119 protein-coding genes, 3 pseudogenes and 2 riboswitches (2 of these 124 running past the window's edge) are annotated in these 115,343 nt (G+C 32.1%); of the genes and pseudogenes, 87 read left to right on the top strand and 35 right to left on the bottom strand.

The annotated features are described in order from the left end of the window. The 6 genes from hisF to ACSBO6_RS07810 form a co-directional block, all read left to right on the top strand. Positions 1–22 carry the 3' end of an imidazole glycerol phosphate synthase subunit HisF gene (gene hisF, locus ACSBO6_RS07785; protein WP_098848272.1) on the top strand. Its footprint begins 737 nt before the window's first position, so the window shows 22 of its 759 coding nt (coding positions 738–759); its start codon lies off the left edge, out of view; the stop codon is at positions 20–22. An 11-nt stretch (positions 23–33) separates the two neighbouring features. Continuing rightward, entirely contained in the window at positions 34–681 is a 648-nt protein-coding gene (hisIE, locus tag ACSBO6_RS07790) for a bifunctional phosphoribosyl-AMP cyclohydrolase/phosphoribosyl-ATP diphosphatase HisIE (protein WP_098848271.1), read from the top strand. Next, positions 678–1,502 carry a histidinol-phosphatase HisJ gene (hisJ, locus tag ACSBO6_RS07795; protein ID WP_498844444.1) on the top strand — a complete coding sequence of 275 codons (825 nt, stop codon included), beginning with the start codon at positions 678–680 and terminating at the stop codon, positions 1,500–1,502. The genes hisIE and hisJ overlap by 4 nt, the downstream gene beginning before the upstream one ends. Positions 1,503–1,792: 290 nt before the next feature. Next, positions 1,793–2,251, top strand: a complete 459-nt coding sequence (locus tag ACSBO6_RS07800) for a DinB family protein (protein WP_098848391.1) — start codon at positions 1,793–1,795, stop codon at positions 2,249–2,251. Between the two features lie 151 nt (positions 2,252–2,402). Then, entirely contained in the window at positions 2,403–2,954 is a 552-nt protein-coding gene (locus ACSBO6_RS07805) for a GNAT family N-acetyltransferase (RefSeq protein ID WP_098848269.1), read from the top strand. A gap of 172 nt (positions 2,955–3,126) precedes the next feature. Then, positions 3,127–3,702, top strand: coding sequence for a GNAT family N-acetyltransferase (locus ACSBO6_RS07810; RefSeq protein WP_098848268.1), 576 nt, complete (start codon positions 3,127–3,129; stop codon positions 3,700–3,702). Positions 3,703–3,748: 46 nt separating this feature from the next. Here ACSBO6_RS07810 and ACSBO6_RS07815 read toward each other — a convergent pair whose 3' ends face one another. Together ACSBO6_RS07815 and ACSBO6_RS07820 are read right to left on the bottom strand one after the other, a co-directional pair. Next, positions 3,749–3,931 (bottom strand): hypothetical protein, encoded by a 183-nt coding sequence (locus ACSBO6_RS07815; RefSeq protein ID WP_098848267.1) that lies wholly within the window; start codon positions 3,929–3,931, stop codon positions 3,749–3,751. A gap of 89 nt (positions 3,932–4,020) precedes the next feature. Further along, positions 4,021–4,155 (bottom strand): hypothetical protein, encoded by a 135-nt coding sequence (locus ACSBO6_RS07820; RefSeq protein ID WP_498844445.1) that lies wholly within the window; start codon positions 4,153–4,155, stop codon positions 4,021–4,023. Positions 4,156–4,257: 102 nt separating this feature from the next. Between ACSBO6_RS07820 and ACSBO6_RS07825 the strand changes: the two genes are divergently transcribed. Continuing rightward, positions 4,258–4,401, top strand: coding sequence for an imidazoleglycerol-phosphate dehydratase (locus ACSBO6_RS07825; protein WP_098848266.1), 144 nt, complete (start codon positions 4,258–4,260; stop codon positions 4,399–4,401). A 142-nt stretch (positions 4,402–4,543) separates the two neighbouring features. Here the strand turns inward: ACSBO6_RS07825 and ACSBO6_RS07830 are convergent, their stop codons facing one another. Continuing rightward, the gene (locus ACSBO6_RS07830) at positions 4,544–5,008 is read right to left on the bottom strand and encodes a hypothetical protein (protein ID WP_098848265.1); all 465 of its coding nucleotides are present in this window, start codon (positions 5,006–5,008) and stop codon (positions 4,544–4,546) included. A gap of 208 nt (positions 5,009–5,216) precedes the next feature. On the opposite strand from ACSBO6_RS07830, the gene ACSBO6_RS07835 reads away from it, so the two are divergent. Together ACSBO6_RS07835 and ACSBO6_RS07840 are read left to right on the top strand one after the other, a co-directional pair. Continuing rightward, positions 5,217–7,970 (top strand): dynamin family protein, encoded by a 2,754-nt coding sequence (locus ACSBO6_RS07835; protein WP_180233015.1) that lies wholly within the window; start codon positions 5,217–5,219, stop codon positions 7,968–7,970. A gap of 62 nt (positions 7,971–8,032) precedes the next feature. Continuing rightward, positions 8,033–8,361, top strand: a pseudogene (locus tag ACSBO6_RS07840) (IS1595 family transposase); the annotation flags it as partial. A 46-nt stretch (positions 8,362–8,407) separates the two neighbouring features. On the opposite strand, the gene ACSBO6_RS07845 reads toward ACSBO6_RS07840, so the two are convergent. Both ACSBO6_RS07845 and ACSBO6_RS07850 read right to left on the bottom strand, forming a co-directional pair. Further along, entirely contained in the window at positions 8,408–8,974 is a 567-nt protein-coding gene (locus ACSBO6_RS07845; RefSeq protein WP_098848263.1) for a nucleotidyltransferase family protein, read from the bottom strand. A 189-nt stretch (positions 8,975–9,163) separates the two neighbouring features. Beyond that, positions 9,164–9,418, bottom strand: a complete 255-nt coding sequence (locus ACSBO6_RS07850) for a hypothetical protein (RefSeq protein WP_098848262.1) — start codon at positions 9,416–9,418, stop codon at positions 9,164–9,166. A gap of 629 nt (positions 9,419–10,047) precedes the next feature. Here ACSBO6_RS07850 and ACSBO6_RS07855 point away from each other — a divergent pair. The 8 genes and pseudogenes from ACSBO6_RS07855 to abc-f all read left to right on the top strand — a co-directional run bounded on the left by ACSBO6_RS07855 (position 10,048) and on the right by abc-f (position 22,963). Next, on the top strand, positions 10,048–10,776 hold the full coding sequence (locus ACSBO6_RS07855; RefSeq protein ID WP_098848261.1) for a GntR family transcriptional regulator: 729 nt from the start codon (positions 10,048–10,050) through the stop codon (positions 10,774–10,776). After that, positions 10,773–12,317: a gluconokinase gene (gene gntK, locus ACSBO6_RS07860; RefSeq protein WP_098848260.1), complete on the top strand. Its 1,545-nt coding sequence runs from the start codon at positions 10,773–10,775 to the stop codon at positions 12,315–12,317. Before ACSBO6_RS07855 ends, gntK begins: the two co-directional genes overlap by 4 nt. Before the next feature lie 18 nt (positions 12,318–12,335). Then, the gene (locus ACSBO6_RS07865) at positions 12,336–13,682 is read left to right on the top strand and encodes a GntP family permease (protein WP_098848259.1); all 1,347 of its coding nucleotides are present in this window, start codon (positions 12,336–12,338) and stop codon (positions 13,680–13,682) included. 733 nt (positions 13,683–14,415) lie between these two features. Then, positions 14,416–15,771, top strand: a complete 1,356-nt coding sequence (brnQ, locus tag ACSBO6_RS07870) for a branched-chain amino acid transport system II carrier protein (protein WP_098848258.1) — start codon at positions 14,416–14,418, stop codon at positions 15,769–15,771. A 182-nt stretch (positions 15,772–15,953) separates the two neighbouring features. After that, positions 15,954–17,342 (top strand): amino acid permease, encoded by a 1,389-nt coding sequence (locus tag ACSBO6_RS07875; protein WP_098848257.1) that lies wholly within the window; start codon positions 15,954–15,956, stop codon positions 17,340–17,342. Positions 17,343–17,565: 223 nt separating this feature from the next. Then, a riboswitch (cobalamin riboswitch) is annotated at positions 17,566–17,765 on the top strand. A gap of 146 nt (positions 17,766–17,911) precedes the next feature. Beyond that, positions 17,912–20,203 (top strand): annotated as a pseudogene (gene metE, locus ACSBO6_RS07880) (5-methyltetrahydropteroyltriglutamate--homocysteine S-methyltransferase). A gap of 13 nt (positions 20,204–20,216) precedes the next feature. Next, positions 20,217–20,711: an acyl-CoA thioesterase gene (locus ACSBO6_RS07885; RefSeq protein ID WP_098848255.1), complete on the top strand. Its 495-nt coding sequence runs from the start codon at positions 20,217–20,219 to the stop codon at positions 20,709–20,711. A gap of 419 nt (positions 20,712–21,130) precedes the next feature. Continuing rightward, a complete protein-coding gene (gene abc-f / locus ACSBO6_RS07890) occupies positions 21,131–22,963 on the top strand; it encodes a ribosomal protection-like ABC-F family protein (RefSeq protein WP_098848254.1) in 1,833 nt (610 codons plus the stop codon). Positions 22,964–23,049: 86 nt separating this feature from the next. Here the strand turns inward: abc-f and ACSBO6_RS07895 are convergent, their stop codons facing one another. From ACSBO6_RS07895 to ACSBO6_RS07905, 3 genes are all read right to left on the bottom strand, one after another. Beyond that, the gene (locus ACSBO6_RS07895; RefSeq protein WP_498844446.1) at positions 23,050–23,568 is read right to left on the bottom strand and encodes a VanZ family protein; all 519 of its coding nucleotides are present in this window, start codon (positions 23,566–23,568) and stop codon (positions 23,050–23,052) included. Positions 23,569–23,713: 145 nt separating this feature from the next. Next, the gene (locus ACSBO6_RS07900; RefSeq protein WP_498844447.1) at positions 23,714–24,088 is read right to left on the bottom strand and encodes a hypothetical protein; all 375 of its coding nucleotides are present in this window, start codon (positions 24,086–24,088) and stop codon (positions 23,714–23,716) included. Positions 24,089–24,719: 631 nt separating this feature from the next. Beyond that, entirely contained in the window at positions 24,720–25,538 is an 819-nt protein-coding gene (locus tag ACSBO6_RS07905) for a YitT family protein (protein ID WP_098848251.1), read from the bottom strand. Positions 25,539–25,703: 165 nt separating this feature from the next. Here ACSBO6_RS07905 and exaC point away from each other — a divergent pair, with 165 nt between their 5' ends. Together exaC and ACSBO6_RS07915 are read left to right on the top strand one after the other, a co-directional pair. Continuing rightward, positions 25,704–27,221 carry an acetaldehyde dehydrogenase ExaC gene (exaC, locus tag ACSBO6_RS07910; RefSeq protein WP_098848250.1) on the top strand — a complete coding sequence of 506 codons (1,518 nt, stop codon included), beginning with the start codon at positions 25,704–25,706 and terminating at the stop codon, positions 27,219–27,221. A gap of 1,055 nt (positions 27,222–28,276) precedes the next feature. Next, positions 28,277–28,549, top strand: coding sequence for a hypothetical protein (locus ACSBO6_RS07915; protein ID WP_098848249.1), 273 nt, complete (start codon positions 28,277–28,279; stop codon positions 28,547–28,549). A gap of 138 nt (positions 28,550–28,687) precedes the next feature. On the opposite strand, the pseudogene ACSBO6_RS07920 reads toward ACSBO6_RS07915, so the two are convergent. Both ACSBO6_RS07920 and ACSBO6_RS07925 read right to left on the bottom strand, forming a co-directional pair. Beyond that, positions 28,688–29,063 (bottom strand): annotated as a pseudogene (locus ACSBO6_RS07920) (hotdog domain-containing protein). A 126-nt stretch (positions 29,064–29,189) separates the two neighbouring features. After that, on the bottom strand, positions 29,190–29,516 hold the full coding sequence (locus tag ACSBO6_RS07925; RefSeq protein WP_098848248.1) for a YnfA family protein: 327 nt from the start codon (positions 29,514–29,516) through the stop codon (positions 29,190–29,192). 270 nt (positions 29,517–29,786) lie between these two features. Between ACSBO6_RS07925 and ACSBO6_RS07930 the strand changes: the two genes are divergently transcribed. Together ACSBO6_RS07930 and ACSBO6_RS07935 are read left to right on the top strand one after the other, a co-directional pair. Next, positions 29,787–31,127: a PQQ-dependent sugar dehydrogenase gene (locus tag ACSBO6_RS07930; protein ID WP_498844662.1), complete on the top strand. Its 1,341-nt coding sequence runs from the start codon at positions 29,787–29,789 to the stop codon at positions 31,125–31,127. 160 nt (positions 31,128–31,287) lie between these two features. After that, positions 31,288–31,761, top strand: coding sequence for an NUDIX hydrolase (locus tag ACSBO6_RS07935; protein WP_098848246.1), 474 nt, complete (start codon positions 31,288–31,290; stop codon positions 31,759–31,761). Between the two features lie 242 nt (positions 31,762–32,003). On the opposite strand, the gene ACSBO6_RS07940 is transcribed toward ACSBO6_RS07935, so the two are convergent. Further along, positions 32,004–32,129: a GapA-binding peptide SR1P gene (locus ACSBO6_RS07940; protein WP_098848245.1), complete on the bottom strand. Its 126-nt coding sequence runs from the start codon at positions 32,127–32,129 to the stop codon at positions 32,004–32,006. 352 nt (positions 32,130–32,481) lie between these two features. Next, positions 32,482–33,678, bottom strand: coding sequence for an FAD-dependent monooxygenase (locus ACSBO6_RS07945; protein WP_098848244.1), 1,197 nt, complete (start codon positions 33,676–33,678; stop codon positions 32,482–32,484). Positions 33,679–33,964: 286 nt separating this feature from the next. On the opposite strand from ACSBO6_RS07945, the gene ACSBO6_RS07950 reads away from it, so the two are divergent. After that, a complete protein-coding gene (locus tag ACSBO6_RS07950) occupies positions 33,965–34,435 on the top strand; it encodes a UPF0158 family protein (protein ID WP_098848243.1) in 471 nt (156 codons plus the stop codon). 139 nt (positions 34,436–34,574) lie between these two features. Here ACSBO6_RS07950 and ACSBO6_RS07955 read toward each other — a convergent pair whose 3' ends face one another. Continuing rightward, complete coding sequence (locus ACSBO6_RS07955) at positions 34,575–35,132, bottom strand: hypothetical protein (protein ID WP_098848242.1); 558 nt, start codon at positions 35,130–35,132, stop codon at positions 34,575–34,577. A 171-nt stretch (positions 35,133–35,303) separates the two neighbouring features. Here ACSBO6_RS07955 and ACSBO6_RS07960 point away from each other — a divergent pair, with 171 nt between their 5' ends. Then, positions 35,304–36,341, top strand: coding sequence for a M42 family metallopeptidase (locus ACSBO6_RS07960; RefSeq protein WP_069034425.1), 1,038 nt, complete (start codon positions 35,304–35,306; stop codon positions 36,339–36,341). A 38-nt stretch (positions 36,342–36,379) separates the two neighbouring features. Here the strand turns inward: ACSBO6_RS07960 and ACSBO6_RS07965 are convergent, their stop codons facing one another. Then, positions 36,380–37,276, bottom strand: coding sequence for a L,D-transpeptidase family protein (locus ACSBO6_RS07965; protein ID WP_286138488.1), 897 nt, complete (start codon positions 37,274–37,276; stop codon positions 36,380–36,382). Positions 37,277–37,750: 474 nt separating this feature from the next. Here ACSBO6_RS07965 and ACSBO6_RS07970 point away from each other — a divergent pair, with 474 nt between their 5' ends. From ACSBO6_RS07970 to ACSBO6_RS08000, 7 genes are all read left to right on the top strand, one after another. Next, entirely contained in the window at positions 37,751–39,379 is a 1,629-nt protein-coding gene (locus tag ACSBO6_RS07970; RefSeq protein ID WP_498844448.1) for a glycoside hydrolase family 13 protein, read from the top strand. Positions 39,380–39,760: 381 nt separating this feature from the next. After that, on the top strand, positions 39,761–41,497 hold the full coding sequence (locus ACSBO6_RS07975) for an ABC transporter ATP-binding protein (protein WP_098848239.1): 1,737 nt from the start codon (positions 39,761–39,763) through the stop codon (positions 41,495–41,497). Beyond that, positions 41,497–43,284: an ABC transporter ATP-binding protein gene (locus ACSBO6_RS07980; protein ID WP_498844449.1), complete on the top strand. Its 1,788-nt coding sequence runs from the start codon at positions 41,497–41,499 to the stop codon at positions 43,282–43,284. Before ACSBO6_RS07975 ends, ACSBO6_RS07980 begins: the two co-directional genes overlap by 1 nt. Before the next feature lie 278 nt (positions 43,285–43,562). Further along, positions 43,563–44,090 carry a YcxB family protein gene (locus ACSBO6_RS07985; RefSeq protein ID WP_098848237.1) on the top strand — a complete coding sequence of 176 codons (528 nt, stop codon included), beginning with the start codon at positions 43,563–43,565 and terminating at the stop codon, positions 44,088–44,090. A gap of 202 nt (positions 44,091–44,292) precedes the next feature. Beyond that, complete coding sequence (locus tag ACSBO6_RS07990) at positions 44,293–46,566, top strand: ATP-dependent DNA helicase (protein WP_498844450.1); 2,274 nt, start codon at positions 44,293–44,295, stop codon at positions 46,564–46,566. A 79-nt stretch (positions 46,567–46,645) separates the two neighbouring features. Then, positions 46,646–46,749, top strand: a riboswitch (SAM riboswitch). Between the two features lie 82 nt (positions 46,750–46,831). Further along, complete coding sequence (locus ACSBO6_RS07995) at positions 46,832–48,001, top strand: trans-sulfuration enzyme family protein (RefSeq protein ID WP_098848235.1); 1,170 nt, start codon at positions 46,832–46,834, stop codon at positions 47,999–48,001. Positions 48,002–48,006: 5 nt separating this feature from the next. Then, a complete protein-coding gene (locus ACSBO6_RS08000) occupies positions 48,007–49,173 on the top strand; it encodes a trans-sulfuration enzyme family protein (RefSeq protein WP_098848234.1) in 1,167 nt (388 codons plus the stop codon). 110 nt (positions 49,174–49,283) lie between these two features. Here the strand turns inward: ACSBO6_RS08000 and ACSBO6_RS08005 are convergent, their stop codons facing one another. Further along, positions 49,284–49,706: a hypothetical protein gene (locus ACSBO6_RS08005; RefSeq protein WP_098848233.1), complete on the bottom strand. Its 423-nt coding sequence runs from the start codon at positions 49,704–49,706 to the stop codon at positions 49,284–49,286. A gap of 379 nt (positions 49,707–50,085) precedes the next feature. Here ACSBO6_RS08005 and ACSBO6_RS08010 point away from each other — a divergent pair, with 379 nt between their 5' ends. From ACSBO6_RS08010 to ACSBO6_RS08020, 3 genes are all read left to right on the top strand, one after another. Next, complete coding sequence (locus tag ACSBO6_RS08010) at positions 50,086–51,540, top strand: NAD(P)/FAD-dependent oxidoreductase (protein WP_098848232.1); 1,455 nt, start codon at positions 50,086–50,088, stop codon at positions 51,538–51,540. A 148-nt stretch (positions 51,541–51,688) separates the two neighbouring features. Then, entirely contained in the window at positions 51,689–52,483 is a 795-nt protein-coding gene (locus ACSBO6_RS08015) for a class I SAM-dependent methyltransferase (protein WP_498844451.1), read from the top strand. Positions 52,484–52,583: 100 nt separating this feature from the next. Continuing rightward, positions 52,584–53,054 (top strand): hypothetical protein, encoded by a 471-nt coding sequence (locus ACSBO6_RS08020; protein WP_498844452.1) that lies wholly within the window; start codon positions 52,584–52,586, stop codon positions 53,052–53,054. Between the two features lie 228 nt (positions 53,055–53,282). Here ACSBO6_RS08020 and ACSBO6_RS08025 read toward each other — a convergent pair whose 3' ends face one another. Both ACSBO6_RS08025 and ACSBO6_RS08030 read right to left on the bottom strand, forming a co-directional pair. Continuing rightward, the gene (locus tag ACSBO6_RS08025; protein WP_498844453.1) at positions 53,283–53,966 is read right to left on the bottom strand and encodes a DUF554 domain-containing protein; all 684 of its coding nucleotides are present in this window, start codon (positions 53,964–53,966) and stop codon (positions 53,283–53,285) included. 87 nt (positions 53,967–54,053) lie between these two features. Continuing rightward, positions 54,054–54,866, bottom strand: a complete 813-nt coding sequence (locus tag ACSBO6_RS08030; RefSeq protein ID WP_098848228.1) for a MerR family transcriptional regulator — start codon at positions 54,864–54,866, stop codon at positions 54,054–54,056. A gap of 235 nt (positions 54,867–55,101) precedes the next feature. On the opposite strand from ACSBO6_RS08030, the gene ACSBO6_RS08035 reads away from it, so the two are divergent. The 9 genes from ACSBO6_RS08035 (at position 55,102) to arsC (ending at position 63,056) form a co-directional block, all read left to right on the top strand. Beyond that, complete coding sequence (locus tag ACSBO6_RS08035) at positions 55,102–55,650, top strand: histidine phosphatase family protein (protein ID WP_498844454.1); 549 nt, start codon at positions 55,102–55,104, stop codon at positions 55,648–55,650. A 57-nt stretch (positions 55,651–55,707) separates the two neighbouring features. Then, positions 55,708–56,157 (top strand): hypothetical protein, encoded by a 450-nt coding sequence (locus tag ACSBO6_RS08040; RefSeq protein WP_498844455.1) that lies wholly within the window; start codon positions 55,708–55,710, stop codon positions 56,155–56,157. Between the two features lie 64 nt (positions 56,158–56,221). Beyond that, positions 56,222–56,545: a hypothetical protein gene (locus ACSBO6_RS08045; RefSeq protein WP_498844456.1), complete on the top strand. Its 324-nt coding sequence runs from the start codon at positions 56,222–56,224 to the stop codon at positions 56,543–56,545. 446 nt (positions 56,546–56,991) lie between these two features. After that, complete coding sequence (locus tag ACSBO6_RS08050) at positions 56,992–58,989, top strand: penicillin-binding transpeptidase domain-containing protein (protein ID WP_498844457.1); 1,998 nt, start codon at positions 56,992–56,994, stop codon at positions 58,987–58,989. Positions 58,990–59,376: 387 nt separating this feature from the next. After that, positions 59,377–59,565 (top strand): DUF2187 family protein, encoded by a 189-nt coding sequence (locus ACSBO6_RS08055; protein ID WP_098848225.1) that lies wholly within the window; start codon positions 59,377–59,379, stop codon positions 59,563–59,565. A gap of 1,182 nt (positions 59,566–60,747) precedes the next feature. Further along, a complete protein-coding gene (locus ACSBO6_RS08060; protein WP_098848389.1) occupies positions 60,748–61,065 on the top strand; it encodes an ArsR/SmtB family transcription factor in 318 nt (105 codons plus the stop codon). Between the two features lie 59 nt (positions 61,066–61,124). After that, positions 61,125–61,562: an ArsI/CadI family heavy metal resistance metalloenzyme gene (locus ACSBO6_RS08065; protein ID WP_098848224.1), complete on the top strand. Its 438-nt coding sequence runs from the start codon at positions 61,125–61,127 to the stop codon at positions 61,560–61,562. A gap of 19 nt (positions 61,563–61,581) precedes the next feature. Beyond that, complete coding sequence (gene arsB, locus ACSBO6_RS08070) at positions 61,582–62,625, top strand: ACR3 family arsenite efflux transporter (RefSeq protein WP_498844458.1); 1,044 nt, start codon at positions 61,582–61,584, stop codon at positions 62,623–62,625. A gap of 23 nt (positions 62,626–62,648) precedes the next feature. Beyond that, positions 62,649–63,056 (top strand): arsenate reductase (thioredoxin), encoded by a 408-nt coding sequence (arsC, locus tag ACSBO6_RS08075; protein WP_098848222.1) that lies wholly within the window; start codon positions 62,649–62,651, stop codon positions 63,054–63,056. 206 nt (positions 63,057–63,262) lie between these two features. Here arsC and htpX read toward each other — a convergent pair whose 3' ends face one another. Continuing rightward, the gene (gene htpX, locus ACSBO6_RS08080) at positions 63,263–64,135 is read right to left on the bottom strand and encodes a protease HtpX (protein ID WP_098848221.1); all 873 of its coding nucleotides are present in this window, start codon (positions 64,133–64,135) and stop codon (positions 63,263–63,265) included. An 89-nt stretch (positions 64,136–64,224) separates the two neighbouring features. Beyond that, positions 64,225–64,359, bottom strand: a complete 135-nt coding sequence (locus ACSBO6_RS08085) for an FbpB family small basic protein (RefSeq protein ID WP_098848220.1) — start codon at positions 64,357–64,359, stop codon at positions 64,225–64,227. Positions 64,360–65,180: 821 nt separating this feature from the next. On the opposite strand from ACSBO6_RS08085, the gene ACSBO6_RS08090 reads away from it, so the two are divergent. Next, positions 65,181–65,363 (top strand): hypothetical protein, encoded by a 183-nt coding sequence (locus tag ACSBO6_RS08090; RefSeq protein WP_098848219.1) that lies wholly within the window; start codon positions 65,181–65,183, stop codon positions 65,361–65,363. A gap of 596 nt (positions 65,364–65,959) precedes the next feature. Next, on the top strand, positions 65,960–66,334 hold the full coding sequence (locus ACSBO6_RS08095; protein ID WP_498844459.1) for a hypothetical protein: 375 nt from the start codon (positions 65,960–65,962) through the stop codon (positions 66,332–66,334). Between the two features lie 41 nt (positions 66,335–66,375). Here ACSBO6_RS08095 and ACSBO6_RS08100 read toward each other — a convergent pair whose 3' ends face one another. After that, positions 66,376–66,459 (bottom strand): hypothetical protein, encoded by an 84-nt coding sequence (locus ACSBO6_RS08100; RefSeq protein WP_498844663.1) that lies wholly within the window; start codon positions 66,457–66,459, stop codon positions 66,376–66,378. A gap of 386 nt (positions 66,460–66,845) precedes the next feature. On the opposite strand from ACSBO6_RS08100, the gene ACSBO6_RS08105 reads away from it, so the two are divergent. Beyond that, positions 66,846–67,490, top strand: coding sequence for a formylglycine-generating enzyme family protein (locus ACSBO6_RS08105; protein ID WP_498844664.1), 645 nt, complete (start codon positions 66,846–66,848; stop codon positions 67,488–67,490). 251 nt (positions 67,491–67,741) lie between these two features. Here ACSBO6_RS08105 and ACSBO6_RS08110 read toward each other — a convergent pair whose 3' ends face one another. Beyond that, positions 67,742–68,026, bottom strand: coding sequence for a hypothetical protein (locus ACSBO6_RS08110; protein WP_098848215.1), 285 nt, complete (start codon positions 68,024–68,026; stop codon positions 67,742–67,744). A 97-nt stretch (positions 68,027–68,123) separates the two neighbouring features. Here ACSBO6_RS08110 and ACSBO6_RS08115 point away from each other — a divergent pair, with 97 nt between their 5' ends. From ACSBO6_RS08115 to ACSBO6_RS08145, 7 genes are all read left to right on the top strand, one after another. Continuing rightward, positions 68,124–68,366, top strand: a complete 243-nt coding sequence (locus tag ACSBO6_RS08115) for a hypothetical protein (RefSeq protein ID WP_098848214.1) — start codon at positions 68,124–68,126, stop codon at positions 68,364–68,366. A gap of 110 nt (positions 68,367–68,476) precedes the next feature. After that, positions 68,477–68,779 (top strand): tetratricopeptide repeat protein, encoded by a 303-nt coding sequence (locus ACSBO6_RS08120; RefSeq protein WP_098848213.1) that lies wholly within the window; start codon positions 68,477–68,479, stop codon positions 68,777–68,779. 151 nt (positions 68,780–68,930) lie between these two features. After that, entirely contained in the window at positions 68,931–69,452 is a 522-nt protein-coding gene (locus ACSBO6_RS08125; RefSeq protein WP_098848212.1) for a GNAT family N-acetyltransferase, read from the top strand. A 185-nt stretch (positions 69,453–69,637) separates the two neighbouring features. Continuing rightward, positions 69,638–69,889, top strand: a complete 252-nt coding sequence (locus ACSBO6_RS08130; protein ID WP_286138484.1) for a hypothetical protein — start codon at positions 69,638–69,640, stop codon at positions 69,887–69,889. A gap of 39 nt (positions 69,890–69,928) precedes the next feature. Beyond that, positions 69,929–70,264, top strand: a complete 336-nt coding sequence (locus ACSBO6_RS08135) for a hypothetical protein (protein WP_498844460.1) — start codon at positions 69,929–69,931, stop codon at positions 70,262–70,264. Positions 70,265–70,413: 149 nt separating this feature from the next. Continuing rightward, positions 70,414–70,647, top strand: coding sequence for a hypothetical protein (locus ACSBO6_RS08140; protein WP_498844461.1), 234 nt, complete (start codon positions 70,414–70,416; stop codon positions 70,645–70,647). Between the two features lie 242 nt (positions 70,648–70,889). Continuing rightward, on the top strand, positions 70,890–71,099 hold the full coding sequence (locus ACSBO6_RS08145) for a hypothetical protein (RefSeq protein WP_098848210.1): 210 nt from the start codon (positions 70,890–70,892) through the stop codon (positions 71,097–71,099). Between the two features lie 96 nt (positions 71,100–71,195). Here the strand turns inward: ACSBO6_RS08145 and ACSBO6_RS08150 are convergent, their stop codons facing one another. Beyond that, entirely contained in the window at positions 71,196–71,414 is a 219-nt protein-coding gene (locus ACSBO6_RS08150) for a hypothetical protein (RefSeq protein ID WP_498844462.1), read from the bottom strand. Between the two features lie 515 nt (positions 71,415–71,929). On the opposite strand from ACSBO6_RS08150, the gene ACSBO6_RS08155 reads away from it, so the two are divergent. The 7 genes from ACSBO6_RS08155 (at position 71,930) to ACSBO6_RS08185 (ending at position 76,121) form a co-directional block, all read left to right on the top strand. Next, the gene (locus ACSBO6_RS08155) at positions 71,930–72,133 is read left to right on the top strand and encodes a hypothetical protein (protein ID WP_098848208.1); all 204 of its coding nucleotides are present in this window, start codon (positions 71,930–71,932) and stop codon (positions 72,131–72,133) included. Positions 72,134–72,290: 157 nt separating this feature from the next. After that, on the top strand, positions 72,291–72,467 hold the full coding sequence (locus ACSBO6_RS08160; protein ID WP_180233014.1) for a hypothetical protein: 177 nt from the start codon (positions 72,291–72,293) through the stop codon (positions 72,465–72,467). Positions 72,468–72,549: 82 nt separating this feature from the next. After that, the gene (locus ACSBO6_RS08165) at positions 72,550–73,305 is read left to right on the top strand and encodes an AAA family ATPase (RefSeq protein ID WP_498844463.1); all 756 of its coding nucleotides are present in this window, start codon (positions 72,550–72,552) and stop codon (positions 73,303–73,305) included. Positions 73,306–73,868: 563 nt separating this feature from the next. Further along, on the top strand, positions 73,869–74,570 hold the full coding sequence (locus ACSBO6_RS08170) for an NAD(P)-binding domain-containing protein (protein WP_498844464.1): 702 nt from the start codon (positions 73,869–73,871) through the stop codon (positions 74,568–74,570). 67 nt (positions 74,571–74,637) lie between these two features. After that, positions 74,638–75,144 carry a cysteine hydrolase family protein gene (locus tag ACSBO6_RS08175; RefSeq protein ID WP_498844465.1) on the top strand — a complete coding sequence of 169 codons (507 nt, stop codon included), beginning with the start codon at positions 74,638–74,640 and terminating at the stop codon, positions 75,142–75,144. A gap of 316 nt (positions 75,145–75,460) precedes the next feature. After that, the gene (locus ACSBO6_RS08180; RefSeq protein WP_098848205.1) at positions 75,461–75,706 is read left to right on the top strand and encodes a hypothetical protein; all 246 of its coding nucleotides are present in this window, start codon (positions 75,461–75,463) and stop codon (positions 75,704–75,706) included. Between the two features lie 208 nt (positions 75,707–75,914). Then, positions 75,915–76,121, top strand: coding sequence for a hypothetical protein (locus ACSBO6_RS08185; RefSeq protein WP_498844466.1), 207 nt, complete (start codon positions 75,915–75,917; stop codon positions 76,119–76,121). Between the two features lie 111 nt (positions 76,122–76,232). Here the strand turns inward: ACSBO6_RS08185 and ACSBO6_RS08190 are convergent, their stop codons facing one another. Both ACSBO6_RS08190 and ACSBO6_RS08195 read right to left on the bottom strand, forming a co-directional pair. Continuing rightward, on the bottom strand, positions 76,233–76,742 hold the full coding sequence (locus ACSBO6_RS08190) for a DinB family protein (RefSeq protein WP_098848203.1): 510 nt from the start codon (positions 76,740–76,742) through the stop codon (positions 76,233–76,235). A 566-nt stretch (positions 76,743–77,308) separates the two neighbouring features. Beyond that, on the bottom strand, positions 77,309–78,544 hold the full coding sequence (locus ACSBO6_RS08195; RefSeq protein ID WP_498843339.1) for an IS110 family RNA-guided transposase: 1,236 nt from the start codon (positions 78,542–78,544) through the stop codon (positions 77,309–77,311). A 387-nt stretch (positions 78,545–78,931) separates the two neighbouring features. Between ACSBO6_RS08195 and ACSBO6_RS08200 the strand changes: the two genes are divergently transcribed. Both ACSBO6_RS08200 and ACSBO6_RS08205 read left to right on the top strand, forming a co-directional pair. Next, positions 78,932–79,231, top strand: a complete 300-nt coding sequence (locus tag ACSBO6_RS08200) for a DUF1259 domain-containing protein (protein WP_098847236.1) — start codon at positions 78,932–78,934, stop codon at positions 79,229–79,231. Next, positions 79,212–79,328: a DUF1259 domain-containing protein gene (locus ACSBO6_RS08205; protein WP_098847234.1), complete on the top strand. Its 117-nt coding sequence runs from the start codon at positions 79,212–79,214 to the stop codon at positions 79,326–79,328. Before ACSBO6_RS08200 ends, ACSBO6_RS08205 begins: the two co-directional genes overlap by 20 nt. Positions 79,329–79,734: 406 nt before the next feature. Here ACSBO6_RS08205 and ACSBO6_RS08210 read toward each other — a convergent pair whose 3' ends face one another. Continuing rightward, complete coding sequence (locus ACSBO6_RS08210; protein ID WP_498844467.1) at positions 79,735–80,052, bottom strand: DUF3221 domain-containing protein; 318 nt, start codon at positions 80,050–80,052, stop codon at positions 79,735–79,737. Positions 80,053–80,300: 248 nt separating this feature from the next. On the opposite strand from ACSBO6_RS08210, the gene ACSBO6_RS08215 reads away from it, so the two are divergent. Next, the gene (locus ACSBO6_RS08215; RefSeq protein WP_098847225.1) at positions 80,301–80,768 is read left to right on the top strand and encodes a CarD family transcriptional regulator; all 468 of its coding nucleotides are present in this window, start codon (positions 80,301–80,303) and stop codon (positions 80,766–80,768) included. A 339-nt stretch (positions 80,769–81,107) separates the two neighbouring features. On the opposite strand, the gene ACSBO6_RS08220 is transcribed toward ACSBO6_RS08215, so the two are convergent. After that, positions 81,108–81,320 (bottom strand): hypothetical protein, encoded by a 213-nt coding sequence (locus tag ACSBO6_RS08220; protein ID WP_098847223.1) that lies wholly within the window; start codon positions 81,318–81,320, stop codon positions 81,108–81,110. 439 nt (positions 81,321–81,759) lie between these two features. Between ACSBO6_RS08220 and ACSBO6_RS08225 the strand changes: the two genes are divergently transcribed. The 3 genes from ACSBO6_RS08225 to ACSBO6_RS08235 all read left to right on the top strand — a co-directional run bounded on the left by ACSBO6_RS08225 (position 81,760) and on the right by ACSBO6_RS08235 (position 84,116). Beyond that, positions 81,760–82,545, top strand: coding sequence for an extracellular solute-binding protein (locus tag ACSBO6_RS08225; RefSeq protein WP_098847221.1), 786 nt, complete (start codon positions 81,760–81,762; stop codon positions 82,543–82,545). A gap of 25 nt (positions 82,546–82,570) precedes the next feature. Then, positions 82,571–83,047: a COG4315 family predicted lipoprotein gene (locus ACSBO6_RS08230; protein WP_098847218.1), complete on the top strand. Its 477-nt coding sequence runs from the start codon at positions 82,571–82,573 to the stop codon at positions 83,045–83,047. 622 nt (positions 83,048–83,669) lie between these two features. After that, positions 83,670–84,116 (top strand): hypothetical protein, encoded by a 447-nt coding sequence (locus ACSBO6_RS08235; protein WP_098847215.1) that lies wholly within the window; start codon positions 83,670–83,672, stop codon positions 84,114–84,116. A gap of 144 nt (positions 84,117–84,260) precedes the next feature. Here the strand turns inward: ACSBO6_RS08235 and ACSBO6_RS08240 are convergent, their stop codons facing one another. Next, a complete protein-coding gene (locus ACSBO6_RS08240) occupies positions 84,261–85,142 on the bottom strand; it encodes a 5'-3' exonuclease (protein ID WP_098847213.1) in 882 nt (293 codons plus the stop codon). A gap of 240 nt (positions 85,143–85,382) precedes the next feature. On the opposite strand from ACSBO6_RS08240, the gene ilvA reads away from it, so the two are divergent. From ilvA to ACSBO6_RS08280, 8 genes are all read left to right on the top strand, one after another. After that, a complete protein-coding gene (gene ilvA, locus ACSBO6_RS08245) occupies positions 85,383–86,642 on the top strand; it encodes a threonine ammonia-lyase IlvA (RefSeq protein WP_098847245.1) in 1,260 nt (419 codons plus the stop codon). A 246-nt stretch (positions 86,643–86,888) separates the two neighbouring features. After that, positions 86,889–87,152, top strand: a complete 264-nt coding sequence (locus ACSBO6_RS08250; protein ID WP_098847211.1) for an ArsR/SmtB family transcription factor — start codon at positions 86,889–86,891, stop codon at positions 87,150–87,152. A gap of 73 nt (positions 87,153–87,225) precedes the next feature. Then, positions 87,226–88,326, top strand: coding sequence for an alkene reductase (locus ACSBO6_RS08255; RefSeq protein ID WP_098847208.1), 1,101 nt, complete (start codon positions 87,226–87,228; stop codon positions 88,324–88,326). A gap of 112 nt (positions 88,327–88,438) precedes the next feature. After that, positions 88,439–89,629 carry an MFS transporter gene (locus tag ACSBO6_RS08260; protein WP_098847205.1) on the top strand — a complete coding sequence of 397 codons (1,191 nt, stop codon included), beginning with the start codon at positions 88,439–88,441 and terminating at the stop codon, positions 89,627–89,629. A 583-nt stretch (positions 89,630–90,212) separates the two neighbouring features. Further along, the gene (locus ACSBO6_RS08265; RefSeq protein ID WP_098847202.1) at positions 90,213–91,406 is read left to right on the top strand and encodes a glycine C-acetyltransferase; all 1,194 of its coding nucleotides are present in this window, start codon (positions 90,213–90,215) and stop codon (positions 91,404–91,406) included. A gap of 46 nt (positions 91,407–91,452) precedes the next feature. Then, positions 91,453–92,415 carry an L-threonine 3-dehydrogenase gene (locus ACSBO6_RS08270; protein ID WP_098847199.1) on the top strand — a complete coding sequence of 321 codons (963 nt, stop codon included), beginning with the start codon at positions 91,453–91,455 and terminating at the stop codon, positions 92,413–92,415. Positions 92,416–92,561: 146 nt separating this feature from the next. Next, complete coding sequence (tdcB, locus tag ACSBO6_RS08275; protein WP_098847196.1) at positions 92,562–93,569, top strand: bifunctional threonine ammonia-lyase/L-serine ammonia-lyase TdcB; 1,008 nt, start codon at positions 92,562–92,564, stop codon at positions 93,567–93,569. Between the two features lie 54 nt (positions 93,570–93,623). After that, positions 93,624–94,937 (top strand): APC family permease, encoded by a 1,314-nt coding sequence (locus ACSBO6_RS08280; RefSeq protein WP_483295208.1) that lies wholly within the window; start codon positions 93,624–93,626, stop codon positions 94,935–94,937. 43 nt (positions 94,938–94,980) lie between these two features. Here ACSBO6_RS08280 and ACSBO6_RS08285 read toward each other — a convergent pair whose 3' ends face one another. Beyond that, positions 94,981–96,828 carry a dihydroorotate dehydrogenase gene (locus ACSBO6_RS08285; protein ID WP_098847190.1) on the bottom strand — a complete coding sequence of 616 codons (1,848 nt, stop codon included), beginning with the start codon at positions 96,826–96,828 and terminating at the stop codon, positions 94,981–94,983. Positions 96,829–97,027: 199 nt separating this feature from the next. On the opposite strand from ACSBO6_RS08285, the gene miaA reads away from it, so the two are divergent. The 3 genes from miaA (at position 97,028) to ACSBO6_RS08300 (ending at position 98,971) form a co-directional block, all read left to right on the top strand. After that, on the top strand, positions 97,028–97,990 hold the full coding sequence (miaA, locus tag ACSBO6_RS08290) for a tRNA (adenosine(37)-N6)-dimethylallyltransferase MiaA (protein ID WP_483295207.1): 963 nt from the start codon (positions 97,028–97,030) through the stop codon (positions 97,988–97,990). Positions 97,991–98,013: 23 nt separating this feature from the next. Further along, positions 98,014–98,235, top strand: a complete 222-nt coding sequence (hfq, locus tag ACSBO6_RS08295) for an RNA chaperone Hfq (protein WP_056470298.1) — start codon at positions 98,014–98,016, stop codon at positions 98,233–98,235. A gap of 109 nt (positions 98,236–98,344) precedes the next feature. Then, on the top strand, positions 98,345–98,971 hold the full coding sequence (locus tag ACSBO6_RS08300) for an FMN-binding negative transcriptional regulator (protein WP_498844468.1): 627 nt from the start codon (positions 98,345–98,347) through the stop codon (positions 98,969–98,971). Between the two features lie 37 nt (positions 98,972–99,008). Here ACSBO6_RS08300 and ACSBO6_RS08305 read toward each other — a convergent pair whose 3' ends face one another. Beyond that, positions 99,009–99,998, bottom strand: coding sequence for a tyrosine-type recombinase/integrase (locus tag ACSBO6_RS08305; RefSeq protein WP_286138407.1), 990 nt, complete (start codon positions 99,996–99,998; stop codon positions 99,009–99,011). Positions 99,999–100,255: 257 nt separating this feature from the next. On the opposite strand from ACSBO6_RS08305, the gene spoVK reads away from it, so the two are divergent. Continuing rightward, on the top strand, positions 100,256–101,203 hold the full coding sequence (spoVK, locus tag ACSBO6_RS08310) for a stage V sporulation protein K (protein ID WP_098847187.1): 948 nt from the start codon (positions 100,256–100,258) through the stop codon (positions 101,201–101,203). 1,253 nt (positions 101,204–102,456) lie between these two features. Here spoVK and ACSBO6_RS08315 read toward each other — a convergent pair. Next, positions 102,457–103,104 carry a trimeric intracellular cation channel family protein gene (locus ACSBO6_RS08315; RefSeq protein WP_286138406.1) on the bottom strand — a complete coding sequence of 216 codons (648 nt, stop codon included), beginning with the start codon at positions 103,102–103,104 and terminating at the stop codon, positions 102,457–102,459. Positions 103,105–103,241: 137 nt separating this feature from the next. Between ACSBO6_RS08315 and hflX the strand changes: the two genes are divergently transcribed. From hflX to ACSBO6_RS08330, 3 genes are all read left to right on the top strand, one after another. Further along, a complete protein-coding gene (gene hflX, locus ACSBO6_RS08320; protein ID WP_098847185.1) occupies positions 103,242–104,498 on the top strand; it encodes a GTPase HflX in 1,257 nt (418 codons plus the stop codon). Positions 104,499–104,501: 3 nt separating this feature from the next. Then, positions 104,502–105,773 (top strand): methionine gamma-lyase family protein, encoded by a 1,272-nt coding sequence (locus tag ACSBO6_RS08325; RefSeq protein ID WP_098847173.1) that lies wholly within the window; start codon positions 104,502–104,504, stop codon positions 105,771–105,773. Positions 105,774–106,133: 360 nt separating this feature from the next. After that, positions 106,134–107,429, top strand: a complete 1,296-nt coding sequence (locus ACSBO6_RS08330; RefSeq protein ID WP_098847171.1) for an MFS transporter — start codon at positions 106,134–106,136, stop codon at positions 107,427–107,429. Positions 107,430–107,560: 131 nt separating this feature from the next. On the opposite strand, the gene ACSBO6_RS08335 is transcribed toward ACSBO6_RS08330, so the two are convergent. After that, positions 107,561–108,145, bottom strand: a complete 585-nt coding sequence (locus ACSBO6_RS08335; RefSeq protein ID WP_498844469.1) for a VanZ family protein — start codon at positions 108,143–108,145, stop codon at positions 107,561–107,563. Between the two features lie 383 nt (positions 108,146–108,528). Here ACSBO6_RS08335 and ACSBO6_RS08340 point away from each other — a divergent pair, with 383 nt between their 5' ends. Then, the gene (locus tag ACSBO6_RS08340; protein WP_483295206.1) at positions 108,529–109,236 is read left to right on the top strand and encodes a serine/threonine-protein kinase; all 708 of its coding nucleotides are present in this window, start codon (positions 108,529–108,531) and stop codon (positions 109,234–109,236) included. 130 nt (positions 109,237–109,366) lie between these two features. Here the strand turns inward: ACSBO6_RS08340 and ACSBO6_RS08345 are convergent, their stop codons facing one another. The 3 genes from ACSBO6_RS08345 to ACSBO6_RS08355 are packed head-to-tail and all read right to left on the bottom strand — an operon-like array spanning position 109,367 to position 110,713. Next, positions 109,367–109,900 carry a permease gene (locus tag ACSBO6_RS08345; RefSeq protein WP_098847165.1) on the bottom strand — a complete coding sequence of 178 codons (534 nt, stop codon included), beginning with the start codon at positions 109,898–109,900 and terminating at the stop codon, positions 109,367–109,369. Beyond that, positions 109,897–110,379 carry a hypothetical protein gene (locus tag ACSBO6_RS08350; protein ID WP_098847162.1) on the bottom strand — a complete coding sequence of 161 codons (483 nt, stop codon included), beginning with the start codon at positions 110,377–110,379 and terminating at the stop codon, positions 109,897–109,899. The genes ACSBO6_RS08345 and ACSBO6_RS08350 overlap by 4 nt, the downstream gene beginning before the upstream one ends. Beyond that, entirely contained in the window at positions 110,372–110,713 is a 342-nt protein-coding gene (locus ACSBO6_RS08355; protein WP_098847159.1) for a PadR family transcriptional regulator, read from the bottom strand. The genes ACSBO6_RS08350 and ACSBO6_RS08355 overlap by 8 nt, the downstream gene beginning before the upstream one ends. A 310-nt stretch (positions 110,714–111,023) precedes the next feature. Here ACSBO6_RS08355 and ACSBO6_RS08360 point away from each other — a divergent pair, with 310 nt between their 5' ends. The 3 genes from ACSBO6_RS08360 (at position 111,024) to ACSBO6_RS08370 (ending at position 112,591) form a co-directional block, all read left to right on the top strand. Beyond that, positions 111,024–111,506 carry a DUF2975 domain-containing protein gene (locus ACSBO6_RS08360; protein WP_098847156.1) on the top strand — a complete coding sequence of 161 codons (483 nt, stop codon included), beginning with the start codon at positions 111,024–111,026 and terminating at the stop codon, positions 111,504–111,506. Positions 111,507–111,516: 10 nt separating this feature from the next. Continuing rightward, entirely contained in the window at positions 111,517–111,735 is a 219-nt protein-coding gene (locus ACSBO6_RS08365; protein WP_098847154.1) for a helix-turn-helix domain-containing protein, read from the top strand. 76 nt (positions 111,736–111,811) lie between these two features. Continuing rightward, positions 111,812–112,591 (top strand): DUF817 domain-containing protein, encoded by a 780-nt coding sequence (locus tag ACSBO6_RS08370; RefSeq protein ID WP_098847180.1) that lies wholly within the window; start codon positions 111,812–111,814, stop codon positions 112,589–112,591. A 126-nt stretch (positions 112,592–112,717) separates the two neighbouring features. Here the strand turns inward: ACSBO6_RS08370 and ACSBO6_RS08375 are convergent, their stop codons facing one another. Next, positions 112,718–112,900, bottom strand: coding sequence for a hypothetical protein (locus tag ACSBO6_RS08375; protein ID WP_069034392.1), 183 nt, complete (start codon positions 112,898–112,900; stop codon positions 112,718–112,720). 256 nt (positions 112,901–113,156) lie between these two features. Between ACSBO6_RS08375 and ACSBO6_RS08380 the strand changes: the two genes are divergently transcribed. The 3 genes from ACSBO6_RS08380 to ACSBO6_RS08390 form a co-directional block, all read left to right on the top strand. Continuing rightward, the gene (locus ACSBO6_RS08380; RefSeq protein WP_098847151.1) at positions 113,157–113,855 is read left to right on the top strand and encodes a hypothetical protein; all 699 of its coding nucleotides are present in this window, start codon (positions 113,157–113,159) and stop codon (positions 113,853–113,855) included. Between the two features lie 215 nt (positions 113,856–114,070). Continuing rightward, the gene (locus ACSBO6_RS08385) at positions 114,071–114,499 is read left to right on the top strand and encodes a hypothetical protein (protein ID WP_098847148.1); all 429 of its coding nucleotides are present in this window, start codon (positions 114,071–114,073) and stop codon (positions 114,497–114,499) included. A 203-nt stretch (positions 114,500–114,702) separates the two neighbouring features. Next, positions 114,703–115,343 carry the 5' portion of a DNA alkylation repair protein gene (locus tag ACSBO6_RS08390; RefSeq protein ID WP_098847145.1) on the top strand. 67 nt of this gene lie beyond the right edge of the window, so the window shows 641 of its 708 coding nt (coding positions 1–641); it begins with the start codon at positions 114,703–114,705; the stop codon falls past the right edge of the window.

The following is a 115,343-nucleotide window of genomic DNA, read 5'->3' on the forward strand; positions in this document are numbered from 1 at the left end:
AAATATTCCAGTTCGACTATAGGAGGAGAAAACATGTTTTTTGATATCGAAAAAATTCGCTTTAATGAACAAGGTTTAGTACCAGCAATTGTGCAAGATATTGATACGAAAGAAGTATTAATGTTAGCCTATATGAATAATGAGTCCATTAAACTCACACTCGAAACTGGATTTGCAACATTTTTTAGTAGAAGTCGTAAGTCAATTTGGAAAAAAGGGGAAACGTCGGGGAATCTGCAATATGTTAAATCAATTTCCTATGATTGTGACCAAGATTCAATTTTACTACAGGTTGAACAAGTCGGTGTAGCTTGCCACACAGGAAGCTATAGTTGTTTTTCAGAAAAATTGACTTTAAAACAAGAAAAAAATATTGTTCAAAATAAATCATTAAGTCATCTGCCAAATCTTTATGAAACGATACGAGATCGAAAAGAGAATCCAATTGAAGGGTCTTATACAACCTATTTATTTAATCAAGGTATTGATAAAATCTTGAAAAAAGTAGGGGAAGAGACAAGTGAAGTAATTATTGGTGCTAAAAATGAAGGAACTGAAGAATTAATTTATGAAATTAGTGATTTAGTCTATCACACTTTGGTTTTAATGGTTGAAAAAGGAATAAAACTTGAAGAGGTAAACAATTGCTTAATTAATAGGAAGGAGAAAGTAAAATCTTGAAAATTGATGGTCACACGCATACACAATATTGTCCGCATGGAAGTGGTGATGACGTACAATTAATGATCGAAAAAGCGATTGAACTTGGGTTTGAGGAATATCATATCACCGAGCATTCACCAGTACCATCATCTTTTCAAAACAGCTTAAAGCCAGATGAGGCAGTAGCTACTCTAGCAATGTCTGAAAAAGAAGTAGACGAATATATTAACGAAATGTATAAAGTAAGAGATCAGTATAAGGATCGAATTCGAATAAAAATTGGTTTTGAATACGATTATTTACCGAGTGAATCAGTCTGGTTTAAAGATTTTTTAAAAGAATACGGCAAATATTGCGACACGGGACTTTTGTCAGTCCACTATCTAGAAGGAAAAAATGGCTGGCATTGTTTAGATTATAAAGCTGAAGATACGCTATCTGGTTTAGTAAATTACTATGGCAGTGCAGAAGCGTTCCAACTTGCTTATTACGATTTAGTAAAACAGTCAATCATTGATGATTTAGGTCCGTTTAAACCAAAACGAATCGGACATATGACCTTATGCAATAAATTTAAACAGTTTTTGAAATGTGATGATACACAAACGATCCTAAATAAACAAGTTGAATTATTAAAGCTAGTAAAAGAAAAAAATTATATGTTAGATTATAATACTGCAGGATTATTTAAAGAGTATTGTGGTGAATCATATCCACCAGTCCATGTCGTTGAAATTGCGAATTCATTAAATATAGAGTTTATGTATGGTTCTGATTCCCATAGTGTAAAGGATATTGGAAGAGGATATGATGTTTATTTTTCAAATAGTAAAAAATAAATTTTACTAACGATTGCTATTCACTTTGTAACTTCATAATTAATGCTACTAAAGGAGTCCTATTTGTGACTCCTTTTTGGTTTATAAGAAAGTTAAAAAATAAAAGGAAAAAATAGCCATTTGTTGAATAAATAATCAGTGGTGACCTCAAAATGGATCAATTGATATGATTTAGTTCAATTTTCATCCTCCTTTAATGACAATTTAATCGTTATGAGGAGGCTTTTCAGAAGTAATTTCTAACATTGTTAGGGTTTAAAGAAGGAGGAGATTTTTTGAATAGAAAAGAAATGTTATTAAACGTATTAGACAAAACATATGATAAGGAAAGTTGGTTTGCGCCACTAAAAGATTCAATTGAAGGTATTACAGCTGGACAAGCTAGTTGGAAACCATCAGGGGATGCAACTAAATCAATTTGGGAAAACGTTAACCATCTTCTATATTATAAAGAACGAATTGTAGCAAATTTAGAAGGTAGAGAATGGACACAAAATCTAGATGGTGACCAAACCTTTTCTTTTACTGAACAATCGAATGAAGAAAACGAATGGAAGAAAGTAGTAGAACGTTTGGATAATAGTAGTTGTAGATTAAGACAACTATTGAGTAATATGACTGATGAGGATCTAAAAAGAGATTCTTTTTTTGAATTAAAACTAATGGATCTATTACTACATGATGCTTACCATACCGGACAAATTATTCAAATTAGAAAAATGCAAGGATCGTGGCCATCACATCGTTGATATAACCGATAAAGGCAGCTTAAAGCTGTCTTTTTGTATAAAAACACTCGGATGTTGAAATTAATATTCAACAAATAGAATTAGAATTTGGATATTTCGGTAAAGAAATCGTCAAATCAGTTTAATAAAACTAAATTTTAAAGGAGAAATCATGTTTAGTTATAAAATTGAAGAAAACTTGCATTTAAAGTTATTAACTCTACAGGATGCAGAAGAATTATATAAATTAACAATTAATTCAATGGAACATTTGAAAGAATGGTTACCATTAATTGTACATAATAAAAAAATTGAGGATACAGAGAAGTTTATTAAATCTACTATGAAACAATTTGCTGAAAATAATGGATTTCAAGTTGGTATATGGTCAAATGCAAAACTTGTTGGCGTAATTGGATTCCATAAAATCGATTGGTCAAATAGGTCGACAAGTATCGGTTATTGGTTAGGAAAGGGGTTTGAAGGATCGGGCATAATGTCAAAAGCTTGTCATGCATTTGTTCATTATGCATTAACAGAATTATCGCTAAATCGGGTTGAGATTCGTGCAGCTGTTGAAAATTCAAAAAGCCGTGCTATACCTGAGAGATTAGGATTCGTTCAAGAAGGTTGTATCAGGAAAGCTGAATGGTTGTATGATCATTATGTAGACCATATTGTTTATGGTATGTTAGCGGAAGATTGGGTTTCTATAAACAAATAATGTGCAATTCATATTAAGGAACTTTTTTTCTTGCATGAAAAGTATTAATACTTCAAATACTTCATTTGAAAGGACTTTAATATGAAAAAGTAGGGCAGCTAGTGAATAGTCATAAACATAATGACTTGACTATTGAATGCTATAAACTGCATGTAAGAAAAGGAGAATATCTATGCATTGGTATGAAAAACTGAATCAGTATTTTCCAGTTGAAGAAATGAAATCAAGGGAACATATGGAGACTTTATTGAAAGAGCGGTCAGATATTTATCATAAAGATGAAGGTCCGCATCATGTGTTAATGTATGCCGAACTGGACGATTTTGTCTTTATCGATTACTTGTTCGTTTCAAAAGATGCCCGTGGTCAAGGTCTTGGGAATAAATTGCTTGATAAGCTAAAGAAGAAGGGCAAGCCAATTATATTAGAGGTTGAACCAGTTAATTATGAAGATACAGATACAGAAAAAAGACTTCGATTTTATAAAAGAGAAGGTTTTGAGCATGCTCAGTCGATTGGATATAATAGACGCTCTCTAGCTACTCAAGAAATTAACCCTATGGAGATTTTGTACTGGTCTCCAAATAATGAGAGTGAAGAAATGATTTTTAAAGCGATGAAAAAAACATATAATATGATTCATACATATAAAGATACACATTTTTACGGTGAATCCTATCAGCCTGTAGAGGAAGTTTTAACGTTTGGTGAAAATAATACCAATCAAAATCTTTTAGAAGATATATAAAAATGCAAAATCAAAAACGACTGATTACCTCAGTCGTTTTCTCTAATTACACACCCATACGTTTGCGCTGATTGTTTGGCTTTTTAGAAATTTGATTCTTTTTCGTCATATCTTTAACAGCATTTACACCAGTATTATGATTAGCGTTTTGCTGTTTTTTGCTAGCCAACTTTTGTTTCATTAATTCCTGAAGACTAACTTTTTTTGGTTCATTGTTTTTTTCACTCATAAATTTAGTTTCCTCCAATGTAATCATACTTTTATAATGACTTGTTGAAGGAAAATTAGCAAGTACATTTAAAAGAATTAAAACTTCTATTAATTTTCTTTTTCTACATTTTTCTTATGAAACTCTTCCATTTTTTTACTCTTCGAATAAGCAGATTCCTCTGAATGTCCAAATTGATCGACAGAACTTTTCTGTGGACCTTTGTTTGTATGTCCTTTTGCCATGTTTATCCCTCCTTTTTTATTATTATGTGCTTAAATTCCTTGAATAATCTTTAATTTAAAATGGGAATCTATTTATGATAAATGGAATTAGGAGGATGGAAAATGACAAGTAGAAATGGCAGTAAAGGAAGTAAAAATCAAAACGCACCGGAACTTCATGGACAAACACCTATTAGTGGTGACAATACAAAAGGAAATGTTTATCGTTCAAAAAAAGGCAGTAAATCAAAAACTGAATTGCATTAAATTAAAAGAGACTGTCCGGTAGATTTCAGCCCTGAGCTTTAAAAAACAAAAAGCAAGAATGTTGATTTAACATTATTCTTGCTTTTTTAATTTGACGTTTTTTTATCAAACAGGGCTTTTTAGTCAGCCTCTATATCTTTATTTAATCTCGAACAGTAAATCCTTCTTCATCTAAATATTCACAAGCTTCTCCATAGCTATTGAATGTCCCATCAAGATTTTCTCCTGCATAAACATTCCACATATCCATTTCTGAAACAAGCTTAAGAGTTTGTCCGTTCGCATTAACCCAGATTTCTTCTACTTCTTCATCTTCTTCATAAATTGGTTCAGTTGATAAACTTTCAATTGATTTAGTAAGTACTGTACGAAGTTCGTCTTCAGTAAATTCTCTTATATTTACCATACCTTTTTCGTTTGTTTTGTACCCCTTAATCCCTTCAGCATATACAAAGCCATTCCCATTAGGATGTAGGTGATAAACAACATTCTTTTTCTCTTTTAAACTTTCTTCATATTGAAAATTAGTACGCCCAAGTGAGACTGGCTTTTTTGTTAATTCTGGAAATGATTCAATGATTGCAAGTTTCTCTTCGTAAGTTAGCATAATGCCTCCAAATAATTATTCTTTTACCTATGTTTTGTGTGTATCGTAACAAATATAACAAAAATCTTATGAAAATGACATAGAATTGTCATAATTTCGGTTGCTCTTATTTGGTAGAATAATAATGCTGCATAAATTTAACATATTCTTTTTGGTATATTTTTTGAACTTGATTAGATTGATTTTATTATACATAGTGGGTGATAACATGACAGTGGAAGTTAAAGTAAAAGTGAAAGAACAATTTATTAAAAAACAATTTTATAAATCGTATTTAAATGAAAATGAAAACAATAGCCATCCTATTGCAGTTTTAGCTGATCTTTACAATGAACAAAATGAAGATATGGATCTTTCATCTATCCGATTTGCACAAGGTGAAGTTTATTTTGAAAATAAAGATTATGAATCTGCAGTTTTTAAATGGGAAAAAGTCGCAAACCAATTAAGCGATTGGGCAAAGAAAAATATTGCTGATTCTTATTATGAAATTGGTGCATTTGAAACGGCAGAAAAGCTATATAAAGAAGTGAAAACAGATAGTAGTACGTTAACATCTGAAATATTCTTAAAGTTATTCTCTCTTTATATCGATGTTTCGAAATACGAGGAAGCAGATCGTATTATTAAAGAAGCAGTAAAATATAATCCTGATTATCCAAACGTAACAAGAATTGCACGTAATTTTTATGAAAAACACCATGATTGGACTAGCGCTGTAGCTCTTGCTTCAGAAGAATCAATTCGAACAGAAGATTTAAAATGGTTTATTGTATTAAGAGAATACATTATAAATGGTGTAACAAAAGAGATGGCACCGAGCTATTTTGTGCAACCGTTACTATCATTAGCTAGAGTCGATCTTGAGCACTTTGAATTAATGGTAGAAGCACTTTGGAATAGTTACAGAGACCAATCAGTTTATATAAGTTGGTTACAAACATTCAATGATATGTTATTCCAAATCAATGTTGAGACAGGTGTAAAGTGGAATCGATTGCCATCAATCTATTCAATGACTTATGAGGAATTAGTTGAAGGGCAATATTTTGTTGCTCAGCTTGAGGAAATGATGCCAAGCTTCTTAACAAACTGGTTACGTATTACTGATATTAAAGGTGCGATTTTAGCAACGACTGCGACACTTGCATGGGATCGTTTATTCCCAGGTAGTATCGACTATCAAATTATTGCTGACGCAGAAAAGGCATTTGAACAATTAGTAAAAACGCCTGATTGCTTTGAAATCGGCAAAGAATTATTTGAAAACATTCTACAATGGTCTGCTTTAAATGAAATTGAAGTTGGTGATCGTTTTGAGTGGTGGACAAACAAATTAACTCAATTTGAAAATACAACAATGCTTGTTGCTGGTACAACTGGTAACGGTAAATCTTCATTTGTTAACTCGCTTTTAGGTGAGAAAATGATGGGTTCTTCTACGACAATTCCAGTATTATTTGAACAAGATAATGATTCAAATATTATCGTATTTTCGAAGGAAGGAAATACACAACTTGCTGAATTTGCTGATTTTTACGATTTAACAACAGTTGAAAATAATCTGTTAAAAGGTGATGAATTAGTATACTATAAATTACCAAATTCATTTTTAGAAAAGCATCGCCTATCAATCATAGACACACCTGGAATTGATGGGAACCAGGTTAATACTAAAGCATTATTCCAATCTGTAAAACTTGCAGATCGTCTTGTTTTTGTTTTAAATGCTACTGCACCTTATACAGCAAACGAAAGATCTTTACTAGTGAAAATTCATAAAGAATTACCAACTCTACCAATTCACTTTATTTTAAATAAGATGGATTCTATTTATAGTAAAGAAGAAATTGATCGAGTTCGTGCTGAAATCCAAGCGAAAATTAATCTAGATTTCCCAAGTGCTAAAGTATTACCTTATTCTTCAATTTATAGTAATCAGGATCAATTTAAAGATTTAGAATTATTTATTGAAAATAATGTACTATCTACTGAAGCAAATTCTAAACGAACTGAGAAATTATTATTAGCGATTCGCAAATTAATTAATTTCCTATTAGAAAAACGAGTTGAGAAGGAAGAAGAACTACTTGCTAATGTAAAATGGAATGAAGTTCTGGATGATAAATTAAATGGTCTATTACATTCATTAAAAGATAAAGAAATGGATCATTTAAATACAATTAAAAACTCTTATCGTGAATTAAAAGACGAATTAAAATATGACTTAAAGCTGAGTATTCCTGGTCTACTTAAAGAATGTAAAGAGTTAATCAAAGAAGATAGTGATTTCGGTACAATTCTTGAAACGCTTAACGAAGAGATGAATCTTCGAATTGGTGAATATGTTCGAGAGAATACTTTACCAAAACTGAATGAAGCTCTTCAAAACTGGATTAAAGAATCAGGTGTATTATTAGAAGGTACTCAAAGCTACTTAACTGAAATGAGTGATTCATTAAATGAGTACATTGGAAATGAATATTTAAAATTTGAGTGTGATTTTAAAGTATTAGATGACTGGCGCCGTGATGCTGATCGAATGACTAGTATGACTCAGTTAGATGATATGAATATTTTATTACATTCATCTCCATCTCAATTTATCTTAAAAAGCTCTGGAATCTTATTAGGCTTACTGCCACAAAATAAAGCAAAGCTTGTTGCTCAATATCAAAAGTATGTTGATAATGTCGACTATGATGGTGTAACATCAGAATTATCAACGAAGTTTTTCCTACAATTTGAAATGTTTGAAAAAACTTTACCAAGAGATCTATCAATGTTCTTACATGCTCCATTTGAGCAAATTCACGAACTAGTTGATGAAACAAGATTAGCAATTTCTAACTATATCCAAACTTTAGAAGATATGAAATCAAATCCAAGTATTTACTTCGATCCGATTACATTCTTCAAAGTAAGATTAAGACAATTAGAATTTTTAACACTGCGTAAATAATAAAAAAGAGCGTGCTAGATTACACGCTCTTTTTTCATTTGGCTTTTTTCGCGAAGATTGTTGCTATTTTGACCATAGATACGGCTACAAACTATAAGAAATTCCTCTGATAAAGGCATTGAAACACGAGCCTATTAATCTTAGTAAAGAAGGATATGTAAAAAAAGGCATCTACTACCTGAATAACGTAAACAACTATCACAAACGGTTAAAGGATTGGATGGATAGGTTTCAAGGGGTGGCGACTAAATATCTGGACAATTACCTTTATTGGTTTAGCTATCTTCAACAAAACAAGAAAATTGAAGAGAAAGAACGGATAAATCAAATGTTGCTCAGTGCTTGTCGGAACTCAAACACCATCAGAGTAAATTTTCTGCGTGAGGTATAAAAAGCCATTTCATAAAATGAAACGACTTATTTCTTAATCAGTTTTTTTATATGTGCTGGATTTTAATTTTATGCCAAATAGCCTTCCAATTCTTTTTTATAATTCGCTCCTCGTAAATTGCAGCAAGTTCTTCTGTTTCGATAAAATGGGGAGTCGGTTTCAGTTCTAAATTAATGACATCATCTATTCCACAAGGAGAAGTAAGAATCAGTTTATTAACCTTGTCTAGCTTTACTCCGAGAGCAGTTGCAGTTTCTGGAAACTTTGAAATAGCATCCTCCGATGATGTATAAGGAGGAAGATTATTAATGACGTGCATCCTTGCTTCATTTTTAACAGACCAAGGTATATTAGGCATTATGCTTTTCAACTTATTCTCTAATTCCTTTTCAAAATTCTCATCAATGTTTTCGTTATCAAAATAAATAACATCTACATCTGGGGTGTCAGTTCTTTCATTAAACCCGTGCAATGTGTCCCAGATTTTTGAACGTACAAATCCTGCACATATCCACCAATCAGGCAAATTTAATGTACTCGCAACCTTTATAATCTTCATCATTTTTTCATCGCTTTGGATTAGCTTTATTACATCTTCTTTATTCTTTAACATCTTAAAGTTATCCCACATTTAATAACAGAACATATATTCCTATTTTAACACAACAAAGCGTAAAGGTAGAATATTCCAATAAGATTTTAAAACACAGTTAATCCTTAATATCTAAAAGCAACAAAGTTTACGAAAAGAGCCTTTAATTTTAATATATGCGATTATTTATAAAGCCAATAATACATTCAACTATTCCTCTATATCTTCTTCATACGGAATATGTACAACGATTGTTTGGTAACCCTCCTTAATTTTTACATAACCACCCCAAGGGATTTGAAGTATTAAAAAGGCTCCTTTAGAATCAATTGAAAAATGTGCAATTTTTTCATGTTCTTCATCTAGCAATAGTACTTCTCGATCATTTCCAACAGTCCTAATTCCAGCGTGGCAGTGAATTTGAATTTTCCAGTTGCCTAGTCTACTTAATAAGAAATGACTCATAGTTCATATCTCCTTCTATCAGTTAGTTTCTTTAAAAAGAAAAATAGTAAGCTCATCTTTAAATTCATTCTATTCTGAAGAACGATTACTTAAAACTATTTAAGTAAGTTTGGAACTTGAGCTTTTTTTAATACTTTATGCGCTAGTAAATAACTCCCTGCACTAATCACTAACAAACAAGCCGAATTTAGATAAGGAGTTGATGTGTATTGTTTTAGATTAAAAAGAGGCATTCTACTAGTGAGTGTTATTTTATATGAAGAAAGTGACCAATTACTTAATCTAAGATAAGTGGTAATTTTTGGTATTAATTATGTAAGAATATGATGTAATTTAGGTAACAAAGTCTGTTTACTAAAAAGAACATGAAGATTTTAATTTCGTTTTTTTTTTTCTAACTAAAATATTGAAATTATAGGAATCCTATAATGTATTTAGCCCCAATTAATGACTAGGAATACTTAATTGGTTCGTCGACGTTTTATACAAAATTCCTAGTAAGCATTTTTAATGATATTAAAACGTCGATTTCAGAGTAGCGTAAATTGAAGTAAAAGCGCTTGCATTTTTTTTATTATGTTCTATAATACTTGTATACAAGTATACTCGTATGAAACGAAGGTGAACCTATGTCAGAATTAAAGCAAAATCTTTATCCAGAAAAATGGTTATCAAAAGCTTCAGCTGGTGATCGTGTAACATATGAATTAAGGATGAAAATAATTTCTGGTTTAATTGAAAGCGGTACCAAGTTATCAGAAAATAAATTGGCTGCCGATTTTAATGTAAGTCGTTCTCCTATTAGAGAAGCATTAAAAACGCTTGCATCTGAAAATCTGATTTGTTTAGAAAGAATGGGTGCAGTTGTTATTGGATTAACTGATAAAGAAATAGAAGAAATATATGATGTGCGATTACTAATCGAAACATTTGTATTTGAACGATTAGTTAAATTAAACACGAAAGATTTGGTGATGGAACTTAGTAAAATTCTTGAAATGATGAAAGTTGCTATTAAATATCAAGATGCCGATGAGTTTTCATTTCAAGATGTTTTATTCCATGAAACAATTATTCGTGCCATTGATCATTCATACATTTTAATGATCTGGAATAATGCAAAACCAGTCATGGAAGCGTTTATCCTTTTATCGATGCGAGTACGATTTAAGGAAAAATACGAAGACTTTCAACGAATAGTCGATAATCATCAATTATATATTGATGCAATTAGTACGAAGAATAGAGAACTTATGATTCAATCTTTACATCAAAACTTTGACGATGTTCAAGGAAAAGTAGAAGATCTATGGAGATCACAACAAATGTTTTCAAAAGGAGTAGAACAAGAAAAATGACAAATTACATGTTAGGGTTAGACATCGGTACTACAAGTACAAAAGCCGTTTTATTTACTGAAGCAGGTGAAGTCATTCAACAAGAGAATATCGGATACCCTCTCTATACACCTGATATTTCAACAGCTGAACAAGACCCAGAAGAGATCTTTGCAGCTTTAGTACAAGCAATTTCTAAAATAATGAAACAACATGCTCAAAAAAATATATTATTTATTTCTTTTAGTAGTGCCATGCATAGTCTCATTGCCATGGATGAAAATGATCGACCATTAACGCCTTGTATTACATGGGCAGATAATCGAAGTGAGTCTTGGACTCATAAAATAAAAGATGAATTAAATGGTCATGAAGTATACAAACGTACAGGAACTCCTATTCATCCAATGTCGCCTTTAAGCAAGATAACTTGGATTGTAAATGAACGACCTGAAATCGCTCAGAAGGCGAAAAAATATATTGGGATTAAAGAATATATATTTAAAAAATTCTTCGATGAATATGTTGTCGATCATTCACTTGCTTCAGCCATGGGTATGATGAATCTTAAAACATTAGATTGGGATGAAGAAGCATTACAAATTGCAGGGATTACACCAGAACAACTATCAAGATTAGTACCTACTACTGAGATTTTTACAAATTGTAATTTTGAATTAGCTAGACAAATAGGAATTGATCCACAAACTCCTTTTGTAATTGGTGCAAGCGATGGCGTACTTTCTAATCTTGGAGTGAATGCGATTCGAAAAGGAGAAATTGCAGTCACAATCGGGACAAGTGGTGCAATTCGAACGATTATTGACAAACCACAAACTGATGAAAAAGGACGAATATTTTGCTATGCACTAACAGAAAAACATTGGGTCATCGGTGGACCAGTAAACAATGGCGGAATGATTTTTAGATGGATTCGTGATGAATTTGCGGCTTCGGAAGTTGAAACTGCAAAAAGATTAGGCATTGATCCATATGAAGTACTAACAAGGATTGCTGAAAATGTAAAACCAGGAGCAGATGGCTTATTATTCCATCCTTATTTAGCTGGTGAACGTGCACCTTTATGGAACCCAGATGTTCGAGGATCCTTTTTCGGCTTAACGATGGCACACAAGAAGGAGCATATGATTCGCTCTGCACTTGAGGGTGTTATATACAACTTATACACTGTATTTTTAGCTTTATTGGAATGTATGGATGGACCAGTAACTAACATTCAAGCAACTGGTGGGTTCGCAAGATCTAATGTATGGCGTCAGATGATGTCCGATATTTTTGATTTAGATGTAGTTGTACCAGAAAGCTATGAAAGTTCTTGTCTTGGTGCTTGTATTTTAGGTCTATATGCAACAGGAAAAATAGAATCCTTTGATGTAGTATCTGAAATGGTTGGTAATACTCACAAACATACTCCGAATGAAGAAGCAGTAAAAGAATATCGTGAATTATTGCCTATTTTCATTAGCTTATCGAGAGTATTAGAAAAAGATTATAAGAGCATTGCTAATTATCAAAGAGGATTAATAAATAAAAACAAATAAATTTTAGGGGGAATTTCCATGCCACTAGTTATAGTAGCTATCGGAATAATTGCATTACTAGTTTTAATCATGAAGTTAAAATTAAATACATTTCTTTCATTAATTATTGTTTCATTTGGAGTTGCTTTAGCACTTGGAATAAAACCAGATAATATTGGCACAACCATTGAAGCAGGATTAGGCGGAACACTTGGCCATTTAGCACTAATATTTGGACTTGGTGCAATGCTTGGTAAGTTGATCGCTGATTCTGGTGGCGCGCAACGAATTGCGATGACACTTGTTAATAAATTCGGTGAAAAGAACATCCAATGGGCAGTTGTTGTTGCTTCATTCATTATTGGTGTCGCTCTATTTTTCGAAGTAGGATTAGTATTATTGATTCCGATTGTATTTGCTATATCAAGACAATTAAAAGTTTCTATTTTATATTTAGGTATTCCAATGGCGGCTGCTTTATCTGTCACACATGGTTTCTTACCGCCACATCCAGGTCCAACAGTAATCGCTGGTGAATATCATGCAAATTTAGGTGAAGTATTACTGTACGGATTCATTATTGCATTACCTACTGTTTTTATCGCAGGTCCTTTGTTTACAAAGCTTGCTAAAAAGTTAGTACCTGAATCTTTCACTAAAACAGGTAATATTGCATCTTTAGGTGAACAAAAAACATTTAAACTTGAAGAAACTCCTGGTTTTGGAATTAGTGTTTTTACGGCTTTACTTCCTGTTATTTTAATGTCATTTGCAACAATTGTTAATTTACTTCAAAAAACAATTGGATTTGATGATAATGGCCTACTAGTAGCGATCCGCTTTATTGGTAATGCAGGTACAGCTATGGTGATATCACTTTTAGTGGCAATCTATACAATGGGATTAGCTAGAAAAATTCCTATTAAAGAAATTATGAACTCTTGTACAACTGCAATTACACATATTGGGATGATGCTCTTAATCATCGGAGGCGGCGGAGCCTTTAAACAAGTGTTAATTGATGGCGGTGTTGGTGATTATGTAGCTGAGTTATTCAAAGGAACTTCAATCTCACCCATTTTACTTGCATGGATTATTGCAGCAATCCTACGTATTTCACTAGGTTCTGCTACTGTTGCAGCATTAACTACATCTGGTTTAGTCATACCAATGTTAGGTCAATCTGACGTTAACTTAGCTTTAGTCGTTTTAGCAACTGGAGCTGGTAGCTTAATCGCTTCACACGTTAATGATGCAGGTTTCTGGATGTTTAAAGAATATTTTGGGTTATCGATGAAAGAAACTTTCTTAACTTGGACATTACTAGAAACAATTATTTCCGTTTGCGGATTGGTATTTATTCTTTTACTAAGTTTATTCGTATAAAGAACCAAGTGAGATATTTTCTTTTCTCATACGGTTAGTTAATTAATTATAAAGGGCAGTATCCTCGTTATAATACGTAGAAGCTTCTTAAGTATTATAATAGTGGTATACTGCCTCTTTATTTTATTACAGTGTTATTCTAGCCCTTCTAGGACCCCTTTTTATAGGTTTTAGGCTAGTTCATATGATTATATTTATACAAGCAATCACGCATTTTCTATGTGGTTCGAATGGTTAGTAGTGTTATTTTTAGCATCATATTTAATGTATTATTTATTTTTAGTAATAATCCTTCATGTAATAGGTACTGCTCTTACTATGGTTTTAGCAAATTTCGCGCAGCATGAACCAATTATATATAAAAAAACAAAGCAAAAGTTCAATAAGGTCCATATGATTAAACTTTTAAATAATTATGCAATTGTATAAATAGAACAATTAAAAAGCACCTCAGTTTATCAATTGAGGCTCTTTTTTTATGATTAATTTTTACTTTTAAACCAAGCATAAATGCTCTGCAAGCAACAATCTAATAGTGAAACGACTGAATAGGATCAATAGTTTTGAATATTTTGTGTCAAAATAGTATCAGACGAAGAAACAATATCTTAATATAGAATAATTTTATTGAAATTTTATTGAATTTGATAGAAATCTGAGGTAAGATTGTTTGGTCTGAAAATTAGTCCAATTGGGAAACTTTAATACAAATTATTAATCGGAGTTGTTGTTTATGTCACCAAGAGTACCTAATACTTTTATCATCATTTTAGGTTTTATGTTATTTGCACTGTTTTTTGGAGCAGGAAATCTAATTTTTCCACCCATACTTGGACAGTTAGCCGGAAAAAACTTATGGATTGCCAATGCCGGTTTTTTAGTTACTGGAGTTGGACTACCATTATTAGGTGTTACAGCTTTTGTTTTTTCAGGTGAAAAAAATTTACAATCTTTAGCTAGACGTGTACATCCGTTGTTTGGTATTGTGTTTACTACGGTTCTCTATCTAGCAATTGGTCCATTTTTTGCGATCCCTAGATCAGGGAATGTATCGTTTGAAATTGGCGTTAAACCCTTTTTGTCGAATGATGCAAATCCTGGTGCTTTAATCATATTTACAATCTTATTTTTCACAGTTACATGCTTGTTATCACTTAATCCTACAAAGATTATTGATGTAGTTGGAAAATTTCTAACTCCTATTAAATTAACGTTTATCGGATTGCTTGTTGTAATCGCTATTATTCGTCCAATTGGAAAATTTCAAGAGCCATTTAAAGGATACTCAACAAATGTATTTTTTAAAGGTTTTCAAGAAGGTTATTTAACAATGGATGCTCTTGTAGCGTTTGTTTTTGGAATTATTATTGTAAACGCAATTAAAGGAAAAGGAGTTACAACTAAAAAACAGCTAATGATCGTTTGTGGAAAGTCAACAGCTATAGCTGCTACACTTTTAGCAATTATCTATTCTGCTCTTGCTTATATGGGGGCTTCAAGTGTTGAGCAACTTGGTCGATTAGATAATGGAGCTGAAGTTTTAGCGAAAGTATCAGAGTATTATTTTGGTTCTTATGGAGCAATTTTTTTAGGTTTAATGATTACAGTGGCATGCTTAACTACGAGTGTGGGACTAATTACAGCTTGTTCTACTTTTTTCCATGACTTGTTTCCAAACATTTCCTATAAGAAAATTGCCATCATTATGACTGTATTTAGTACTCTTATAGCAAATATAGGATTAACCCAATTAATTAAAGTTTCAATTCCTGTATTAATGACATTATATCCTATTGCTATATCCTTAATTTTCTTAACATTCTTACACTATGCATTTAAAGGTAGATCAGAAGTGTATCAAGGTAGTTTAATCTTAACTTTTATTGTGAGCCTATTTGATGGGTTAAACGCAGCTGGAATACAGATTGAAGTAATTCATCATTTCTTCTCTAAGTATCTTCCGTTGTATAGTTTAGGTTTAGGTTGGATATTACCAGCTATTATTGGTGGTTTTCTTGGTTTTTATATTAGTATTTTACGTAAGAAAAATAAGAAAAATATTCCTAATTCAATTCGAAAAATAAGTTAATAATAGGAACTAAAGAAGCTTTTTAACTGTAAATATTTTTGATAAGTTAGTAATGGTTTTAGGGGAGAGGTTTTTAAGATTGATTATGACACTTGTTTTAATCAATTCAGTTACAAAATCGTACTTAAGTAAAGTTTCTTAAATGAAATTTTTATTAAAGTAGTGTAAGGGGAGGAAATAAAATGGCAGAAAAGCAATTGAAAAAAGGATTGAAAGCGCGCCATATTCAGATGATTGCCCTAGGCGGTACAATCGGTGTAGGTTTATTTATGGGTTCAACTAGTACAATTCATTGGACAGGACCATCTGTAATGCTTGCTTATGCAATATCGGGGATTTTCATCTTCTTCATTATGCGTGCAATGGGAGAAATGCTATACGTTGAGCCAAGTACAGGTTCATTTGCAACATTTGGCCATAAATATATACATCCTTTAGCAGGGTATATGACTGCATGGAGTAACTGGTTCCAGTGGGTTATTGTTGGAATGTCAGAAATTATTGCAGTTGGCGCATATATGAAGTACTGGTTCCCAGATCTACCTGCTTGGATACCTGGACTTATTGCAATTGCGATTCTTGGTGCAGCAAATTTAGTTTCGGTTAAATCATTTGGTGAATTTGAATTTTGGTTTGCAATGATTAAAGTTGTCACAATATTATTAATGATTGTTGCAGGATTTGGACTTATTTTCTTCGGTTTAGGAAACGGAGGAAATGCAATTGGTGTATCTAACCTTTGGAAAAATGGCGGCTTCTTTACAGGTGGTTGGTCAGGTTTCTTCTTTGCACTATCACTTGTTGTTGGAGCTTATCAAGGTGTTGAATTAATTGGTATTACAGCTGGAGAAGCAGAGAATCCGAAAAAGACATTAAAAGATGCGATTCAAAGTCTTATTTGGCGTATTTTAATTTTCTATATTGGTGCTATTTTTGTAATTGTAACTGTTTTCCCTTGGGATCAACTAAATTCAATTGGTAGCCCATTTGTTGTAACTTTTGCAAAATTTGGTATTACAGCTGCAGCTGGAATTATTAACTTTGTCGTAATCACTGCTGCATTGTCTGGCTGTAACAGTGGTATTTATAGTGCAGGTCGTATGCTTTATACATTAGGTATAAATGGACAAGCACCTAAATATTTTACAAAAGTCTCAAAGCACGGGGTGCCTTTATTTGGTACGATCGGTGTACTAGTTGGTTTAGTAATCGGCGTTATTTTAAATTTTATTGCACCAAAGAACTTATTCGTATATGTATATAGTGCAAGCGTACTACCTGGGATGATTCCTTGGTTTGTCATTTTAATTAGTCATATTCGTTTCAGAAAAGTAATGGGAGATGAAATTAAGAATCATCCTTTTAAAATGCCTTTTGCACCATTTACGAACTACTTAACTTTAGCGTATTTAGTTATGGTATTAATCGGTATGTGGTTTAATGATGATACACGTATTTCACTTATTGTAGGGATTATTTTCTTAGCAATTCTTGTTATTTGTTTCTATGCTTTTGGTATCGGAAAACGTAAACCTTTAAATGATCAAACAGATGAAAAAATAGCTAACTAATTAATTTCTTAGTTAAAAGGATGTTCCTTTAAACAAATAATGCGTTCGTATGAATAGATCAATCAGTCATTAAACTGATGAGGTTTTCATACGAATGTTTTTTATTGTCTGAATAACTAAATTTACAGTATTCATAAAACTAAAAATGAATTTTTTTTAATTGCACGTAAAATAAAAAATAAATATTTTGACTATTTTTGCATTTTATGACAAAATGATTAAAACTAAATAGTAGGGAATAGGTGTAAATGAATTTCAAAGTTTGAAAATCATTTACTTAAAAGGGAAGTTTGGTTTAATTCCAACACGGTCCCGCCACTGTAATAGAGGAGTAAATAATAAGATGCCACTTATTAATATAGGGAAGGCTTTTATTTACAAAGATTCTTAAGTCAGGAGACCTGCCTATTCTAACGACGCTGTTTGACCTACGAGAGATAGGGAGGTGCCTTATGGAAAGAAAGCTTAAGTTAACGTATTCTAATTATTTATGTTTTCCAACTTAAAGGCATTTTTGTCTCATATGAGATAAAAATGCTTTTTTATTTTAGTTAAAAGGAGAGGGAGAAATGGTGCACATAAGTAATTTAGGATATCCGAGAATTGGTGAAAATCGTGAATGGAAAAAAACGTTAGAAAGCTTTTGGCAAAAGAAAATTGATCAAAGAGAATTTGAACAAGAAATGAAATCACTGAGATTAAACTCAATAAAGAAACAGCATGATTTAGGTGTGGAACTAGTTCCTGTAAATGATTTTACGTTTTATGATCATGTGTTAGATGTTGCAACGATGTTTGGTTGGATCCCTAGTCGATTTGGTGAAATAAATGAAAGGCCAAGCCTAGATACATATTTTGCATTAGCAAGAGGTAGTAAAAACATTGTAGCTTGTGAAATGACAAAATGGTTTAATACAAACTATCACTATATCGTCCCTGAATATCAAAAAGACAAGCAACATAGATTATTATTCAATAAGCCATTAGAAGCATACAAAGAGGCATTAACTGAGCTTGGTATAAAAACAAAACCTGTCATTCTAGGAATCTATACATTTGTACAGTTAGCAAAAGGTTACAAAGAAGAAGAAAAACGAAACATAATAAATCATCTAGTAAATCTTTATATTCAAATGCTTAAAGAGCTTGAGAATGAAGGTGTTGAGTGGGTACAAATTGATGAACCATGTTTTGTTTTAGAAGAATCAAGCGAAGATATTCATTTTATGAAAGAAATTTATGAACAAATTGCAAAAGCTGTCCCTTCATTATAAATTATGCTTCAAACTTACTTTGAAGCAGTAGAACAATATAAAGAACTAATTTCGTTTCCTGTAGCAGGCATTGGTCTTGATTTTGTTCACGGTAAAGATGGTAACTTACAGTCGATTCTTGAGTACGGGTTTCCAAAAGACAAAGTACTAGGTGTAGGAATCATTAATGGACGGAATATTTGGAGAAATGATATAAATGAATCTATTGATTTTTTAAATTCTCTTAAAAAGGAAATAAGTCCAAAAGATTGGTGGATTCAACCATCTTGTAGTTTGCTTCACGTACCAGTTACAAAAGTTGAAGAGAATTTATTAAATGATACTTTGTTTGAAGCTTTATCGTTTGCCAATGAAAAATTAGAAGAGTTAGTTTTACTAAAAAGTTTATTTATTTACAATCCGAACTTAGTTGAAAATGAAGTTAAATATGCAAGTAATTGTTTAGTAAATTTAAAACAACTAAGCCAAAAAAATAACGAAACTCTGAATGAATTAGAATCGATTAATGAAGAAGATTTTAGAAGACCAGTACCATTTCATTTAAGATATCCAATACAAAATAAAGTAATGAATTTACCAATTTTACCAACGACGACAATTGGAAGTTTTCCTCAAACGAAGGAAATTAAACAAATAAGACAGCAATGGCGAAAAAAAATGGTCGATGATTCAGAATTTATAAATCAAATTAAAATGAAAATTAAAGAATGGATTGAAATTCAAGAAAATATTGAAATGGATGTTTTAGTACATGGTGAATATGAGCGTACAGATATGGTTGAATATTTTGGTGAAAAACTAGAGGGATTTGCATTCACGAAAAAAGCATGGGTTCAATCGTATGGGTCGCGCTGTGTTAAACCGCCTATTATTTTTAGTAAAGTAGAGTTTACAAAGCCAATTACAGTAAATGAAACTGCATATGCACAAAGTTTAACAACTAAACCAGTCAAAGGAATGTTAACAGGCCCAGTCACAATATTAAATTGGTCGTTTGTTCGTGAAGATCGAACAAAAGAGGAAATAGCATATGAAATTGCATTAGCCCTACGTAAAGAAGTAAAAGCACTTGAAGCTGTTGGTATTTCAATTATTCAAGTTGATGAACCTGCCATTCGTGAAGGATTACCTTTAAAGCAAAAGGATTGGGATCAATATTTACATTGGGTAACGAGAGCATTTCGTTTAACTACATCAAGTGTCAGAAACGAAACGCAAATACATACTCATATGTGTTATAGCAACTTTAGCGATATTATGGATACAATTATTGATTTAGACGCAGATGTTATTTCAATTGAACATGCAAGAAGTCATCAAGAATTTTCTACTTATTTATCAAATTCCCCTTATCCCTTTGGAATTGGATTAGGCGTGTATGATATTCATAGCCTGAGGGTACCGTCGGTTGAGGATATGGAAGAAAATATTATTAGCTCTTTAAAAGTATGTGATGCAAATAGATTTTGGGTTAATCCAGACTGTGGTTTAAAGACGCGTAATGAAACTGAGGTAATAGATGCCTTATCAAATATGGTAAAATCTGCAAAAATAGTTCGAGAAAAATATTATACAATTATTAAATGATAGGGTGAAATCGATGAATGGTAGATATGTAAAAGAATCCAGAGTATTTGATAGTAGTAGAATATTTCCAACTGATTTAAATAATCATGGTACATTATTCGGAGGAAAAATGCTTGCAGCAATGGACTTAATTGCCTCCATCTCAGCTACAAAGCATTCAAGAATGGAATGTGTAACCGCATCGATGGATTCAGTAGAATTTTTATGTCCAGTTCGCGAAAGTGATTGCATATATTATGAATCATTCGTGATTTTAACAGGCTCAAGCTCAATGGAAGTATTTGTTCGAGCTACTGCCGAAGATTTACTTTCAGGTGAAAAAAGGGTTGCTGCAACTTGTTTTGTAACATTTGTTGCACTAAAAGATGGTAAACCACATAAAGTAGTAGAGGTTATACCAGAAACTAAGGAAGAAATAAAATTACAGCAATTAGCATTTAAGCGTTTAGAAAGTCGCCAAATAAGAAAGAAATTAAGTAAGGAATTGGCATTAATTTGGAAAGAATAAAAAGAAACCATTGAATTCATACTAAAAGTAAGCTAAGATTAAATTAATATTTTTAAGGAGGCATCAAATTTAGACACTATGTACAATATCCGATAACTTTTTAAGCTAACGAATTTTATAGCAAAAAAGTACTCTGCCTGAAATCAGAGAAATTGGATAAGTCTGTCTATTTATGAGCCTATACGAATATTAAATTAATCCATTGAATAAAAACATGGTTTATTTATTATTTCATTTCATTTGAAGTATAAACTCACGTATATTTTTTCATATATACATGGCTTATTAAATTACATCCAATACACACAGGCAGATACTGCTTGTGTGTTTTTTATTTTTCTCTCATTAAAAAATACTTTCGAAAACAGATCGAATTTTTTAAGCAGAGTGATCGATTAAAATCGGATGGAGTGAAGTATATGTTTATTATAAAAGCATCGAATATAGAAATAGAGTTAAATGGAAAAACAATTTTTAATAATGGAAACTTAGACATAAAAGAAGGTGAAAGGGTAGCATTAATTGGTGAAAATGGAGTTGGGAAGTCAACATTTATTAATGCACTTTTAGGTAATATTCCATTAAAAAAAGGAATGCTACAAATTCATTATTCAAAAGATGAAATTGGATGGCTTTTAACTGATGAAGAGAATCAACAAAACCTTTCAGCAAGAGAAGTAGTTGAATCGTTTGATCAAGAGAGATTTTTAATCAAAAAGAATTTAGAAAAGTATTTACGTGACTTGTCAAATGAAGAAAATCTTGCAAAATATAACGAGAGTTTAAGCAACTATTTAGAATTAGACGGCTATGATTGGGAAACGAAAATTGATCAAATTCTTAAGAAATTTCAATTACCGCAATCGTTATGGGATATCCCATTCAGTCATTTAAGTGGTGGACAAAAAACAAAAGTCAAATTAGCAAAAGTAATGTTGAAAAAACCTAAGCTATTAATTTTAGATGAACCAACAAATCATTTAGACACTGAGTCGATCCAATGGTTAACAGAATGGTTACAGAACTATAAAGGTAGTGTCCTTTTTATTTCACATGAACGACAATTTATTGATGACGTAGCGACTGTAACTGTTGAATTAACTGAAAGTGGTACCTTTAAGTATAATGGTGGCTATTCAGCATACAAAATACAAAAAGAGCATGAGAGAAAAACTCAGCAAGCACAATTTGAAAAACAAGAAGCGGAAAAGAAAAAACTTATCGAAACAATAAATCAATATAAACAATGGTTTACAAGTTCACATAATGCGGCTAGTGAACGTGATCCTTTTGCTAAGAAAAAAGCGGCAAAAAACGCATTAAGATTTAAATCAAAAGAAAAGGATTTAGAACGATTAGAAAAAAGAAAAGTAGAAAAACCAAAGGAAGTTAAAACAATTTCAGCGAGCTTTGAAAATGATTCATTTTCAGCAAAACAAATGATTACATTTGAAAAAGTTGATTTTTCATATGATGAAAAATCGTTATTTAATCAAGTTGATTTTATTTTAAATCGAGAAGATCGATTAGCTGTAATCGGAAAAAATGGTTCTGGTAAATCAACATTTTTAAAATTATTAACAGGATTAATCATTCCTAATAATGGGTGTGTAAGACATAATCCTCAATTAAAAATAGGTTATTTTATGCAGGAACTTGAAGCATTAAATGAGGATTCAACAATTTTAAATGAAATATTATCACTACCAAATTTGACTGAAACAGAAGCAAGAACAATTTTAGCATGTTTCCTTTTTAGAAGAGAAGATGTATACAAACAAATAGCGGAACTTAGTATGGGAGAAAAATGCAGAGTCGCTTTTGTAAAACTATATTTTTCAGATTCAAACCTACTTGTACTTGATGAGCCGACAAACTATTTAGACATTCACACAAGAGAAAGAATTGAAGAAGCTTTAGCATCTTATCCTGGGGCTGTAGTTGTAGTATCACATGATCCATATTTACTAAAAAAGGTCTCAAATCGTGTAATCCATATTGAAAACGGGAATCTATATGAATTCAAAGGCTCTTTTGCAGAATGGAACGGTAGACAGAGCATCTCAAATGATCAACAAACATTATTAAATGAACGAATTAAGCTACAACTAGAAATAGCTGCAATAAATGCAGAAGAAAAAGAAACAGATGAAGAAAAGAAAGCTCAAATTTCAAAAATCGTTAAATTACAAAAGGAACTAGATGGAATAAATGAGAGGTTAGTTGTAGATTTAAAAGGGAAATCAATATAAGTTATTGCATAGTGTGTAATCTTTATAATAATCGCCTAAGAATGTTGGTAAAAACATTCTAGGCGTTTATTAAATTAGATCACTTCTCAAGCATTATAAATATGTTTTAATAGCGAGTTTAATTTTATATTAGCTTTTTTTATTATTAGCTTAAATAGAAAAGAAAATAATTTGAATAGACTATATCCAATTAAAGTACCTATAAAATTAAATATGAGGTCATTTATATCAACAACTCTAAAAGAGAAACCATTAAGTAGTCCAATAATTCCTTGCAAAGACTCAATTATGATCCCTAACAATAATCCTACTATGGCTATTTTTGTTAATGTACTTTTTGTAATAAAAGGAAGTCCGAATCCAAATGGAATTGTCATCAAGACATTAAGTATAGAAGTCTCAAAATCATCCTTTGTAAGGTGTATAAGAGGAACTAGATTCAAATTCCATGCTTGTAACCCAAACATATTCCTGTATGTTTGAGATAGATAGATTGGAAATTGAGAGTATTTTAAAACATAACATAAATAGATAAACATAATAGAGAAGAAAATTAAATACACAATATCTTTTTTGAATTTTGTCTTTAATACAAATAGTATCATTAATAATATCAATATAGATCCATACAAAATCCATCAATTGAAATCGATCATCTTTTTCATTTTGAGAATCCCCTCCAAAATAAACCGTATAAGAGATTGATTTTTATGACTTATAAATATTTTTGAATGTTTTAAATATATTTTTCTAATTTTTTAGTGTACCAGAACCTTTGATATTATTACCGTCGTCTAAACCATTCACTCTTGTAATTATTAAATAATATTTAGTTCCACCACCTACTGATTTAAACTTTCCTGAAAAATTACTACCTACTTTTGCTTTAACAGATCCAAAGCTGTTACCAGAAGTTGCATTCCAAAGAGTAAACAATAAATCAGTAGGAGTGGTTTTAGCACCTGCATCTTTACTGAAAACATAAGTAGAACCATTAATACCTACTGTACCTGCATCCAGTTTGTGATAAGCTGCATTTACTCTTCCATCTAAATAAACTTTATTCATCTGGAAATTGAAGATACTTGTACTAGCTAATGCAGGGATAGTAAAAACTAGACTCAACAATGATACTGATATGCATGAAAATAACATTGTTTTCAGATTTTTTATTAAATTAGCGCTCCTTTTGTTGTAATAATATTAAACTTCTAAACTGATGGACAATCTAAAAAATATGATTTTGAACTATTAGTATTGTGAGATTCAAGTCACAAAAAAGTAGAAAGGTGAAATGTAACCAATGCTACAAATACATTCGGATAACAGCAAGTGTTGCATGTAGCTTTCTGAAATAAGTGAGTTAAAGGATACAAAAGCCTAAGGGTAGAGAATTACCTGTTGATGGAGATAATCAAGTGATCTGTGGCAAAGAATATGAAGGGTTTAAACAAGAAGTTGTTATAAAATTAATTGTTTTTTGTCGCACCTCCTTCTCAAAGTTATAACGATTTACAATTTGACTTTACCATTTATTTCATATAAAAACGGTTAAAGATGTTACAAACTGTTGAAATATACTAACGATTTTAAAAAACAGACAAAACTGCATAAAAAAAACAATGACTTATTAGCCATTGATTAGTGGTGTCGAAAATGATGTGCGACCATAAAGCGAAAGCAATTTAAAAGAAAAAAACAAATCACTTAAGTTTGATTACTTAAAGCGATTTGTTTTTTTATTTACTTAAATCTTTTATCCTGCTTTCAACACGTCATTTACATCATGTATTACGACAAATGCTTTTGGATCAATTGTATGAATTATTTTTTTTAGTTCAAATAGTTCTTTATTATTAAGAATAATATATAAGGACTCTTTTCTTAAGCCAGAGAAGTGGCCTTTTGCAGGATAAATCGTTACTCCTCGATTCATTTCGTTTGATACGATTTGGGCAATTTCATTCGCTTGGTCGGATATAATCGTAATCGCTTTTTTAGGATTTAATCCTTCCATGATAAAATCCATAACTTTAATACCAATATAAATAGAAATTACAGTATATAAAGTCTTTTCAAAGCCGATTACAAAATAACCACCTAAAACGACGATTAGATCAAATAATAGTAAAGATTTACTAATACTCCACCCAAAGGATTGATGAACCATTTGAGCAAGTACTGTAGAACCACCTGTTGTACCCCCCGCACGAAAGACAATTCCTAAACCTAGACCAATTAAAACACCAGCAAAAATAGTGCCTAGTAAAGTTTCGTTTGTTGGTACGCCATAACCGTCCGTAATACGTAAGAAAAATGAAATTGCTACTATGGAAATAACTGTATATATGATTAGTTGTTTCTTTAAATATTTATATCCAATTATTAACAAGGAAGCATTTAAAACAAAATATACGACATCAGGTGACCAATTAAATAAATAATAAGTAATCATCGTAATGCCGGTAAAGCCACCCTCAGCTAATTTATTCGGTATAGCAAAGAAGTTAACACCAACTGCAAATATAGCTGACCCAACAAGGAGATATAAAATATCTAGGAAGTTTTTACGCACAGTGACCCCTCATTTTCTAACAGATTTTTTCACTTCTATCATTCTACCTAATAATTCGTTATGAATCAAAAAAATTTTCCAAATTAAACGATCTATTTATTAGTCATAGATCGTTTCACATGTTCATAGGCTTATAAAGAGACAAGCTAATAAGGAGGAATCATTATGGTTTACGCAACACCTGGAAAATCTGGTTCATTAATTACGTTTAAAAATCGTTATGACAATTTTATTGGTGGGGAATGGGTAAGGCCAGTAAGGGAACGGTATTTCGGAAATGTATCGCCTGTAACTGGACAAGTCTTTTGTGAGGTAGCTAGATCGACTTCAGAAGATATCGAAAAAGCACTTGATGCGGCACACAGTGCAAAAGGTAAATGGGGGAGAATGTCAGTAACTGAGAGGGCAAATATTTTACATAAGATTGCTGATCGTATGGAAGAGAATAAAGAATATCTTGCAATCGCTGAAACTTGGGAAAATGGTAAACCTGTTCGTGAAACTTTAGCTGCAGATATTCCATTAGCAATTGATCATTTCCGTTATTTTGCCGGTTGTATCAGATCGCAAGAAGGATCACTCGGTGAACTTGATGGTGATACAGTTGCATATCATTATAAAGAGCCATTAGGAGTTGTCGGTCAGATTATACCTTGGAATTTCCCAATTTTAATGGCTGTTTGGAAACTTGCTCCAGCACTAGCTGCGGGGAATTGTGTTGTTTTGAAACCGGCTGAGCAAACGCCAACTTCTGTGTTAGTTTTAATGGAACTAATTCAAGATTTATTGCCACCTGGAGTTGTTAACATTGTAAACGGATTTGGACTTGAAGCGGGTAAACCATTAGCTTCAAGTGATCGAATTGCGAAAATTGCATTTACTGGTGAAACTTCAACTGGGCGACTGATTATGGAATATGCTTCAAAGAATTTAATTCCTGTTACATTAGAATTAGGTGGTAAATCTCCTAATATATTCTTTGAAGATGTAGTAGACAATGAAGAGTTTTTCGATAAAGCACTTGAAGGGTTTACGATGTTTGCCTTAAATCAGGGAGAAGTATGTACATGTCCATCAAGAGCACTAATTCATGAATCAATTTATGAAGAATTTATGGATAGAGCAATAAAACGAGTGAAAGCGATTAAACAAGGAAATCCATTGGATCCTCAAACAATGATTGGCTCCCAAGCTTCTCAAGAGCAATTGAATAAGATCTTATCTTATTTTGAAATTGGAAAGAATGAAGGGGCAGAAGTTTTAGTTGGCGGTAGTCGCAATGTTCTTGATGGAGAATTGAAAGATGGTTTTTATGTAAACCCTACTGTTTTTAAAGGGAACAATAAAATGAGAGTATTCCAAGAAGAAATTTTTGGTCCTGTTGTCTCGGTCACTACATTTAAAACAAAAGAAGAGGCATTGGAAATCGCTAATGATACATTATATGGATTAGGGGCGGGTGTATGGACTCGTGATATGGATACGGCTTATCGATTCGGACGCAACATCGAAGCAGGTCGAGTTTGGGTAAACTGTTATCATGCATATCCTGCTCATGCTGCTTTTGGTGGCTATAAAAATTCAGGAGTAGGTCGTGAAACGCATAAAATGATGTTAGACCACTACCAAAATACAAAGAATTTGCTTGTCAGTTATTCACCGAGTAAACTAGGATTCTTTTAAAATCTTTTTCACTCCAGTATTTATTTACTGGAGTGTCAGACTGTTGAAATATTTTGTTGTCAATATAGAACAACAGAAGTCTCAGTATATATTATTTAAGCAAAAATTTGAAAGGTTTATACTCATAACAGGTTCATGAGGAAGTAAGCTAGTGAAAATTTGAAAGATACTTCCTCATAAGCGGTTCATGAGGAAGTAAACTAGTGAAAATATGAAAGGTACTTCCTCATAAGCGGTTCATGAGGAAGGAAACCAACGAAAATATGAAAGGTACTTCCTCATAAGCGGTTCATGAGGAAGTAAACCAGCGAAAATATGAAAGATACTTCCTCATAAGCGGTTCATGAGGAAGTAAACCAACGAAAATATGAAAGATACTTCCTCATAAGCGGTTCATGAGGAAGTAAACTAGTGAAAATTTGAAAGGTATTTCATCATAAGCGGTTCATGAGGAAGTAAACCAACGAAAATATGAAAGATACTTCCTCATAAGCGGTTCATGAGGAAGGAAACCAACGAAAATATGAAAGGTACTTCCTCATAAGCGGTTCATGAGGAAGTAAACCAGCGAAAATATGAAAGATACTTCCTCATAAGCGGTTCATGAGGAAGGAAACCAACGAAAATATGAAAGATACTTCCTCATAAGCGGTTCATGAGGAAGTAAACCAGCGAAAGTTTGAAAGTTTCTTACTCATGACTGGTTTTAGTGGAAATCAACCAAAAATTAGCGTAACTCCAGTATTTATTTACTGGAGTCAGACTGTTGACAAACGCTCGCTTTCTTCGTTGCTTCGCCGGTCTGCGATGCTCATTACCGTCTAAGGTAACTCCGCTCCTCACCAGGCTTCGCGCCTCGAAAGACAAGCGGTTGCAATCAGTCTGAAAATCAGATTTTTTGTACTTTGTCTACACACTGACTCCAGTATTTTTTTACTGGAGTGTTTTTTTAAATAGAAAAAATACATTAAAATAATAAAATTCGAAAATCCATACATAAAAACTAGTAGTTATTTATTATGTTTAATAAAAAGTATAAATTGGAGGGACTAAATATGTTAGATCTAGCAATCTATGTATTGATCATGATAGTACTGTATAGTTTCATTCAATTATATTTAAACCAAAAGTGGAAGTTAATTTATACTACGTATGGTTATGAAAACTATTTTATGATTATAGGGAAATTGAAGAAGAATGGGATTGAGTACAAGACAAAACTACCGATGAATTTTAGCGGTAGGAGATTTAATGAAAATACTCAATATGATATATATGTAAAAAAAGATTTAGAACATTTGGCATTACAGTCATTATATCAAAATTAATAAGGAATCAATTGTAGGATGTTCGAGTTCTGAGACTATGGCCATAAAATGTGAACAATGTCTTAGCACTTCTCCAATTGGAGTCGGACATCCTTCATTTAGTTGCTAGAAAAGAAGAATGCTAGTTGGTTTCCTTTGTTATAATATTACTCCCGCAAAGCTCCCACTTAATACTTGTTTTTTATTCTGATTTGTACATAAGAAAGATGACATGATCGATATTCTATTCTCTTTTCTTTCATATTTCTAAAATTGTAACTTCACATGTTATTGTATCACCAGAGTAAACTGGTCTTAAAAATTCGAAATTTACCGTTCGTGCTAATACGTTGTGATCTCCACCTATTTTAGTTGGTAAAGTTGCAGTCAACAATCCTTGAATGACAAGCCTTCCTTGTTCATCAGGCGTAATATGGTGTGCGCCTGTATCACCAGAAACTTTCGTAAACAATTCAACGTCTTCTACCGTAAAAGTACGTTCGAATGTAATCATATCGCCTACTTGTATTGACAATTTTTTTCCTCCTTAATCATAAAAAAATTAATTTTCTTAATTAAATAGTTCAATTTCTTATTGTACTATCCTTCAAAATCGCTAAATAAAAACCGTTTTGCTGTTTTATTGCATTACGAAAGGGTTTTAATTACGAGGTGCCCATAAAATGACAGTCACACCGATTAAACAAATTGCTGCTCCGATCCAATCATATAAATCAGGTGATTTTTTATCAACACCCCAGCCCCATAAAATTGAAAGAACGATAAATACGCCTCCATAAGCAGCGTAAACTCTACCGAACGATGGGAAAATTTGGAACGTTGCAATGACACCATAAACTGCCAAAATAAACCCACCGATTAAACCTAAATAAGCAGATTGACCTTCTCTTAACCATAACCATATAAGGTATCCTCCGCCAATTTCAGCTAAACCGGCTAATACAAATATAAATATTGCAGTTATCAAAGTTACTTCTTCCTTTCTTTAAAAGACAAATGGTGAAAACATATGTACAGGCTTATGCTCTATATTTTAACAATAAAGACAAAAAGAAACGATCATACTATTTGAATCATTAAAAGCTTTTTATCGAGTTCTATTCGAAATGAATTGAGGTACTAATAGAACTATTCCTATCATAATTTTATAGAAGAAAATAATATGAAGGAGGTGTATCGATCGTTGATAAAAGTTAATTTATGTCCAATCGTTAGTAAGATTAATTTACCAACCGTTATGAAGACAACTATTCTTCCAGGTGAATTTGTTGAAAGATTGTTTATAGCAACACAAGTAGGAGAGATTTTTTACATAGGAAATGGAGAAATCAAAACATTTTTAGATATTCGCCCCCGGGTATTAAAATTAGGTGAGTCTGGAGGCTATGATGAACGCGGCTTGCTTGGGTTAGCATTTCATCCTAATTTTTATCATAATGGGTTATTTTATCTACATTATTCAGTAGCTGGTTCTCAAGGGCCCGGTGCTCTTTCTAACTCTTTTAAACCTAATCCATGTGATCCTAAAACATTAAACTTGAAATGGGAAAATAGAAAAACTCAATATGACCATATTGATACAGTTGAAGAATGGGTATTACAATCAAATGCTCAGCCTCAGAAACGACGGACATTATTGAACATCCGAAGACCGTTTTCGAATCATAATGGACTTAACACCTTAAATTTTTCACCCGAAACAAGTAAACTTGTTTTAACAACAGGAGATGGTGGATCAGGCTATGATCCATTTAACTTAAGCCAAGATAATTTGGAAATTGCGGGTAAAATCATTGAAATTGATGTAGATAAACATATAAACGGCAATAATCCACCAATTGTCACACGTTTTAATGAACTTCCAACAAGTATTCTAGAATCTCTCACAGTACTAGCTAAAGGGGTTCGTAATGTAACAGGAATTTCATTTCAAAAATTTTATAATCAATATATTAAATATATTGGAAATGTCGGGCAGGATTTGGTCGAGTCACTTTTTTCATTTGTTCAATATAAACCAATACCTGCTTCTTTTTTAGTCAATATGCATTCAGAATCTGAGATGGAAGGATTTATAAACTTCGGCTGGAGAGGTTGGGAAGGTTCTTTTCCAACTTCGACAATAAAAGGATGCAATGAAAATGCAAATTTGGATGAGAAAACAATAGCTTATTACAATCAGGCAGTAACACTTTCAACAAGTCGTCTGCCACCTTTAACTAGTTATTTTCATAAAGATCCAAGACCAGATAAGTTTGAGGGAACTGCACTTACGGGAGTCCAGCCATATATGGGGAATGAAATACCTAGTTTAACTGGTAGCGTTTTGTTTACTGATTTGGTAAGAAAGGGCTCTCAAGCACAAGTTAAGGGGGTTTTAGCATATACGAAATTAAGGATAGATGGTAAACAAAGTGATTACAGTATCATACAAACAGATTATAACTTCGGATCACAACCGGCCTATTTTGTAGGTTTAGGATCGAATTTGAATCAAACAAAAATTTATTTAGCGGTTTATGGGTCTATGAAAGTGACGGATTTGAACATGGGTACGATTTTTGAGATATTACCGTGACTTTTAGTTAATTTATCCTATGCGAGTCTATAAACAACCACGGAGGAAATTTACATATCCCGTGGTTGTTTTATTTTTTTGAGTAAGTTAAATGGTCTAAAATGGGGTTATTTGGTAAAATTGAATTGGAAATAATCATCGTATATTGGGGAGGAATTAAGTGGGTTATATTATGGATTTAAGAAAAGTTGTAGGTAGCCGACCGATCTTAATGGCAGGTGCAAATGTTATCTTATTAGATTCACAAAGGAGAGTTTTATTACAATTAAGGAAAGATAATAAGACTTGGGGGTTACCTGGTGGTTCATTAGAGTTAGGTGAAAATTTAGAAGAAGTGGCTAAAAGAGAATTGAAGGAAGAAACTGGTCTAACAGCATTAAACATCGAGTTTTTTAACATTTTTTCTGGAAAAGAATTTTACTATAAATATCCTCATGGAGATGAGGTATATAATGTAATTGCGACTTATATATGTACTGAATATACTGGTCAATTAGAGAAGGAAGAAAGCGAAGTACTCGAGTTACGCTTTTTTAGTCTACACGACCTTCCAACAGAAATTAATCCACCCGAACTTCCTATTTTAAATGTGTTTAAGGATTCAATTAAACTTCATGATATGGAATGTAAATAAAAATAAACGTGGCAGTCCTCGAAGGTAGAATTCAGCCTTGAAATTTAAAAAAATAAAAAGCAAGAATGTTGATTTAACAGCATTCTTGCGTTTTTAATTTGACGTCTTTTTAATCAAACCGAGCTTTTTAGAGAGCCTCTTTTTAAATTTTCAATAATCTATTAGTTGATATTTTGTTTAACCTTTAAAAATTAAGTACTTTATTTAAGGTCATGATGACAAAATAGTTTCTTTGTTCTATGTTATTTTTCAGTTGAAGTTACTGCTTCGTTTTTGCAGTTTTCGCAAGTTGAATAAATTTTCACTACTTTTTTATACTCCGCGTAATCAATAGTTTCTTCGCATTCTTTACAGATTAAAATTTGCATTAGAAACACCTCCTAAACCCACTATAACACGTTCAAATCACTATTTCTCCAGGGACTTTACCCACCCTGTGGACGTAAAATGTCCCAGTTGAAAAAACGTTGAAATAGCAAGGTTTTCAAGTGGGAATGTGCTAAAAAAAATTTTTTTCTCACGTTTAAAAAAAACGAAAAATAGAGGCTTGTGATTTTGATTCTGGTAACAATTTCGAACATGAGAAACAATTAACAAATTTGAAATTAAGAATAAATTTTTTCACAATAAAACTCACTATTCATTATGTATGCTAATTATTTAACGCTCAGAATTTATACTGAGCGCGGTTTCATTTAGTAAACTAAAAAATGTTATAGATTAATATTCTTTCAGTTCAATCTCTTTGGCAGCTTTAACGATCATTCTCGTAATCATTTTAAACATTGCATTCATTAAGATGGGAAAACGTAACATCGTATTGCGTAATAAAATTTTAAAGTTTGATTTTTCAACCAATCCTCCAGCTGATAAAAGCCCTATTTTTTGATTTTTTTCAACAAAATTTCGCATCTCTTTTTCATAGCATTTGAATGACCTGTTGTAATCACCATTAGCAGCTTTCAGCTCTCCTGCAAGTACATATGCTCCGACAAGCGCAAGGCTAGTACCTTGACCTGAAAGGGGAGAGGGACAATAAGCAGCATCACCAACTAAAGCAATTCGGCCATCTGACCATGTTGGCATGTGTATTTGACATACTTCATCAAAGTAAAAATCTGAAGCATGAATCAATTTTTTGAGCAAGTTCGGTGTTTCCCAGCCCTTAAGTTCTTCAAAAGCATTTTTAATCAGATTTTTTTGTTCTTCCGTATTATAGCGATCATACTGAAGTGGCTCGGATTGGAACACAAACATGCCTTTTGCTTCCGATTTATCATTTGCACTATACATTCCAACAGTTTTGCCCGGAACGGTATAAAGCATTTGAGAGTGATCTAGATTAAGATAATTTTCGAATTCGAAAATGGAGATATGACAACCAAGAGTACGTTTAAACTGATCTTCGTCACCAAATTTCAACGTACGTACGTTGGAATGGATTCCATCAGCCCCTATAATTAAATCAAATGTATCTGGTTTCGAATTAATAAAGTGAACTTCTACCCCTGTCATTGATTCATCTAGAGAGGTAATTGAATCTCCCCAAATATATGTAACTTTATCCTTGGTCAAATCGAACAAAATGGTACTAAGATCCTCACGCATAATTTCAATATCCATTCCGTGCTGATTACCTATACTTGCTTCGCTGATTTTACCTTTCACTTTACCTTTATCATTCACGAAGTAAACGCCAGTCATTTGTGTATCTAATGAACGAACTTGATCGAGAATACCCATTTTTTCAAGCACGGAAATTGCAGCGCCACGAATATCAACAGAGTATCCCCCAAGGCGTAATGCGGGTGCTCTTTCTACTACAGTCACTTCAAAACCATAGTGATTAAGCCAATATGCAAGGGCTGGCCCTGCGATGCTCGCTCCGGAAATAAGAACACGTTTTGGTTGCTTCATAATTATTTAATCACTCCTAATCTAAAAAAATAAACAACATAACAACAATATATTCACTGTTTTTTTACATATGTACTATCGTGAAATTTTGACAACGGTCCAATCTTTGCACAGCTAATTGTATTAAATATGCCAATACTATGAGGTGAATTAAGGCATTCCAATTTTTTTTAGTGAGTTTGAGTTTTTTTAGAAGGAAACTACTTTCATTACTAAACTATCAAGTATAATTATCTGTGTAACAAAACTGACTTGTCTTAAATTAAAAATAAGAAGGTGATTTATTATGTCAATTAAAGCAAAGTTAAGATATATAATTGAAGAAATGGAAATGCAAATGGATGGATATCGTTCATTTATTAAAATTAGTACTGGTGAAGTTTTTTCTGTTGCTGAAGAAGACCTTATTGATGCAGAAGATGGAAATCTGATAGATGATGATTTACAAGATTGGCAGATCGAAAATTTAGAGGTCGCAAATGAAATAGTGGAAAACTTTGAGGACTATAAAGAATTACCTTCAAAATATGAAATTGATGAATATAAAATGGTTAAAGACTTTTGTTTAACTGTTAATGATGTGAAAATACAAAACATTTTACTGATAACGATTGAAGGAAAAGGCGCATTTAGAAGGTTTAAGGATGCAGTGATAGAATTTGATCTTGAAATGGATTGGTATAGTTATCGTGACAGACGTTATAAAGATTTAGCGATTGTATGGTGTCAAACTAATGATATCGAGTACGTAGATTAAGAGTTAATTGATTTGTGCAGGGAATAACAGGAAGTTAAAGCAAAAAAATGAATCCCTTCAGCTAAATCTGAAGGGATATTAAACGTTTCCTTATGTAACTAGTTTGAACTAAGTGTCAGTTATTTTATAAGAATGTTCGTTAATTCGAAAGAGCCAATCTTTTAATAATCATTAAAGAGGTTTCAACCCATAACCAGCAATAAAGAAATGAAAATACTAAAATAATGAGAACTGTATAGATTGAAAAAGAATCAGAAATTCCCGGCCCTAAGACTGGAAAGTTGAATAGAAATAATAGGCTCGAAATACCTAGCGATAAAGCCATAGCTCCAACTGCAATGATCGATAATCTCTTTTTAAAGAAGTGAAAAGCAAGGCCTATTCCAAGTCCTAATAGTCCTGTTGTAAAAGGAAAGACAATTAGTTCAGTTGGCTGCAAGGTGAATAACAACATGATTGTTAGAATATAAGACTTTATTCCATTTGAAATAGAAAACATGGAACATAATAAAATTGGTGCGGTTGCGAGCGGACTTAACAATAATCCGATAGCTGGTAATAGGCCACCTGCAGCTTGAAACAGTGCAGAAATGCAAGCAAAAATAGAAACTAAAATAAATTTCTTAGTTTTATTTTGATTAGTAAATTTTAGTTGAAACAATCTGACCTTTTCAGTAATCGGTTTGAAAAAATACACATATTCACCTCATTTACTATACGATCTCTATCATTTATATGAGAATAATCGAATTGCAATACACTAATCATGTTAAGGCAGAATGATGAATGATTGATAACAAACATAAATAAATGTATGATAAATACGTTGAGAATTGCATGAAAATTTCAAAATTGAAGGGGAAAATCTATGAATATTAAAATTGATAAAGAATATGTGCTACAAACAGCAAAACAATTACTAGAATTTAATAGCCCAAGTGGTTTTTGCTTTGAAATTATGGAATTAATTCAGTCTTGGACAAATAGTTTAGGATATGATTTTGAAACGACTAATAAAGGTTGTGGCGTGATTACAATTCCTGGTAAAAGCAATGAGCAAGTTATTGGATTATCAGCACATGTCGATACATTAGGGGCAATGGTTCGATCAATTACAAGTAAAGGTACCCTAAAATTTACAATTATTGGTGGACCAATCGTACCAACGCTTGATAGTGAATATTGTCAAATTAGAACGCGTGAAGGAAAAATTTATACGGGTACATTTTTATCTACAAGTCCTTCAATTCACGTATTCGAAGATAGTAAAACAAAAAAACGTGACCCAGAAAATATGGAAGTTCGTATTGATGAATGCGTTAAGTCAAAAGAGGATGTATTAAATCTTGGCATTAGCCCAGGAGACTTTATCTTCTTCGATCCGAAAACGACAATTACAGAAAGCGGATTTATAAAATCAAGATTTATTGATGATAAAGCAAGTGTAGCCTGTTTAATTGGTTTACTTGAATTATTTAAAAGGGAAAAAATAGTTCCTACATATACAACAAAATTATTTATTTCAACGTATGAAGAAGTTGGACATGGTTCTTCTTATATCCCATCTGATATTACTGAATTAATTTCAGTTGACATGGGTTGTATCGGAGATGATTTAAGCTGTACTGAATATGATGTCTCGATTTGTGCAAAAGACTCTGGTGGACCGTATGATTATAATATGACAACTGATTTAGTAAACTTAGCGAAGGAAAATGAGCTTAGTTATGCGGTAGATATTTATCCGATGTATGGTTCTGATACAGTTGCTGCTTTACGCGGGGGGCAAGATATTCGCGGAGCGTTAATTGGGCCAGGAGTTCATGCTTCTCATGGTATGGAAAGAACGCATTATAGCGCGATGGAAAATACGATGAAACTGTTGTACTTATATTTAACGAAATAATAAAGAGAAAAAAGCTGTTGATGGGTTCAACAGCTTTTTTAGTAATTTAGTTTTTGTACCCCATTTAAATGACTATCAGTACGAACCGCACCATTTATCTTTATATTTTTCTTTAATGTAAAAGTATAAAAATAGGCTGACACCAATTCCCGTTTTTTATCACGGAGTTTTTCGATTAATAATTTTTTTGTACCTGCCCCAACGACTCCATCAACTTCTAATCCATTAACTAGTTGAAAAGCTCTTACAGCTTGATCAGTTCCTTTAGCAAAATAACCATCAACACCATTTGTAGAGTATCCTAATTTTGTTAAAGTGTCCTGTAGCCATTCAACTTCTGAACCGACACTACCTAATTTTAAGCTAGTTGGAATATCTGTTGGTTTTGTTACAACAACACTATCAGATTCATCATCAAATAAATGATTTGCAATGGCTATATCTTGAAATGATTTAGTTGATGAGGTGATTAAAACAGTGGTATTTTTGTTAACACGATCAAATAACCACTCTACTTCCTCATCATACATTCTTACACAGCCGCTACTAGCATAAGTTCCGATTGAACTAGGGTTATTATTTCCATGGATTGCATAGGTTGTACCCCAAGTACCTCTAGCGTTTAAACCTAACCATCGATTACCAAGTGGGTTCTTTGGGTCACCACCAGGAATATGATCCTTATAGTAAGGACGATTTACAATTTTATTAACAATCTTAAATTTACCTTCAGGAGTTAAATCTTCACTTCTTCCTGTCGCAACTTTAAACTCTCTTACCAATTTACCATTCTCATAAAAAGCTAATCTATTAATCGTTTTATTAATAATGATAAATTGTGAAACAGGCTTTGCATCTGCAGCGTAAGATTGAACAAAAGTAGTGCTCAAAAATAAAAGAAGTACTAATAAAAAGTTAAAACAGCGCTTAAACAACATCTTCCCCCCAACAATATTAAAAAGTACATAGCTTTATATAGTATGATGGGATAGCTTGTCTTATCTAATAAAAATTCTAAATTAGGAAAAAAATAGTTTAATTGTATAACTGAAAAAATGGATATATCAATCTACTGATCAGGTTTACTATACATATAAACGTTGTTACTATTTATGAAGAAAAATGAAAATGTTTGCATAAATGATTAAACTTGTTAAAATAGAAAATGTAAGCGGTTAAATAGAACTTCGTATAAACATTTTCTATAAATAGAACAATTTATAGAACAATTTATAGAACAATTTATAGAACGAAAAAATGCACACGGTTGCACATTTTTAGAGAAGGTTTGAACACAGTCTAATTTCACGTACCGTATTAATGTATCTAGAAAAAATCAACTGAGTAACTTGTTTAAGTAGTAAAGATTAAAGATATTAATTTTTACAAAAATCTAGGAGGAAGTTTAAATGGAGAAAAAATGGTGGCATAATAGTGTAGTTTACCAAATATATCCTAGAAGTTTCATGGATAGCAATGGTGATGGAATAGGTGATTTAAAAGGAATAATCGAAAAGCTTGATTATTTAAAGCTTTTAGGAATAGACGTTATTTGGTTGAGTCCTGTATATAAATCTCCTAATGATGATAATGGTTATGATATTAGTGATTATTGTGACATTATGGAAGAGTTCGGTACGATGAATGATATGGATGAATTAATTTCTGAAGCGAATAATCGAGGGATTAAAATCGTAATGGATTTAGTTGTGAACCATACATCTGATGAGCATCCGTGGTTCATTGAATCTAGAAAGAGCAAAGACAATCCATATAGAGACTATTATATTTGGAGAGATCCTGTGAATGGAAGTGAACCAAATGACCTTCCTTCTGTTTTTAGTGGCAGTGCTTGGGAATATGATGAACAAACTGGTCAATACTTCTTGCATTTATTTAGTAAAAGACAGCCAGATTTAAACTGGGAGAATCCAAAAGTTCACGAAGAAGTATATAATATGATGAATTTTTGGCTTGATAAAGGAATTGGTGGGTTCCGAATGGATGTAATAGATTTAATTGGGAAAATTCCTGATCAAGAAATTACAGCGAACGGTCCAAAGCTACATGAATACTTACAAGAAATGAATAAAAAAACGTTTGGAAATCATGATGTACTGACTGTTGGTGAAACTTGGGGAGCAACTCCTGAAATTGCAAAGTTTTATTCAGATCCTGCCCGTAACGAATTAAGTATGATCTTTCAATTTGAGCATATCGGTCTTGATCAACAAGAAGGTAAAGAAAAATGGGATTTAAAGCCATTAAATTTGTTAGAGCTAAAAGAAGTCTTTCATAAGTGGCAAACTCAGCTTGATGGGAAGGCATGGAATAGCTTGTTTTGGAACAATCATGATTTACCAAGGATTGTTTCTAGATGGGGTAATGATCAGGAATATCGTATTGAAAGTGCGAAAATGCTTGCTACAATCCTTCATTTAATGCAAGGTACACCTTATATATATCAAGGTGAAGAAATTGGAATGACAAATATTCAATTTGAAAGCATTGATGAATATGACGATATTGAAACGAAAAATATGTATTATGACCGTATTGCAAAAGGGTATAAGCACGAAGACATAATGGAATCGATTTATACAAAAGGTAGAGATAATGCACGTACTCCAATGCAATGGAATGGCGAAAAGCATGGCGGTTTTACAAAAGGAAACCCTTGGTTAACAGTAAATCCGAATTTTACTAAAATAAATGTTGAACAATCGATAAATGACCCAGATTCAATTTTTCATCATTATCGAAAGCTAATCCAATTGCGAAAAGAAAACCCTGTTATTGTTTATGGTTCTTTTGAAATGCTTGCAAAAGATGATGAAAAAGTATTTGCCTATATAAGACAGTATAATGATGAAAAATTATTAATTGTAGCTAACTTTACAAATGAGGAATTAAAATTTAGTCATAAAGAGCGCTATGATGAAGTAAGTATACTATTAAGTAATTATAAAGATTCAAGTCTAACGGGTGTGAATAGTAGCTTAAGACCTTATGAAGCAGTTGTTTATAAAATTAAATAATTAAATTAATAAAAATAGTTTGACATTTTAAAGTACACTCGTATATGATAAGAATATCAAATAAGAAGGAGGTAGGTTAACATGATGATTGTAAGAAAATTAAACAAAAAAGCACCACATAATTTCATAATGATTATGAACCCTATCTCTACGCAGGACGGACCACGTTGAAACTTAGATTTCAAATGACGATCTAGCCATGGGTTTATATTCCCCATGGCTTTTTTGTGCCAATAATAAACAATACACTCTTGTTTGTTATAGGTCGAAACGTTTCTTTATGGCCATGGGATATGGAAAGTAATCCCATGGTCTTTTTATTGTCAAAAAAAGTGGAGGGTTGCGTAGAGTTAGGTTAATTGATAACAGGGAGGTATAATTTTGTCTCGAATTTTAAAATATGTCTTTAGGCATAAGCTTTCATTTATTATTGGTTCAATTTCAATGATTTTAGTAATTGGCGTGGATCATTTCATTCCTTATTTACAAATGATTCTAATCGATGAGGGGATTACGAAAGGAAAAGCATCAATCGTAGTTCCGGTTATTGGCGGTATTATAGGTGTTACAATTATTAAATCAATTTTTGGTTATGTAAAAGAATATTTATATGACTTAGTCAGTTCAAAAGTACATGAAGATATAAAAAATGATATGTTCAAGCATATTCAAAGTTTTGAGTTTAAGTATTTTGACTCGATGAATACGGGAGAATTACTTTCGAGAATAAATGAAGATGTGGAAAATATATGGCAAACAATTGCGTTTGGACTAAGATTATTTATTGAAAATATTATTTATTTTACTGCTAGTACAGTGATCTTATTTTTGATTAATTGGCAGTTGGCACTAATCTGTTTAGCAATTATGATCCCAATTGGCTATATGGGGACACGTTTAAATCGCTTGCTTAATAAAGGTTACGGAAAAATTAGTGACCATACAGCTGAAATTAATACAACAGCGCAACAAAATATTGCGGGTGTAAGATTAGTTAAAGCATTTGCTAGAGAAAAGCACGAGACTTTGAAATTTTTGAAAATGAATCGTGGATATTATGATTTAAATATGGCTCAAGCTAAAACAATGCGTAAATATTTTCCTAGTATAGAATTCTTAACAAATATTGCGCTTGTAGCAATGATCATTATCGGTGGATATTTCGTTTTACAAAATAGTATGACTCTAGGTGAACTAGTTGCATTTAGTGGATATATTTGGAACTTAATTTGGCCGATGAGAATGTTAGGTTGGTTAACAGATGTACTTTCCAAAAACCAAGCTTCTGCGAAGAAGATTTTTGAAATTTTAGATCGTAAAACAGAAATTGAAAACAAGGAAGGTGCATATACACCTAATCTTGTTGACGGTTCAGTGGAATATAAAAATGTAAGTTTTAAATACAATGATGAAATGGTCTTAAAAGATATTAATCTATATATTCCAAGCGGAAGCAAAGTAGCTATTATGGGAACGACAGGTGCTGGGAAATCTTCAATTCTCCATCTAATTGGTCGCTCTTACGATGTAGCTGAAGGTGAAGTTTTAGTAGATGGCGTAAATGTGAAAGATTTTAATCTGACATCATTACGTCAAAATATGTCTCTAGTTTCTCAAGATACATTCCTTTTCTCAGATACAATTGAAAACAATATTAAACTAGGAAACCCAGAAGCTACAATGGAGGAAATCCGTGAAGCTTGCCGTATTGCTTGCTGTCTAGACTTTATTGAAGATCTAGAAGAAGGCTTCAATACGGAAATTGGTGAACGAGGAATTGGTTTATCTGGTGGTCAAAAACAGCGTATTTCAATTGCTCGCGCATTATTAAGAAATGCTCCAATCTTAATTCTAGATGATGCAACTTCTGCTCTTGATATGGAAACGGAGTATGAATTATTACACAATTTAAATAAACGTTTCTCACATAGTACAACATTTATCATTGCACACCGTATTTCAGCTGTAAAAAATGCCGATGTCATCTTATTTGTTGAAAATGGAGAAATAGTAGAAAAAGGAAATCATAAACAATTACTTGATAAAAAAGGAAGATACTTTGAAGTCTACGAAGAACAATTCAAAGATTTTGAAACAGTAGAAAGCGGGGTGTTATAATGGCACAAAATACGATAAATCGTGATGAAGACCAACTAAATCGGAGTAAAACCGAGCTTATTCTTAGGCTCGGGACTTATTTAAAACCTTATAAATTAAAAACATTTACCGTTATTTGTTTAATGTTATTTGTAATGGTAATTGGAATATTAAACCCATATTTATTAAAAGTAGCGATTGATACAAATATTAAAAATCACGATGTAAAAGGGCTAATAATGATCGGAGTTGTATTATTAGCACTAAATTTCTTAGCAATGATTGCTTCAAAAATACGCTGGACGATGATTAGCTCGGTGACGAATAATATTTTAGTCAATATTCGTCACGAGCTTTACACTCATATTCAAAAACTATCTTTTACGTTTTTTGATAATCGTCCAGTAGGAAAAATTTTGGCTCGTGTAATGGGGGATATTAGTGCTCTCCAAAATTTATTCAACCAAAGTATTCAAACATTAATTCCGGAATTACTAAGCTTAGTTTGTGTTACAGTCGTAATGTTTATTTTAAATGTTAAACTTGCAATCGCATCAGTATCAATTCTTCCATTTTTAGCAGTTGCTATGTTTTATATTGAAACACGCGCACGTAAAAGATGGGATGATTACAGAAAGAAACGCTCAAATTTAATTGCGTTTATACATGAAGATTTTTCAGGAATAAAAGTAGTTCAATCCTTTGCGAAAGAAAAAGATAAAGAAAAGGACTTCAAAGAAAAAGTTTCTCAATTAATGGGATCATTCATGAGAGCGGTAAAAATGAATGACTTTTTCTGGCCACTAGTTGAGCTATCATGGGGTGTTGGTACAGTAATTGTATTTTATGTTGGATATAAGCTTGTAACTAGTCAAGAAATTGAAGTTGGAACGCTAATCGCATTTTCAATGTATATTGGCATGTTCTGGCGTCCAATTATGAACTTATCAAACTTTTATAATACATTAATATCAAACTTCTCGGCAGCTGATCGTATTTTTGACATTATGGATATTGATCCAGAAATTATTAGTGAAGAAGATGCACCTCCAATTGGACGAATTAATGGTGAAGTTCAATTTAGAAATGTCACTTTTGGTTATGATGAAAACTCTACAGTCCTAAACAATGTAAATTTCACAATTAATCCTGGTGAAAAAATTGCATTAGTAGGTGCAACCGGAGCAGGGAAAACAACGATTGTTTCACTGTTAAGTCGTTTCTACGATCCTTTAAAAGGTGAAGTTTTAGTAGATGGAAATGATATTAAAAAAGTAGACTTAGAATCTTTTAGAAGTCAAATGGGAATTATGCTGCAAGATACATTCCTATTCTCAACATCAATTATGGAAAATATTCGATACGGTAAATTAAATGCTACAGATGAAGAAGTAATAGCTGCAGCCAAAGCAGTCCACGCACATGACTTTATTATTAAAATGGAGAATGGCTATGATACGAATGTAAACGAGAGGGGCTCAAGACTTTCATTAGGTCAAAGACAATTAATCTCTTTTGCTCGTGCTCTACTAGCTGATCCAAGAATTTTGATATTAGACGAAGCAACTTCAAATATCGATACACATACAGAGAAGCTTGTTCAAAATGGGATCGAAAAGCTATTAGAAGGTCGTACTTCTTTTGTTATTGCCCATCGATTATCAACAATTCGTGACTGTGACAAAATTATGGTAATCGGAAACGGAAATGTTGAGGAAAGCGGTACACATGAAGAGTTATTGGCATTAAAAGGACATTATTATAAGCTATACATGGCGCAATATAGCTTCATTAATGATGGAGCATAATTGAACTGTTTTAATTAGACTGGGGGTTGCCTCAAAAGTCAGGTTAACTGACTTTTGAGCTGCCCCTTTTTTATTTAGAGTTAGGACATCCATTTTTATGCCAAAAATTTATCATTAGAACTTTAGAAATGAATAATTACAAATTCTTAATATAAGAATTAATTCTATGAATCTTGAAAAGTCAACTTAACAGTAGTAGATAAAATATCTTTATATTCTATTTTTTCCTAATGTTAGAATGATAGTAATGAAAGAAATGATGAATTTGGAGGTAAATTATGAAATTTAATTATGAAATTAATTTGGATGATTATATTGAATTTAATTTACATCATTTAAAACATTCAAAAAGTGTACAAAAGTCATTGCGTAAACAACGAATTACTGTGAGTCTAATTTATTTAGTCATACCATTTATTATTTCTTACTTTTTTAATCAACCTCTATTTGGTTACTTACTTGCCTTCTCGTCAGCTTCAATACTTTGGTTCTGTTATTTTCCAAAATATTTTTACCGTTCAACAAAAAATAAATTGGTTAAGCATATAAATAAAAAAAATGACGAAGCACTATTGGGTGAACATTTACTTAAGGTTGATGAGAATGGGATCAAAGAAATTACACAATCAAGTGTTCATGAAATAAAGTGGGATCATATAGTTGAGATCAAAGGAACAAAGGATTATTTTTATATTTATATTACAAATATGAAAGCCATTATTGTGCCCTTAGAAGCAATAAAAGAGGATATGGATAAACTATTACAATATTATAGAAAAAATAATATTGAACTATTATACTGTTAATAATTAAATCACCCTTATAAATTTGAAAGTTCAAGTTAATTTAATAACTTGAACTTTTTTTGTGAAAAAGTAATAGGGCTATTTTTATTATTTCTTCTTTTTTACTTTGTGGTTCTTTAAGTAAAGAGAACCTTCTTTAAAAGTTCATTTTTAATCAAGAAAGAAGAATTATGATAAAATGGAAAAAAGGAGGGTACTCAATTTGGAGAATTGTATAAAGGTATCAGTTCGAACGCTAGTTGAGTATGCTCATACGGCGGGAAGTATCGATGTAAAATTTAAAAGTTCGGTTTCATTAATAGAAGGAACAAAGGCACATCAAAAAATCCAAAGAGAGTATGGTGAACTGGATGTAAAGGAACGACCTATATCCGGTACCATAACATTTGATCAATTGGTGTTTCAGATAGAAGGCCGCCTTGATGGATTATTACTTAAGGATGATCAATATATAATAGAAGAAATTAAATCAACAATGAAGGATTTGGATGAAGTAAATGAAAATTCATATCCTGTTCATTGGGCTCAAGCAAAAGTTTATGGATATTTTATTTGTGAAGAATTGCAGCTTGAAAAGATTACACTTAGACTTACATATATTAATATTTTGACTGAGCAAAAAATAAGCTTCGATCTTTTATTTACAAAGGATGATTTAACAAATTACATATACAAAATGTTAGACATTTATTATCCTTATGCAAAATGGAAATACGATCATATTGAGTTAAGGAATGAGACAATAAAAGAATTAAAATTTCCCTTTCCTTCATTTAGAAAAGGTCAGAGAAAGCTTGCAGGTGCGGTATATCAAACGATTCAGGAAGGTAATAATTTATTTGCTGTTGCACCAACTGGAATAGGAAAAACGGTTTCAACTATTTTTCCAACCGTTAAAAATATTGGTGAGAATAGTATGAATCGAATGTTTTACTTAACTTCAAAGACGATTACTAGAACTGTTGCGGAAGAAGCATTTAAGCGCATGACAGATCAAGGACTTTGTATAAAGTGTACGACCATTACAGCAAAAGATAAAATCTGTTTTAAAGAAGAGACGATTTGTCAAAAGGATTATTGTGAATTTGCCAATGGTTATTATGACCGGATAAATGATGCTGTTCTTGATATTCTTTCTTCGGAACAAGTGCTAACTAGAGAGAAAATAGAAGAATATGCACGAAAACATACAGTTTGTCCATTTGAATATTCATTAGATTTATTAAATTCTTCAGATGCGATTATATGTGATGTAAATTATATTTTTGATCCTAGAGTATCGTTAAAACGATTATTTGATGAACATAAACGAAGTTCAGTTTTATTAATTGATGAAGCACATAATCTTGTTGATCGGGCAAGAGAAATGTATTCTGCGAGTTTATTCAAATCTAAATTTTTAGAGTTAAAAAATCGATTTAAAAATTTAAAAGATGAACTTTATACTATAATAAATGATGTAAATAAGCGATTTATTGAATTGAGAAAAAAATGGAAGGACGTTGTAACCCCAGTTTCAAAGGACATAGATGGGGATTTAATAGAACTGCTACATACATTTAATGAAATTGTAGAAATAAAGTTACAAGAAATGGACGAGGATGAAAATAAACAACTTCTACTTGATACTTATTTTGAGTCACTCAACTTTGTCAAAATTGCAGAGTTTTTTGATGAAAATTACGTATGTTACTATGAATTATATAAAAGTGAAGTTCATTTAAAATTATTTTGCCTTGATCCGTCTAAAGTAGTAAATGACATTATAAAAAGATTTCGCTCTACAATTTATTTTTCAGCAACTTTAACGCCAATACAATATTTTCAAGATATGCTTGGGGATCAAAGTCGCGATTATACAGTTTCAATCGGTTCTCCTTTTCATAAAGAGCAACTAGAAGTAACAATCGAACCTCTATCAACTCGATATCAAGATCGAGATAGAAATTTAGAAAGATTAATTGATTCCGTGTTTAAAGAAGTTACAAAGAGAAAAGGTAATTATTTAGTTTTTTATCCGTCATATCAATATTTAACTCAAAGTGTAGACTTATTTAAAGAGAAATACCCTAGCATAAAAACAATCGTTCAGGAAAATGGTATGACTGAAATTGAACGAGAAGAGTTCCTTTTACAGTTTGATAGTCAAAATGAGGAAACGTTAGTTGGCTTTGCTGTATTAGGTGGTATATTCTCTGAAGGGATTGATTTAAAGGGCGATCGATTAAATGGTGTCGTAATAGTTGGTGTAGGATTGCCGCAGATTTGTTTAGAAAGAAATATTTTAAAGGAGCATTTTAATTCGGTTGGAAAAAATGGGTATTATTATGCGTATGTCTTTCCAGGTATGAATAAAGTAATGCAAGCTGGTGGAAGAGTTATTCGATCTGAATTAGATGAAGGGACTTTATTACTAATTGATGATCGATATAAGAGTACACTTTATCAAAGTTTATTACCTGATGAATGGAAATGAAAAGCTAATCTTTAAATAACGAAAAAAAAAGATTGATAATTATCAGAGTTTTTAATATACTAGTCAATATAATTTAATAATCTTATCAAGAGTGGTGGAGGGACTGGCCCGACGAAACCCGGCAACTCTAGTGAAAACTAGAAAGTGCTAAATCCTGCAGGTGAAAAACCTGGAAGATAAGAGCGATATGTATATTTTGCGGACATAACCACTTCTTATTTTTTAGGAAGTGGTTTTTTTATTTGACTAAAATGGAGGATTTATAATGACGAACACAAAAGAGGCTTTAAAAACGAATAAAAAATCGATTGAAACAGTAGCTGTTCACGGAAACAAGGGCTATGATCCATTAACTGGTGCGATTAGTTATCCAATTTATCAATCTGCTACATTTAAGCATGCAGGACTAAATCAATCAACTGGTTATGATTATGCAAGATTACAAAATCCAACTCGAGAAGAAGTCGAAAATACTGTCGCAAAATTAGAAAGTGCTAATTATGGTGTTGCTTTTTCAACAGGAAATGCAGCTGTTACTGCAGTATTAAGCTTATTTAAAAAAGGTGACCACCTAATTGTTTCAGATGATTTATACGGTGGTACATATCGCTTATTCGAAGAAATTTATTCGCCATATGGACTTGAGCATCATTTTGTTGATACGACTGAAATTGAAAATATTCTTGATGCACTTAAACCAAACACAAAAGGTATTTTTATTGAAACACCATCAAATCCAATGATGAAAGTAACTGATTTAAAAAGAGTAGTAGAGATTGCAAAAGAAAGAGATATTATTGTGATCGTTGATAATACATTTTTAACACCTTATTTCTTTAGACCAATTGAATTAGGGGCAGATGTAGTTGTTCATAGTGGAACAAAGTATTTAGGTGGCCATAATGATACGCTTGCTGGTTTCGTCGTTACGAATTCAGAGTATACGAATGAACGAATTCGCTATTATCAAAAATCAACAGGTGCAACATTAGCTCCATTTGACTCTTGGTTAATATTAAGAGGAATTAAAACATTACATTTACGTATGGAATATAGTCAAAAAAATGCGATTGTACTTGCGAAGTTTTTAGAAAATCATCCGAATGTTACGGAAGTATATTATGTAGGGTTACCAACGCATAAAGGGTATTCAATTATTAAGGAACAGGCAAATGGATTTGGTGCAATGATTTCATTTAAAGTAAAAGATTTAAGATTAGTTGAACAAGTTTTAGGTAGTGTAAAAGTCATCACGTTCGCGGAAAGTTTAGGCGGGGTCGAATCGTTAATTACTTATCCACATACGCAAACTCATTCAGAAATGCCGGAAGAATTTAAAAGAAAGCTTGGTCTAGATGATCATACATTACGTTTATCAGTGGGAATTGAACACATAGATGATTTATTAAATGACTTAGAAAATGCATTGGGGTGATGAGCATGCAATTTGGAACGAAATTAATTCATAACGGAAACGAAATTGATCAAACAACAGGGGCATTAAGTATACCGATTTATCAGACTTCAACATTTCATCAGTTTGATACAGAGAAATTTGGTAAATACGATTATGCAAGAAGTGGAAATCCAACAAGAGAGGCGTTAGAAAATACAATTGCAAAATTAGAAAACGGTGTACGAGGTTTTGCATTTTCATCAGGAATGGCTGCCATTTCATCAGTATTGTCTTTGTTTTCAGCAGGAGATCATATCGTCATTTGTGAAGATGTTTATGGAGGAACATTTAGAATTGCTACAAAAGTATTAAATCGCTTCGGAATCGATTTTACTTTCGTAGATGCTTCTAAATTACGAGAAATTAAAGATGGAATAAAGCCAAATACAAAAGGGCTATATTTAGAAACTCCATCTAACCCTCTTTTGAAAATTACTGATTTAAGTAGTGCAATCAAAATAGCAAAAGAAAATGACATACTAGTCATAGTAGATAATAGTTTTTTATCACCATATTTACAAAGACCATTAGACTTAGGAGCTGATATTGTCGTTCATAGTGCAACAAAATTTATTGCAGGGCATAGCGATGTAATCGGAGGTCTAGCGGTCGTAAATTCGGAAGAACTTGCAAATGATTTATACACAATTCAAAATTCATTCGGAGCAATTTTAGGTCCACAAGACTGTTGGCTCACATTAAGAGGATTAAAGACACTAAAAGTTCGTATGGATGCATATGAACAAACTGCAACAAAATTAGCAAACTGGCTTTTAGAACAAGAAGAGGTTGAGGATGTTTTTTACCCTGGACTAAAAAATCATCCAGGTCACGATGTGCATTTTGAGCAGGCAACTGGAGGTGGAGCAGTTCTTTCGTTTACATTAAAAACGCTTGAACAAACGACAAGTTTCCTACAATCAGTCGAAAACGTTGCAGTTGCCGTTTCACTAGGTGGAGTTGAGACAATTGTTTCATACCCTGTAAAGATGTCTCATGCTGCTATACCGCTTGATGTTCGTGAAAGATTAGGTGTAAAAGATACATTAATAAGAGTATCCGTTGGTTTAGAAGATGTTGAAGACTTGATTGCAAGCTTCAAAAAAGCATTAAATGCAGGAGTAAGAGAAAAACAAGTAGTGAAGGAATAGGGAAACAAAAATAATTAAAATGTTAAAATTGTCCTACAAACATGTTATTAAAAATCCCACATGGAATTTCTGTGGGATTTATTTTATATTTTTTAATTTTTCGTTTATAACTATGAAAGAAATAATTCCCCGTCACCAATTTCTTCTTGAATTACCTCGGATGCACCAATAAGTGCCAATGCATTCCCAACTAATTGAATAGAATCAGAAAGGACGATTTTTCTTTGTAATTCAAGTAAATCTTTTTTATCTGAAGTGAACAATTGCTTAGAAACGTGATAAGCTACGGAAAATTGACCAGCAGTACCAATCCACATTCCCGACAAGATGTCTCTTTTTCCTTGAAAGATTGGGTCTTTGTCAATCGTGTATAATTTTGATAATGTGATCGTTTCATATAATTGTGCAACTGCTTTAACCCATGTTACAGCAACAATTTTTCTCTCAAGACTCGATTGTAATTCTTTATCTTCTAAATTAGTTTTCTGATAATGATCTTTACCATCCTTTTCCTTTATATTTTCTTCAAGCATATTTTCCATCTCCAATATAAAAAATCAGTTATTTATATAACTATTCAATTTAGTATCATAGTGTTTCTATCTAAAGAGGTATTTTTGTGTTTCAGATAGTAAATTTTTAATTAAAATACGATGAAATACTAATAATGTTAATATTAAATAGATGAAATTAATTAATCTTCAAGTTTGAATTGTCTAATATTGGATAAAAAAGCTAATTGACAGATGCTAATTTCGAATGAAAAGGTTTCACTTTATTAATTAACGAATATTTTTTTGAAAAAATACAGAAAATGTTCGTGTTTTTACTTGAAACGTGTTCTTATTGATGGTATTCTATTTTAGGTTGATTAAATGAAATAATTTGAACCTTATTTGGAGGTATATATAGATGTATGATGTAATCGTTGTTGGAGCAGGACCTGCTGGAATCTTTACTTGTTATGAATTAACGTTAAAAATGCCTGATGCTAAAGTACTACTAGTTGATAAAGGACATGATATTTTCGCTAGACATTGCCCGATTTTACAAAAGAAAATTGAAAAATGTCCGCCTGCTGCAGGTAAAAAAGAATTTTCTGGTTGCTTACCAGCTTGCTCAATTACAAATGGTTTTGGTGGTGCTGGAGCATATTCTGATGGGAAATTTAATATTACAAGCGAATTTGGTGGATGGATGACAGATTATTTATCTGATTCACAAGTAGTAGAATTAATCAAATACGTTGATGAAATTAATTTAAAACATGGTGCGACTGAATCGATTACTGATCCTTTAACAGAAGAAGTTAGAGATATTGAGCGTCGTGGTTACGCAGCAGGACTTAAATTATTACGTGCACAAGTTCGTCATTTAGGAACGGAACAAAATTTAGAAATTCTAAAGAGCATTTATGAGTACTTAAAAACGAAAATAGATATGATGTATAAAACTGAAGTAGAAGACTTATTAACTGAAAAGGTTGAAGGTACTCATATTATAAAGGGAATTAAATTAAAAAAAGGTGAAGAATTACACGCAAAGAAAGTAGTAATTGTACCTGGTCGTGATGGCTCAAAATGGTTAACGGATGTGATGAAAAAACGTCGATTAAAAATGTCAACGAATCAAGTAGATATTGGTGTTCGTGTTGAGACTTCAAACGTTGTAATGGAAGAGATTAACAAACACTTATACGAAGGGAAATTTGTATTTAATACTAGCGTGGGTACAAAAGTCAGAACATTCTGTAGTAATCCTTCTGGACACGTAGTAGTTGAAAACCATTCAGGAATTATGACTGCTAATGGACATGCTTATAAGGATCCGAAATTAGGAAGTCCAAATACAAACTTTGCTTTATTAGTATCACATCAATTCGCTGAACCATTTGACAAACCAAATGAATACGCACACGAGGTTTCACGCCTTGCAAACATGCTTTCACACGGTGGAGTAATCGTACAAAAATACGGAGATATTTTAAAAGGTCGCCGTTCAACTGAAAAACGTATTAAAGAAGGCTTTTTAGAACCAACTTTAAAAGAAGCAGTACCAGGAGACTTAGGATTAGTTTTACCATATAATACAATGAAAAGTTTAATTGAAATGGTAGAGGCATTAAATCATGTAACCCCAGGTATTGCTGCAGAACATACACTTTTCTACGGGGTAGAAGCAAAATTCTATTCAGCTCGACCAAAGCTAAATGAACACTTTGAAAGTGAAATCTCTGGTTTATATCTAGGTGGAGATGGAGCAGGTGTTACTCGTGGCTTAGCTCAAGCAAGCGCATGTGGTGTTTGGATCGCCCGTGATATCGTTACGAAAATCGGAAGTAAAGAGAAAGAATTAGTTACGGTTTAATTCTTAATTAACAAACCTCTAATGCATCATTGTATTAGAGGTTTGTTTTGTTTGATTTGCGAATTTTTTTTGCATTATATTAAATAAAGAATTAAAGAGAATTTTTTATGAAGTATAATTTAAATAAAACTAAAAGGCAGGAAATAATTTGAAATTAAAACCTAAATATAAAACATGGATTCGGATCTATAAGCTGCTTATATTTCTTGTGATCTCAATAATCTTTCTTACGGTAGAAATTTTACCTGTTAATACATATATACGAATTCTATCAGGAATTTTAGCGGTACCATTTCTATATATAACATGTATACTTTCTTATTCTGTGTACCAATTTTCATCAATTGGAGGGAATTATCAGTCGAAAATTCATGACTTAATTGTGTCCAAAGTGAAGTTAGATGTAGACGGAACACTTTTAGATATTGGTACGGGGAGCGGTTCGTTAATTATTAAACTTGCAAAGGCTTTTCCTGGGTCAAAATTAACTGGAATTGATTATTGGGGAGAAAATTGGGAGTATTCAAAAGCGCAATGTCAACAAAATGCAGAAATTGAAGGTGTTTCTCAACAGATTCATTATCAGAAAGCAAGTGCTTCAGAACTTCCTTTTAATGAGAATAAGTTTGATGTAATTGTAAGCTGCCTTACATTTCATGAAGTAAAAGATCATAGTAATAAAACGGAAGTCATTAAAGAGGCATTAAGAGTGTTGAAACCTGGTGGACATTTCGTCTTTTTAGATTTGTTTATGGATGAAAAGATATTTGGAGATGAAAAAGAGCTTTTAAATGAGTTGAAAAAATATGGATTATCAGAATTGAACAGATCTAAACTTGAAAAAGAAATGAAATTGCCAAAAATTTTATTGAACAAAAAAGTATTAGGAAATGCTGTGATTTTGAGTGGGAGGAAACAAAAGAGTTTATTGGCAATAAATTAACTACATCAGATCAAAGAGGCAGATGAAAAATACTCTCTAGGACTATTTAAAAATCTAGTGAATATAATTTAATAGATTTGAATAGAAGTGGGGGGTAAAAATGAAAAGAGTTGCATTTTGCATCTTCAGTTTCTTTTTGTTGTTTTTATCTAATGTATCAACATCAAATGCAACATCGCGCTATTTAGATCAAATTGATAAACATAATCGCAATGAAGTTCATTACTATGTTAAGAAATCAACGGTGATTGTCGAACAAAAAGAATTTAGTTTAATAAATAAAGAGAAAAACACAAACGAAAGCGTAGTAGCTATTGCAGCAAAATACGATACAGTAAGAGATCGTTTCTTTAAAACTGCGAACTATGATACGTATTTACTAGATGAACAAACAGGAGAAATACTAGATCCAGGAAATTTTGTTTCATCGAAAATATATGATGAATTCATAAACCAACATACAAATGATGGAGAAAATGATTTTAGATGGAAAAATTCTTTAATCGTTTTGGCATTAATATTTATTACAGTAGTAATTATTCCACTTCTTACTTCTAAATTAAATGACTAGTTCGAAGGCTGTTTCGGCAGTCTTTTTATTATGCTAAATAGTTGATTAATTGATGAAGGATCAATATTAAGTTGAACTATCGAATAAATAGTAGTACGTTTAATAATAAGAATGTAGTAATTGAAGTTTAAAAAACTCCAATTTATTTGTATTGATATACTTTAATAAGAAATTAGGGAAACTTCAATTTGTGAGATTCCCTAATTTCCTTAATTAATTTCAAAAACATTATAGATGGAATAAATGCATAAATAAAAAGACAATAGGAGGGATCATTAATGATGGTAGAAGATTTAAAGTATTACATTTCTTAATCCCCAATATACTTAGACCTGACGCTAAAATTAATATACCTCCTACAATCGTCACTTCATTTAGAAGATCATTGCTTAAGGAATTCTTCATTAAGATTGCAATTAAATAGATGGAACCCTGCCATGTAAATAAAGCAACCCCAGCAAAAATGATTCCAATACCAAAAGTGGATGCTAGGACAATTGAAGTAATGCCATCAAGCGTACCATTTGCGAGTAGATACGTATAATCCCCCTTTAAGGCTGCTTCTACAGGTCCTAATATCGATAAAGTTCCAATACAAAATAATAAAATAGCAGTTGATAACCCTTCAGCCAAATTACCATTAGAGAATTTATTAACTAAACGATTAAATCTTGATTCTAATTTTAGTTTTTGTCCTATTAATCCACCAATCGCTAAACTTACAATAAAAAGCACTGGATATTTACTAGAAGGCAAATGTTGAACTAGTGAGTTTATCCCTAAACCCAAAGCTACTAACCCCATTGCCTGCATAAGGATTTCATGATATTCCTCTTTTATCCCTTTTTTAAAGATGCTTCCAATCATGCTCCCAGCTATAATCATCACAGTGTTAAAAATCGTGCCAAACATTTTGCCATTTCTCCTTTTTAAATAATCTATTCATAAAAAATAAACCCTCTAGTAACTAGAGAGTCAAGTAATTTTTTATGATTAAGTTTACTCGTAAGGTAATAAAATTTCCGTGACATGCTTTTCTTCATCGTTTGTAAAGCCATAATCAATAAGTGTAATTTCAAAAGAATCATCTAACAGCTTATAATTGTGTTTCTTCATATAGGTTAACAATTTTTTATAATAACCAACTGCATCAATATGAGTACCTTTAAATCGAACTTTTAAATAATCTCTTGAAGGAATAAGAATGGAAGTTGGAGGTATGTGATCACCATCTTCAAGTATCATGAAAATACTAGAATATTTATCAAAAACATTATTTTTCAAATTTGAAGCTGAGATCGATATGCCTATTTTTCCTAAAAAAATTTCTTCATTAATGCCAAAACTGTTCCTTAATTCTGTAATTGGTAATTCAATGTCATCACCTATAACATAATCATGGCGTAAATATGCTACATGCATTTCGGGAAGTGTGATTTCCGATATTTTATCTAAAGGTGAACTAACTGCATCTTCAATTTGCAATAGGCGGCGAGAAATTTTCGTTTCAATTATCTCCAATTCATTCTTTTTCTTTGCAACTTCATCTTTTTGTTTTTTTAACATTTCAACAAGAGCATCAATTTCCCGATTATTAAAAAAATCTATAATTTCGTTAATTGGTAAGTCTAGTGCCCTCAAATATTTAATGGAATTCAATCTTTCAAACTGCTGTGTTGAATAATATCTATAGTTGGTCTTCTTATCGATAAATTCTGGACGTAAAAGACCAATCTGATCATAATACCTAAGAGTCGCAATTTTGACTTGGAATAATTTTGATACTTCACCAATTGTAAAATACTCTTTCATTTCTTAAAAACCCCTCAATTTGCCAATAAAATGTTTTTATATTTTTGATAAATAAAATTATCTTCCCAAATGATTGTTATAATTTTAATAATACATTCAATTCAGAACATCATCAATTTATAAAAAATGATCAAAATTAAAACCAGAAAATTCAATCATTAAAATCAGGGTGGTTAATGATAATATAGAGTAATAGAGTGAAAATTTGTGAAATTAATAAGTAGGAGCGGATATTATGGAAAAAGAGATTTATTTAATTAGACACTGTGAAGCGGACGGACAGCCATATGAGGCGAATCTAACGAAGCAAGGGTTAAAACAGGCTAAGCAATTGGGGGGGGGGTTCGCAAAGATTAAAATTGATCAAATTATTTCAAGCCCTTTCTTACGTGCAATTCAATCAATTGAACCGACGAGTAATGAAAAGAATATCGATATTGTTCTCGATGAGCGACTATCTGAACGTAAGCTAAGCTCAACTGATTTACCTGACTGGCTAGAAAAATTAAAAGCTACCTTTGAAGATATGGAATTGAAATTCGACGGTGGTGAATCAAGCCAAGAGGCTACAAATCGTGCAATAAGCGTAATAGATGAAATCATCAAAAGTAAAAATCAAACTACAATCGTTGTAACTCATGGGAATTTGTTGTCTTTACTATTAAAACATTTTACAAAAGAATTTGGCTTTGAGAATTGGAAAAGTTTAAGCAATCCTGATCTTTATCTTTTGAAGTGTAAGAATAACGAGTTTGTTTGTGAGCGTATGTGGCAAGTTGAATAAGAGAGTTGGTATTAAAAAATATAATATTTTTATGGTTTTGATAGAGGGGGAAGGGATTTGAAGAAGTTTTTATTAGTATTATTAGGATTCCTTACTTTTAGCGGATTATTATTTGTATACTTAAATGGTAATCAGAAGCAAGAGGAACCAAAAATCCTTTCTGAATTAGCGGATAGAGGCAAAGTTAATGGAAAAAGGGAGTTTCTTTTTAGGATGACCAATTTGGGTAAGGAGAATGCTACATTAGAATTTCTTACTTGGTTGGAGTACAATGTGGCCATTAATAATTTAGATAACAAAGAAATACCTACTGATAAAATAATAATGGAACACTTAGATTTAAAAGAAAACAATAAAAATGGTAGACAATTGGTTTTAGAACCAAATCAGCAAGTTGATTATCGATTGTTGATAAGTAAAATTCCAAAAGGAAACTATGAAATTACAATAAGTTCTGCATCGGGCTATGGCGGTGTTCAGAGTTCTGAATTTAAGATTGATAATTAGGTTAAACTACTTAATTGAAAATTTCTTTTGCTGTCAATTATTTAATTATTAGGAGAATGAACAAATGAACAGTGAGAGAATGATAAGACAAATTGTTAGAGAAGAAATTAGTAATACAAAGTTAATAACAGAAAAGGGTACGATAACCGAGCACCGTACAGAGAAGATTTCCGATTTAATTGATACATTTATTAATAAAAATGAAGAAACGACAAGTAGTATTTTTAATTTAACAAATCGCACTATTGGAAGATTGAACAGATTTACAAAACATTATAAATTACAAAATCAAGATATTGTTGAACTTGCAATTATTCAGATACTAGAGCAATTTGATAGACAACTTCCAATGACAGAACGATGGGCGATGGATGATTGGTCAGACTAAGGAAAATTGGAAAATAATAAGCTTAAGGTAGAGAAGGACTGGAGGACTAAAAATCATCCTTGAATTTAAAATAGATCTTCAGACAAACACAAACTTAAAAGACATATTGCAGACAATGAATCAAATAAATTTGTCCCTAATAGTGTTAGAGTTTTTGAGAGAATTACTAAGTAGTCCCATAATTACTTATTTAATTAAATGGCGTATTTCCAGAACATGGAAAACGTTTTTTTTATTGGAAATTTTAGGATTGTTTAATATTACAAATTTTGAAATAATTGTAATAAGCAAAAGGAAAGTTATTTGAATAAGAAGAATTGAAATAAATTAGGAGGGGATGTATTGATTTGAAATAGTAAAGAAATAAAATTTTAAAAGGTGCAAGGGAAAGCAATAATGATCTAGGTTGTATACACTTCATATTTTATATAGAAGGAAGGTAGCATATGATGAAAAAGTTATTAGGGTTGCTATTTATCGTCGCGATTATTACATCAGGATGCAGCAAATCACCAAACCCGCAAGAGAGATTCTCAGAATACATAGCATTATGGAATGAGCAAAAATTTGATAAGATGTATGATTACCTTACGAGTGATGCGAAAAAATCGATCACGAAAGAGGAATTTACGAACCGTTATCAAAAAATATACGAAGATCTACAAATTACTAATCTTAAGATAACTTTTAAACAGCCAAAAGATGATAGTCAAGCAAAGGGAGAAAAGGCTGATTATACATTTTCTACAAATATGGATAGCATCGCAGGTGAAATCAAGTTTACTCAAAAAGCCAATTTGAAAAAAGAGGAAAGAGACAAAAAGAAAAATTGGTATGTCGACTGGAACACGACATATATTTTTCCAGAGTTGAAAGAAGGCGACAAAATTGGGCTAAGTACAACTTCCCCGAAACGAGGAGGAATATTCGATCGTAGCGGTAAAGGATTGGCAGTAAATGGAGAAGTGTACGAAGTTGGCGTAGTACCTGGAAAATTAGCGGATCAAAAAGATGCTGTTATTCAGCAATTATCCAGTCTCCTTAAATTAACTCCAGATCAAATCAATAAAGCCTTGGGTGCGAGCTGGGTAAAGCCGGACTTGTTTGTTCCATTGAAAAAAGTTTCGATGGACGATAAAAAGCGTATCGAGCAGTTAGTCGCTTTAGAACCGGTGCAAATGAAGAAGGTAGAAGCACGTATTTATCCGTATAAAGATGCCGCGGCTCATTTAATCGGCTATGTTGGATCAATCACGGCGGATGAATTAGAGAAACTAAAGGGTAAAGGCTATACAAGCACTGATGTTATCGGTAAAAGAGGTCTTGAGCAGGTGTTTGATGAACAACTAAAAGGAAAAAACGGCGCGAAAATCACCATTAAAAAGAAAGACGGAAGCGAGAATGTCATAGCTGAAAAAGTAGTTGAGGACGGGAAAGACTTAAGTCTTACCATTGATTCCAACTTACAGGTTAATATGTTTAAAGAGTTAAAAGGGGAAGCGGGCGCAGCGTCTGCAATGAATCCTAAAACTGGTGAAACACTAGCACTTGTTAGCAGTCCATCATTTGACCCGAATCAAGCCAATTTAGGATTTTCAGCTGACGAATGGAAAGCTCTTCAGGAAGATAAACAGCAGCCATTGATGACGCGCTTTAAACAGAACTATGCACCTGGTTCTGTTCTTAAACCAATCACTGCTTCAATTGGGTTGACAAACGGAGCAATCACCCCTGAACAATCACTGGAAATTGAAGGGCTGAAATGGCAAAAGGATCCTTCTTGGGGTAGCTATTATGTCACGAGAGTCCACAAAGCAAATCCGGTAAACCTTGAAAAAGCACTCGTTCTCTCTGATAATATTTACTTCGCTCAAACCGCATTGAATATTGGCAAAGATGCATTTGCACAAGGTTTGAAAGGGTTTAATTTTGAAGAGGAACTCGTTTATCCATTCCCATTGCAAACATCGACGATTGGTAGTCTTGATAAGGACATTTCACTCGCTGATTCCGGCTATGGACAGGGACAAATCCAAATGAATATCGTACATTTAATGGCTGCCTACACGCCACTTATGAATGACGGAAATATGATTAGGCCTATTCTTTTACTTGATGAGCAAAAAAGTCAGGTGCAAAAGCAGCAGGCAATGACTAGTGAGAACGCGAAGATGATTTCATCAATGCTTAGGAAAGTAGTCTCTGATAAACACGGAACAGCACATGCTGCTGAAATGGCAAATTATCCACTTTCAGGCAAAACTGGCACTGCTGAAATCAAACAAAAACAAGGTGAAAAAGGGATCGAAAACGGATGGTTTATCGCATATGATACGAAATCTTTAAATCTAATGGTCGCAATGGTCGTTGAAAATGTACTAGATAGAGGCGGTTCAAAGGTTTCAGTGAAAAAAGTGAAAAATATCTTTTCACGAGTAAAATAAAAACAGAGCCTTTCCGGTCTTACATAAATAGATATGATTATGTAGTTTGCCAAAATTGGTGCATTATTACACAATTAACCTCGTAAAATGCACCAATTTATAAAATATCAGCAGAACTTGTGTTGCATTTTTCTATGTTAAATCTCTGAATCTATTAAAAGAACTGAATTTACTACAATATTATATTATTGGCTATATTGAAAGTAAGTTAGAAAATCAAATAATTCTTCAAAATTAGAATTATTATCACATGGACCGATAAATTCTATCAGGAATTCATTATGCTAAGAAAAAATACATTATCAGTTGCAGCATTTAATAAAAGAGCCAAATGTGATATGATAAGGTTTAACTACAAGTACTTACTTGATGGGAGGGAATTTCGGGATGGTAAAAACAAAAAAGATTGCAGAATTAGGTGATCATGTCCTGTTTAAGAATGCAATTAAAGGGATCGTTGTGAAGGTCAATGAAAACACAGTCATTGTGAATATAATAGAAAACAAGACCAGTTTGGAGTTTGAAGGAAATAGAACCGTTGTATCGCATAAAAATTATCAAGTTATTGGTGCTTAAGTGAAGATTATTTCATATTTATCCGATCTACTATGAAACTATTTTTAAAATTCAACCAAACCCAGTAATGTAAACGTTTTCTTAACTGATAACTAACTGATTGTAAGAGATGAGCTAAATAAAGATTTGCAATAAAGAGAAAAATAGCAATAGGTCAAGAAATAGAGCATGGATTCACGGTTCATTCTTTTTGCTTATTATGGATAACGGATTGAATTTGATAATCTATAGAAACCACTTTTCTTTGGAATTGTATATAGTCATGAAAAAGTAGATTCCTCATGTATTGGAATCTACTTTTTTATGTGTATACTTGCTTAGTAAATTTAAAAGTTGTTACTCCATTCTAAACACGTAATATTATACAACTACTTTTAACTAGCCTTTATTAACTATTTCGATATGGCCTCTCTCCAAAAGACGTGAGTTGCAGACCCTTACTTTTAAGTTGGATATTTTCTAGTAAGCGTGGGATTTTTCCATCGCTAGTACAGATTCTTCTAATTCCTCTTTATGTGCTCTCCTTCTTTTACGTTTTCGAAAAAGCGACTTTTAATTAGTAGAAGAAGATTAAAGTGTTAGTACACCTTTTTGTCAGTAAAGTAATTGTAAAGGTAGTAACCTGATTATCTCCCATGTAAGAATTTTAATAAGGTTAAAATATAATGTTACACATACTTTAAATGAAATACCGATTCACTATGTTAAGATAATGCAAAGCCTGTTCTTAAGAGGTATTTTTTAAAGACAAGCATGAAAAAGTGGAAGGACTAAAGGCAGCAAATCATTTGCAAAATGATCTGATTTATTTGGACAAACTTTCACAATTTGAGAAAAGAAGATAGCAAGACTTTAGACAATGATTAACGCAATTTTACATATGGAGTAACTAGTAATTATAAGTATCCTGCAACCAACTAAAGAAAGGACTGTTGAGTATGTTTCGAGACAATCTGATAATTATGTGGTTTGGATTAGTGGTAATTCTACCACTAATTCTGCAAGTTGTTACCGTTGTTCAAAAATAACACATTGATTGCTAATACCCCCAGTAACTGATTTGAGAAGAGGAATTTTAATCTAAATCAATTTTTTTTGATTAATATGTTGCATATATCTGGTAAATTAACATATACTAAATTCATCAAGAAAATTTGATGAAGGAGAAAACATATGACTGAGATGACACAACAGTTCTTAAAATATGAGCAGAAATTTAAAGCGTTAGCTGACCAGAAGCGTTTAGAAATCATGTATGAACTTTGCCAAAGAGGTAGTACATGTGTATGTGATTTAACGGAAGCGTTCGATATGACACAATCAAAGCTTTCTTATCATTTGAAAATCTTACTAGACGCAGGGCTCATTGTAAAAGAGACAAAAGGTACATGGAGTTATTACGATTTAAACGACACAGAAGTTAACAGTTTGCTATCAGAAGAGCTTTGTTGTATTTTCCGAAAATCAGATAACGCTAATCGTAACAGTAATTGTTGCTAAATTTTTTTAATCTTTAAATCAAATTTTTTTGATTTAACAAATTAAGGGAGGAATTCTGTATGAAATATGTTCATGTAGGTGTTAACGTAACAAATTTAGAGGCATCAATCGTTTTTTATCAAAAGGTATTTGGTATATCACCTCTTAAAGTGAAAGAAGGATATGCGAAATTTCTGTTAGAAAATCCAGGTCTTAATTTCACGTTAAATGTTCGTGATCTAGTTGAGGGAAATCAAGTAAATCACTTTGGTTTCCAAGTTGAAACAGCTGAAGAAATCTTAGCTCATAAGGAAAGACTAGAAAAAGAAGGTTTCTTTGCACGTGAAGAAATGGATACAACTTGTTGCTATGCCGTTCAAGATAAGTTTTGGGTAACAGATCCAGACGGAAATGAGTGGGAATTCTTCTATACTAAAGCAGATAGTGAAGTTCAAAAAATAGAAAATACGTCTTGTTGTCAAACTTCAACTGAATCTAAAGTTACTTCTTGTTGTTAGTGTGTAAAAGGAGAAGAGAATGAAACGATTATCATTTTTAGACAGATATTTAACCCTTTGGATATTCGTAGCAATGGCAATTGGGATAATTCTTGGCATATCAACACCTCGATTTGTAGATAGCCTAAACAAATTACAAGTTGGAACGACTTCAATACCTTTAGCTATTGGATTAATTTTAATGATGTATCCGCCACTGGCTAAAGTTCGTTATGAAGAGATCGGTAGAGTATTTAAAGATGTAAAAGTATTACTTCTATCCTTAATTCAAAACTGGTTAATTGGACCAGTATTAATGTTTTTATTAGCAATTATCTTTTTAAGAGATTATCCAGAGTATATGGTTGGTCTAATCATGATCGGTTTAGCACGATGCATTGCGATGGTAATCGTATGGAATGATTTAGCAGATGGTGATCGTGAATATGCAGCGGGATTAGTAGCCTTTAACTCCATTTTCCAAATGATCTTCTTCTCTGTTTACGCATATTTCTTCGTAACAGTATTACCAAAAGTTTTTGGTTTAGAAGGTATGACAATCGATATTACAATGCCAGAGGTAGCAAAATCAGTTTTCATCTATTTAGGAATTCCATTTTTAGCAGGACTATTTACAAGGTTAATTCTTGTAAGAGCCAAAGGTAGAGAGTGGTATGAAAAAGCATTTATTCCTAAAATCAGTCCAATTACGTTAATTGCATTATTGTTTACAATTATTGTGATGTTCTCATTGAAAGGAGAAGTAATTGTAGAGCTTCCTTTAGATGTTGTTCGTATCGCAATTCCTCTATTGATCTATTTCATCATTATGTTCTTTGTTTCTTTCTTCTTAGGGAAGAAAACAGGAGCAAGTTACGGAGTTTCAACAACTTTAGCTTTCACAGCTGGAAGTAACAATTTTGAATTAGCAATTGCAGTTGCGGTAGGAGTGTTTGGAATTAATTCAGGAGCAGCATTTTCAGCAGTAATTGGTCCATTGGTTGAAGTACCTGTAATGATTGCGTTGGTTAACGCAGCGTTGTGGATGAGAAGAAAATATTTTGCAAATGAAACAACAATATAAATTTAATCAAAGGTGAAATAGACATGGCAAATAATAAAAAAACAATTTACTTCTTATGTACTGGAAACTCCTGCCGCAGCCAAATGGCAGAAGCTTGGGGGAAACAATATTTAGGAAATGAATGGAATGTCTTATCAGCTGGAATCGAAGCACATGGTGTAAATCCAAATGCAATTAAAGCAATGGATGAAGTTAACATTGATATCCGAAATCAAACTTCAGATGTAATCAATAATAACATCTTAAACAATGCAGATTTGGTAGTGACTTTATGTGGCCATGCGAATGATGTATGTCCAGTAACTCTACCACATGTAAAACGTGTTCATTGGGGATTTGATGATCCGGCAGGTCAAGAATGGAACGTATTCCAAAGAGTTCGTGACCAAATCGGAAATCGTATCAAACAATTTGCTGAAACTGGGGAATAGGAAAAGAGCCTTCTATCATGAGGGCTCTTTTGTTTTCCTTGTATTACTAATAAATTAGTTGTACAACAAGATCAGCTATCTAGTTGATTTTTTTTATTCAACAAAATGGCAAATTAGTCTTAGTTGAGCAAATAATTTATTACAAAGCTTTTAAATCTTATTAAAAAGGATATCTACACCTATAATCGTAGACATCCTTTTATATATTATAATGAGTTTAAACATTCGATACGTTTTTCTAAAGGTGGGTGTGTAGAGAATAACTTAGAAAATTTCTCTTTACCACTAATTTTAAAAGCTGCAATAGATTTTTGGCTATTGTCTACTTTGTTAAGATTGTGTTGTAGGGATTTCAAAGCGTGGATCATGTTATCTTTTCCACCAAGTTCGGCACCTAATCGGTCTGCTTTAAACTCTCTTCTTCTAGAATACCAGAAAATAATTGGACTACTTAAAATGCTAAAAATAATTTCAAATATCATCGAACAAATGAAGTAAACAACTGACGTTAACTCTTCTCGAACAAAATTTGATACAATTTTAGCAACTAAACGTGAAAGGAAAATAACAAATGTATTAATTATCCCTTGTAATAATGTTGTGGTAACCATATCACCATTTTTTATATGAGCAATTTCGTGAGCAATAACTCCACTAATTGCGTTACGATCCATTGATTGTAACATCCCACTTGAAACCGCAACTAATGAACGATTTTTGCTTGGTCCAGTAGCAAATGCGTTAACTTCTGCAGAATGATAAATACCTACTTGTGGCATCCTTTTTAACCCTGCAATTCTTGCTAAACGGTAAGTTTCTTCTAATATAAACAATTCATGTTCACTTTGTGGAGAACGTTCATCAATTAATTGAACATTCATTAACCATTTTGCCATCATACGAGATATTAATAAAGAGATGATCGCACCGCTAAAACCTGCAATTAAACTAAAGGCAATTAGAAACAGGTATTCACCACTAATTAGATAACTTTGAATACCAAATAATGATGTAATAATAGTAATTGTAATACCTACTAAAATATTAATAAAAATAAATAAAGAAATACGTTTAAACAAAAAAATCCCCCCTCGTTTTTACTGTCCTAATTGTTTAATTTGATTAATGATACCAGCTATTTCCTGAAAGATTGCCTACATTCTATTTGTCATTTAGAAGATTGTGAATACTTGTCTTCAATTTTCTTCTCAATTTTCTCCATTTCCTTCTCATTACTCATTAGTTCCTTTTTGTTTTCCAACACCAACTGTTTAAATGACAGTTTAATCGTTTTTCTCATCATCGATCACCTTCTTTTAATAAATTTTTTATAAGGTATCTAAAACCTCTTTTTTCCTTTTCTCTTTCTAAGTTCATTCATGATGATAGAGATCAGTTTTTTTGCCATTTTTATTCCTTTTATCAATACAGTGCTTTTTAGTATTTTGAAAGTTTAGACATGGTCGTGCTCCCTTCTGTTACCGACTTTCCTGAAACTTTGGAATCCTCCTTTGGAAAAAAAACGAATAATTTTTTTCGAAAATGAAAAAACACCTTTACCAATTAGCCGGTAAAGGTGTTAAACATAAAAGACCTTTACCAACTACATTGGCAAAGGTCTCGCTTACAATCGCAATTGCCAGCAAAGCCGAGGATTTAAATCCCGTAATGACGACTTTGCTGTATTAGCTACTCCCCTTTGGAGAAAACACGTTTCATTTAATTGAACTCATCTTAACCCGGAACAGTCTGATACGTCAAGCAAAAACTCTAAATAGAAAAATAGGTAACTAGTATTAACAGACATTGATTTCAAGAGTTATTGTCAATGTTAACCGTAATAAAAAGTCAATTTCATTAATGTAAAAGTTTAGTTATTTCATTGATCTCTATTTCAGTATGTGACCCGATTGTTGAATATCACCTTTATGCAACTACCATGGGAGTACGATATAAACTTCCATTCAATGTTGTGAATACAAGGATTCATGGATGGCTAACGCATGCGTAAGTTGGACAATATAAGTTGCTACGGCAGCTTATTTTTTTTGAAGTAAATGGTAGTAAAGCTGAATAAGATTATAGTGTTGGTAATGTGAATCAAACCATTTACGGGGGGATTTTATGGGAGATGGGTTTGTTTTAATATCGTTTATTATGTTATGCGCTGTTGCTTTTTTTACTTGGGCAATAATAAGTATCAATAACAAACTTAGACTCTTAATAAAAATTAATCTAAAACAAAATGACACTCATTTTAATGATAAATATATAGAAGAAGAAATAGAAAAGTACAGAGATAAATAAAGATTTATGTAAAAAAGTGGGATTCGCAGTAAATATAGAGAATTTAATTTCAAAGAGAATGAAAAAATTGGAGTAAAATATGTTACCAAGTAAATCTTTATTTATAAATTTTTTACTGAGTATTTCATTTGTAATCTCCTTTTTAGTGATAGCATTTATAATGAATGAAACTTTAAGAATTTCAAATTTTACCGTTGCTTTAGGAGGAGGAGTTGCACTTTTTCTCTATGGTATATTTAAAAAGAACACCTCCTCTAAGAAATAGGAAGATATGGAAAAATACATACTTATCTAAAGCAATGCATTAGTAGGAAGTTCAAAGATATTAACTCCAGTAGTGGTTACATATACAAATTAGTAAATTTATCATGTTATTAGAATGAATTAAAATTCCCCCAAGTTTTTTGTTTGATGTCACATTAAATTTAGCTAGAATGTAGCTTGTTCTATATATTTTTAAGACTTTCGACATAATAAACATTCAATATTTAGTTAATTTTGCAAGTATCCAAGCAAAAAAACCCCCAATTTACTGAAAATTTCCGAAGAATTAAAATATGAATATCGAGTGTAATGATTAAGACTGGAGGTTTTATATGAAGAAAATTTTCATTTTATTAAGTTGTACGCTAATTTTATTCGGATGTTCAATGAATACGAAAACAGAAAGTAAAAATCCTCAAACTGTTGCGGTTATTGGGATAACAAGTATCGATACGGTTATTCGTACGGCAGATACAGACCGTGATTTAATTGAGGAAATTGAAAAAGGATTCAAAGCAAAAAAATTGCAATCTGGTCAGATCGAAGCGCAAGCGTCTAACTTAACATTATGGTTTATCAATGATGTAGGGAAGAAAGAGGAATTTACTGTAAATTATTATCAAAGTTTGGTATCAGGCAACAGTGGAAAAGTATACAAACTTGATGCAAAGACAATCCAATTACTTCAAGAACAATTTATGAATTAGAAAAAACAGAATCATCTATGAAAAAAGTAATTCGAGATACTTTAAGAGCAACACAGCACAGCATCACTTGCAGCATCCTCAGGAATGTAGATTTTATTATTTTTAACTGTATAAGGAATCCAAATTCAATTATCTTTCACTATTGTAAGGTGCTTTTTTTTCAATTTTATTACATAGCATATATATTATTGTTAAGAATTTTTACTTTAAACCTTCTTAACCTTTATTAGCACTAAATCTTACTTATTCAACAAAAGTATGAATTAGTGATCCATGAATCCATAGAATCACAACAGTGAATGGAAGTTTATATCGTTCTCCTATGATAGTTGAATAAGGAATATGCTGCTTTGCAATCCTTTTTATTTTCCTAACGGATTTTTATCTATAAAAAACCAACGTAATTTTTGAATTGATTTTATGGTTCTTAATGAGGTGATTTTTATTAAATCCCGATTATTAGGAGGAAGGCAGAGTGTCAAATGAAATTAAGAGTTACATTGACGATCAAATGGTAAAAATTCCAAGGGGAGATATAGAATTAAGAGACGATAGAACAAAAAGTAAATGGAAAACTGAAATAAGACCATTTCTTCTTGCCCAGTATCCTGTAACTAAAGGTATATACAATACTATAACAAATAGATCACTTAATACTTTTGACAGTGATCTAAAACCAGTTGTGAATATTACTTGGAATGACGCAATTTCTTTTTGTAATCTACTTTCACAGAAAGCAGGACTGCAAGAGTGTTATTCAATAAGTTATGATGGCGAAAGCATATTTTGTGATTGGGAATCAGATGGCTATAGACTTCCTACAGAGGCAGAGTGGCAATATGCGTGTAAAGCAGGGACTACTGGTTATAGATACGGTGAACTTGATAAAATTGCCTGGTATAATGAAAATTCTGGAGATAAAATCCATGAAGTAGGAAAAAAGGAACCAAATGCATGGGGTCTGTATGATATGTTAGGAAATGTTTGGGAGTGGTGTTGGGATTTATATGATGAACAAGTCTATGGGTCCTACCGAATTTTTCGAGGTGGAAGCTGGGCAGAGGAAGCTAGAGGTTGTGGAGCTTCATGTCGTCGTCGTAGCCATCCGTCATTTTGCATAGACGACCTTGGATTCCGCCTTGCCAGGTCTTTTTAATTTCTTAAACGGATGTGGCAGTTATTAGTCAATGCTTAAACATCCATATTCAACGAAGGCTGGGTTAATTTAATTAAGTACTAAAAATGTTATTGTAGTAAATGAAGTAGTACAAAAAAGGATAGAAAATGAAGAAATTAATTCTTCTTTCCTATTCTTCTTTTTTGCCTAAAATGTAAGTCATTAAACATTAAATAAAAACACTTCTATATAAATGGTTTTATTAATCACTTGACTTTGAATTTTAAAAATTAATCTTCATTATTTTCACTTCTAAAAGACTTTATGGCAGTTTTTAAAGAAGAATAAGAACCGATAGCAGCATAGCCGTAAAACCAACCCATAAAAATACCAGCGAAAAGATGATGTCGATGGCTTATAAAAACTGAAATACATAATGCCAATACTAATGCTATTATCGGTACATACTTTCTTTTAATTTTTAAAAATATTTTTAATAGTTGAGTTAACAACATTACAATTGGAACTGCAAATATAGCGTCCCAAAAATTAGTTTGAATAGTAGGGAAATCCATTCTGACAACACCTTTTTATCTTATTATCTACACTCTGATCTATATAATATTCAATAGAAAAAAGCTAGTTATAAAATGGTATTGGATAGATGAAGGAATGGCTAGTTCATTTGCACAGAATCTTGCTCCTATCCCGCTCGATGAACTTTCAGAAAATTATAAGACGCAACCGTTAATGAACATAAAACCAGAAAAAACAGGTGCATATAAACCTAGTACCTATTTATTGATGATGTTTGCAGTTGAATATCTCATTCATCATTATGATGAAAAAATTGTTAGCAATCTTGTCGATCAAACGAAAAAAACAGAGGACTTTTCAAAAGCCTTTATGAACTAACCTCACTTAATTTAAAGATATATCATACAAAATTTAATGATAATATTGAAAAAATAAAGGAATTCGAACAACTCTTAGCAGACAAAAAAGAACAAGAAGCAGAAATACAGATGCGTCTTTATCTAGATAAACGAGGAGATTATTTTGTAAATGCTTCGTTACTATTTAGTTTACTAGGGAATTTATACATGTCTCAAGGAAGGTATAGTGAATCCTTGAATATAATGGAAAAGGTATTGCAATTCCAAGACGTCCCACAAGTTTATAAGGTTCTTTCAAAAGTAGCAATGCACGTTGATCATAAAAAGGCAGTTGAGTATGCCGAGGAATCAGTTGAGTCAGCAAAAAGGAATAATTGGAATGTAGAAATTTTTAAGGCTTATTTGAAGAAAGTAATTGATCGTTCTTATTGAACTACCTCATGCAATAGTTGCATAGCCATAGACTACTTAGTTAGTCTATTTTTGTTTTGTTTACTGGTGGTAAGTTCATAAAAGTAGAAGGACTATCGAAGAATTTAATTTAATATATATATTTAATTCTTAAAAATATGAGGTGGACTAAGTGAATATTAGAAAGGCTAATCTAAAAGATGCAAAAGGTATAGCTAAGGTACACGTTGATAGTTGGAGAACTACTTATAGAAATATACTACCAGATAATTTTTTGCAAAGTTTATCATATGATCAAAGAACTGAATCTTGGAAGCAGAATTTTTCTGATGAAAGTAATTATATTTACGTAGCAGAAAATAACGATGGAGATATTATTGGATTTGGAACTTGTGGTAAAAGAGAAACAAATAAAGTCAACAATTCTGGAGATTTAACGTCTATTTATCTACTTGAAGAATTTCAAGGAAAAGGCATTGGTAAAGAATTAATGAAACAACTTTTTTTACAATTTGAAAAGCTGGATTTTAATAAGGTGTTTGTCGAAGTATTAGAAGACAATAAAACTCGTTTTTTTTATGAGTATTATGGTGCTGAATTATTAAAAACAGAAAAGATAAAGATTGCAGGTGTTGTATTAAATCTCCTTACTTATGAATGGAATGACATAAAAGGTGTTGTTTATAAAATTTGAAGAAAAATTTTCTAATAGAACTAACGATAGCATTAGTTGAACAACAAGATCGGCTGTTTAGTTGATTTTCTTATTCAACAAAATGGGAGGATAGTTCAATAAGAATTTTATTAAGAAGTTTAAGGGAAAGGAAAATAATGGGTTTATATAGAAACTCCTATATATGATTAAATAGAGGATTTTTTATGTCTGAATTCAAAAGCATTAATGTTGAAAATATAAATATTGTTGATAAAGATGGAACAGTAAGAATGAGAATTTTTAATAATGATAACATTCCACCTGAAATTATGGATGGAAAAGATTTTCTTCCAGGTCATAGGCAGAAAGATCCTATTGCTGGATTAATGTTTTATAACAGAGAAGGTGATGAGTGTGGAGGACTTATATATGGAAGTAAAAAAGATGAAATGGGAAACTATGAATCCTACGCATAATTAACCTTTGATCAGTATAAACAAGATCAAGTCGTACAAATGCATAATATTGATGAGAATGGGCAAAGAAATTATGGGATTTCAATATATGATAGACCTAATACACCTTTACCAGACCTTGTAGAAAAAACACATAAAATACAAAACTCTGAATTAACTGATGAGGAAATTGATAAAGAGTTAGAAAATATTTGGGAAGGAAATACACCTCGCGCCTTTATGGGTAAAAATTTGAAAGGAGAAGTAACAGTTCAACTATCAGATAGTAAAGGAAAAACTAGAATCAGAATGGTAGTAGATGAAAATGATATTCCCCGTATGGAATTTTTAGATGGAGAAGGTAACGTTACATTTAAAATTCCACCTGAAGTGTAAATTTATCTTTTATTATCCAATTCCTTATGCAACTTACGACAACAAAATGACAGTTTAGTTCATAAGACTAATTAAGTTAATCATGGTATTATATTTATAATAATAAAATGTAATAATTTACCAAAATTTAAATTAAGGGTGGTATTTGAATGAAAAAGAAAACTTTCTGGATTCCTGTAATTTTATTTATTGTTACAACTTTTACATTATACTTATGTGGTTATTTGTTTAACATCGAATATTTAAAATGGTTCAATTTTGAGGTAACCTCAAATGGCGGATTTACCTTTGATGGTTCATTGAATCCAATTATCTTTGGTTTTGTTATCGGATTCGTTGCGGAAAGGATATATAAAAGTAGGAATAAAAACCGCACAGCTTAAACTCACATTTTAGTTAAGTTTACTGTGTGTGGTTTATTTTAATTTAGTGACTTATAAATTAAAATGTTTTTTAAACTAAAATAGATTTTCTCATTAGATAATTTAAAAAAACTCTTATTCAACTAGCGTATGCTTTAGTTGAAGATCACGAGTTGCTTGCAGCTCGTTTTTTTATTGATGTAAAGTTCAATAAGAAATATTGTTAAGCTTGGATAAAATACATTAAAATTAGGTGGATAAATATGGCTATTATTTTTCCTGCTGTATGGCTTGGTATAACTTTACCTATCCTTTTATCTCTAGTTTTCGGATTACTCGAACCTATTGTTACGGGTGATAGTACTGGAATAAGTATGATAATCATTGCATTACTAATTACAGTATTGGACGGTTATATAGGAATAAAAATATTTAACAAATTTCAACTTTGGTACGAAAATCGAAAAAGATAGTGGAAGAAAATCTAATTCAATTACCATGGAAGTTTATATCGTACTCCCATGGTAGTTATATAAGTGGCTCTTTTTCTGTAACTATTGCATGATACCTTATGAGCAACACAGCACAGCATCACTTGCAGCATCCTCAGGAATGTAGACTTTATTATTTTTAACTTTATAAGGAATATTATTTTCTTTAAGCTTCTTCACGTTGACACTTTTTATTGAGTCACCCCATCTAACATATTTACCTTTGTACGCATTTTGACAAGCAGACACTAATAAAAGATTGGTAACATATAATAATAAAATTAGAATTTTTTTCAAAGCTCTATCCCCTTTGTTAATAATTCATAGTTGCATTCAGATATTTTAAAATGTAGCAAGCAGTCAACGAATCTTCTTGCTTAAATTTTACCATAATTATCCATCTTACTGTTATGTTATTCTTAGAACCTTTAAACAAAAAAATAGGAGCCGATGATCGACTCCCAGTAGTTATTCAACTAAAGCATTATATAGTTTAATAAGAAATTACATATTTATGGTAAAATATACCAAAGGGGTGATGGAGAATTAAGAAAAAGAATTATACAGTTTTCTTTTTGCTATTGTTTACTGCATCTATTTCTGGAGGTATGGCACTTAAAGATTATTTTGATTATTCAGTGATTATTGGTGTTGGAATAGCTATGATATTTCTTTTTGCTTCTGTTTATTCTCTCGAGAAAAAGAATAGGGATAATAACTTACATAACTAAATAGTTTATACAACTAACGCAAGCGCAGTTGACAAATGCTTTTAGCCGATTCGGTCTTTTAACTGTAAGGAGGAATTGTTCATGAAGGAAAAGTTAGATAGTATCTTTTTAAATAGTGCAAACTCACAGGTAGAATTATATAGTTCTATTGCTAGTATCATCCTCGGAGTAATTATTTTCTTTGTAGCACTTCACTATAAGAAAAAGCAAAAGAACTGGTGGGTAATCGTTTCATTGATTGGGATGGTTGCGATTATTATCAATGGTGTAAAACTAATTAATTAAAGAAGTTCGGAAAGAGGAACTCAAATTAAGCGTCAGACTATGCCCATGGTTTGGCTTAGTTAAGAAAAGGACTATTATCTTTAATATAGAATTAATAATATTAGTTAAAACATTTGTAAAATATTGGTATTACAGTAAAAAGGTCAGAGAGGATAAAATGATAAAATTTTTAGTAATTAGCTTAATCTTTGTTCCTGTTGTTATCATAGTCACAAATTCGAATTTGCAAAATATTAGTGTTTGGATACTTTGCTTGCTATTTGCACAAAGTGCTGTCTATTCCATTTGGGACTATGTCGTAAAAAGAAAAACGAATAAGAAACTATTAAACTAAAGCATTGTTTAGTTCAATATGACAAGTACCTCAAGGACATAATTATTTTAAAAGGTTTGAAGATAAAACGAGGTGTATATTTGTGAAATTAAATCAAGAATCTCAATACATTAGGTCTGTAAATCTTAAAAATGAGCAAATATATTCATATGATCAATTCCCGCTTAATCTCCCAGTCATTCGGAATTTTCAAGAAATAACGTTTCATCCGAGTGTTACTTATATTATTGGAGAAAATGGAATGGGTAAGTCAACATTACTTGAGGGGATTGCTATAGCTTTAGGATTTAATCCAGAAGGTGGTACGTTAAACTTTAATTTTTCTAGTTATGACTCCCACTCAAATTTGGATGAATATCTCAAAATAGTAAAAGGAGTAAACAGGGCAAAGGATTCTTTTTTCTTTAGAGCAGAAACTTTTTATAATATAGCAACCAATATAGAGGAATTAGATAAGCAACCATTCTCTGGTCCTAAGATAATTGATTCTTATGGAGGAAAATCATTACATGAACAATCTCATGGTGAATCTTTTTTCTCTGCATTTATGGAGCGTTTTCAAGGTAATGGTTTATATATATTAGATGAGCCTGAAGCAGCCTTGTCTCCATTAAGACAAATGTCGATGTTAGCTAGAATTAACGAACTTGTTAATCAAGGTTCTCAGTTTATTATCTCTACCCATTCTCCTGTTATTATGGCTTACCCGAATGCTAAAATTATTCAGCTTACAGAAAAAGGAATGAGTGAATCGAAATTAGAAGACACGAATTATTATTCAATTATGAAACAGTTTTTTGAAGATAGGGATCGATTATTGCACCATCTTTTCGAGTAAAGTAGTATGCTACTGCTAAATTCTTAATAAACTAATTCAACTAAAACAAGTATTAGTTGAACAACATGATCGGCACTACGTTTAATGTCGAAAAATTCAGGTAATTTTTATTTCTTGGGATGATTTCATCGATAGTTTACTTTTTACGACGATTTCGAATGTCACATTTAACAGCTATAAACAAGGTATGCATTAGACTGCTAGATTCATAAATGATCGCCCACTAAAATAAATTCACTGGTAACCCTTCGTCCTTTTTGTAGTTTCATAGGTTTGCTTGTTATAAGGGATCTAAGCCTAACCAGCTCTAATGCTTCAACAAATAGTGGGTGAACTGTTTAGTTGTGGTGGCCAAAGCCTCACGCATGCAACGTTCTACCCCGGCTATCATTATAAAAAAACATATAATACGAACACATTCATTAGTTAGAGAATAAAAGGTTGATACAGCCTTTTTATTTTGCCCTGAGGCAGTAAGGATATAAAGAAGGAATATACAATTAGAGTAAAGAACTTTAAGTTGTATGTAAAAAATAGTAATTTATATTAAAGGAGGAACTCTATTGAAACATCTTCTTTTAGGGAAACAGAACCGGATTGGCTTAGTGGGTATTGGAAAATTGGGTAATGCGTTGATGAAACATTGGTGTGATCAACAAATACCAATTGGCGTTTATCACCCTAATCAGTCAAAAGCTGAGCACTTCATTGCTCGTTATTCAAATGGATATCTAATTAAGAAAGAAGAAATTAATGAATTAAGTGTTTGTATTTTGGCTCTGCCTTCAGATTCTGTGGTTCCATTTATTTCTAAACTCGTTTCTCCACAATTCCCCCTTGAGAATACTTACTTAATCAATATGGCAACCGCTTTGAATACAAATGAGCTTAGTAGCAAATTTCCTGACTTATCTATTGCTGGTATGAAATATATGGGTCATTCCAACGACTTATATGAACATGGGGATGGATTATTTATTACAGAACATTCCTTACCTGATGGGATTTTAGCGTTATTTCGAGTTCTTGGAGAGGTGAAAAGAGACAGTGAAGAAATAGTAATGACAGTTAACAAGACTGCTACCTATCAAGCAGTCAAAGCAGCCATCGAGCTCGAAGAAGAGTTTGCAAAGAAAAACCTCCCAGTTGAATATAAAAACAGAGTCCTAACATCACTTTTTCCAGAAGTAGTACGTTCATACAGTAAGGGGAACCTTGGACATTTTGCAATCGAAATCGTAAATGAAATAAAACATAGAAAATAATGCTATTGTGGTAGTACTGTTCGCCAAGTAACTGACTTTTAAGATAGGTTTAAAGGAGGAAACAACAATGAGTAAAGTATTAATTGTAATGGATATACAAAATGATTACTTCCCTGCAGGAAAATTTCCATTATGGAATACAGATGCTACATTAACGAATATTGAAAATGCAATTCAAAAAGCAAATGACAAAGATATTCCTGTTGTACTTATTCAACATATTGCAGATAGCAGTTCTCCATTTTTAAACGAGGGAACAGAAGGTGCTGATATACACCCAACAATTAAAAAAGTTGCACCGAATGCTAAAATTATTAAAAAGGCATTTGCAGATGGATTCTATCAAACTAAGTTAGAAAGTATTTTAACTGAATTAGGTGCAACAGAATTATTAATTTGTGGTATGATGACACAAAATTGTGTTACCCATACAGCAATATCAAAAACAGCTGAGAAATACGATGTGAAGATTCTGTCAGATTGCTGCACAACAGTTAATGAAATGATTCACTTAATCGCATTACGTGCTGTTTCAACACGTGTATGTATCGTTCCATCAACGGAAGAATTCTAATTGTAAAGTAAGGATCCTTCAGAAATGATTTCTTCTATTTCTATCCAATTTTTGTATTATAAATGACCTACAACATTGCAGAATTTTTTTATAACTAATACATACAATAATTGAACCACCTAAAAGCTGCTTCGGTAGCTTTTTCTTATTCAAGAGATATTAGTTCATTAAAGAATATTAAAATATGTATATTAATCTTTAACGATAATGGTACGGGTAAAAAGGTGGTTCACAAACACAACTTCGTTTAAGAGTCGAACAATTTAAAAGTATTGAAGTTAGTAAAAACAAATAAAATAAGGAGGATAATTTTAATATGACAAGAGATGAGGCAAAACGAATCCTTTCAGAAGAAGGATTAAAATATTATAACTGGTTTTATCAAAAAGATATCGGTCCAAATGTGGTTCTAATTTATAAAGAGGATACTAAGTGGGTTGTTTGTGCAACTGATGAGAGAGCGAGTATTGTAGAAACATCAATTGCCCATTATGGTAATGAAGAAGAGGCATTAGATGATTTTATTAAACGAGTAAGACTGGAAAAGATATTAAAGCCATGAATATAAAGTAGAAAACTAACGCAATGAGCTTCTATCTCCTGATTTAAAGGAACATCAAAAGAATTATCTGAAAGTCTATTAAAAAAAGGCAAATCTAATTAAAAAAACATTAAATTCACATGGTTTGCAATAATTGAAGGAATTTGTCTAGAGGAAACTACCAAATTAAGTTGAATTTATTTATAAAAGACTGAAAGGTGGTAGTAAAATGACTTTACTAAAAGCAAAAAAAAACGAAACCTTAATGGATCTTTTGGTAGTTAATGGTCTAATGCGTGACCAAATAAAAAAACTAACTGAACATGACTCTGCGCTGATGGATAAGGAACTTTTATTAATCGTACAAAAGCTGGTTTATTTGGATAGCAAAATGGCAGATATGTTAAGCGCTTTGTCAAAAGAAAAAACAGAATGACTACTCCTATCGGCAATAAAAAAAGGACCTTCTAAGAAGATCCTTTTTTGCTGTTTATTCAACTAACGCACCCTATATAACAAATTAGGTTTTTTCATTAATAGAAAAGACTTATAAGTATTTATCACTAATCACTTTCATATGGTGTAACTCGTGCCCGGCAATGCCATATGCAATGGTACCTAACGAAACTGGACTGTTCATTACAGTTCCATTACGATCCCACGCTGCGTCATCGATTGTTGAAATAAGGCTTAACGTGTTGGAGCGTACCGTGTCTAAACCAGCTAGTAGCTGCTCCCAGGATAATTTGTTGAAGTTTGCCGCAGAAACGTATTGATCCTGATCCATTGCTGGGAGTGGTGCACTTTCATTTCGTGCAATGGCAAGCATTCGATACGACATCACACGTTCCGAGTCGGTCATATGCCCAATCACTTCTTTTAAGGTCCATTTCCCTGGTGCGTACGCCTTCCTTGCTGAGTCCTCTGATACGCTGCTTAAGAGGGTAATGGTCTTAGTTCGTTGCTTACTAAGTATTTCTATAATATCTCCATCTGGCACAAGACTAACATACCTATCATGCTCTGGATTTTCAATAAATAATGGTCGTGGACGCACAAGAATCCTCCTCATCGGAATAGTTAATTATGGTTCTAGGCAAATATTCGACTGTCAGGAAGATATTTCCTTTATTTTTGATATTTAATTTTATTACGGCAAAATAATTGCAAATTAAACAACTTTTTCGATACATATATTTTGAATTTTTTATGCAACTAAAGCTTGCATTATTTGTATAACTTGAGTCGTTAAATGTGACTCTTTTTTTATTCAACATAATGGCAGATTATTTGAACAAGGTGATTTATAATTTTTATCGAACTAATTAACTAATTAATAAAAATATACAACGAGAGGAAGTTAGTTTATGGGGTTTATTTTATCGTTAATACAATTCATTTTTGTGCCTTTTTGTCTTGCTGCAATTACTTATTTTTTATCTGAAATTTTAAAAGAGTTAAGAAGTAGATAAAAATACATATTCAACTAAACCAGCTAATAGTTTGTCAATAATTTTCAATAAAAAAATTTTGGGACTCATGTTATACTATTTTTGACATGCCAAATAATCTTCCACTTATTCAAAAATTGGAAGATTATGGTAATTGAAGTTGATTCAGATTTTAAGCTAGATCTTGGAAAGTCGTTTTGCTTTTTAACAGGGCATAAATCCAATGTAATAGTTTGTTTATACAAGCAATAACTGTTACTCTAAATGGTTTTCCTTCTTCACGCTTTTTATCATAAAATTGTCGCATTCGCTTATTTCTTGGGATGATTTCGTCTGTTGTCTTATTCTTACGATTATCACGAATTGCACACCGAACAGCCATAAATAACGCATGTCTCAATCGACTAGAACCACGTTTTGTAATACGGTTTCTACTGGCTGTGAATTTTCCAGATTCAAAGACACTCGGGTCAACACCAGTGAAAGCCACAAGTTTTTTAGGATTATCAAACCGATCAATTTCACCAATTTCAGAGATAATCGTTGCCGCGATTTTTTTTCCGATACCTGGAATCGATTGGATGATAGTATATTCTTCAATTTCTTTGACGAGGACATCTATCTCTGCTTTTAAATTGGATAGATGTTCTTTGTATTGAAGAACCATTTTAATATGCATCTCAAGCGAAATAATAAGGCTCCTATAAAGATTTACTTGAAACGGATTTTTTTCAGCCGCAGTAATTAAAAGCTTAGCTCTTTCGTTTGCCCATTGTTTAGAACGACTAGTACATAAAGATGCGATTCGTTTAGCTAGTTGATCTTCACCTGCTTGTAACACAGCTTCAGATGAAGGAAACTCCAGTAAAGTTAAGAGTGAAACATTAGAATACAAATCTCCAAATACACCTCGATATTCAGGAAACACTTGATCTAGAATCGCTAAAAAATGTAGTTTTGCCTGAGAACTAATACCTGTTAAATGATCGTGCTGTCTGGTTAAATTTCGCAGGTTTAGTAACTGTGCACCACGTTTTTTATGTGGCTCTAACTCTTCTTTGTAATATAGCTCGCAGAGGTGGTACGCATCGATGACATCAGTCTTAACCTTTCTTAAGCTCGAACTTTTAGCTCGATAAGAGATTAATGGATTAATAACGATGTAAATATAATTTAAGCTATCTAAGAACTGCATAACTGGAGAATGGTAATGTCCTGTCGATTCCATTATTAATACTGGTTTTGAATTGGCTTTTTCTTCGATACTCTGTAAAAATTGATGTAGCTGCTTAAACCCTTCAACTGTATGTGAAATTTTAAAACTTTTTTTAGAAGGAGTCTTTCTATCTAAAAAAGCTTGTATTTGACTTTCTCCTTTTGCGACATCCAGACCAACTACTGGATTCATAAACTATCTCCTCCTAAAACTATTAAATTTATCGGTTCCCCAAATACTCCCTTATAGTGTCATAGGTTCGCTTGTTATTCGGGATCTTTGTCCCAACCAGCCCAAAGCATGTTTCTATAAGTAGGGGGTGAACTGTTTAGTTGACGGGGTCTAAGCCCCACTAATGCTTCGTTCTGCCCCGACTACTTAATCATAAGACCATATAAAAAATGGTCAACCAGTAAATAAAACTGGATGACCTTATAATACGAACTAATGCTTTAGTTGAAAAACATGGGTTGCTTCGGCGGCTCTTTTTTGTGCAACCAAATGGCAGGTTAGTTGTATAAGAAAGTTATCAATTAGGGATTTTAAATAATTCCATTTTCATTAAAGGAGAGTTATTTTATGCCCCTAATGTCTCTATTTAAATCCAGAATAGTAACAGTTTTTTTAGTTGTAGTTTTAATCTCTGATTTTTCATTCACTAGCGTTACTGACGCGAAAAAATCTGATTCTCCTTACTACTCAGGTTCAAGAAATCTTTTACCTGAATGGCAACTTGTAGAAAAAGAAATTGGAAGGACAGGTGTCATGAAACCAGATGAAATCTTTTATATAAGCCTTCCACGGAATGATTTGAAAGTAACTGTTAAAGATAAACCTATTCGTTCAGGATTAGCTTTAGGTGGCTGGGTGGCTTTTTAAAAAAAGTCAAGCAATGGTAATTGGTGATTTAGTTCTTACGGAAGAGGAAAGTCAACCAGTCATGAGTGAACTATTTAAGCAAGGAATCAGCATATAAAAAAGAAAGTAAACTAAAATTGTGGGTGCCGATAACGAAAAAATTATGGTGTTTAGTAATAGGTGGCATCCTTATAGGAATAACTAATTTTAACTTCAAGGTTGGTGAAAAAATGGGTAAAAATAAGAATAACCAATTAAAGAATAATAAAAATGCTCTACCAACAAAAGCAGATGCAGAATTTGCTGGAGAAAATGGACTAAAAGCTCAAAAAAGTCACAATAAGTAAAAAATAGGAACTTAAACATTGGAATTAATAGATGGCGATGCTTTTTGATGGCATCGCCTTTATCTTGTTGGACTTACGAGGTAGTCCAACAAGGACATTACTTTTCATTTAAAAAAAGAGTTAAATATATTCAACTAAGCATACGTTAGCTCATTAAGTTTGAAAATTCTATTGGTTTCATTTTGGAATTTCAATATGTAATGCCTTAGCTTGAGCAGGATATGATTCTCTTATACCCCCGTCAATCCAGACAACAATTTCCTGGCCTTCTTCGTATTTTTTTATATTGTCATTTTCGTTTAATGTTACCCATATTAAACCAGTTTTTTTATCATCGACTAAAACTCGTTTCCCATTGTTATCGATCTTAGAAATAACACCTTTAACATCAACTTCTCCTTTAACATCAACTTCTCCTTTAACATCTTCTTTATGACCAATGTGAGTACAAGCGGTAAGGAGAAAAAAAGTTAATATAAATAACAATTTTTTCAATTCGAATCATCCTTTGGAAGATTATTTATACTATCTATTAGTTTTCTTCGCATTTAATAAAATTCCTTCTACAGATAGCCTAACAGTTCTTTCAAGCCTTGAACTTGTTCAACTAAAATTAAAAAAATACTAATAAAACCAGTTTATTATTGACGAGAAATATTTAATAGTGATAAGATATTTATTTTGACAAAAATATAATAAATGTTATGCTTAAATTGGTTAGAAATTAAATGGGGGTGTAGAATATGTTTGAAGTTGGTGATAGTATTTTTTATCCAATGCAAGGGGCCGGTACAATTGAATCGATCGAAGAAAAAGAAGTGCAAGGTGAAATACAGCAGTATTTTATTATAAGATTACTCTTAAAAAATATGGAAGTAATGATTCCAATTTCAAAAATGGATATTTCAAGAATTCGTATGGTTGTGGACTCACATACAATCGACAATGTATTAAATAATTTTCATAATGGAGAATCTGATCATTCTCTTTCATACAAACAGAGATTTAAGCTAAATACAGAGAAAATGAAAACCGGTAATATTGAAGAAGGTGCAGAAGTAGTACGTGATTTATTGCGTATAGAAAAAGGAAAATCTCTTAATTCAAGTGAAAAACAGATGTTAGGAAATGCAAGTAAATTATTAATAAGTGAACTTAGTTTAGTTAAAGGGATTACAGATATTCAAGCAAAAGAACTTTTATTCAGTTGAAAAATAATCTAGTAAACTTCTAGTAATGTGATTAGAATTTCCAATTTTTAATTCAAACTCCTTATTTTAAGAAGACACAACCACCCCGATTGTTCTTCAATTTTTTTCCCCTTTTAATGCCCATTAATAATTCACTAAAAAAGCATCCAAATTTTAATTGGATGCATCAGTGTGTCTACAAAGTACAAAAAATCTGATTTTCAGACTGATTGCAAGCGCTTGTCTTTCGAGGCGCGAAGCCTGGTGAGGAGCTTAAGTTACCCTAGATGGTAATGAGCACCGCAGACAGGCGAAGCAACGAAGAAAGCGAGCGTTTTCGGGCAGTCTGAAGCATCCAATTTAATTGGATGCATACTTCAAAATTCCACTTAAAAAAATTGATTCATCAAGTTGTGTGCAATCTTTTAGTTTAATTTTTCCTTCTAGTTCGAGTTCTTTGGCCAGTTTTTCAATCATATTTATATCATTTTCTAAGGAATTTTTAATGTTGATTAAAAAGTAATTCCCTCTTGTTGCAAGTCGAAGGTTCTTCAATAGACTCTCTTTATTCATTTTCACATCTCCCTTCTAATTAGTTTAATTCGACACAAAAGAGGGTTTGTCCTGTAAATTCATGATAGTGATTTACTATAAATTGGATATCTATTAGAAAGTATTAGGAAGAATAACATAAATTTAATGCGCACTCATACTGCATATCAGTCCTATCGCGTTTTATTCAATTAGAGAATCCCGTTCTAATTCTTCTTTAATGTCTTTTATTACAATAAAAACCTACTTTGTATTCAATTATTATTCAATCCTCAAATCATAATTAATTACTCAAACTTCGAACCTAAATATAGAGGCTGAAGTTTTGAGTCAGTTATTTACTCAAAAACTACAAAATACTCCGCAGTGAAAAAATCTTATAAAAAAATAAATTATATCAAACCCTTTTGTGTTTTCTCCCGTTATCTATAGTGATACTTGTAAAAAGAGGGGGAAAGAAATGAACAAAACCGTTTTTATTACTGGATTATTATTAATGATGGTAGTGTTACTTGGGTTTTCGGAAACTGTGGATTTGAAACAGGCGCAGGCTAGCCGAAATAATGATGAAGTCGTAAATGTTTACGGACCAGGAGGACCTCTTGGGCCAATGAAAGAGCTGGCGGAACGGTTTACAGAGGAAACTGGAATAAAAGTAAATGTAACTGCTGGTCCAGAAGCAAAATGGATTGATAAAGCCAAACAGGATGCTGACATTATTTATGGAGGCTCCGAGTATATGCTTCGTGACTTTATGCTCAACTATCCAGGAATGATTGATGAAAAAACACGTATTGAGCTGTATCCGAGAACGGCAGGCATTTTAGTCAGAAAGGGAAACCCAAAGAACATTCGAACGTTGGAGGATTTAACAAAAAATGGGGTTAAAATTATTGATGTGAATGGTGCAGGCCAGCTTGGACTGTGGGAGGATTTGGCGGGAAGAAAAGGTCTTATTCCTGGAATTGACCGCAATATTGCTATTTCAGTAAAATCAAGCGCGGAAGCCATTGAACACTGGAAAGCTAATTCCAAATATGATGCTTGGATTACATACGAGTCTTGGCATTATCGGTTAAAAGACGATACAGATTTGGTTCAGCTTCCTGAAGAAGACAAACTGTATAGGGGAACACCTATTAGTATGACGAATGATTCGAACAATAAGAAAAAAGCAAAAATGTTTATCGACTACTTAAAAACAGAAACTTCACACCAAGTTTTTCAAAAATGGGGATGGAAATGATAACTAGTAAAAGGAGTGGTTGAAGATGAAAAAATGGATGTTTGTTTTATCCATTTTTGCAGTTATATTTGTTTTAGGCGCATGTGGAAATGAAGGGGCAAATGGAACTCAAAGCGAAACTGATGTAGCATCGGAAACCGTTGCTAAAGAAGACGTTGCAAGTTTGCAATTGTTTAAGAATGAAGTTGTCGGTGAGTATCTAACTGATACAGAGGGAAAGGCGCTATACTATTTTAAGAATGACGTATCCGGAAAAAGTAACTGCACTGGTGATTGCTTAGCAAAATGGCCTCCATTTACAGAAAAGGAATTTGAAGTGCCGGATGGATTCAATAAAAAAGACTTCGGTACGCTTACTAGAGAGGATACTGGGGCGGAGCAGGTAACGTACAAAGGATACCCTCTGTACTACTTTGTGAATGACAAAAAAGAGGGTGACGTAAACGGCCAGGGTGTGAAAGATGTATGGTTTATTGTAAACAGTGAAACATTCTTTCAATAAATATAAAAAGGATCAGAAATTTTCACAAGGGTGATGGTTCCTATTCATCACTTTATTGTAAAGGTTTAACCAATTATAAGGAAATCAATGGTGAGGAGTTCAGGTACGATTGAAGAACAAACGTGATGACAAATTTATTGTAATTGCGGATTGAGAAGTAAATTGTTAAAAAATCGGGCGCGCTTCTTAAGTTAGGAGGTGTGTTCTTTTTAAGGTGACATTAATCAAATAAAAGAAATTAACTACTCAAAATCAGAGAGAATCAATTTGAAGAAAATTGGGACGGACCGATTATACCTTAGGCAGTTGATAATAGTTATTATAAACGAATTGTCGAGGGTGCTCTCTGATCTAGTATCAATGTAATACTATCCTTATCCTTTTTACGAAGAGCAAGTGGAAAATTGGATTCTATAGAAAATGGAGAATTATTCTGGAAATAGGTAATTGAACGATCGATGCGTTAGTTGACTAAAACGAGTTCCTTGTAACTCGTTTTTTTATTGAAGTTTATGGCAGTTTAATTTCTTAAGAAAAGGATTTTATGGTATTAAACAGTATTAAAATAATAAGGTCAACATATTTGATAAAAATACCCGAATTGTTAGGAGTGTTTATTAATATGCCTATTATTAAAACGGAAAAGAAAAGTAGTTTAATAGCTCTTGTGATTTTGTTCGTTTTTATGATTGGAATAGTAACATTCTACATTCCTATAGTCCAAAATACATATAACAAAATTAGTATTCAACGAACTAAGATTATTACTAACGTTTCAAAAACACTTACAAAAGATGAGATTTATAAACTTGAACGTAATCAAAGAATTTCAGCTAACAAATTTGAGAAAGAAAATGAATGGTTGTCTAAAGAAATGCAAAAAGGTGCAACAATGATCGAGTTTAACTATGACTTTATGTATGATCATCCTGAATACGATTCAGTTAAAATATCTTTTACTTTAACCAAATACAAAGTTGATGGGAAAACAATTGAATTCATTTCGGATGAAGGAAAAATAACAAAAATTCATTCGAAAAGTGGTTGGAAAGATTATCATACTAAATAATTTGTTATTGAACTAACTCATCAGTAGTTGAATCTTATTTTTAGAGCAGGATTTAACTGAGTCAAATTAAAAAGAACACCACTTTTTTTAGATATTCTAAAAACTGTAGTGTTCTTTTATTATACTTTTTTAAAGCATTTACTTTTATCGCTTCACACGAATTTCCAATTCCTCAAGCTTAAGTGATAATTTATCCTCATCAATATTTATTTTTAAATCTTCGAATGTATATTCAGCAAAATGTGGTATATCAATTGTAATGGCAGAAAGCTCCTTACTAATAAATGTAGAGTCCTTACCTGCTTCTAATTTCTTTTTGTAGCGATTAAATTTAGAATCAAGATTTTCCATATTCTCGTATAATTCTTCAACTGTGTTATAAAGTTGAATTAATGGAATAGCCGATTTTTCGCCTACTCCAGGGCAACCTGGTATATTATCACTAGAATCACCTAATAAGGCTTTTACATCAACCCATTGTTTCGGATGGATTCCATAATCATTATTAAAGTGCTCTAGTGAGTAAACAATTTCACCGGTTTTTTGAGCAATAATTTGCGATGTATGTTCATTTATTAATTGTAGTAAGTCCCTGTCATTACTATAAATATAGCATTTATTTTTAATCGTTTCAGACCATTTATTTGATAACGTACCCATTAAATCATCTGCTTCATATGGTGCCATTTCTAGTTGGGCAATTCCGATTTCTTCTAATGCTGTTTTTAAAGTGAAATATTGTTCGATAAGTGGCGTTGGTAGTTCTCCACGAGTTGCTTTGTAAAAATCATATTTATTTCGACGATCAGTTTCTTCGCGTTTAACATCCCAAGTAATGGCAAGATGAGTAATGTCATGCTCTTTAATTAAGTTAAAAAGCTTTGGAATAAATACTCTTAATGCATTTATATAAACTCCATTTTTCGTCTTAGAAAGTTGTTCATCACTTCTCCCATAGGAGGTTGCAAAATAGCCTCTACTTAATAAGTTAAAGCCATCTATTAATAATAAAGATTGATTTTCCATTTATAAATCACCTAATATCTATTTATTTAATATGAAAATGATAGCATATCCAACCCAAAATGATAACTAGAGTATTACTGCCAATTCGAATGAAGTACCGATCTTAAGCACATTTTATTTTATTTTATTTATTCATAATGACATAAAATTTTCGTTAAAAATTGAATTTTCTGTTTATTAATTAGGTAACTTTTACTATAATGGAGTTTAAATAAAAAAATGCAAAGGGTAGGTAGTTATATGGAGAAGGTAAAAAGTACTGTAAAGATTGAGGATATTTTAGTTGCCTATAATACATTGAAAGAAGTTACGAATAAAACACCTTTGCAGATTAGTACAATGCTTAGTGAAAAATATAATTGTAACGTATTTTTAAAGCGAGAGGATTTACAAATAATTCGCTCATTTAAGCTTAGAGGAGCATATTACAAAATTAGTAACTTGTCTTATGAAGATAGACAAAAAGGGGTTGTATGTGCAAGCGCAGGTAATCATGCTCAAGGCGTAGCGTATACATGTAATCAATTGCAGGTGTATGCGAAAGTATTTATGCCATCAACAACACCGAATCAAAAAGTATCTCAAGTGAAATTTTTTGGTGGACCATTTGTTGAAGTGATCTTAATTGGTGACACCTTTGATATTGCCCATCAAAATGCGCAAGCTTATTGCGATGAAAATCAAATGACATTTATTCATCCATTTGATGATCAAGACGTAATTGCAGGGCAAGGTACTGTAGCAGTTGAAATATTAAATGAAATTGACCGTCCAGTAGATTATCTATTCGTCGCAATTGGCGGAGGTGGATTAAGCTCTGGTGTTGGAACTTACATAAAAGGAATTAGTCCTTCAACTAAGGTGATTGGAGTAGAGCCGCTAGGTGCTGCTTCAATGGCCGAATCAATTGCAAATGGAAGAGTTGTAACGTTACCTTTTATTGAGAAATTTGTTGATGGAGCAGCAGTTGGCCAAGTTGGTTATTTAACATATGAAATCTGTAGAGAGGTAATTGATCAAGTAGTCGCTATTCCTGAAGGAGAGATTTGTACAACGATTTTAGAGCTTTATAATAAAAATGCAATCATTGCAGAACCCGCTGGAGCTATGTCTGTATCAGCTTTAGAATTATTTAAAGATGAAATAAAAGGAAAGAACGTCGTTTGTATCGTATCTGGTGGAAATAATGATATAGACAGACTTCAAGAAATAAAAGAAAGGTCTTTAATTCATGAAGGACTAAAACATTATTTCATCATCAACTTCCCACAACGATCTGGCGCATTACGTGAATTTCTAGATAAAGTATTAGGACCAAACGATGATATTACGAGGTTTGAATACACAAAGAAAAACAATAAGGACAATGGACCAGCACTAGTTGGAATAGAATTGGCCAATAAATCCGATTACAAAGCATTGATTGAGCGAATGAATTGTCATGAAATTCAATTCATGGAAATAAACAATAACCCAACATTGTTTAATCTACTTATTTAAACTACTTAATCTTATCAAATATTATAGTGAAAAAACCTACAAGATAAATAATTTTCTTGTAGGTTTTTGAATTTTGTTACAAATGGAATAGGTATATTTCCAAGTGAAATCAACACTATAAAATTAAGTGATAGCTAAATTTCTTTTATTTATGAATTCACGTCTCTTGACATCATAAATTAGTTAAAATACAATATTTCTAGAAATACTGAAATAAGCGCTCGTCTTTGAAAGGAGGTTAAAGTGGTGAACGATGATCTTGCAGTAAAAGTTTATAAGGCATTAGGTGAATCCACTCGTTTACAAATTGTTAAAGTACTTGCTAAGCAATCTGAATTAGCTTGTATCGAAATGAAAAATCAAATAAAAGTATCGGCCAATTCTACATTGACACATCATTTAAAACCATTACTGGATTGCGGCTTGTTAACAGTTCGCAAAGAAGGGACCTTCAGATACTATAGTTTACAACGAGAAGTTTTGGAAAAATATGCACCCGCTTTACTTTAAAAATAAAGCGGTATAATTTTAGTTTATATTTCAGTATTTATAGAAATACCGAATAAGAAAAGGGGAATTGAATATGAGCTTAGTAAGCAATGGAGGTACTAGTTGGGGAAAATTAGAAAAGGGTCTAGAAAGTAAACTTTTTGAACCAGTAAAAATAGGTGCATGGAATTTACGTAGTCGTACTGCAATGGCGCCATTAACAAGAAGTTTTGCTAATGATCAAACGGGTGTTGTTGGAGATGATGTTGTTGAATATTATCGTAAACGAGCTACTGACGGCATAGGGCTGATTATTTCTGAGGGAACAGTTATTAGTCCACGTGGAAAAGGATATCCAGGTATTCCGGGTATTTATTCTAAAGATCAAATTAAAGCTTGGAAAAAGGTGACTGATGCTGTTCACAAGGAAGGTGGCACAATGATTTCACAAATCTGGCATGTTGGACGATTATCTCATCATGAGCTTGCTGGAAATATGCCACCACAAGCACCATCAGCGATACGCGCTGAAGGATTAGTTTCTCGTTTTCGTAAGCCATATGATATTCCTGAGGAAATGACTACACAGGATATTAGGGATGTAATCAATCAATACGCTCAAGCTGCTAAAAATGCCATTGAAGCTGGGTTCGATGGAGTCGAAATTCACGCTGCACATGGATACTTGATCGATCAATTTAATTCAGATGTTACAAACAATCGGACAGATCAATACGGTGGTGATCTACCGCAAAGATTAACTTTCATGAAGGGAGTAATAAAAGCAGTTATTGAAGCGATTGGTACTGATAGAACGATGATTCGCTTTTCTGCACATAAAGCAGATATTCCAGGCTATATGTGGGAAGATCCGGATTATGCAATACGTACATTTATTGAAGCATTCAAAGAAGTAGGTGCAACTTTATTACACCCTTCGATTATGCAATTTGATCGTATACTTGCAGATGGTAAAACGATGCATCAGCTTGTTAGAAAGTACTGGGATGGAATAATTGTTGGAGTTGGATCATTAAATCCAGAAATGGCTGAAAAGGCTATTAATGAAGGAACAATTGATATTGCTGCGTTCGGGCGTCCAATAATTTCGAATCCAGATCTTTTACATCGTTTGAAAAATGGTGAAGCAATTGAAGAATATGATGTTAAAAAACATTTAAATGTTCTAGTCTAAGCCTTTTTTTGAATAGATAGTAGGAAGGAAGCTAATAAAATGGCTTCCTTAAATAGTGCTTAATATTTCGGTATTTATAGAAATATAAAATTATGTTGGAAGGAATTAAATTATGACGAATAATGGGAAAATTTATATTTTAGCAATGATTAGTTTTTTAGTTGGAACTTCGCAATATGTTATTTCTGGTATTTTAGATAAAATGGCCATCGAATTAGGTATTTCTATTGAAGCTGCAGGGCAATTAATTACGGTGTATTCATTGATTTATGCCATCGGTACACCGATTTTAATGGCTGTATTAGCTAAAATGGAACGTCGAAAATTACTTTTAATTTCTTTAAGTGTATTTATAATAGGTAATTTATTAGCAGTACTTGCACCTGGTTACGGTTTATTTATGGTTGCACGCATTATAATGGCGTTAAGTGCAGGGGTTACGATTGTAACAGTACTTAGCTTGGCTGCAAAAATTGCTCCAGCAGAAAAAAAGGCAAGTTCAATTGCCACTGTTGTCATGGGATTTACTGCTTCACTAATTATTGGGGTCCCAATTGGTAGATTTATAGCAGCTGCTTATGATTGGAGATTCGTCTTTCTTGGAGTTGCTATATTTGTTTTAATCTCTTTAGCAATTATCGTTAAAACAATTCCACAAACTAAAGGAGATCAACCGATACCGTTATTGCAGCAAATCGCATTGTTTAAACAACCAAAAATCGCATTAGCTTTATCCATTACTTTTTTCTTAATGAGCGGATATGGGATCGTATTTACGTATTTATCACCGTATCTTATTCAAACTACAAACATGAGCGATCACGTTTTAAGTTTTGCGCTATTAATACTAGGTATCGCTAGTTTATTCGGATCAAAATTCGGAGGATTCAGTGCAGACCGATGGGGAATTACACTTACATTAAAACGAGGATTAGTTCTTAATATTTTATCGATTTTATTATTATCATTCATCACCAGTTCAATCTATTCAGTCATCATTATCCTTACATTATGGTCATTTACTGGATGGTCATCTGGTGCAACACAACAATTTAACTTAGCAACAATATATCCTAAATCATCTGATGTTTTATTAGGTTTAAATCAGTCAATGATGCAATTAGGCTTTGCCTTTGGTGCAGCAATCGGAGGGCTAGCAGTGAGTCAATTGTCGATTCGTTCAATTACATGGATCGGTTCAATTCCTGTTTTTGTTTCATTAATCGTAACAGTTGGATTATCACGTTATTTAATGAATGAAAAGAAAATCAGACAGGGTGTTGGCACTCAAATAAGAGCTTAAAGGTTTATTGATAGTTAGTTTTGTGAAAAAATATTTTTTATGGGCTGTCTTATTGTCGAGTTATTGACAATAGGCGCCCCTTTTTAATTTCTCGTTTTAAAAATAAGTATCTCAACTTTACATATTTTGAGACAAAATACTGTAACAAATAGATAATAAACGTAGTTTTCGGAAATTATTTGCAGTTCACTTTTTATTTGTAGGATTTCATCATTGCATTTAATTGCAGCATTTCTTGTATTGTTCAAACTTAAATAGGCATGATTCGTTTTTTGCCCTTTCTTAACAACTAGATATTTTATTACAAAAACAAAATGAATAATATACGAATTATATGAATTTTTATAATAATTGAATTTCAACCTTTTTCGAATAAAAGTATTCCTAATGCATTGTAACCGATTTATAATTGAATTCGGAAAGCCTCAAACTATACTTGTCATTAATACATAAAAAAATTTTCTTTAACAAAAATGGAAAATAATAAAACGATAATTTTTTATATTTATTTCATAATAAATAATATATAAAATGGGGGCTTACTCCTTTTAGATAAATAAACATAATTAAGGAGCTGGTATTTATGTCAAGCAAGACATTAGAAGCATTTTTAACTCCACAATTAACTGAGTTAAAAGAGAAAGGCCTCTATAATGAGATTAACTCTTTAGAAGGTTCTAACGAAGCTACTATTCAAATTAGTGGTAAACAATTTATTAATTTATCTTCAAATAACTATCTTGGTTTTGCGACTCATCCTCGCTTAAAACAAGCTGCTATTGAAGCGACTGAAAAATATGGAGTTGGTGCAGGAGCGGTACGTACGATTAATGGTACGATGGATATCCACGATCAACTTGAAAAAGCGATTGCTGAATTTAAACATACAGAGGCTGCTATTGCATTCCAATCTGGTTTTAACTGTAACATGGGTGCGATCTCTGCAGTAATGACAAAAAAAGATGCAATACTATCTGATGAATTAAACCATGCTTCAATTATCGATGGTTGCCGACTTTCTGGGGCAAAAATTATTCGTGTAAAACACCAAGATATGGATGATTTACGTGAGAAAGCAAAAGAAGCTACAACTTGTGGTTTATATGAGAAAGTTATGTACATAGCAGATGGTGTCTTCTCAATGGATGGAGATGTAGCAAATATTCCTGAAATCGTAAAAATTGCTGAAGAATTTGGCTTAATTACTTATATCGATGATGCTCATGGTTCTGGCGTTATGGGTAAAGGTGCTGGAACAGTAAAGCATTTCGGATTATCAGATAAAATTGATTTCCAAATTGGTACACTTTCTAAAGCAGTTGGCGTTGTAGGTGGATATGTAGCAGGTTCACAACAATTAATCGATTGGTTAAAAGTACGTGCACGTCCTTTCTTATTCTCTACTTCTTTAACACCAGCAAATGCTGCAGCTTGTATTGAAGCAATTCGTATTATGTCTGAAGAACCAGAAAAAATCGAAAAGCTTTGGGAAAATGGTGATTACTTAAAAGCTGGTTTATCAAAGCTTGGATTTAATATTGGTGAGTCTGAAACACCAATTACACCATGTATTATTGGTGACGAAAATCTTACACAAGAGTTTTCAAAACGTTTATACGAAGAGGGAGTTTATGCGAAGTCAATCGTATTCCCAACAGTACCACTTGGAACTGGTCGTATACGTAATATGCCAACAGCTGCGCATACTAAAGAAATGCTAGATGAAGTTTTAGCTATTTATGAAAAAGTTGGTCGTGAATTAAACGTTATAAAATAATTTTAATCATTAAATTCGATATTTTTACTATAAGGTGGACTAAGGAATGAAGAAAATATTAATTACTGGTTGTTTTGGACAAATCGGTTCAGAATTAACTATGCGTCTTAGAAAAGAATACGGTGTTGAAAATGTAGTTGCGACAGATATTCGCCGTCTTGAAGGAAGTCCAATTTTAGAAACTGGTCATTTTGAGATTTTGGATGTAATGGATAAAGAAAAAATGTTAGAGATTGCTAAAAAATATGAAGTTGATACGTTCATTCATTTAGCTGCTCTATTATCTGCAGTTGCAGAAGCAAAACCTACATTAGCTTGGGACTTAAATATGGGTGGATTAGTGAATGCTCTTGAAGTAGCGAGAGAATTAAACTTAAAATTCTTTACGCCAAGTTCAATCGGTGCTTTTGGCCCGTCAACGCCAAAGGATAACACACCACAAGATACAATCCAACGTCCAACGACAATGTATGGTGTTACAAAAGTAGCTGGTGAATTATTATGTGATTATTACTTTGAAAAATTTGGAGTAGATACTCGCGGCGTACGTTTCCCAGGCTTAATCTCTTATGATACAGTGCCTGGTGGAGGTACTACTGATTATGCTGTTGATATTTATTATGAAGCATTAAAAAATAAAAAATATACTTCATTTATTGGTGAAGGAACATACATGGATATGATGTATATGCCAGATGCAATCGATGCAATTATTAAGTTAATGGAAGCAGACCCTTCAAAACTTAAACATCGTAATGCATTTAATATCTCAGCGATGTCATTTGAACCAACTCAAATCGCGGCATCAATTCGTAAATTCATCCCTGAATTTACATTAGATTTCGACATTGACCCTATTCGCCAAGGAATTGCTAATTCATGGCCAAATTCAATTGACAGCTCTGCTGCAAAAGAAGAGTGGGGCTTCGATCCGAAATATGATTTAGATCGTATGTCTGAAGATATGCTAAATAAATTAGCTGCAAAGTTAAACGTAACTCAGGCTTAATAAAAGAAGGAGACACAAGTCTCCTTCTTTTTTATTTTCTCCACCTATACTAATCCCTGTTTTTGGTATTTTGTTAAGTAATTTGACACAAACTTAACATGTATCAATTGATTAAATTAAAATGCTGAAAAAAAGGAAGTTAGAAAATGAATAATTTAGATCAAAAGGGATTACCACTAACGATTAAAGACATTAAAACTGCATATGAACTTTTAGAAGGGAAGGCTCGTAAAACACCTTTAGTAAAATCATTTTATTTAACTTCAAAGTCGGACGGAGAAATTTATTTAAAACTTGAAAATATGCAATTAACAGGTTCTTTTAAATTTCGAGGTGCATTTAATAAAATTTCACATTTAAATGAGGAAGAAAGAAATAAAGGAGTTATCGCCTGTTCAGCAGGGAATCATGCACAAGGTGTCGCTTTATCATCAAAGCTATTACATATAAAGAGTAAAATCATCATGCCTAAAACTGCACCAATAGCAAAGGTTGATGCAACAGAAGGCTACGGATCAAATATCATTTTATACGGTGACACATTTGATGATGCGAAAGACTATTGTGCTAAAGTACGTGATGAAACTGGTGAAACATTCATCCATCCATACGATGATATTCACATTATGGCTGGTCAAGGAACGATTGGTATTGAAATTTTAGATGATCTTTGGGATGTTGATACAATAATTGTTCCAATTGGTGGTGGAGGTCTTATTTCGGGTATTGCAGTCGCATTGAAATCATTTAATCCAACAATAGACATTATTGGTGTTCAAGCGGAGAATGTACATGGTATGAAAGCATCAATAGACGCTGGGGAAATCGTAAGTAACTATATTGCACCAACAATAGCCGATGGTTGTTCTGTAAAGGTTCCAGGTAAATTAACTTTTGAAATTGTAAAAGAATTAGTAACTGAAATCATTCTTGTTAGTGAGGATGAAATAGAAGTCGCAATGAAGGATTTACTGCAGCGCGGTAAAGCAGTAGTGGAAGGTTCAGGTGCGCTTGCGACAGCAGTAATTTTATCAGGTAAAGCTTCAAAATATATAAAAGATAAAAAAGTAGTGGCAATCATATCGGGTGGAAATGTTGACCTGAAAAGAATTTCTAGTGTTTGTGAACATTTCTTTGGAAATGAAGTAAAGTGATTTTTAAAGAATGGGTGAGTGATCCGATTGTCGGAAAATAAATTAAGAAGAGAAATGGGATTTATTGCAGCTTTAACGACTGTAATTGGTACGGTAATTGGCGGTGGAGTTTTCTTTAAAGCAACAGCTGTTTATGGCGCAACTGGTTCTGCAAGCTTAGGTTTATTAGCATGGATTATTGGTGGCATCATTACCATTTGTGCTGGTCTATCCGGCGCTGAGCTTGCCGCAGCAATACCAAAAACAGGAGGAATGGTTGCCTATTTAAAGCATACCTATGGAGATTTAACTGCTTATTTACTTGGATGGTCTCAAACGATCATTTATTTTCCAGCAAATATTGCCGCGCTTTCGATTATTTTTGGCACGCAAGCAGTTTCCATATTTGGTGTCTCAGCTAATTCTAATCAATTCACCGTTACGATGATTGCTGTAGTAACTGCAATTTTTATCACATTCATGAATTTTTTAGGAGCAAAAACTGCTGGTAGTATTCAATCACTTTTTACGTTTTGTAAACTAATACCGTTGGCGATTTTGATTATATTTGGGTTATTACATGAAGGAAATGTGACTTTTCAGCTTTTTCCAATTGAAGTAGGAAATGATCGAAGTTTTTTTCCAGCACTTGGTTCAGGTTTACTTGCTACGATGTTTGCATATGATGGTTGGATCCTCGTAGGAAATATAGCCGGAGAAATGAAAAATCCTAAAAATGATTTGCCAAAAGCAATCGTATTTGGTTTAGCAGCTGTAATGGCGGTGTATCTATTGGTTAACATATCCTTTTTATTTGTATTAACCGCAATGCAATTAGCTAGTACATCTACACCTGCCACTGAAGTTTCAAAAGTGTTATTCGGTAATTTTGGAGGAAAACTCGTCTCGATCGGAATTTTGATTTCCGTATTTGGTACAATAAATGGCTATACAATGACTGGTATGAGGGTCCCTTATGTATTAGCTAGAGAACAAAAACTTCCATTTAGTAGTTGGTTTGGTAAATTATCTAAAACTGGAATTCCATATAATGCAGGTCTATTTATCCTAATAGTTGCCATATTTATGATGTTTATAGGTGGATTTGACCTATTAACGGACATGTTAGTATTTGTCATTTGGATCTTCTATACATTAACATTTATTGCTGTTTATATTTTACGAAAACGGGAACCAGATCTGAACAGGCCATATAGAGTACCTTTTTTGCCTTTAGTACTCTCAATCGCAATAATTGGGGGAATCTTTATCGTCGTTAATACACTTATGACGCAAACTATTTTAGCATTTTGGGGAATTGGCTTAACATTAATAGGGCTTCCTGTTTATTACATACTACGGAAAAAACATGTTGTAATAGATGATTGAAAAAGGTAGGAGAATCTCCTACCTTTTATACTGATAATTGAATTTATAGCTGTTTGCTTATTTTAGAAAAATTTTTGTTCCTATGATTCATTTTAACATTCAAAAATCTATAGGAAGTTATGGCTCCAATCAATAAAAACAAACTGGCAATGATTGGTGGTAATAAATGATAAAAATCAGTATACCCAATCATAAAATGGACTGCAAACGCAGTTATCAGTGCAGGTAGGCTTCCGAACAATAATGTGAACCAAATCCAATTTTGATTTTGTCTGAATCCCCACAATGAAATCATAAGTACGAGTAAGCCGACACTTACTAACCCTCCTCCAAAACCAGCGCGGTCATGTGAGATAACAGGTATTAAGTGTTGATTAAATGCATTCAAACCAGAAGGTGTTATACATAAATAATTCAAATCTGTTTTAACAAAGGTAGTAGTGACGCCTATATAGGAAATAACACATCCTCCGAGTATGATTGAAAATCCTAGAATAATATAAAATAATTGTCCAATTAAACTAAGTTTCCAAGCGGAATTATTTGTTAAATTCTCAGATTCCGGACTTCTATTTATACTTTTTGTTTTAAAAAAACCAATTAAGAATGGTATTAATAGAACGACCCAAAATAAAGCGTGTAGCCAGTCAAAGTAACCATATCCTATAAAAAAGAGTATTGCTAAAAAACCTACGAACGCACTAGTGTCGCTTGCTTTCTTTGCCCAATGATATTGATGTTTAATACCATTTCTGGCTAATGCCATGAACAATATTCCACCCGACATAATCGTCCCTGAAAGTGTCATCCGATCATGTGACATAAAGGGGAGAATTCGATCATTAAACTGTGTAATTAACTGACGATTAATCGTTAAAAAGTGCTCATCATAGGGAAGGACTATGGAAGTTAAACTAATAAATAGAGCAAGTAATCCGCCCATAAACATAAAAAGCCCAAATAAAAAATACCAAATCCAACCATTATTTGTACTAGTGTTTGCTTTTTCCCTTTTATGCAATATTGCTTCATTGATCCGCTTTGGTAATCCAGGACCACTTAGTACATATCCATGAGTCAAAAATACTAATGTTGCTCCAGCATCGATTAATTCGATTGCATCAATCGGTTCAATCACTCCTCCTTTTGTAAAAATAGATATCTCAAACTGATTTGATTTTAATTTTTGAATTGAATGAATTAAGTTATTTTTTTGTTCTAAATCAGTAGAAATTGGAGGTTCTTCAATTAATATTGAACTAAATGGGAAACTTTCTTGTTTAAGCAAATCGTCTATTTCATTTGGATTAATTGATAGACAGATCGGTTTAGTAGAATCCCACTTATTTTCTACTAAATCCTTGGCCAAATCAAACTCTAAGATGAATAAATCTACAAAATCAGAAAGCCTTGATTCAATCAGTTTAAATTCATCAAAACTCCCAACGATTCTAGCAAAAATGGGCGTTTTCTTATGTATTTTTGAAAATTTATCTACTATTTGTTCGATGGTTAATACATTATTTTCCTCTATTCCAATTAATTGATTATGTTTCAAATCAATGAGGGGACTATTGTTAGTAGCAGTGTCACTTATCGAAATAGGTCCAATTTCAATCACACCAAATCCTAAATTCATAAAAGCACTTGTCCCAGACAGATAGGGGTCAATTTTAGAGGCCAAGCCAATTTGATTTTTCATTTTCAAATGATGAATCTCTTTTTCAAGGGAATTGTCCGTGTTTAAATGACCAAGAAATTCGATTAGACTTGGACCAAGTGGCATAATTGAAATTTTATTCATGCTTTGATGAATAAATTCTCTTGAAAGCTTTGAAGGAAACTTTGAGAGCAATGGTTTAAAAATTGTATGATAAGACCAATCAGGCATAGTATGACCTCATTTTCTTTCAGATTACATCTAGTTTACTTTGACAAATAGAAAATGAAAACACTTTCTTTCAAAAATGTGAATTAATTCACAACACATTGGAATTTTTGTATAAATATGGTATAAATAAAAAGAGTTATCTACTTTCAAAATTAGTGGGATAAGTAAGGAAAAGGTTGTATAGAAAGGCGTATATGTGATTACAATGGTAAATATGCAAAAAGTGATAGTGATCGTTGGTCCTACAGCAGTAGGGAAAACAAAGCTAAGTATTGAACTTGCAAAAGCTGTTGATGGAGAAATCATTAATGGCGATGCAACACAAGTTTATAAAGAATTAAATATTGGTGCAGCTAAAATTACAGAAGAAGAAAAGGAAGGAATTCCGCATCATTTAATTGATTTCCTTGATCCAAAAGAATCTTTTACAGTTGCTGATTTTCAAACTTTAGCTAGGGAAAAAATTAAAGAAATAGCTAATCGAGGTAAAATTCCAATTATTGTTGGTGGTACTGGATTATATATCCAAAGTGTTTTAACTAAATATGAATTTGCTGAGCAAGAGGGTGATGAGCTTTTAAGAAACCAATTAGAGGGTTTTGCGATGGCCTTTGGGAATAAAGCTTTACATGATCAATTAAAAGAAATTGATCCAGAAAGTGCAAAGCAAATACATATGAATAATGTCAGAAGAGTAATCCGTGCAATTGAAGTTTTCAAACTGACAGGGCAAAAATTTTCAGAGACCGCATTTAAGAAAGAGCCAGAGTATTTATATGATGCAGAAATCATCGGATTATCGATGGATCGAGAGCTACTATACAAACGAATTAATTTACGAGTTGATCTAATGTTGGAAGAAGGACTAGTAGAAGAAGCAAAAATGCTCTACGACAAAGGTATTCGAAATTGTCAATCTGTGCAAGCGATTGGCTATAAAGAGCTTTACGATTATTTTGATGGAATTTTAACGAAAGAAGAAGCAATCGATTTAATTAAACAAAGCTCAAGAAGGTATGCAAAAAGGCAAATGACATGGTTTAGAAATAAAATGAGCATTCATTGGTTTGAAATGAATGGACATAATTTTGATATAAAAAAACTGGAAATTTTAGCTCTACTTGAAGGAAAGGGCTATTTCATCTCGAATAAATATATGTAGAGGTAGAAGAGGAGGAAAAGGACATGAAAACATCAATCAACATTCAAGACCAGTTCTTAAACCAATTACGTAAAGACAATCTAGCGGTTACAGTATTTTTACTTAATGGATTTCAAATTAAAGGGAAAGTAAAAAGCTTTGATAACTTTACGGTATTATTAGATGTTGAAGGTAAACAACAATTAATATATAAACATGCAATTTCAACGTTTGTACCATCAAAAAACGTTCAAATTGAAATGTAAAATAAATTGAAAAAAGAGCATTGATCTTATGGTCAATGCTTTTTTAATTTTCTATTGTAATTTGAATTCGATAATATTATTATGTAAACTAATGGGAAGGGGAATACAAATGTATGTTCCAAAAGAATTCACAGAAACGGATCTAAATCAATTAATAAAAGAAATGAAGAAAAATAGCTTCGGAATATTAGTATCAAATAATGACGAAGCAAAAATAGAAGCAACTCATTTACCTTTTATCATTCAAGAAGCAAAAGAGAGTTTAATAATCATTACACATTTAGCTAAGCCAAATCCTCAATGGAAAACGTTGAATGGTAAGGAATGTTTAATCATCTTTCCAGGACCACATGCATATGTTTCTGCTTCATGGTATGAAGAAAAAAATACAGTTTCAACTTGGAACTATACAGCAATCCATGCTTATGGAAAAGTAATAACGATTGAAAATAAGGATGAGATGAGAAAAATCGTTTTAAAAACGACTGACTATTTTGAAAAAGGACAATCAAAACCTTGGAAATACGAAGATCACTCAGATTATGTTGAAAAACTACTTTCAGGAATTGTTTGTTTAAAAATAGAAGTAACAGAGTTAATCGGAAAAAAGAAATTAAGTCAAAATCATTCGATTGAGAGAAGAGAAAAAGTAATTGCAGCTTTGCAAAATGAAGAAAAATATTCTTCGAAAGAAATCGCAGAACTTATGAGAGCAAAACTAAATACAAGTTCTTAAAAACACCGAGAAAAGGAAGGAGTTATGATGATCAAAATCATAACTCCTTTTTATTTGGGTGTTCATTTTCCCTAAAAAATTGAAAGTATCGCTTTAAAGAAACAGGGGTCTTCAATCCAACTAATTGCTGAATATCTTCCACTAATAATCCCTCTTTTATTTTCCGTAGAATAAAAGTGTTTCTTAAATGTTGGGAGCAAAGTCCCTTTCTAAGTCCAGCTCTTTTAACTTCCAACCTAAGCATTTTTTGAAATGCAATTTCTGTTAGTGCTTTCGGTGAATCTGTATCGTAAACCCAATGGAATGTCATGCGATTAAAATCAAATGCAACAAATAGCGGATGAGTTGAATGATAGTGGGGTCTTACGGGCTCGGGTATCGTGACAAAATAATTATATAATAGTATTCGATCTTCTTTTGTGAGAATTATTGTTCTTTTAACGCCTTCCTTGCTATGGACAACAAGTTCATTTAATGCGAAGTTAATATCTCTCATTTGTAAATCAATTAATTCCTTTAAAGTCAGTCCATAAAACAGCATAAAACGAATCATTATTTCATTGCGGTCCATTAAAAATGATCTAGCTTTTAATTGTTTTTCTGACAAATCTGTCGTGGATTGAACGATCGATAGTAACTTTTTTTCTTCTTCTTCTGAGATAAAATCGTCTGTTGAAAGAGCGCGAGAAGGTCCTGCTAAATAGTTCGTGAATGGTATGATATTTTCGATCGATGAATTATTAGAATTTAAAAATTTATAAAATTGATTTAGTACGACATAAATTCGATGCATTGTTTTCTCATTATATCCACGTTCAGATGTTAAATAATAGAAATAATCATTAAAATTTTGAACTTGTAAAGTACTAAAACTTTCATTAACTTTTTTAAAGTAACGGAAACATTCTTCTAAATCATAGCAATAACGCTTAATGGTAGATTCTTTTCTTCCTTTACTATTTAAGTGAGAGGCAAATTGCAAGATGACATCAGGTAAAGTAGCAGTCGTTAAGTTTGGGATCGTCAAATTAATCAACTCTTCTCTTTTTCTCTCATTATATCAAATATCTTAATAGTATTTAGTAAAATTTAGCAATCTTATCCAATTAACTGTTTGTCTAGAGAATAAAAGTTTTGAAATGAATTGTTCGTACATATAATAGTAAAAAATTTATTTAGTAAAATACTTTAAAAAATCTTAAAAAGAACTGTAGCGAGTTTTCTCATAAAGTGTTACCTATAGATCCACAAAAAATGTTCTAAAGAATAAGAGAGGTGTCATGTTTGGAGCAACCAATTCGTTTAAAAGATAACGGCCAAATAAATGTTGTACTTAATACAGTGAAAAGAGGAGAGGTTTCTCCAAATCCAGTTATTGAAACAGTGAAACAGCCTAAACATGAGTTGTTAATTGAAATAGAGGATCAATTAAGGCATTTAATTGGCATGGATGAAATAAAAAAAATGATTCATGAAATTTATGCTTGGATATTTATTAATAAAAAAAGAGAAGAATTAAACTTAAAAGCTGAAAAACAAGTTTTGCATATGTTGTTTAAAGGGAATCCAGGAACTGGAAAAACGACAGTTGCTAGAATTATTGGCCAATTATTTTTGAAAATGGGTGTATTGTCAAAAGGTCACCTAATCGAAGCAGAAAGAGCAGATTTAGTTGGAGAATACATTGGTCACACTGCTCAAAAAACTAGAGATTTAGTAAAAAAAGCAAATGGTGGCATTCTTTTTATAGATGAGGCATACTCACTTGGCCGTGGTGGGGAAAAAGATTTCGGAAAAGAAGCGATTGATACTCTCGTTAAACATATGGAAGATAAACATGGCGACTTTGTACTTATTTTAGCCGGCTATTCTTCAGAAATGGATTATTTCTTAAGTTTGAATCCTGGACTAAAATCAAGATTTCCATTCATATTGGAATTCCAGGATTATTCTGTTAAGGAGCTTTTAGATATTTCCAAAAAAATGTTTGTTGATCGAGAATACATTTTATCTCGGGAAGCAGAATACCGATTAAGAGATTTTATCCAAAAAGCAAAACTTGAAAATCGCGCTCATTTTAGCAATGGGCGGTTTGTCCGTAATATCGTTGAAAAATCGATTAGGACACAAGCAACAAGATTAGTATTTGAGTCAGAGTTTAATCGTGAAATATTAATGAGGATCGAAGAAAAAGATTTATATATGACAGACAAAATCGATTCGATTAATTGATGGATTAACTATGGTGTTTTCTATTCCACCACCTTTAATGTAAAAATAAGTTGAAATAATGAGTACTATACAATTTAAATAACCGTATATGTGGAGAAGACAAACGCTTTTTTAGGTTTGTTTTTTCGTGGTAATGGAAAATGAAAATAAGGATTAATTTTTACTTGTGTAAGTGCTGTGACGGAAAAATAAAAAAACAAACCATTATTAGGTTTGTTTTTTGCAGAGTGTTGAAAAATGAGCTTGTCAACTAACTAAGCTAATTTTTGGTTGATTTCCACTATACCCTGTCATGAGGAAGAATCTTTCTATTTTTCACTATTTTACTTTCTCATGAACCTGTTATGAGGAAGAATCTTTCTATTTTTCACTGGTTTACTTCCTCATGAACCTGTTATGAGGAAGAATCTTTCTATTTTTCACTATTTTACTTCCTCATGAACCTGTTATGAGGAAGAATCTTTCTATTTTTCACGGGTTTACTTCCTCATGAACCTGTTATGAGGAAGAATCTTTCTATTTTTCACTGGTTTACTTCCTCATGAACCTGTTATGAGGAAGTACGTTTCTAATTTTCGCTGGTTTACTTCCTCATGAACCTGTTATGAGGAAGAATCTTTCTATTTTTCACTGGTTTACTTCCTCATGAACCTGTTATGAGGAAGAATCTTTCTATTTTTCACTATTTTACTTTCTCATAAACCTGTTATGAGGAAGTACCTTTCTAATTTTCGCTGGTTTACTTCCTCATGAACCTGTTATGAGGAAGAATCTTTCTATTTTTCACTATTTTACTTTCTCATGAACCTGTTATGAGGAAGAATCTTTCTATTTTTCACGGGTTTACTTCCTCATGAACCTGTTATGAGGAAGAATCTTTCTATTTTTCACTATTTTCTTTTCTCATGAACCTGTTATGAGGAAGTACGTTTCTAATTTTCGCTGGTTTACTTCCTCATGAACCTGTTATGAGGAAGAATCTTTCTATTTTTCACTGGTTTACTTCCTCATGAACCTGTTATGAGGAAGAATCTTTCTATTTTTCACTATTTTACTTCCTCATAAACCTGTTATGAGGAAGTACGTTCTAATTTTCGCTGGTTTACTTCCTCATGAACCTGTTATGAGTATGAACCTTTAAAATCTTTGCTTTAATAATATATACTTAGACTTTTGTTGTTCTATATTGACAATGTTTTATTTCAATAGTATGAAAAAAACAAACCTTTATTAGGTTTGTTTTTTGGACTGATTTAATTTAATTTTTGAGTGCTTGATTCGTTTAGACTAATTGTAGAGTTTTTAAATGATCTTTTAGGTAGACTCCAATTATAATGCACAGATAATAGTCTAAGCAGTACTATAACAATGAATAATAATAAAAGTTCAAAATTTGAATCAACAAATTTATTTCCAATTAGAACACCTACAAGTATCGCCCAAAAAGCATATACTTCTGAATGTAATACCATTGGTTTTCTTTTTGCAAGTAGATCTCGAACGATCCCACCACCGATTCCTGTTAAGACAGATGCTACAATAACAGCGCTTACAGGTAATTTTAATTCCATGGCATAATTTGCACCAAGAATTGCAAAAGCAGATAAACCGATTGAATCAAATAAAATATCTAATTTTTTAAATGGTTTATTTGATAATTGCGGAAAGAAAAAGATAATTGTCATTGCAACTAGCGCAATTGTAAAGTTTGTTGTTTGATTCCATAAATAGTTAATTGGATAGCCTATTAATAAATTTCGTAATGCACCGCCACCAAAGGCTGTAGCAAATCCTAGGATATAGACACCAAATAAATCATAGTCTTCTTCCATGGCTACTACTGCACCACTTAATGCAAAGGAAATAGTACCAATAATGCTAAATAACTCCCATGTTTCCAATAAGCAATTCCCCTGCCCCTCCAATAAAAAGATGAAAAATAGTCCAGATATCATTATAATAAAGAGATAGTTAAGAGTAAAGAATATTTATTGCTTAGAATTGATTATAGAAAAGGTGGAATTTTGTGACGAATGAAATGAGAGAAAAAGCCATTTTAGTTGGATGTCAACTTCAAAATGTAGATGATGATCGTTTTAATTATTCATTAGATGAATTAGCATCACTTACGAAAACGGCAAATGGAGAGGTAGTTTTAATCACTTCACAAAAAAGAACTAAATATCATCCAGCATTATACATAGGCACAGGTAAAGTAGAAGAGTTAGAGGCAGCAATTGCAGAGTTAGAACCTGATGTTATTATTTTTAATAATGAACTGACTCCATCTCAAATTCGCAATTTATCTGCAAGATTAGAAAAAAGAGTAATTGACCGTACACAATTAATTTTAGACATATTTGCGCAGCGAGCAAAAACAAAAGAAGGTAAATTACAAGTAGAATTGGCTCAATTACAATATTTAATGCCAAGATTGGTAGGTCAAGGTACAGAGTTATCAAGACTTGGTGGGGGTATTGGTACTAGGGGACCTGGTGAAACAAAACTAGAATCTGATCGTCGTCACATTCGAAAACGTATTGATGATATTAAACAGCAATTAAACATAATCGTTGAACATCGTAAACGTTATCGTGAGCGACGTAAGAAAAATGAAATGTTTCATATTTCATTAGTAGGTTATACAAATGCAGGAAAATCAACATTATTTAACAGACTAACTAAATCTGATGTGTATGAACAAGATTTACTGTTTGCAACATTAGATCCAACAACTAGAAAATTTGTTTTATCAAATGGTATGACAACTTTACTAACAGATACGGTTGGTTTTATTCAGGATTTACCAACTTCTCTTATTGCTGCATTCCGCTCTACACTTGAAGAAGCAACGGAAGCAGATTTCATTCTTCATGTTGTCGATGCATCTCATGAAAATTATAAAAGCCATGAAGTAACAGTTTCTAAATTATTGAATGATTTAGATGTAGAAAATATTCCAATTTTAACTGTTTATAATAAAATTGATCAAGTTCATGAAGACTTTGTTCCGTCACCATCAGAAGGTTTTATTGAAATGAGTGCATTAAATGAAGATGATTTAAGTAAATTACGTCAAAGAATTGAATTTGAATGTAAACAATACATGGAATATTTTGAAGTGTTTGTACCTGCAAACGAAGGGAAATTGATTCATGAAATCAAAAAATTAACGATGATTGAATCGATCACCTTTAATGAAGAAACAGAAATCTATCAAATGACTGGTTATGTTTTCAAGGAACATTCAATTTATGATACAGTTAAAAGATATAGAAGATATAAGGAGCAATAATCAATGTTAGAATTTTTATCAAATGGGGAAAAAATTGCACCATTAGTGGCAGATGTTGAAAAATTAATTTCAGAAGCCCATAAAGAAATAGACGAAGTGATTGAGTATAACCAATTTAAAGTTTTACAAAGTTTTCGAAAGCATAAAGTGAGTGATAGTCATTTTATCCCAACAACTGGTTATGGTTATGATGATATTGGAAGAGATACATTAGAGGAAATTTTTGCGGATGTTTTAGGTGGAGAAGCTGGTTTAGTGAGACCGCAAATTATTTCTGGAACACATGCAATTTCAACTGCTTTATTTGGCGTATTAAGACCAGGTGATGAGTTATTATATATTACAGGGAAGCCATACGATACGTTAGAGGAAATCGTAGGGATTCGTGGGGAAAGTGGAAACGGTTCATTAAAAGACTTTGGGATTGGGTATGAATCAATCGAATTAGTAAATAATGAACGAATCAATTATGAAAAAGTAGCAAATAAAATGACAAGTAATACGAAGGTAATTGGTATTCAACGTTCAAAAGGATACGGAACAAGACCTTCCTATACAATTGAACAAATTAAAGAGATGATCGACTTTGTAAAAGAAATTGATCCAAATGTTATTGTTTTTGTAGATAATTGCTATGGTGAGTTTGTTGAAAAACTGGAGCCGTGCCATGTAGGAGCAGATTTAATGGCGGGTTCATTAATTAAAAATCCTGGTGGTGGACTTGCTAAAACTGGTGGTTATATTGTAGGACGCAAAGATTTAGTTGAAAAATGTGGCTATCGTTTAACATCTCCAGGAATTGGACGTGAAGCGGGTGCTTCTCTTTATGCGTTACAAGATATGTACCATGGCTTTTTTATGGCGCCACATATCACAGGTCAAGCATTAAAAGGAGCGTTATTTACTGCAGCGTTTTTAGAAAAGCTTGGTATGAACACGAACCCTTCATGGGATGCAGTAAGAACAGATTTAATTCAATCTGTACAATTTGATGATAAAGAAAAAATGATCGCATTTTGTCAGGCAATTCAAGCGGCTTCGCCAATCAATGCTCATTTTACACCAACCGCAAACTATATGCCTGGATATGAAGACGATGTCATTATGGCAGCGGGGACATTTATCCAAGGTGCAAGTATCGAGTTAACAGCAGACGGTCCAATAAGAGCTCCATATGTTGCATACGTTCAAGGTGGTTTAACATATGCTCATGTGAAAATTGCAATTTGTTCGGCAGTTAATTCATTAATTGAAAAAAATCTATTAGAAATTTAATACAAAATAGCTCATGACCTTTAAGTCATGAGCTATTTTATTTATGAAAATAATTTGGGGACTTACTCTCATAATGAAGAAGTATTATCTTACTCTATATCTTACAGGTAAATTCTTAAATTAACCTTAACATTTTTATTAAAATTTGATAATGATTATCTAATTATTTATTAATAGAGGATTATGCCAGTATATAGAAGTCAAAATCAGTTTAGATTCAGCAATTGTTAAAAAAAGAAAATAATAGTTTGATATAAATTTATATTTGTTAAAATAAAGTAGATGTAATGAAACGTTTAACATTTTTTGAAATATTGAAATCATTCGTTAAAAATCGCACGACTAAAAGAAGGGGTATACATGAATAATCGAGCACATCATTATACAATGGATTATGTGAATTCAGAGGAAAAACAGAAAATGCTGTACAAACGGACTCTTTTGATTGTTAGCATTTCGCAAATTTTTGGTGGAGCAGGATTAGCTGCCGGAGTTACAGTTGGTGCATTACTAGCTCAACAAATGCTTGGAACAGATGCTTTTACAGGACTACCAGCATCCCTTTTTACATTGGGATCAGCATTAGCGGCATTTATTGTCGGTAGGCTGTCTCAAAGATTTGGTCGCCGAATTGGGCTTGCTGCAGGATTTATTACAGGTGGACTTGGTGCAATTGGTGTAGTAATTGCAGCAATGACAAACAGTATTATCCTTTTATTTGCTTCACTCTTGATTTACGGTGCTGGTACCGCAACGAATTTGCAAGCTAGATATGCCGGAACTGATTTAGCAAATAATAATCAACGTGCAAAAGCGATCAGTATTGCGATGGTTTCTACAACATTTGGTGCTGTTGCAGGTCCAAACCTAGTTGGTCCAATGGGAAAATTTGCAGTCTCCATTAGCGTGCCAGCACTTGCAGGTCCATTCATTTTATCTGCCACAGCTTTTATTTTGGCCGGTCTTTTTCTCTTCATAATGCTTAATCCAGACCCGCTGATTTTATCAAAAATAATCGAGTCAAACAAAACTCAAAAAGTGAATTTAGCAAATTTAAAACAAATTGAAAGTACGAAAGAAAAGAGAGGTATTGCTGTCGGAGCAACGACAATGGTACTAACGCAAATTGTTATGGTTGCTATTATGACAATGACACCTATTCACATGAAACATCACGGTCATGGACTAAATGAAGTAGGAATAGTGATTGCATTCCATATTGGCTCAATGTATCTTCCATCACTCATTACAGGAATTCTTGTCGATAAAATAGGCCGAACAGCGATGTCGATTGCATCTGGAGCTACTTTATTACTAGCTGGAGTATTAGCCGCATCGGCACCAAGTAATTCGATGATCCTCCTAGTAGTTGCGCTTTCTTTACTAGGATTAGGATGGAATTTTGGTTTAATAAGTGGGACTGCTCAAATCGTTGATTCAACAGATTCTACTACACGAGCCAAGACACAAGGAACTGTGGATGTATTTGTCGCACTAGCAGGTGCATCAGGAGGTGCATTGTCTGGAATGATTGTTGCGAATTCAAGTTATGCAACATTATCATTAGCAGGGGGGATTTTGTCCTTAATCCTTATACCAGTCGTGATTTGGTCACGTGGAGGAAAGAAAAATCACGAAAAAGGGCTTCATATGTAAAATGAAATCTAATGTAAAATAGGAGCTGATTAATCAGCTCCTATTTGTTCACGAATTGAATTCCAAAACAATTCAAAAGAGCTCTCCCTAGTTAAATACTTAGCAACTCCCAAAGCTTCCAACTATATTTCTTAAACAGTCTTCTTTACTAACAATAGATTTTCATTTTTTAATAATTTATACATACTTTTGAAAATCAATACACATATTACAGTACCTGTAAAATTAAAAATTAAATCATCAATATCAACCGCACGATAGTTATAACCAATAAAATAACCCGATGTTCCTTGAATTGCTTCAATTAATATACTTGTAACTAAACCGATCATAAATATTCTTTTTACTTTGATAGTTGGAAAAAGAATGGGCAATAAAAACCCTAATGGCATAAAAAGAATAATATTTCCTATAACTTGTCTTATAAGAATCCCAAGTCCATATTCCATAAAATCTGATCCTACAATATTTGTGAAGATATAAAATGGAATAAAATTGTGTTTATAACCTAATTTATCTTCAATCATTAAATCAATCAGTTCTTTTTGAAATGGAAAAGGAAATATCGTTATAGAGATAAGACTACTAATATATATAGAAAATAATAGTAGATAAATGAATATTAGAATGGAAATTTTCTTTCTAAATAATAAAAATAAAAAAAGAAATAATGATAATAAAATAATAAAAATACTTGGGTATAAAGCAGTTAGCATTATTTCACCTCTCTTATACAAATTTAATAACTACTTGAACCTTTAACACGTAATCTATTTAAAATTTCCTATTTCTCCATATTTTCATCGTTTTTTTGTATTTATTTAATTAACTAATAATACGATTCTAAAACATTGTTAATCATATCACAAACCATATTTTACCATATATTATATTTTTATAGAAAAATATTTTCTAGGTTCTATACATTTCTATTTAACATATGAGCTTATTATCGGAAATCCAAAAAACGCCAATCCCTTACTATTTTAAGGGATTGGCGTTTTCGCTTTTTCTCATGTTACGCACAGAAGTTTCTCTTATTTTTTGTATGAAATCCTGTATAATTTAAATAATATTGCTTATTGGAGGGCTATGGAGATTGAAACGACCACGAAATCCTAATTATGTTCCTAGGAGCTATAATCAATCTAGTTTTAAGAATCTAATTGAAAATGAATTGATTCCGAATGTATATCTCAAAAGTGAACGTCAAAATGACCCAATAGTCGTTAACAATATTCCTGAAGGTTGGAAATGTATTGGATCTGGTAATTATGCTGCTGTTTTTGTACACCATTCTGAACCAAATGTGGTTGTTAAAGTGTATGGAAAAGATTTAGATGGTTTAGAAAAAGAAGTTCAAGTCTATAAACAATTGGGAGAGCACCCAGCTTATTCGAAATTGATCCAATTTGGTGAAAAGTATCTAGTTTTAAAAAGATTAGAAGGAATTACGTTATACAACGCCCTAGCAATTGGTGAAAAAATACATGAGAGTGTAATTAAGGATGTAAACATTGCGCTTAAGTATGCAAAAAGTCGTGGACTAAATCCATACGACGTTCACGGTAAAAATGTGATGATGAAGGATGGCAGGGGATATGTTGTAGATGTATCTGATTTTTACAAAAAAGGAAAGGATGAAAAATGGGAGGATTTAGTAAAAGCTTACTATAAGTTATATAAAAAAACTTTGTATAAAGTACCTATTAAAATCCCATTGAAATTCTTAGATTTTACTAGACATTCATATAGATTCTACAAAAAATTCAAGAGGAAGATAAAAAGATACATGCAAGAAGACTAGCTTTCGGACTAGTCTTCTTAAGTTCTCAGTATTTCATTTAGTTTTTTATAACCCGCTTCTCATTTTGGCTCTTTTTTTCACTAAAGCTAACTAAAATAGTGTCTATTTTCATTTATCCATCAGTAGATACTTATATAGAAATATCTTGCTGATCTTCATAATTTACCAATTGTTTATGATGATAAAATTTCTCAAAAATCATTCCCATTAAATAGTAAAATACTAAGCCTAAACATATATGAATAAGTGTAAATTTCATACCAAATGATGCAAATTCATAGATAACTATAGGTAGTTTAGCGGTTGTCCAAACTCCTAAAAAGAATACAACATAGCGAATGCTTGCTCCTTTTTTCAATAAAAGTACCGCGATTGGAAAAGCTAGGTATAGTGGACCAACTGCAATACCTCCTAGTAAGAAAGCAAATAAAACACCGTAAATACCAGATTTATTTCCCATATATTTAATAATAGTCTCTTTTTCAACCCATTTGTCAAGTAGGCCAACAAAAATTAAAACTGGTGGAAGGAGAAATAACATTTTTATTAGACTATTTCCTGTTAACTGAAATGCTTTCATCCCAAGTGAGTGGTTTATTAGTGGAAGAACGATGAACACTACTAATAAAATAAAAAAGAAACGATATTTTTTTAATTGACTCATACCATCACCAACCAAATTATATATGCAAATATAAGAGACATTAAAAGTCCACTTGCATTACGTGCATATGCAAAACTTCTTCCAAAGAATTTTTGTTCCATAGGTAATGTAATAACTCCTACTGACATGAACGTTGACATTAATAATGCTACTTGGGGCAGGCCAGCACCGTTTTGGACCAATGTTTCTCCTAGAGGAAAAACGACAAAACTTGGAATTAGTCCTACAGAACCAATTAATGTAGATAGTATAATTCCTTTCACTCCAGACTGTTCCCCAATAATAGATGAAACGATTGTAGGTGTTAATAAGGATAAGGAGAGTCCTACAAAAAACATGATCGTTAAAATTTCAGGAAAAATATTACAAAACATTATCCATGACTTTAATAGTGCATCTTTTGTTTTCTTTCGATCCTTTATAAAAGAGATACTAGTAAGAATGATTGCTAAACTGTATAGGATCGAAGCATTAATCATGACTTTTCTCCTTCCATACTTTGTATCTGCTCAAGAAAAATGATAAATTCTTCAGCTTTTCTTCAATATTTATTTGAAATTCTTCTAATTTTTCTTTTCCATATTCAGTAATTTTATACATCTTGATCGGTTTATCTTGTTCGGATGTACATAAATAAGATTCAACAGCACCTTCCGTCTCTAATTGCTTTAATGTTCGATATAATATGGAACTGTCAATTGGATTGATAGGCAGTTCCTCTTCACACTTCTGCAAAAGTTTCCCTCCATAGCTATCCCCCTCTGTTAAAAACAATAAAAGAAAAGCGCCAGTATGTCGGCCTGTATGTTTCATAAATAGTTAACCTCCTAAATTCGTATACTTCCAAAAAAATAATTTCGTACTGTTAATAACAATATACTGTTATTAACAGTAATATGTTACTAAGATTAAAATTAATCTTTTAGTTTATTTCTGGAAAGAGATCGGATGATTAAGTTTTTACACAAGCATTTCTTTAGTTGTGAAATGCTTCTTTCCTATATATAAAAAGTAAGGATATTTTTATAACAATAATAATATAATAAAAAACAACAATAATTTATTGTAAAACGATAAATAATATGTTAAATTCAAATTGAAAATAATTTAGTGAGGTGCTTTTATGAAACGGGGATCTACGCTCTTTTTAAAAATAGTAGTGATTCTTATCGGGTTGCCAGTTCTTGCATTGTGTATATTTGTAGTTCCGAAGATTGCAGAATATGCTGCTGAGTTGTATCCGAATATTACTTTAATGAAATATTTCATTTTTATAGATCTTTATTTAGCAGCAATTCCTTTCTATTTCGCTCTTTATCAAGCTTTTAAACTTTTATGCTACATTGATAAAAATAAAGCCTTCTCGGAACTATCGGTTAACGCTTTAAAGAAAATAAAATTTAGTGCGATCGTAATCAGTGTATTGTATGTACTAGGATTGCCACTTTTTTATTTAATTGCAGATATGGATGACGCACCAGGAATTATTGTTATTGGTATGGTCTTTATTTTTGCTTCATTGGTAATTGCAGTCTTTGCAGCCGTTCTCGAAAGGCTTTTGAAAGAAGCGATTGATATAAAATCAGAAAATGATTTAACAGTCTGAGGTGAAGAACATGGCAATAGTTATCAATATTGATGTAATGCTAGCAAAAAGGAAAATGAGTGTAACCGAGCTTTCAGAAAAGGTTGGGATTACGATGGCGAATCTTTCTATATTGAAAAACGGTAAAGCAAAAGCGATTCGTTTTGCAACTTTAGAAGCGATTTGTAAGGCACTAGAGTGCCAACCTGGAGATATTTTGGCATATCAAAATGATGAAGACAACAAGTAGATCGATATGATTGATATCAATATATAAAGGAGAGCTAATTGTGAATTTAATACTTCAAAAGGATGAGTCACATTTTATAAAAGCCGTTAAACAACTTGTCCGCTTTGGTTTGGAGCAGGCTTTATCGTGTATTTTTCCTGTTGTGATTTTTGCCTCTTTAGCTTTTACTAAAATTGTACACCTACCATTATTGCCACGATATGATTGGTTACTTTTGATTTGTATTTTGATGCAATGGATCATGGTGCGTTCTAGACTTGAAACATTTGATGAATTAAAGGTAATCACACTATTTCACTTAATTGGACTTGCGCTTGAACTTTTTAAGGTACATATGGGTTCATGGGCATATCCTGGGGAAGGATACTCCAAATTATTTGGAGTGCCATTATATAGTGGTTTTATGTACGCAAGTGTTGCAAGTTATTTATGTCAAGCATGGAGAAGGATGAATGTTGAACTCATTAATTGGCCACCATTTTTTGTAGTTGCTTCACTTGCAGCAGCAATTTATTTAAATTTCTTTACGCACCATTTTTGGATCGACGTTCGTTGGTGGTTATCTGGACTTGTCATAATTGTTTTTTGGAAATCTTGGGTCATTTATGAAGTTCATGGGATTAAGTACCGTATGCCAATTGCACTCTCTTTTGTACTAATCGGATTTTTTATATGGATTGCCGAAAATATTGCAACGTTTTTTGGTGCATGGCAATATCCAAATCAGTCGGTTGCATGGAGTTTAGTTCATTTAGGGAAAGTAAGTTCATGGCTCTTATTAGTAATTGTGAGCTTTCTGATCGTAGCAACATTGAAGAGGGTAAAAGGAAAAAACACTAAAAAAGCAAAAATGTAAAAGTATTACTGTTTGGTATCAAAAAAATAACCTGTATCTTAGATTAACTAGTAATCTGATACAGGTTAATTTAATAATTTGTATCGTTAATATATTGCAATAAGATGCCTAAACCTAATATTTTTCCTACTTACCGATAAGATTCATAAACCCTTTGTATATTAGGAATAGGGAGAAAATTAAAATAGCTAAAATACCAATTAAATCTGTTAATGGCTCTACGCTAGATAAGAATGTACCTGCTAAAGGCATTTTGATTAAAGCAAAACCAGCAATAATACTAGCTAACATTAAAAAAATTCTTTCCATTTATTCATCCCTCCATTCAATACATTTTATGTGCAATCGAAATGTAAGTGCTTTCAAAGACAAGCTTTTAGAAAAAATGTGCGTTTGTCACGGAAAAATAAAGAGTGGGGCATTTAAGGTCCTATTTCATCTTTTAATAGATTGATATTCTAGTTTATTATTCAACCTTTTTGGTGTGAATCTAGGAAGGTCATTTCATTAAAGAAATTGAATACTATGTAAAAAAGACTATTTTTAGGAGGGTTTAATCAAAAGAATGAAACTGTTTAAGCTATCGTTTATCATATTACCTTTACTACTAGTTGCTTGTCGTTTTATCCCTACAGAAAGTCAATCAATTATAGAGTGGGTAGACTTTGTTAGATTAAATGGGGTTGAGTACAATGGCATACAATCGGGAATTTTGGCTAATGAAAAATTTATTGATGAAAAAGTAGGGGAAGTAAAATTTAAGGTAGCAGATCATGTTACAAATACCAGTTATAAAATAAAAGATGGGGATGCAGCATTTCATGAGAAAGGAACAGAAATTTATTCAATTAAAGATAATCCTGAATGTATTGCCATAAAGGACAAAACTGCATTAAATGGATATAAAATCTATTATGCAAGAGGAACAATTGATTATAAGTGGTATTTTAAAGATGTGCCAATCGAAAAAGTTAATCTGATTGAAATCTACCAATCTTATTCACCTGATGAGAAAAAAATATCAGAGATTAAAGAAAAAGAAAAAATAGTAAACTTTCTGGAAATCTTAAGCAACAGTAAAGATGATTTGAATTTTCAACCAATTCATAATGATACAGATTCTACACATTATGAAGTAGTATTGTATACAGGTGAGGCAATCGCTTATAAATATGCTATTGAATTTGACGGTGCTAACTATTACTGGCATCCATGGGATACGTCAATTTTGTCAAATGAAATAATGAAATTTTTACCAAATTAACTCGCAAATTAGTAAAGCGTGTTTTACTTTACATAATAATCTTATAAGTCGAAACATAAATTCATGATCTTCACTCACTTCGAAAAACTAGTCTTTGATAAAATATGTGAAAGTTTGATGAAATTAGAACATTTTTTATATTAAATTAACTATTAAAATGGTAAAATATGGTTATACTATATTAGAAAGCTGATTTTATTACGGAGGGACTATATTTGAGAAAGGCATATAAATTCTTGATTTTTGCTTCAATACTAGCTTTATGCTTAGGTGGATTTTATTTTGAAAAAATGAAGCACAGCAAAACGAAAAATGAAATATGGATTGGTTACAACTACACAAAATTTGGAAAAAATGTCATTAAATTTGAACCAGTGAAAGTAGAAAAACAAGAAAAATTAAATCAATTAGAAGAAATATTTTTATTTAGTAAAAAAATAGACAAACCAATTTTAGACTTATCTAAATATGATGTTCAGTTATCATTCAGAAGTCCAATAGATCAAACGGTTGAATACAGTTCATTACTTTGGTTCACAAATAGTGGTGCAATCATAAAGATTAATGGATTTAATGGATATCGAAGCATTGGTATTGAGAAAGCCAATTCAATAAAAAATATAATTAATTATATAGAGTTGTAATGATTACCTATTTTCTCGAAAATGTGTGACCATGGCAACTTATTTTTTTTGAGTTTTATAAGGAAGAATTGGTTGGATAGTTAGATGTGCAGTTCAGTAGTAGAAGAAATGATATAATATTGTTGTAGTTAGTATTACATGATAAAAATGATGGATTAAAGGAAACGGTGTAGTAGGAAAGTGAAGAAAGGAAGTGTGAAAGAGTGGAATTGGAAACAGTTATGCAGGAGCTTGAAGCACTTGGTAAGGAACGGACAAAAAAGACATACATAAGAAATGGTGCACATGAACCACTATTTGGGGTTGCAACAGGGGCAATGAAACCGATCGCTAAAAAAATTAAACTAAATCAACAATTAGCGGATCAATTATATGCAACAGGTAATTACGATGCCATGTATTTTGCGGGAATTATTGCAGAGCCTTTGAAAATGACTGAAGAAGATTTTGAGAGATGGATTGATGGAGCTTATTTCTATATGCTTTCTGACTATGTAGTTGCAGTTACTTTAGCCGAAGCAAATATTGCACAAGAGGTAGCCGATAAATGGATTAAAAGCGGAGACGAACTTAAAATGTCAGCTGGTTGGAGCTGTTACTGTTGGCTATTAGGGAATCGCTCGGATATTGATTTTGACTCGAACAAGATTTCAACTATGCTTGATCAAGTAAAAGATACCATCCATGAATCCCCTGAAAGAACAAAATCTGCTATGAATAATTTTATTTATACAGTAGCCATTTCATATTTACCTCAACATGAAAAAGCAGTTGAAACTGCAAAAGGAATTGGACCAGTCGAAATCAAAAAGGACAAGAAAAAAAGTACTATTTTACTTTGCTC

Source organism: Bacillus sp. AL-1R (genome assembly GCF_052180195.1).
Classification (GTDB): Bacteria; Bacillota; Bacilli; order Bacillales; family Bacillaceae_G; genus Gottfriedia.

What these genes read in the sequence shown, in the direction of transcription:
- hisIE (WP_098848271.1), top strand. Translation starts at nt 34, where the DNA reads ATGTTTTTTGATATCGAAAAAATTCGCTTTAATGAACAAGGTTTAGTA.
- ACSBO6_RS07800 (WP_098848391.1), top strand. Translation starts at nt 1,793, where the DNA reads ATGTTATTAAACGTATTAGACAAAACATATGATAAGGAAAGTTGGTTT.
- ACSBO6_RS07805 (WP_098848269.1), top strand. Translation starts at nt 2,403, where the DNA reads ATGTTTAGTTATAAAATTGAAGAAAACTTGCATTTAAAGTTATTAACT.
- ACSBO6_RS07810 (WP_098848268.1), top strand. Translation starts at nt 3,127, where the DNA reads ATGCATTGGTATGAAAAACTGAATCAGTATTTTCCAGTTGAAGAAATG.
- ACSBO6_RS07815 (WP_098848267.1), bottom strand. Translation starts at nt 3,931, where the DNA reads ATGAGTGAAAAAAACAATGAACCAAAAAAAGTTAGTCTTCAGGAATTA.
- ACSBO6_RS07820 (WP_498844445.1), bottom strand. Translation starts at nt 4,155, where the DNA reads ATGGCAAAAGGACATACAAACAAAGGTCCACAGAAAAGTTCTGTCGAT.
- ACSBO6_RS07825 (WP_098848266.1), top strand. Translation starts at nt 4,258, where the DNA reads ATGACAAGTAGAAATGGCAGTAAAGGAAGTAAAAATCAAAACGCACCG.
- ACSBO6_RS07830 (WP_098848265.1), bottom strand. Translation starts at nt 5,008, where the DNA reads ATGCTAACTTACGAAGAGAAACTTGCAATCATTGAATCATTTCCAGAA.
- ACSBO6_RS07835 (WP_180233015.1), top strand. Translation starts at nt 5,217, where the DNA reads ATGACAGTGGAAGTTAAAGTAAAAGTGAAAGAACAATTTATTAAAAAA.
- ACSBO6_RS07845 (WP_098848263.1), bottom strand. Translation starts at nt 8,974, where the DNA reads ATGTTAAAGAATAAAGAAGATGTAATAAAGCTAATCCAAAGCGATGAA.
- ACSBO6_RS07850 (WP_098848262.1), bottom strand. Translation starts at nt 9,418, where the DNA reads ATGAGTCATTTCTTATTAAGTAGACTAGGCAACTGGAAAATTCAAATT.
- ACSBO6_RS07855 (WP_098848261.1), top strand. Translation starts at nt 10,048, where the DNA reads ATGTCAGAATTAAAGCAAAATCTTTATCCAGAAAAATGGTTATCAAAA.
- gntK (WP_098848260.1), top strand. Translation starts at nt 10,773, where the DNA reads ATGACAAATTACATGTTAGGGTTAGACATCGGTACTACAAGTACAAAA.
- ACSBO6_RS07865 (WP_098848259.1), top strand. Translation starts at nt 12,336, where the DNA reads ATGCCACTAGTTATAGTAGCTATCGGAATAATTGCATTACTAGTTTTA.
- brnQ (WP_098848258.1), top strand. Translation starts at nt 14,416, where the DNA reads ATGTCACCAAGAGTACCTAATACTTTTATCATCATTTTAGGTTTTATG.
- ACSBO6_RS07875 (WP_098848257.1), top strand. Translation starts at nt 15,954, where the DNA reads ATGGCAGAAAAGCAATTGAAAAAAGGATTGAAAGCGCGCCATATTCAG.
- ACSBO6_RS07885 (WP_098848255.1), top strand. Translation starts at nt 20,217, where the DNA reads ATGAATGGTAGATATGTAAAAGAATCCAGAGTATTTGATAGTAGTAGA.
- abc-f (WP_098848254.1), top strand. Translation starts at nt 21,131, where the DNA reads ATGTTTATTATAAAAGCATCGAATATAGAAATAGAGTTAAATGGAAAA.
- ACSBO6_RS07895 (WP_498844446.1), bottom strand. Translation starts at nt 23,568, where the DNA reads ATGATACTATTTGTATTAAAGACAAAATTCAAAAAAGATATTGTGTAT.
- exaC (WP_098848250.1), top strand. Translation starts at nt 25,704, where the DNA reads ATGGTTTACGCAACACCTGGAAAATCTGGTTCATTAATTACGTTTAAA.
- ACSBO6_RS07915 (WP_098848249.1), top strand. Translation starts at nt 28,277, where the DNA reads ATGTTAGATCTAGCAATCTATGTATTGATCATGATAGTACTGTATAGT.
- ACSBO6_RS07930 (WP_498844662.1), top strand. Translation starts at nt 29,787, where the DNA reads ATGAAGACAACTATTCTTCCAGGTGAATTTGTTGAAAGATTGTTTATA.
- ACSBO6_RS07940 (WP_098848245.1), bottom strand. Translation starts at nt 32,129, where the DNA reads ATGCAAATTTTAATCTGTAAAGAATGCGAAGAAACTATTGATTACGCG.
- ACSBO6_RS07945 (WP_098848244.1), bottom strand. Translation starts at nt 33,678, where the DNA reads ATGAAGCAACCAAAACGTGTTCTTATTTCCGGAGCGAGCATCGCAGGG.
- ACSBO6_RS07950 (WP_098848243.1), top strand. Translation starts at nt 33,965, where the DNA reads ATGTCAATTAAAGCAAAGTTAAGATATATAATTGAAGAAATGGAAATG.
- ACSBO6_RS07960 (WP_069034425.1), top strand. Translation starts at nt 35,304, where the DNA reads ATGAATATTAAAATTGATAAAGAATATGTGCTACAAACAGCAAAACAA.
- ACSBO6_RS07970 (WP_498844448.1), top strand. Translation starts at nt 37,751, where the DNA reads ATGGAGAAAAAATGGTGGCATAATAGTGTAGTTTACCAAATATATCCT.
- ACSBO6_RS07980 (WP_498844449.1), top strand. Translation starts at nt 41,497, where the DNA reads ATGGCACAAAATACGATAAATCGTGATGAAGACCAACTAAATCGGAGT.
- ACSBO6_RS07985 (WP_098848237.1), top strand. Translation starts at nt 43,563, where the DNA reads ATGAAATTTAATTATGAAATTAATTTGGATGATTATATTGAATTTAAT.
- ACSBO6_RS07995 (WP_098848235.1), top strand. Translation starts at nt 46,832, where the DNA reads ATGACGAACACAAAAGAGGCTTTAAAAACGAATAAAAAATCGATTGAA.
- ACSBO6_RS08000 (WP_098848234.1), top strand. Translation starts at nt 48,007, where the DNA reads ATGCAATTTGGAACGAAATTAATTCATAACGGAAACGAAATTGATCAA.
- ACSBO6_RS08005 (WP_098848233.1), bottom strand. Translation starts at nt 49,706, where the DNA reads ATGCTTGAAGAAAATATAAAGGAAAAGGATGGTAAAGATCATTATCAG.
- ACSBO6_RS08010 (WP_098848232.1), top strand. Translation starts at nt 50,086, where the DNA reads ATGTATGATGTAATCGTTGTTGGAGCAGGACCTGCTGGAATCTTTACT.
- ACSBO6_RS08020 (WP_498844452.1), top strand. Translation starts at nt 52,584, where the DNA reads ATGAAAAGAGTTGCATTTTGCATCTTCAGTTTCTTTTTGTTGTTTTTA.
- ACSBO6_RS08025 (WP_498844453.1), bottom strand. Translation starts at nt 53,966, where the DNA reads ATGTTTGGCACGATTTTTAACACTGTGATGATTATAGCTGGGAGCATG.
- ACSBO6_RS08030 (WP_098848228.1), bottom strand. Translation starts at nt 54,866, where the DNA reads ATGAAAGAGTATTTTACAATTGGTGAAGTATCAAAATTATTCCAAGTC.
- ACSBO6_RS08035 (WP_498844454.1), top strand. Translation starts at nt 55,102, where the DNA reads ATGGAAAAAGAGATTTATTTAATTAGACACTGTGAAGCGGACGGACAG.
- ACSBO6_RS08045 (WP_498844456.1), top strand. Translation starts at nt 56,222, where the DNA reads ATGAACAGTGAGAGAATGATAAGACAAATTGTTAGAGAAGAAATTAGT.
- ACSBO6_RS08050 (WP_498844457.1), top strand. Translation starts at nt 56,992, where the DNA reads ATGATGAAAAAGTTATTAGGGTTGCTATTTATCGTCGCGATTATTACA.
- ACSBO6_RS08055 (WP_098848225.1), top strand. Translation starts at nt 59,377, where the DNA reads ATGGTAAAAACAAAAAAGATTGCAGAATTAGGTGATCATGTCCTGTTT.
- ACSBO6_RS08060 (WP_098848389.1), top strand. Translation starts at nt 60,748, where the DNA reads ATGACACAACAGTTCTTAAAATATGAGCAGAAATTTAAAGCGTTAGCT.
- ACSBO6_RS08065 (WP_098848224.1), top strand. Translation starts at nt 61,125, where the DNA reads ATGAAATATGTTCATGTAGGTGTTAACGTAACAAATTTAGAGGCATCA.
- arsB (WP_498844458.1), top strand. Translation starts at nt 61,582, where the DNA reads ATGAAACGATTATCATTTTTAGACAGATATTTAACCCTTTGGATATTC.
- arsC (WP_098848222.1), top strand. Translation starts at nt 62,649, where the DNA reads ATGGCAAATAATAAAAAAACAATTTACTTCTTATGTACTGGAAACTCC.
- ACSBO6_RS08085 (WP_098848220.1), bottom strand. Translation starts at nt 64,359, where the DNA reads ATGATGAGAAAAACGATTAAACTGTCATTTAAACAGTTGGTGTTGGAA.
- ACSBO6_RS08090 (WP_098848219.1), top strand. Translation starts at nt 65,181, where the DNA reads ATGGGAGATGGGTTTGTTTTAATATCGTTTATTATGTTATGCGCTGTT.
- ACSBO6_RS08095 (WP_498844459.1), top strand. Translation starts at nt 65,960, where the DNA reads ATGAAGAAAATTTTCATTTTATTAAGTTGTACGCTAATTTTATTCGGA.
- ACSBO6_RS08105 (WP_498844664.1), top strand. Translation starts at nt 66,846, where the DNA reads ATGGTAAAAATTCCAAGGGGAGATATAGAATTAAGAGACGATAGAACA.
- ACSBO6_RS08110 (WP_098848215.1), bottom strand. Translation starts at nt 68,026, where the DNA reads ATGGATTTCCCTACTATTCAAACTAATTTTTGGGACGCTATATTTGCA.
- ACSBO6_RS08115 (WP_098848214.1), top strand. Translation starts at nt 68,124, where the DNA reads ATGGCTAGTTCATTTGCACAGAATCTTGCTCCTATCCCGCTCGATGAA.
- ACSBO6_RS08120 (WP_098848213.1), top strand. Translation starts at nt 68,477, where the DNA reads ATGCGTCTTTATCTAGATAAACGAGGAGATTATTTTGTAAATGCTTCG.
- ACSBO6_RS08130 (WP_286138484.1), top strand. Translation starts at nt 69,638, where the DNA reads ATGTCTGAATTCAAAAGCATTAATGTTGAAAATATAAATATTGTTGAT.
- ACSBO6_RS08135 (WP_498844460.1), top strand. Translation starts at nt 69,929, where the DNA reads ATGCATAATATTGATGAGAATGGGCAAAGAAATTATGGGATTTCAATA.
- ACSBO6_RS08140 (WP_498844461.1), top strand. Translation starts at nt 70,414, where the DNA reads ATGAAAAAGAAAACTTTCTGGATTCCTGTAATTTTATTTATTGTTACA.
- ACSBO6_RS08145 (WP_098848210.1), top strand. Translation starts at nt 70,890, where the DNA reads ATGGCTATTATTTTTCCTGCTGTATGGCTTGGTATAACTTTACCTATC.
- ACSBO6_RS08155 (WP_098848208.1), top strand. Translation starts at nt 71,930, where the DNA reads ATGAAGGAAAAGTTAGATAGTATCTTTTTAAATAGTGCAAACTCACAG.
- ACSBO6_RS08160 (WP_180233014.1), top strand. Translation starts at nt 72,291, where the DNA reads ATGATAAAATTTTTAGTAATTAGCTTAATCTTTGTTCCTGTTGTTATC.
- ACSBO6_RS08175 (WP_498844465.1), top strand. Translation starts at nt 74,638, where the DNA reads ATGAGTAAAGTATTAATTGTAATGGATATACAAAATGATTACTTCCCT.
- ACSBO6_RS08180 (WP_098848205.1), top strand. Translation starts at nt 75,461, where the DNA reads ATGACAAGAGATGAGGCAAAACGAATCCTTTCAGAAGAAGGATTAAAA.
- ACSBO6_RS08185 (WP_498844466.1), top strand. Translation starts at nt 75,915, where the DNA reads ATGACTTTACTAAAAGCAAAAAAAAACGAAACCTTAATGGATCTTTTG.
- ACSBO6_RS08195 (WP_498843339.1), bottom strand. Translation starts at nt 78,544, where the DNA reads ATGAATCCAGTAGTTGGTCTGGATGTCGCAAAAGGAGAAAGTCAAATA.
- ACSBO6_RS08200 (WP_098847236.1), top strand. Translation starts at nt 78,932, where the DNA reads ATGCCCCTAATGTCTCTATTTAAATCCAGAATAGTAACAGTTTTTTTA.
- ACSBO6_RS08215 (WP_098847225.1), top strand. Translation starts at nt 80,301, where the DNA reads ATGTTTGAAGTTGGTGATAGTATTTTTTATCCAATGCAAGGGGCCGGT.
- ACSBO6_RS08220 (WP_098847223.1), bottom strand. Translation starts at nt 81,320, where the DNA reads ATGAATAAAGAGAGTCTATTGAAGAACCTTCGACTTGCAACAAGAGGG.
- ACSBO6_RS08225 (WP_098847221.1), top strand. Translation starts at nt 81,760, where the DNA reads ATGAACAAAACCGTTTTTATTACTGGATTATTATTAATGATGGTAGTG.
- ACSBO6_RS08230 (WP_098847218.1), top strand. Translation starts at nt 82,571, where the DNA reads ATGAAAAAATGGATGTTTGTTTTATCCATTTTTGCAGTTATATTTGTT.
- ACSBO6_RS08235 (WP_098847215.1), top strand. Translation starts at nt 83,670, where the DNA reads ATGCCTATTATTAAAACGGAAAAGAAAAGTAGTTTAATAGCTCTTGTG.
- ACSBO6_RS08240 (WP_098847213.1), bottom strand. Translation starts at nt 85,142, where the DNA reads ATGGAAAATCAATCTTTATTATTAATAGATGGCTTTAACTTATTAAGT.
- ilvA (WP_098847245.1), top strand. Translation starts at nt 85,383, where the DNA reads ATGGAGAAGGTAAAAAGTACTGTAAAGATTGAGGATATTTTAGTTGCC.
- ACSBO6_RS08255 (WP_098847208.1), top strand. Translation starts at nt 87,226, where the DNA reads ATGAGCTTAGTAAGCAATGGAGGTACTAGTTGGGGAAAATTAGAAAAG.
- ACSBO6_RS08260 (WP_098847205.1), top strand. Translation starts at nt 88,439, where the DNA reads ATGACGAATAATGGGAAAATTTATATTTTAGCAATGATTAGTTTTTTA.
- ACSBO6_RS08265 (WP_098847202.1), top strand. Translation starts at nt 90,213, where the DNA reads ATGTCAAGCAAGACATTAGAAGCATTTTTAACTCCACAATTAACTGAG.
- ACSBO6_RS08270 (WP_098847199.1), top strand. Translation starts at nt 91,453, where the DNA reads ATGAAGAAAATATTAATTACTGGTTGTTTTGGACAAATCGGTTCAGAA.
- tdcB (WP_098847196.1), top strand. Translation starts at nt 92,562, where the DNA reads ATGAATAATTTAGATCAAAAGGGATTACCACTAACGATTAAAGACATT.
- ACSBO6_RS08280 (WP_483295208.1), top strand. Translation starts at nt 93,624, where the DNA reads ATGGGATTTATTGCAGCTTTAACGACTGTAATTGGTACGGTAATTGGC.
- ACSBO6_RS08285 (WP_098847190.1), bottom strand. Translation starts at nt 96,828, where the DNA reads ATGCCTGATTGGTCTTATCATACAATTTTTAAACCATTGCTCTCAAAG.
- hfq (WP_056470298.1), top strand. Translation starts at nt 98,014, where the DNA reads ATGAAAACATCAATCAACATTCAAGACCAGTTCTTAAACCAATTACGT.
- ACSBO6_RS08300 (WP_498844468.1), top strand. Translation starts at nt 98,345, where the DNA reads ATGTATGTTCCAAAAGAATTCACAGAAACGGATCTAAATCAATTAATA.
- hflX (WP_098847185.1), top strand. Translation starts at nt 103,242, where the DNA reads ATGAGAGAAAAAGCCATTTTAGTTGGATGTCAACTTCAAAATGTAGAT.
- ACSBO6_RS08325 (WP_098847173.1), top strand. Translation starts at nt 104,502, where the DNA reads ATGTTAGAATTTTTATCAAATGGGGAAAAAATTGCACCATTAGTGGCA.
- ACSBO6_RS08330 (WP_098847171.1), top strand. Translation starts at nt 106,134, where the DNA reads ATGAATAATCGAGCACATCATTATACAATGGATTATGTGAATTCAGAG.
- ACSBO6_RS08335 (WP_498844469.1), bottom strand. Translation starts at nt 108,145, where the DNA reads ATGCTAACTGCTTTATACCCAAGTATTTTTATTATTTTATTATCATTA.
- ACSBO6_RS08345 (WP_098847165.1), bottom strand. Translation starts at nt 109,900, where the DNA reads ATGAGTCAATTAAAAAAATATCGTTTCTTTTTTATTTTATTAGTAGTG.
- ACSBO6_RS08350 (WP_098847162.1), bottom strand. Translation starts at nt 110,379, where the DNA reads ATGATTAATGCTTCGATCCTATACAGTTTAGCAATCATTCTTACTAGT.
- ACSBO6_RS08355 (WP_098847159.1), bottom strand. Translation starts at nt 110,713, where the DNA reads ATGAAACATACAGGCCGACATACTGGCGCTTTTCTTTTATTGTTTTTA.
- ACSBO6_RS08360 (WP_098847156.1), top strand. Translation starts at nt 111,024, where the DNA reads ATGAAACGGGGATCTACGCTCTTTTTAAAAATAGTAGTGATTCTTATC.
- ACSBO6_RS08365 (WP_098847154.1), top strand. Translation starts at nt 111,517, where the DNA reads ATGGCAATAGTTATCAATATTGATGTAATGCTAGCAAAAAGGAAAATG.
- ACSBO6_RS08375 (WP_069034392.1), bottom strand. Translation starts at nt 112,900, where the DNA reads ATGGAAAGAATTTTTTTAATGTTAGCTAGTATTATTGCTGGTTTTGCT.
- ACSBO6_RS08380 (WP_098847151.1), top strand. Translation starts at nt 113,157, where the DNA reads ATGAAACTGTTTAAGCTATCGTTTATCATATTACCTTTACTACTAGTT.